The sequence below is a fragment of the Carnobacterium pleistocenium FTR1 genome (assembly GCF_000744285.1).
Lineage (GTDB): Bacteria > Bacillota > Bacilli > Lactobacillales > Carnobacteriaceae > Carnobacterium_B > Carnobacterium_B pleistocenium.
In genome coordinates this window covers 115,344-230,686 of record NZ_JQLQ01000002.1, presented here as the reverse complement: position 1 = coordinate 230,686, position 115,343 = coordinate 115,344, and the positions used below count along the sequence as shown (strand labels likewise).

The window sequence follows — 115,343 nt, the reverse complement described above, 5'->3', positions numbered from 1 at the left end:
TACATAGTAGTCACTAAATAATTGATAGATAGTTAAAGGTTTAGGCGAAGATAACAACAATTCTTCCATAATACGTTTACGTCTCTCATCAGTAGAAAAGCCATCTTCTTTGTAGGACTTATTCCCTTTTTGATGATTGATAAATTTTTCGTAGTTTAGCTTATACCCCCTTCCTTTCTCAGATACAATTAATGAACCATCTAAATATTCATCGTTAATTTTTTTTATTAATCGGTAGACTGTTTTTTTTGAAACAGTTAAAATCTCAGTTAATTCTTCTGATGTAACGTAATCTTGATTTTTTGAAAGAAACAGCAACAGCTTTTGTTCACGATCATTTTTTGAACTCAAAGCCACCCCTCCTTGTTATATTTATATTAACTCAGTTTAAAGAAAACGCTTCCCTGATAAATGACCGTTGCAACGGTCATTTATTCTTTACCTACAATCCTGTTTATCTCAAGAATCACTTTTGTGATCTTTAAATTTATGAGATACTACTAAGCGTGACTGAAAATGGAGGGAACTACATGATTTATATTAAAGAAGCTATTTTACACATTTTTGATTTAAACAGCAATGAGCCTATTTTTTCTTTTGCAGGGCTAGACCTTAAAGAGAAATTCACCTTTGATTATCTTCATGCCATGATTGAAAAAGTAGAAGATTCAGATAATATGAAGACGGGTATGTTAGCAACTGACAACCCTTTGACCCAAGCCTTTTCTTCTGCTCAAACTGATTTCATTGAGACAACTAAAACGTTGACCGATAAATTCTTTTCTATTACAAAACTTAATCCAGAAATACCGCCAGCTGATTTATTATTTGTCTATTTTACGTTGGATGAAGTGCCACATTTAGGGCTGTTTAAATTAAATTATTCTGACAGCATCACTCATTATGTTTCATATGAAGAAGAAACGCTGACGAATCAGTTGATCATCAATCGTTCTATCTTACCGAGCGCTCGCCAAGCGATTCATGAAGGCATGGTATTAAATTTATCAAATATGGAGTACCACGTGATTGAGAAAAAGCATTTGATTGCTGAACTAGCCGAGAAAATTTATTATTTCACCGAACTGTTTTTAGAAGATAAACCTCAACCAAGCCTTAAAGAGAATATTTCGATCATTAAAAAAGCCGTTCAAAAAACCAGCAAAGCCTTTGATGATGAAGAATTCCAAGTACTAGCTGATACAAAAGATGCACTTGTTCATAGCATGACAGAAGAAAACGTCATTGATAACCAAGTAATTGCTGAGACCCTTTATGGCGATAACCATGCAAAAAAAGAAAAGTTTTTTGAAGAAATCAGAGAATTAGGTTATGTGGATCGCGCTCCTGCTGAAGTAACTGTAGCTGGACCAAAATATTCCAAACAAAAATTCCGGTTGGATAATGGAATCGAGCTAAGCATTCCTATAGAACTTTACCGAAATCCAGACGTTGTTGAATTTATTAACAATCCAGATGGAACAACTTCTGTTATGATCAAAAATATTGAAAAGATAAAAAACCTATTTTAAAAAATCTTCCTTTGTATGAGCTCTTTAATGCTCAATACAAGGGAAGATTTTTCGTTATGCAATGACTGTCTATCAGTGGTCGGATGGTAGAAAATTTTGTGATTCCATTATACATAAAATGTAACTATCAAAAATTGAAAAGATTCTATTTATTTTTTACCTGAATAAACGCATTTACATTTAGACAACATTCATTGAGTCAGTTGGATCTACTTCTTCTAAGTTTTCATACAACTGTGGATACTCATGACACTTATTATCTCTAGACGTACAGATTTCTTTCCCAAACGAGATCATCGATTGATGTGCTCTCCCCCAGTATTTTGCCGGAATAATTTCTGTTATACGTTCTTCAATTTGTTTGGGAGTGGCATTTTCTTCTACTATTTTGTGATGCTTACAGATTCGGGTAACATGTGTGTCCACTGCAAATGCGTCTTGGTTAAAAGCGACATTCAATAATATGTTAGCTGACTTAGGTCCGATTCCAGCTAATGACTGCAATTCCTTACGTGTATTTGGGACTTCCCCATCAAATTTTTCAAGTAATTGACCGCTGCTCTTATAAATATACTTTGCTTTATTTCGGTAGAGTCCGACTGTTTTTATGTAGGATTCAATTTCTTCAGGCGAAGACTTGATAACAGCTTGAGGATTTGGATAGCGTTCGAATAACTGGTCTTTCACTTTGGCGACGGATATATCGGTTGCCTGGGCACTTAATATAACGACCATCAACAATTGGAAAGGGTTTTGATAGCGCATCGTTGGTACCGCATCAGGATAAAGTTTCATAATTTCATAAATAACGTGTTGCGCAGCTTCTTTTGTTAGCATAGTGTTTCCTTTCTTTGTTTATTTTTTTAATATACCATATTTTCTATAGCATTAAAATCAAGTTTATAGTATCTTAATTTCTATGAGAAGCTATAATCAGTAGAATTGTTTTACTTAGAATTAGGTCATTCTGACTTTTTATATTTAAAAATGAAGTTTCAACAGTTTTTTAGCGTCGCTGGCTGAGGTATAATAAATAAAAGAACCGTTCCTCAAAATATGCCTATGGGGGTACTCGATATGAGACAGAATAAAGAAGAAACACTTAATCATTTATATAATCTGATCCTAAATCCTGCTACTCGGGACTGGGAACGGTCATTATTATCGTCGACTAAGAACGCCTTAGAAAGTGGGTCAAATTTTGATGAACAACTTTCTAAGCTTGAAGCTGAGTTACGTCCGCTTGCCTTAAGAAATAATTTAACTCCCAACATGTCAGATTTTTATAACCAGATGACTGGCAACACTACTGCCACAGCACAATTTGATTTTACGAACCACTCCATTAATGATTTGAATCATCAAGATTCTGCAGTATTTGCAGGAGGGTGTTTTTGGTGTATGGTAGAGCCTTTTGAAACCCGTAAAGGAATTGTTTCTGTCTTATCTGGGTACACTGGAGGGCACATGGATCATCCCACCTATGACCAAGTGATTGGTCAGTATACCGGTCATGTCGAAGCCGTCGAGATTATTTTTGATACACGGATCATCCAGTATGAAGATTTAGTTGAACTATATTGGCAGCTGACAGATCCTATAGATGCGTTTGGTCAATTTCAGGACCGAGGCAGTCAGTATCGACCAGTTATTTTTGTTAATAATGAACACCAGCGGCAAATTGCTGAAAAGTCTAAGCAGCAGTTAGAACAATCTGGCAAATATAAGCGTCCCATTGTTACGTCCATTGAGCCCACTTCAAAATTTTGGCCGGCCGAAAACTATCACCAAGAATTTTATAAAAAAAATCGCACAAGGTACAAAAGAATTGAACGCGCTCGTCAACAACATTTAGCTTTCCAACGACTACAAGGTAAAATCCGGACGAAACTCAGCCGCTTTACTAAGGAACCTTGATAGTTGATATACTTTTCTTTATTTTACAGCATAAAAATACCCCAAAGACTACAAAGCTTAGTTTTTGGGGTATTTGGTTTGTTATTTTAAAGGTCTATTTATTATAAACTGCGAATAGCTTCTTCAACAGCTGTATTACCAGCTAGAACTTCAAATTCTTGTTTGATTGTGTTGTCATTATGGAGTACAGCAAGCAAAGTTCGAGCTACGTCTTGACGTGGTACTTCGTTAATGTCTTGTCCCATACCGACTTTTATTTGATTGGTACCTGGTTCATCAACTAATATACCAGGATGCACAATTGTCCAGTCCAGCTCTGTACGATTTTTTAACCATTCATCAGCATAATTTTTTGCGATTGTATAAATTTGTAAACTCTGTTCTTGAGCCATTGCTTCACGTCCTGTACGGAAAGTACTGACCATAATAAATCGTTTAACATTTGCTTGTTCTGCAGCCGTCATTGCTTTGATAGCTCCATCTAAGTCAATCAGAATCGTTTTGTCGAGGCCACTTCCGCCAGCTCCAGCAGTGAAGATAATTGCGTCGACATTTTTCATGGCTTCTGCCAATTCAGCTACTGAATTTTTAACAAGATCTAAGAGAACTGTTTCAATTCCTCGCTCTTTGAAAAAACTAATTTGTTCAGGATTGCGAATCATTGCTAACTCTTCAATAGCAGAATCCTCTTTAACAAAATCAGCAAAATGACGAGCTACTTTTCCATTTGCACCTATAACTAATACTTTCATTTTAAAACTCCTCTCAATGATTATCTCGAATGATATTCAGTATAACGTATATCACTTATTTTTTATTGTATTGTGAACTAAATACAGGCATAACATCATCGTCACCATAAGTTTCGATAAGTGGCAACTCGTTTAAAGTCTTCATATCTTCTTCCGAAATTGTAAAATCAACCGCAGCATTCGATTTCATATGATCTTTATTAGTCGATTTTGGTAAAGCAACTGTGCCTAATTGTAAGACATAGCGAATACTTAATTGCGCAGGTGAAGCATCGTATTTGCCAGCTATTTCTTTAACAACGGGATGATCAAGAATAGCACCATGAGCGATTGGTGAGTAGGCTTCAACAACAATACCTTGTCTTTGACTATACTCGATGATATCGGTAGGAACATTTGTAATGTGTGCGAGAATTTGATTCACCATTGGTTTAACTTTCCCATTGTTTATTAAATTTTCCAAATCTTCTTTTTCAAAGTTAGAAACACCTATTGCACGTATCTTACCCGCCTCATAAGCTTCTTCTAAAGCACGCCATGCTTCTAAGTTCCCTTCAAAGTAGTGGTTGCCATCACGGAAGTTAGCCCATGGTTGAGGACTATGAATGATCATTAAGTCGATATAATCCATATCCAAGCGTTCAAGCGATTCGGCGATTGCTTTGACCGCTTCATTATAATTTTTGATATCGCCCTCAAGCTTTGTAGTGACAAATATGTCTTCGCGTTTAATACCTGACTCTTTAATACCAAGACCTACGCCTTGTTCATTACGATAGGCTTCAGCTGTATCGATATGACGATAGCCTGAATCAAGGGCATCTTTTACAACTTGAACAACTGCCTTATTATCAATTTTCCATGTTCCCAAACCTAATTTAGGAATTTTAACGTCATTTAATAATGTATACGTTTCTTTTAATACCATTTTATTGCCTTCTCTCGTTTAGTTTTCTTAACATTTTGCTCTATTGTCTTTGTTTCTTCAATTTATCCAAATATTAGAAACAGACGCTGCAATTTTCTAATATTCAGTATTTGTAATGGGTCCTAGTCTTAGATCGCTATGTTGTTTAGGAACTATAACTTAGGTGAAGGAAAAAGAACTGATAAACTAAATCAGAAATTCATTCCTTTCTGAGTTTCCTCTCCCCCATACACAGTATCTTAGACCTTAGAGTTAACTCGAGGTCAAGTAATATGCTTTATTTTCTTTAATTCCAGAAAAATGGATGTATTTATCTATCTAATTAATTAGCTAACTATTCGGGTCGGTCAAATATATTTTTTTCTTTAGTTTACTGCTAGAAATTTTTGTCTTCTATAGAATTACTTTTTGTTTCAGAATGATTTTAATGAGAACGAAGATTAGTCAACCTGAGCACTGCTCTAACTCCCAGCTATAAAATTTCCATTGCTAGAGTTTTGACGCATCAGAAAAATCGTGCTAAACTTTGAGTCTACTCTATTAGAGTTGGCTCAAAGTTTAGTTCTCTAGAAAGGAAGAAAAATTGATGGACACCTATTCTATTAGCGAAGTAGCAAAAAAATTAAATCTTACCGCGTATACTCTACGTTATTACGATAAAGAGGGTCTTATGCCTTTTGTTAAACGCACGCCGAGCGGAACAAGATTGTTTAAAGATTCTGATGTCGATGCCTTAAAAATAATTGAATGTCTGAAATCAACCAGTATGCCGATAAAAGAAATCAAACATTTTATTGATTGGTGCTCGATAGGAGACTCTACGCTGCAAGAAAGATACGACATGTTCTTGGAACGCAAAACTATTGTAGCAGCACAAATCAAAGAGTTAGAGCAAGCTATGACCCTTATTGAGCATAAATGCGATTACTACAAAAGCGCACTTGAGGCCGGAACAGAGGCCATCCACCAGACGAATAAAGTAGAAGTTTTCCATCGTTAAAAAATACATTTCTAAAAACTGCTCTATGTATCTCAGTCTATTATAAAATATCTGGTTGGTTGGATAAAGAAGCAAAAAAAAGATTGCTCCATTTGCAAGTTGAAAGCCAAACTTATTCCAACCCATTTTACGAGCGAACCTTTATTTGTTGATCAATTATTTTGACTTTCTCTTTCTTGGCCATCGTTCAACCTTATATAGTTTGAAAGGAACTGTTCAAAAATGGAAATCGAAAATGTGCTTAGAATTAAAACTAGACAAGACTTAAGAGATTGGCTTGAGGTACATTCAACGACAGAAAAATTTTGTTGGGTAATTATCAATAGAGCTACAGGAACCTATCTTGTACAGTACTTAGATATTGTCGAGGAAGCATTGTGTTTTGGGTGGATCGATGGCATCAGTAAAAAGATATCTGATACTGAATTAGCTCAGCGGATCTCCCCAAGAAAGAAAAAAAGCAACTGGACGGAATTAAATAAGGAAAGAGCAAGAAGGTTAGCTAAAATGGGACTGATGAAAGACAGAGGTTCGAAAGTTCTTCCTGATATGCGTCTTGAATCCTTTATCATTGATCAAGAAATTGAGACTCGTTTAAAAGAAGATACCCATGTCTATCAGAACTTCCTGAACTTTCCAGAACTATATAGAAGAATCAGAATTGATAATATACAAAGTTACAAAAATAATCCTGATATTTTCAATAAACGATTGGATAAGTTTATTGAAAATACCAGAAACAATAAAATGTATGGTCAGTGGAATGACAACGGTCGTTTGTAAAATCGACACTAGTTCTCGGGATTGACCAATTTAATAGTTTAGATAAGAAAGAGGCCCACCACCTTATCAGCAGTCGACCTCACCTTTATTCTATGTGGCTCTAATAGTTCTACCCACAAAACTGTTTAAATTAACCAAACAATTCTGCGACTATTTTTTTATTTAACTATCATGCGTTTGCGTTTAATTTTTACTGTTGGCTATTTATATATTCAGCAGCTTGCTGACCAGCTTGGCGTCCAAAAATAATAATTTCGGCAACAGAGTTTCCACCAATTCGATTGTTCCCATGTAATCCTCCAACCAATTCGCCGGCAGCGTATAAGCCTTCAATTGGTTGACTTTCTTTATTCAACACTTCGGTTTGCGTATTTATTTTAACGCCACCCATTGTATAGTGAATTCCTGGAGCAATTTGTATCGCATAATAACTTGGTTCAGCTAAGTCATTTTCCATTGCAGTAGTGCGTTCAAATGCTTCATCTGTCTTATTAGCAACACTTTGATTCCATGTATCAACTGTAGTCTGTAATTGACTAGCCGGTACATCAATCTGTTCTGCTAGCTCTTCTATACTTTTCCCGCTAACAACATACCCTTGTTTTTCATAAAAATCGACCGCTTTTGCTCGATCACGTACTCCTTGGTCAAAGATCAAATAAGCCGATTCTTCCGGTAAACCAGTAATAGCTGCAGAAACTTTATCTCGTGTATTCATCTCATTAACAAATCGATTTCCCTCTTGGTTCACGAGGATAGCTCCTTCGCCACGAACGACTTCGCCTATTAAGATTCCTTTGTCTTGTTGAACTGTTGGATGAATTTGGATTTGATCCATATCGATCATTTGACCGCCTAGCTTTTCAATCATTGTAATGCCGTCACCAGTACTGCCTTCTTGATTAGTTGTCACATAATCGGTTATATCTGGTCTAAATTCTTCAATCATTTCTTTGCTTGCCCCAAATCCTCCAGTGGTAACAATAATTGCTTTACCTGTTAGCGTTTTAGGTTCTTCTCCATTAATTTCAACTGTCACTTCATTAACTTTACCGTCATTTTCATTGATAGCTGTCACATCTGCATTTACAAAGATTGAAATTTCTCGTTCATAAACATTTTTTAATAATCCTTCAACTAAATAACCACCAATTGCAGAGCCGTCTGATGGACGATGGGTCCTTTTTTGACTCATTCCACCAGTTATTGTTAAGTTGTCTAATATGATTCCGTTCTCATCTAGCCAATCAATTGCTGCGGAAGAGTTATCCACAAAGTAACGTAATAATTCTTTATCATTAGTTCCTTTTCCGCCCTCTAACGTTTCTTCATAAAAAGCATCATTACTATCTGTAATGCCTTCCGCTTCTTGAACTTTAGTAGTTGAAGCATTCATACCACTTGATGATTTCGCAGTATTACCACCAGCAACTGGCATTTTTTCTAAGATAACTGGATTCAAACCAGCATCTTTTGCTTCAATGGCTGCAGTCATCCCTGACCCACCTCCGCCAACAATGATAATGTCATAATTATCTTCTAATTCACTAATATCTGTATAAACCTGTTCTGAAGCACCTGATTCAACTTCAGTTTCTTTAGCAGAGCTTTCTTTGGCTTCGCTATCTTTTGATTGTTCTTTTGCTTCAGACACCCCACAAGACACCAAAAAAATACCAACAAAAAACATAAGTACTACATACCAAAAAGATTTCTTTTTCATAATTTCCTCCTTAAATCTATAACCCAAGTTACCCCTCACAACTCTCTTACTTTACCATATGATTTGTGAAAGAACAATCAATCTTTTTGTGTTTCAATAACATATCGCCAAAAAACAGTATTCAAGTCTTTATACACCTTATTAATAACTATTTTATTAGCAATTAAATTTGTTACTAACTGAACAAATACAAACGTTTTTATGATTCACAAGAATTTTAGATATCATCAATGACCAATTATTTCTTTATCCGACTATTAATCAAAGAAAAAGTCTTTTTAACTTCTTCAGTAAGAATAGTTTCAAAATTTGTTGATTTGAAAAATAAAAAAAGATACGAAATATCATTCGCATCTTTTTCTATTGTTGAATTACTTTACTTTATAATTGTACATGCTCTTTTAGAAGATCACTTGATACTAGTGGATATAAACATAGATGCATCTTGATTCGCAAAGATTTGATCTCCATGGTAAAACGTTTTAATCTCAGTAGATTTAAAGCCAACGTCGGATAATATATGGTTTAATTTATTATGCAAAAATCCATTATGGATTTTAGGATGATTTACTTTATCATTTTTATCAAAATCAATAATAATTAGATTACCATCTTTGTTTAAACTATTAAATAGGTGTTGTAAAATCAACTTGGTATCCGGTATATGCAGAAGGACTAAGGAAAGCAATACTATGTCTGTCTTGAATTCAGGAATGCTTTTAGTAAAATCCGAACAAAGTATTTCGCAATTAGTAATTCCTCTTTCAGTAATTTTAGTTGCTGCAGCCTCTAAATCTTGTTTTGATGAGTCTACTAGCAATATAGAATCTACTAGATCCATTAATTCTAAACTAACTAATCCAGTACCGCTCCCATAGTCTAGCAATTTTTTTGATTTGCTATTTCGTAATGCTGGTCTTACTTCCTCAATAATAACCTTGACTAATTCCATTCTTTTTTCGGTTTCCATATCTCACTCTCCAATTCTACTTTATGAACCGTCTATATCCATCTATCAAATTCACAGTACTCTTTTTTAACTAGATACATAAATCACTTAAACTTATATAACCAAAATGCTGCTAAATAATAATGACCCTCAAAAGTTTAGATTTCACTCTAACTTTTTGGGGTCACTATTTCTAAAAAATTTAATTATGCTCTTCTAAATAGTTATTCTGTTTCTTCTGTTTCTTGTTCTGGAACATTGATTATAGCTGAAGTACCTTCTCCTTTAACCAATGGTTCTTTTCCGTCCCATTTTTCAATGTACTCTTTTTGTAACAATTCAGCAGAAATAGATTGTTGCAATATTTCGTTTGCTTTAGCTTCACCTTCTGCTTGAATAATACCAGCAGCGGCTTCACCTTCTGCAACGATTCGCTTTTGTTCGGAATCTAATTTAGCATTTTCAATTTGGGTTTTCTTTAATTCATTTTCTTGAGAAGCTTGAACACGAGCATCAATACTTTTTTGTGTTTCAGCATCTGCTTCAGGAGTACCAAGCGTTACATCTGTGATGATAAATCCCATTTCTTTCACTTCTTTAGCAAAACTATCTGTTATCTTCTGAGACGCCTCACCAGATTTAGAACCATAAATATCAAGAACAGTATAACCACTCACAACATCACGAGAAGATTTGTAAAGTTTATTATACAAGTAACCCTCTTGAATATCTTCTACATTTTGAGAGCCTAACTCTTTAAAGATATTTAAAACTTTCTTCTTGTCTACCTGCATTTGGTAACGAACAGACATTTTCAATTTCTTTCCATCTGTTGTACTTACGGATACATCATTCTTCATTGTTTGAACACGTATTGGGTACTCAGTTGTTTTCTCCATCAAACCAATTGGGTGCCAACCGGCGCTAAGGACTTCCTTGCTTCCACCTGAAGGGGAATAAACCACAGCTACTTTACCTTCGTCAACTTTTTCTACAAATAATAAAAATCCAAATACCAAAATAATTGCTAAAATAAGACCAATAACCAAATTTCTAATTGCTTTATAATTCATCTTTCTCTTCATCCTTTTCTTCTTTCAAATTTTGTTTCTCTGCTACATGTGCGATGTTCTCAACTACTGAAAAAAATTTATTCAATAACGGCAGGATGATTAAAAAAACGATAATCACAGCAATGATCACGAATACAGCCATTCTCAACATAATAAATATCGTGCTCCTTTCATTTAGTGCTTATACCCCTAACTAAGTATATATGATTACTATAAAACAGCAAACGTTATTTCACTAACCCATCTTCAACGTCTAACAGAATATATGCACAATTTATTTTTCATTTTTAGTAAGTTTAAATTTTGTGCTTTTCGGATATCAACATAAAGGGAATAGTACTTTAGATATGGAAACAGTTTGAGCTTCTTCTTATAAAAAAATAAAATAAATCCTAGTCTAAATTATACTTAGACTAAGATTTATTTTATTTTTCTCTTTCATTTATTTTAAATTTTTTCAGCTACTTTGAAAGAATTCGTTCCAATAAGCTTACTTTCCAGCACTTGATCAATTCTTTCGCAATCTACTTCAGGATGGAGTTCTTTTAATAATTCTAGCGTCTTTCCTGCACCCTGATCCATCGAATGGGCTCCTGAAATCAATAGAATATCCTCCATGTTCAACTGTTCAACGCCGAATCGCAATGCCTCTTCGAGTTCCTTAAAAAACATAACCTCAATTTTATTCCGTTTCATCACTTTCAAAAAAGCAGCTAATTCTTCTTCAGTGACTTCATTAATTTTGTCTACCTGTGACAGCGCCGTCGTCAGAATAATTTTTTCAACTTTCATTTTATGGAACCACTCTGTTAAAGACTCTGCAATTTCTGTATTATGTGCAGGACCATTACTTCCTCTGATGGCATGCACAAGATGCAGTTCATTATATTCAAAATGACTAATGGTCTCCATACATGAATCAATATTGTTTTGATTCAATAATAAGTCATCTATTACTTTGAATTCTTTATTATAGAGTATCTGGAAACGTCTTTCTACACCTCGGAAATTTTTAATGCCTCGCTGGATATCCTCGATTGGTATATCATTGACCAATCCTGTAACAACTGCTGTGAGCACATTATAGATAGAATGATAACCTGGAATCGACAATTCTAAATCAAAACTTGATGTCTGAATTTTTTTTCGACTTAGAGTTTTAAATGGTTTTTGAATTGTCACTGTAAATGATGGGATTCCCGAGGAAAATAGAATATTTGAGACTGTGATTGTACCAGACTTATTTTCGATTCCGAAAGTAACAACTTGAGCTTCTGTTTCATCTTGCAAAGGAACAAGCAGCGGTTCGTCAAGATTTAAAATCGCGGTACTTGTTTTAGCTGCATTTCTTATCAATGAAGCTTTAGCATTAAAGTACGCATCAAATGATTCATGCAATCTGATATGTTCTGGACTGATATTCATAAAGGCTACAACGTCAAAATCGGTATTATAAACGCGTTTAAGTTCTAGCGCTGAGGAAGAAACTTCCAAGGAGACATGTGTGATTTCACGATCTCTCATCTTTGCAAAATACTGCTGCAAATCAAAGGATTCAGGAGTAGTTAATCTACTCATTTCAATCTCTTTATCAAATTTAACTAAAATAGTTCCTATTAAACCAGATTTCAATTGATAGGCTTTAAAAATCTCTTCTACCATGTATGTAATCGTAGTCTTCCCATTAGTAGCAGTTACTCCGAATATACTCATTGACTTAGAAGGATTCCCAAAAAAATTACTTGATAAAACAGCTAAAGCTTCACGACTATCCGAAACTTTAAGTTGAAGAACATCTATGTCTTCAATAAATTGTTCAACGATGATAACCGTTGCACCTTTACTGGCAGCATGTTGTGCGTAATTATGTCCGTCTGTTTCGTGTCCTTTAATACACACAAATAGAGTATCTGTATCTACTTCTTTTGAATGATACGCAATTTTTTTAATATCGATTTTATCTAATTCTATTTCAAGCTGATTATCGCGTCTTGAATCGATCTCCACCGATTTCAATAGGTCATTTAGATTCATAATACTCATGACTCCTCCAGTAATTGTCTACATAATCTGATGAGTTATATTTTTGGGCAGATTACGTCTATTAATAATTTAAGTTTACTATCTTATCTGCTATATGTCATATCATTTGCTCACTGATCCTAAATCTCTAGCCATTCATACTATAAAATACGTTTAGTTTATTCAGTTTCAAGTCAAATAGAATAAGGGTTACAAAGCTCACACGATTTTTTACGTGAGTTTTATGACCCTTATTTTCTATATATACCTGACGCGAATCTAAATTAATGATTTAGCGCTTTTTTTTCTATTTAAGAAATATAGAACTATTTTTTCCAGTTATCCCCTATTTAAACCATTAAGGGGCTACAAGTTCTACTTTTATTCTATCTGGATCTTCAAAATAAACAGCATAATGATTTTCCCCTCCAGCGAAAGGGTGCTTTTTTGTATAAAGGATAGAGACACCTTTATTTTTTAATTTTTCAGTCATATCATCTACATGCTGTCTTGAACTCGCATAAAAAGCTAAGTGATTTAACCCTACTCTAGCTCTATGATAAGGATTATCTAAAAAAGGTTCTTTCGTTTGAACAAATACAATATAAGTTTCATCTAGTTTCCAGCTTTGCCCCTCTTCCCATTTTTGGAAAGAAGTGTATCCCAATTCCTCAAGATACCAACCCCAAAATTCAGTTGATTTCTTTAAATCAGAAACATAGATTTCAATATGATGTAGCAATCCTTTTGACAAAAGAACCCTCCTTTTCATTATATAAACACATAAAATTACTCAGCATTTTGTATTTAGACATTAGTTTGAAAAAGTTATCTCTAACTTAAAAAATCTAATTTTATAGTATTATTTATCTCCTTGAGAAGTCAAAATAAGTGGCCCATTTTTGGTAATTGCTAAAGTATGTTCAAATTGGCAACTTATTCCTCCATCTTTTGTGCGAGCTGTCCATCCATTAGCATCCATTTTTGATTTCCATGTTCCTGTGTTTACCATTGGTTCAATAGTAATAACCATACCTTCTTTTAAACGTAATCCTGTTCCTGCTTTCCCGTAAGAAGGAACATTAGGATCTTCATGCAATGAGGGTCCTACACCATGGCCTAAAAACTCTCGAACAACGGACAAATTTTCGTTCTCAACATACGTTTGAATCGCATAACCAATATCGCCGATACGGTTTCCAACTTTTGCTTGTTCAATACCTTTATATAGAGCTTTTAAAGCAACTTCCATTAAACGGTCTTTCTCAGGAGTAGATTCTCCAACTACATAACTCCAACAGGAATCTGATAATGCGCCATTTAAATTAATAACGGTATCCACTTTTATTAAATCGCCATTTTTAAGAACTTCTTTTCTTGGAAAGCCATGACAAATTTCATCATTTATACTAGTACATGTTGCATATTTATACCCTTCAAATCCAATTTGTTCAGGAATAGCTCCATTATCCAAGATAAATTTATGAGAAAATTCTTCAATATCCCAGCTAGTTATACCAGGTTTAATAAAATCGCGTAAAGCAATATGCATGTTTGCTAATAATGTACCCGATTTATCCATCGCATCAATTTCGCGTTCAGATTTTAACGTGATCAAGTAAATTCCTCTTTTCTCTATAATTAAATCAATATCTAATAGTATAGCTTTTTCAAAAAAATGGAAATATATTTTTACGTTGATTTTTGATACCACTATGAAAATTGCTTAAAAGCATGTGCCTAAAACCTTTACAAAATAGGGATCCTTATTTGCTCAGATTATCGATATACTGTTTAGCTTCAAGTAACCCAGCTCCAGTAGCCAATCTATATTCTTTAACAGCCTTAATTTTTTCTCCTTTTGAGATGAGTCCTAAAAGAATTGTTTTTAGTTCATTATTTATTGGATCGGGTAAATCAACATGCTTATTGATAGCAGTCAACTTTATTTTCATAAAATAAACATCTGTTTTTAATTGGTCAATTCTTAGAATAAGGGATAGTAATACCACAAATATCGTTATAATAAGGGAAAAAATAATTATATTATTCATTTTTAAACTCCTTATAATTTATTTTTATTAATTATCTGATTTGTCAAATTAAGCTAGAAAAAATATCTTGTACTGTGTGTTAATAAACATGTGAACTACTAAAATTGGCAATCTCATCGTTAAAAGAATAGCTCTTACTGAATGTTTATAAAAGTATAATTTGAAGATAATCATGATTTATTAAGCAATTAGATATTAATTAGGTATTCAAAATAGGATGAAAAGTAGCATTTATTCTCGCCATAAAATATTCGTTTTCATATTTTCCTTCTCTTATTGCTGCAAATTGTTTAAGTCCCTCTTTTTTAAATCCGAATTTCTCATATAGATATATAGCTCTTTCGTTTTTCTCGAATACAGTAAGTTCAAGCCTAACAAGCATTAACCAATTATCTGCTACATCTATAAGTGCAGACATTAAAGCAGTACCAACACCTTTATTTTGGTAATCTTTATGGATCATTATGCCTATATTCCCACTATGCCGCGTACGATAATTACCATTTACAGATAGTCCAGCGGTTCCTACAATTATTTCTTCGTTACCTTGAGCTTTTGAAATAGCGACAAATTGGTGCTGATTAGCGTCCATATGAACAACAAAATCTTCATTTTGTTGTATTCTTTCTGACGGAACACCTAAAATATTTTCAAATACCCCTGGCATACGCCTCAGTGCATTTAAACCTTTACCATCCCCACTATTAATTGGTCTAATATAAAATTCCATATGTACTCCTCCTCAAAAATGTAAACTACTAATTAAGTATAAAACCGCTGATATTCATTAATTTTATTATACAGTTATTTCTCTTTTAAGGTCATATTAATTAAGTCCTTTTGTTCTTAATTTGTCTTATTTAGGAGGAATGGTATTGAAATAATTATGATAAAAAATGATTGATTAGGTAATTTGAAGTAAACTCAGTAAACCAAACAAACTAATGCCAAACGAAGCTAAAAAAAACACCAATTCATACTTTTTCGAAAAATATGAATCATTCAGGTTAATATAAACCATTTAAACATTCTGTTTTACAATTGTTTACCCAACGTTGCACACGGTACGCCATCTTCATAATAGACGTCAGTCCCTTTGGTGTAACCCAGTTTTTCATAAAATTTAACGGCACTTAGTTCGCCGTGTATGACAGACATCGTACACCCTGATTTTTCACCTAAGGCTTCCAATTCTTTAACGACTACTGCTCCCAGTCCTTTTTTACGATACTCTTTGAGAACGGCGATTCTTCCAGGGCGGATGGTATCCGCGTCGATTTGCTTATAGCGTCCGGTTGCCACAGGTTTCTCCCCATCGTAAATGACTACATAAATCGTCTCGTCATGATCCTCCGAATCAAATTCTTCTTTGAGCGGAATACCTCGCTCCATGACAAATACTTCCATGCGAACATATAAAGCAGCCGCTCGATTCCATTTTTCTTTCCCAATGCATATCTCCATTGTCAGTCCCTCTTTCTTAAAAAATTTTTTTAGGAATTAGTTATATGTAATTATAAAATTTTCTAACTGAAATACATACAAGGAAAATCAACATTTGAAATCTAGAAAAAATAATTGAATGATCTAATCATTTTTTTGAAATAATTCTATTTCTCTTACTAATGCCCTAATGTGAATAAGCGTAGAACTAACATTATAATATGGCAAACCTATAAACTGCGGTTACAGTAATAAGTGCCGCTAAAATATAATTTAATTTCCCAACATGAAATTACTTTTTTTAGCTATTGTATGCTTCATGGTAGCTTAACAAACATGGTAATAAAAATTATTATTCTCTATACTATAAATAGATCGTTTATTTTTACTAATTATAATTTATTTATAGAGGTGCTGTAGATGTCGAGAAAACTGATTCTCATTTTGAGAGTGGTATTTTATATCACTTACTTTTTGAATAACAATTATAACTTCTTATTAGGATACCCAATGCAAGTATTCAATATAATAGTATTTTTTATTTTTGTATTTGATATTATTGAGTCTTATAAAAGATTAAAGTTAGAAAAGAATTCAAATGAAATTAATGCAAAAGATTGATAACGATGAATTTACATAGAATCATATATTAAATCAGATTTCATTGCTGGATTATATAAGCAATTTGCTAGATAACAGGATTTAAAATACACATTGTAGTAAAAAAAGGAGAATATTTATACATTAGTGTATTTTGATATTTCTTCAAGAAATATTTTCAAAGTGTTTTCATTTTCAAATATTCTTTTGGGTATTATATAAGCTGAAATCGAGGAATTATAGATGTATATATACTCGTTCGTTTCGTCCACTCTATTTACTTCATTCCATTTCGAGTTTAGTTCACCAGTAACGCTGCTTTCGCTTATTCCTTTATCCGTTACTACTATTTTTATTTTTTTTAATAAATTTTCATTATTTCCTTCTTGAAGCATCTTTACTATCCTCTTTCTCATTTCCCAATCAAAGTATCTTGGATAAAAAACAAACCAAATTAAGCTAGCGATACTAAATACAGCCATCCAATACCATATTGGTATTGCTGAAAACCTTATAACTATAAATGGAGCTATTAAGAATACTATAGGTCCTACTAATCTTTGGACATTTATACTTCTTTTTAGAGAAGGTGATTTTTTAGTATGATCAATATTAAAGTTTATGTAATCTTTTTCCAATAATTCAAATTCAATTTCCATTTATTTTCCTCCTAAATGTTTTACTCTACCATTTTGTTGACTCCAAAAATATAAATTACTGTTTATTTAAATACCTTTTAGGGAGCAAATCCATAATATAAGATTTCAAAAACAGGTTGTCCTAGTATTAAAATTCCAACTAATGCACCTATATAGACAATTCCGAAGATTTTTTTTAATAAAAAGAATTGATCTTGTTCCATTATTTTTTTGATTCCATACTATGCAAAAAGAAATAATAAAGGGATAAATAAAACAAAATATGAACCATTAACAAATGCAGCAAATTTTTCAAAGCGTTGAAATCCTTCATTATGGATAGTTTGTAACACAAGAAATTTCCTTATCCAAAGAAAGAGAAATGATAGCTGTAGAAGACAAGCAAAAATAGAAATACTGTATTTAATGGCTTTTTTTTCTTTTCTGACTAATAAATGGATCATCCCAATATAAGTGATACTTAATAAAATCGCATAAAATGGTTTAAATATAAACAATACTATCGCCCCTTTTTTTAAGCACTATCAATTTTATTGTACTACTTTAAGTATGCTCATTTAAAAAAAGAGCGCTTCTATGCAAAATACCATACGTTGAATAATTTTTAAAAAATTAAATACATGAAATTGGCTAAACTTTAGTCGGACATTCGCTTGTTCTAATCATCTTCTTTTTAGTTCTAAAAGTATCGGGGTTACATTTAATAAGATTGATATAATCGTTAAAATCCATAAAGCTATTGCCATAGTAGGTACTACATCTAATAAAGCAGCCCAATCTTTTACCTTTACCCAATTGGATATCATGCTGTGGATTGCAACAAGCGTCAGTGCTGTGAATAACAATCCCATCGCCATTGCTAGTTTGTAATCTTTGCCTATTTTATACAAATAAAGATTACAAAAAGTTGCTAGTATAGCAATAATCCCCAATATTAGAAACATAATTATTCCTCCAATGTTTTTTCATTTGGTCACTTTCAACTAAAAACTTAGAACTATTTCATTCAGATAATCCAGCAATAGACTACTCCAGATTTTTTGATTTCACAAAATTATAGAGTAATCAAAAGTAATAGATATCATACAAATGATAAATTAAACGTAGGTATCTTATCTACTTTATATCCTAATAGTTTTATATTTTCCGCTAATTTCGGATCAGTTATAACATGTATATCTTCATGTATTACAGAGAAGAATATACAATTTCTATTTTTCAGAAAAAAGACATCTATATCCTTTTCTTGTTCTTCACTAATTAATGAAGTTGAGTTCTTGAGTGCATTATAACTAAATTTATTGTAGTTATATATGTCTGCCTTAGCTTTTGTTTTTTTTCTAGGAAGTTTAGTTCCTGGCCATTTTGTAAGCCACTTTGTTTCAATTTTGAATTCATTAAGTTTAGTTTTGATTTTCATTGCAGTATTATTCCCTACAGGGTATTCTACTATAACCATTTCTGTAGAAAAGTCTTTTAAACATTCTATTATCTTCAAATAGTCTTTCTCTTTTAAAGTACTTAGTATTCTATAAAACAAGTTATATTTCCTCCATAATCGCAAATTTTAATAATTAATTATTTTTTCAAGACATCTGAAATAATTAACCCTACCCCAATTAGCAAACCAACGACCAGCCACAGACCCAAAAGTGTAATTGCAACTACTCCGATTACCTCCTTTGGTGAGTGGCTTAACTCTTTAATAAGTTGACTAGTTTCTCCATAATCAAAGATCAGGTTTTTAATCCCATTGAATCCCATAAAGAGTAGTCCATACAAAAAGCCTTCTCTTAATCGGTTTAATTTAAATTTTTTCATTTTTTATAATTTCTCCTTATGTATTCCAGCTCCACCTACTGCGATATGTATTCTTACGGTTCTTTATTTTGACTGCATTAAAATGTTTTTATCGGCTAATGGTTCTTTTTTATATGGTTTAGTACCATTATTGCAAAAAGAGGGATGAAAATTAAAACTTGTAAAGCTAAGGTTCTAAAGATTGCACCCAAAAAACCATTACTATTTGAAAACAGATAAGTATTGATGAAAAGTATTATAAATGAGATGAAAAATAAGTTTATACATCTTCTTAACGTCATTTCATTCTCCATTTGTTTCTTCCTTTCAGATTATTATTTATTTAAATCAAATAAGTAGCTATTTATAGTCAATATTATCCGTTATACTTTATGTGTTTTTAAAAAATTAGTTTTTTAGTTTATTGCTACACCAAAAGTACACGCTAAGTAAACAAACTTATGGAGAGAGTTTGTTTTTTTATTTCTCTTAATAATAACGGGAGCTAAAATCAAACCAATTGGAGGAATTAAGGATCCTATAGAAGCAATAATCAATAATAATAAACCTTCATCTTTTTCATTGTTTCCATGAATAAAATTTAATTTTTGACCCTTTTCTTCAGTTTTTTTTTTAAGTTTTTGATTCTCTTTTAGCAAATCGTCAATTGAAACTTCGTAATAGGCACTTAACTTTACCAGATTATCTAAGTCAGGATAACTGTTACCATTTTCCCATTTCGAAATAGATTGCCTTGAAATAGTTAAATGAGCTGCTACGTCTCCTTGAGAATACCCTTTATTCATTCTACTTTTCTTTAAACGTTCTCCTAATGCCATCTATCTTCCTCCTTCTTTTTCTCTTTGTTCTATCATACCGAAAGACAGGATCATTGACTATCAGTTATTAGTTGCATGTTAGCAACCATTGGTTGCTAACATGTAAACTACTGCGTTCTTTACGTTTGATAAGATTAGAGAGATAATTTAATTATGAATTACCCGGTTAGGAGAATGTGTATGGAAGATATCATAGTGGAAAAACAGCTAAATGAAACGGTTAATACTTACTTAGAAAATCAGAATTAGAAGATTGAATGGCTTTAATTAGTGCAATAGAAACGAATGGTTGTTAATATGTAGGAAACAAGGAAAGATATTATGGAAAGTCATGAAGTTGTTGTTTCTATGAAAACCCAAGAGAACGCTCTAAATGTTGAACAAGCAGTCGCAAAAAAATAAGAGTGCCTTTATTTGTAGTTCGCGTACCCTGGTTAATATAACGAATATGAGGAAGTGGATTAAGAAATGGAATATAAAGAACTTTGTTTTAATAACTTTAATAAAAACGATTTACTAGAAGCAGTAGAAGTTTATATACGAGTATTTTCAGCTGATCCATGGAATGATGAATTAACATCTGACCAAATTACAACTTATGTTAATCAAATGCTAGAATTAAATACTTTTAAAGGGTATGTCGTTAGAGAAAAGCGTACAGGTAAATTACTAGGCGCTGCTCTTGGCTTTATTAGGCCATGGTATATGGGACAAGAGTATCATTTAGATTCTTTTTACATTTCAAATGAATACCAAGGAAGAGGCGTAGGTACTCAATTTTTGAAATTCATCAAAAAACAGTTAAAAAATATAAGTATACCTACCATAATATTAGACACTGATCGAGGATATCCTGCTGAATTATTTTATCTAAATAATGGATTTAAGTCTTCGGATTCGTCTATTATACTTTTTGGAGATACCTCTAGCTAATCGCTAACGTATTATAGGTTTTACACAGGTGGTAGATACTCTAATTATGCTATTTTTTGTATTGCTTAGCTGTTGGTTCACTTATGATAATACTAAAAAAAAGATGAAACGAATCGTAATTAGAATAGACCACGTTATAAAAAATTGTTACCCCTATAAGAAGTTTTCAATGTGAACCGGATTGACGGAATTGTCTTTACACTTACTTAGATCATTCTAACTTCTTATACGCTTTTTGAGACTAATATTCCTATTGGTATCAGTCTTTTGTTAGAAAATCAGATATTTAAAAATAACATTTCATTCAAGGGGAGTTAAACATGAATACAAATTTATCCGATTTTATAACTATATTTTTTGAGAAAATGACTAAAATTTTAGCATATTTTTTACTTCTATTAATTTTGTACAAATATTTCTTTGTAAGAAATAATCTAATAATAAATATCACTTACAAAGAACTTTACATTATTGTATTCGTAAGTATTATATCCGGTATCTTTTTATCAATTGCTAAAAAAAATAAAATCAGTAGTTAAATTCAACCAATTTTAATTATGTTGTACTTTCCGTTTTCACTTATTCTGGGTACATTGAATTAGCAAGAGGTTTTTAAGTAGGACTATCACATTGGAAGCGGAGTAATATAAAGGTAAAATCTATAAACAAATGAATTGAGGGATCTTTTTGAGAAATTATATAATTCTAACTTTTTTATCAATACTTATCCTAGGCAAGCTTATTGGCATATTCAATATTCTATTAGGTAAATATACATCTCTTTCTGTAAGTTACTTTACAGTAGCGCCTATTGACTCATACCAAATCAATGATTTAGCTAAAGAAAAACAGACTAAATTTAAAATTTTAACTATTTCAAATGCACTGATAGATATCTTTATTTCTATCAGTTTGATTCTAATTCTATCCAAAGTAGAAACAGAAATGATACTACTCTTTGGATTTCTTTTCTATGCGAATGCCACTTTTTTTCAAAAATATTTGGAAAAAGTTTTACAACTCGACTATTAACCTTAAGTTATTTCAATATTATTAAGGGACCAACTAAAACAGTTTTTTTACACAGTAAGTGAGTTTAAGCAGCTGGAACGATTGGGATTACCAATACTTGCTTTAAAAGGACTACTGATTGCAGCACAAGCGGCTCTACTCTTCCACATTATTTGACGTAAAGTCCTACATACAAAACGAAATAACTATCTAGGTTAGAGGTGAGTTTATGTTTAATAAATACAATGGATTTGCAAAAAGATTCCCTTATGCTCATATCATACTAATAATGGTATTTAGTAGTCTTGTTGGTATTCCAATAGAATATTTAGTAAATCAAAACTTTATCGGTGGAGCATTATATACCACTAGTGCACTTACTGTAATTGAATTTATCAGAGTCAGAAAAAGGAATAAATCAAAAAACTAATTTTTTCTTATCATCTAAAGTATGTTCAACATGATTCCTAATTATTACTAGTTAACAGATCTTTCAATAACTGTTTTACGGAATTTTCAAATCAACAGATTAATTACTTTTAGCCAAAGAAAAGGTGTAGATGTTTATTTGACTATAGAAAAGGAGCTAAAAAAATATGGATAATGAAAAACTGCCTGCTCTACCGATGATTGATTTTCCTGATTATAATGAAGACACTCAAAATTATTTATGGCCAGTTATAGTAAAGTATTATGGGAAACCAGCTATTGAATTTTCCTGTTCAAAATCAGAAATAATAAAGGCGTTTCATTTATTGGATACTTTAAATGAAAATGACTCAGTTAAAGCTATTACGATAGATAATCGCACCTTTGGATTGAAAAATTTAGATTCTATGCAATTTGAGGGTCGAACATATGATTTCGCTTAATACCAAATGGATTAGTATATTTAAATTTGATTTTTTCCTTATGTATTCAGTACAAACAAAAAGGATTCTCCCGCTTATAAATCGGTAGAATCCTTTTTTAATTCAGACCATAATTTTTTTAAGCATGTGGTTTTTTTGATCTATGTACCTACTCAACTATAGATAAAGTATAGGATTACCGGAGTAAAAATAAGTACAGCCAACAAGATCAATAAAACAATAAGAACTTTTTTATACCATTTCATTTTAATACCTCACTTTTCTATTTGCTTAATTTCTTCTAACTCTTTTTATTGATTAACTTATCATTGTTACTATTAATTCACTTATCTAAAATAATCTACCGCTTAAGTTCTTTTGAATAGGTAATGTCAAAGAAGGCAATACCAAAAGAAAACCCTAAGCTAGTAGAAAAATTTCTTAACAAGTCTATTTTTTCGGGTCTAATAAAGAAGTCAAAAGCATAATTTGAAATACTGAACACTATAAATAGGATAATAAATCTAAGGATACTTTTTCTTACATGGACCCATTTGGACTTCCTTGCATTTATAAGGGTTACAAAAAAAACAGATATGAGCATAAAGAAAGTAAAAAATACATACCCTGCTAAGAATACAAAAGAACCATTAGTGTCTATCTTTTTATAAATGATAAAAATGGATATCATAGTTGCTACTATAAATAAGGCATTAAGAATTCTCATAAAAAGTACTTTTTTCATTCTATTCCTCTTTCAAGATAGATTCTAAGCCAATATATCTTTTTTGCTAAACGAATAATACGCTATAGCTAATAACAAAATAAAGTAAATACTATTTATTATTATCGAAAAAGAAAGTGTCATACCTTCTATTGAAGGATTATTTCCGGGCAAATAGTTTGTTAAATTCCAATTAGCCATTAATAAATATTTTGTTAGCTCTGTTTTAGAGAATAAATAGAGCGTCAATACTGGTCCTAAAAATAATATTCCTAATGTTGTCCCTAAAGATAGTGATGTATTTCTACTAACCGTCGAAAGAGAAAAGGCAATAGTAGCAATGATAATGAGATAAATTAAATTACTTGCTAGTATTCCTAAAAAATACATCCAAAAATTAGAATGCATATAAGTCCCATCTGATGACATATAGACATATTCAGTAGTCGTGTTGATTTCTGAAGTGAACAGTGCAACTACACTTGTGCCTATGTATAAACTCATATAGTAAGTCACGGTAATTAGCAGTGTAGCAATATACTTAGAAGTTAATATCTTTGATCGAGAGTAGGACCGTATAAGCAATAGTTTTATCGTTCCCATTGAAAATTCTTTCGAAACCATAGCACTTGCTATAATCGTAACAAAAATACCTATCAATAAATTCAAACTAGATGTACCTATTAGAGAATCATATAAATTATTTATAGCCGGTGGTTTAATTCCCTCTTTTAGATGATAATTTAATCGTTGTATTTCACTTTGATTAATGCTGGCCGTAATTTCATTGTCAAATGATACTTCTGATTCACTAGTCAATAGTTTGGTATTCTCTTCCTCTAAGGTAGTAATTTGATTCGTTGCTTGATCTTGCCAGTCCTTACCGTACGAAATATCCTCAAACGCTGCTTCATCATTAAATATTAGTGGTACTAGGCTTGATAAGGCAGCTACTCCTAAAATAATGATCAACGTTATATAGTTATTTTTTCTAAAAAAGACTTTATTCCATTCATTGATAACAAGATTTAACATAGTTTACTCCTTCTTATTTCAGTGTAAGATTCATAAATTTATCTTCTAATGTATTTTCTTTTGATTCGATACTGTAAATAGCGATATTATTTTCAACAAATAATTTAACGATACTTGGGATTTCCACATTTGAAGCAGCTAATTGAAATTCAAGTAACTCATCTGTCACTTGGCTAGTTAGTTGGTATTCTTTCGCTAATAATTCTTGAGCTTTATCAATAGGTGTTACTTTGAGTTGATAATTTCTATGATCCGTTTTTTCTTTTAAATTTTCAATCGCTATTAACTCGCCTTCTTTAATGATTGCGACTCGATCACACATTAATTCGATTTCACTGAGCATATGACTCGATACGATAACTGTAACCCCTTTTTCGTGAGCTAATTTTTGGATATATTGTCTCAATTCTTTTATTCCTGCAGGATCCAACCCATTAGTCGGTTCATCCAAAATTAAAACTTTTGGCGTATTTAATAAAGATTGGGCAATACCTAATCTCTGTCTCATTCCTAAAGAATAGGTTTTAACTTTATCGTTTATTCTGCTTTTTAAATTTACAAACTCGATAACCTCATTTATTTTTTCGGATGAGATATCTTGGTGCATTCTGTTAAAGTATTTTAAATTTTCCAATCCTGATAAAAAAGGATACATTTCAGGGTTTTCTACAATTGCACCAACATTTTCCAAAGCCTCTTTATGATTCGTTTTCACATCATGGCCGCAGATTTTTACACTGCCGGCAGTTATTTCAATAAGACCAACAATCATTCTTATAGTCGTCGTTTTCCCAGCTCCATTAGGACCCAGAAGTCCAAATACTTCTCCCTTTTTTATATTAAGAGATAAATCTTTAATAATTTTCTTCTTACCAATAATTTTTTCTAAATGATTTATTTCTACATTAAATTCCATAGTATCTCCTTTGTCTTTTAGTAATTGTTTAGTCATTATTCTTCCGTTTCAACTTTTACCTTCCTTCTAGGCGATACCTTATTATCCACTGTTTAGCGCTTATTTAAAAGAACTGATTGGTTTACATAGTAGCAACCATTGGTTGCTACTATGACTTTTTCTGTTTTTTTTGTAAAAGTGATAGTAATAACAGTCCAATCTACTTTATACACTAAAATTTATTAATGACTATTCGCCAAGATATTCAACAGTTGTTGTTCCCCAGCTGAAAATATCGCTTAAAATTCCATAACCGATAAATAAATTGTAGGCTATACAACAAATACATGCTAAGTAAACGAACTTATATATTGTATTTGTTTTTTTATTTCTAGCAATTAGAATGGGAGAAGTAATTAAACCTAAAGGTGTAATTAGAAAGCCTAAAAAAGAAAGAACTAATAAAATCAAACCTTCATCTTTTTCATTAGATCCATGAATAATGTCTAATTTTTTAGGATTTTCTTCAATTTCAACTTCTTCTATTTTGAGCTTCTGATTCTCTTTTAGCAAATTATCAATTGAAATTTCATAATATGTACTTAACTTTACTAGGTTATCTAAGTCAGGATAACTATTATCATTTTCCCATTTTGAAATGGATTGCCTAGAAATAGTTAAATGGGCTGCTACATCTCCTTGCGAATAACCCTTATTCACTCTACTTTCCTTCAATCGTCCTCCTAAAGTCATTTGTCTTCCTCCTTCTTTTTCTTTTCACTTTATTCATACCGAAAATAGTAGTCATTGATTATCCACTATTAATTGCCTCTTCATACCTGCGATGATTGCTACTATGTAAACTAGTGCGTTCTATTTATTTTTGGATAATTATAACTATTTAAAACAACTGTTAGTGATCCTTCTAAAGGTATATACGCTACTTTACACCTTCAATATTATAATAAATTTATAAAAAAAACACATAAAATAACAATTACATTTTAATTTTCTAGCAATTATCATTATGATGACATTGTTGTTGGATTTGTTAATAATTATGATTTCAACCTATAAAAATCACAATTGTGATAAATTACACAATTATGATTTTATGATAATTATTGATAAGTTAGGTTACAGACAATATTATCACAAATTCATCTAAAGGAGATTGTATAAAATGAAAAAAAAGATCCTAGTAGTGTCATTGGTCTTTCTTATCTTGATTTTGTTACCTTTTATTTAGATGTTCAGTCGTGAATATCTTTTATCAAATCCTGATAATCGTTACCGTGCACCAGGAGTCTCATTAGATGCGAGTGAAATAAGAATAGATGATTATTACAGCGTAAATTTCATTTCTGCTTCTTTTTCAATCCTTGAATATGATGATGGTGAAAATTATATTGAATTTTCTGATAGTGTTAACAAAATAAACTGAAATAACGACTATATTATCGCAGCTAGCAAAACGGATAAACTTGATGTCTATTCAAGTTATTATTACTTAATCATTAATAAAGATACTAAAAAATCTAAAGAATATAATTCATTCAAACAATTTGAAAGTGACCTAAAAGAAAAGAATATTGATTTAGAACTGAAAAGAAAAGTAGCGTTTGATTGGTATTAACTATTTAACTAAAAAAATTGTTAGTATATTTTCTGGATAGTATGATAGGTAGCCTGTTCAACATAAAAATCAGTAATAAAAGTGCCTTCTTTAAAATTATTAAGATGAGACAATATCCGCACGCACTGTGGAGAACATCTGGCTACCAACTTTGAGAAAAAAATGAAGATACCGCAACATTCATGAAATTATTTAGTCACAGTAGTGGAAAAATAATGTAACATTGTATCAGATAAATGAAGATGAAATGAGCCAGGTATTGTTAAATTTTAGACTTGGTCTTTAAATTTTGCTATGTAGAATAATCATAAAAAGGAACGGGGCTGAGAGTTTTATTTCAGCCCTTTTTTTTTAATTATTTAGTTTCATTTTACTTTTCGTTTAATTTTTTTCATGATCTCGCGTTTTAAGAACATAGAAACGGCAAATAAAGTTACCAAACCAAGTAGTTGAATTTCGAATGTTGCTTTTATCCATAGTTTAGCGGTTATTAAGATGATAAATAGTAAAATACCAATTAAAATACCTGTTTCTTTTTTCACACAACCCCTCCTATTGGTCATTATATTTTCCAATTTTTTTGTACAAGAATAAAATCCAAATTAACTAACAGAGATCTCTCTATTTCCGAAAATTTTTTACTTGCACAAAACCTTTTGAGTCAAGTACATTATATAACAAATTCAAGAATTGCAACAAAATTCTGAATCCAATTACCCAAGTTCTTCAGGCCTAATTTTATTATCATGCAAGTAATCGAAGAGATTTAAAAAAACAAAAAGAAACCTATACCCTAGATAATTCATACTTCTGAAACGCTCTGAAAAAACTGTTCTAGCACTAGTTTGAGTTGAATTTCGCAACACCCTTTGGGTATGTAAAAAGAACTCCAATTTGTTACGGTTAAATCACCTACATGTAACAAAAGAATGGAGTTCTCTCTATGGCAACTTTACGCGAAAATCGTTTACTTTTCAATTCAAACATTACGTTGTCTCACTCTGGGGGTAATTTGTCCTCAGATTCCGGGTTGATATTGGTTAAAGAGTTCATGCACACCATTAATTTCTCTAGCAGTTTAAAACAAGACCTCATTATTAATGATAATCGACTTTATCATAAACATACTAATTTCCCCATACTAAATCGTCTCCAAATATACTTTAAACAATAAAAGTAGTAACTCTTCTTCTTTTTAGTATTCTCATCGATAAATTCTAATTTTTGACATTTCATTTGAATTTTCTGTTTCATTATTTTGCAAAATATTTTTTGATTTTACTATTCATCAATTTTCATCTTAATCATAAACATCTTTTTCCTTGATCAGTACTTATCCCTATCTTACTAAAAGCAAATATCCCTGCCCAACAACCAGTGGTTTACATAGTAGCAACCAATGGTTGCTACTATGTAAACCACTGCGTTCTTTTAGTTCTAAGAGATTAGAGAGATAATTCTATTAAGAACCACTAGATCAAGAAAATGGCTATAGGAGATATCGTAATGAAAAAAACAACGAAAAGAAATTGTTATCATATTTTATCAATTCTTATTTTTAGTAGCGCTATTTTGGCTGTATCTACCCAAAGATTCATTTTTGGATACGCTCTAATTATTTTAGGTTATTGCTTTCTTCGAATATCTGATTTAGAAGACTAAAAATACCTTATAGCTTATTTCAGGTGTTTTATTTGACTTGTTATTACTATAAATAAAAATTGTCAATACTCTTAGAATAATCTTCATATGTTAAGATGAATTTGAACGTATGTTCGTTCAGTGGTATAATTACCATGCACTAAGATAAATACATATAGGAGGTCAAGTATGTTAAGTAAAACTTTTTTTGAAGTTATCAAGCACGAAGGTGTCGTTTCTGTTACATCATGGGGAAGCAGTGATGCTCCTCATGTTCGTTGTACTTGGAACTCATTTTTACGTATAACTGAAGACAAACGTATTCTAGCTCCAATAGCTGGATTTACAAGCGTTCAAGAAGATATGGTGAAAAATGATAAAGTTATTTTGACTCTAGGTAGTCGAGAAGTCGAAGGTTTCAATGGTTATCAAGGAACAGGTTTCTTAATTGAAGGACGAGCACGTTTCCTTGATGCTGGTGAAGAGTTTGACCAAATGAAAGAGGACTATCCTTTTATGAATAAATTACTTGAAGTTACCGTAGAATCTCAAAAACAATTGCTTTAATTTCTTATTATCAGTTTGATCATTATTGATTGCTGAGTCATAATTAGTTTTAAGTCATTCTGTAAAATTATAAAGAGATGTGACGAATAATTTTTCGCTACACCTCTTTTTTAGTTGGTTGATACCTTTCTTATCTATATACAAAGCAAAAGAAGCCAAGGTCAGCTCACTGCTTACCTTGACTTCTTTTAACTCGCTAATGAAAATTCTTTTTTTATTTACTACTCCATTGAATAGCAGCTTTTGAACGTACACGCAAAGCTTCGGAGTTTCCACCTGCTTTTTCGACTGCATCAGCCACTCCATCAATAAGGCTTCTTGAAGTCACTGTTGCACCTGAGATGATATCTACTTGCAACGTTTGCCCATCAATAATCTCTTCTGGCAACCGCTTGAAAACGGAAGTTGCAACAGCATCAGTTTGCTCTTGGCCGTCCAATTCTATTGCCATAATTTTGGTATCCGAAAAAGTCACTTTCATTGGGATGTCACTTCCATCATGACCTTCAGCAAAAGCTTCATAGGTACCAGGATTGAAAGTGATTTTCACATTTTGCAATGCTTTCAAATGTTCATATTTTTCTTCATCTGCTTGTACATCTCTAATCATAAAATCCATCACATCCCACAATGGTTCAGGGACGTGCAACTGGTCTTGCTCATTGATATCTGCAAAGTTTTTGATTTCTTTGCCCATCTCTGCTTTCCCAACCCAATTCGGTTCAACCAAAAACGCTTTTCCAACAGCAACTAAATCATATCCAGCTTCAAGCGCAGCTTCTGCATCGCTGCGTTGTCCAATTCCTCCTACACCGATAAGAGCAATCTGAGCTAACTCTTCCGATTGCTGTTCGCCATATTTTTCGAGTAACGACTGGCTGTCTTCTTTATCTCTGATCGATGTTCTGTCCCATTTACCCATTGAACTATGGAAGTAATCCGGGTTCAGTTTAGCTAAGCGGTTCAATAAGTACATGGTATCTTCAAAGCTGATACCTGGCTCTTCAATTTCTTCTGGAGAGAATCGGTAACCCACAATAAAGTGCTCTGCTTGCTGTCTCTTGGCTTCTTCTTGCACGGCTTGCATCACTGCTTCTGGAAATCTAGCGCGTGCTTCTCGGTTGCCGCCCCAGTTGTCTTCACGACGATTCGAATGAGGGGAGAAAAATTGCTGAATCAAGTACGTATTGGCGCCATGGATCTCAACTCCGTCAAATCCGGCTTCAATCGCACGTCGCGTTGCGTCTGTAAAACACTGAATCATTTTATCAATGTCTATTGGCATCATTTGGCGCGGTGTAACCGCATCTGGGCGCAACGCTGCCACAGGACTAGCTGAGATGGGTGCAGCTCCCCCATTGAGTTCAGGGGCTGCCATTCTCCCAGCATGATAAATTTGCAAAATAGCTTTGGAACCTTTTTCCTTGATTGCACTAGCCAATTTTTGCAATTCTTTCCCTTGAGAGTCTTTAGTGTTGCCTAAAGCTCCCGCAAATCCTCGTCCTTTATCCTCCACAAATGAACTCTCCACGATGATTGCACCCGCTTCTCCAGAACGATGGGCATAATAATCAATCATCTCTTGTGTGACCGTTCCATCAAAATAGGCTGCTTGAATAGTCATTGGAGCCATCATAATGCGGTTTTTTAAAGTTACTCCTGCTTTTAGTTCAATTTCCTCGAATAGTTTATTTGACATGTGTGCAGTCCCTTCCAGCGATTTAATGTATCTCTGTTTTTTTTTCTTCTGTTTCAAGATGAACTTCACGATTTGGGATAACGAATAATACCCCAACGGTTAAAGCAATGGTCAGCACCACTAACATTATTTTAACCGGTTGAAACGGGGCAAGTAATATGGAAATGCTCATCAGAATATAAATATTTACTAGTATTTTCCATTTTTTATTCTTCGGAATGGATTTTGTTTCAGCATAATCTGATACGTATATTTGATAAACTTTCGTGTCTTTTAACCAGTCATTAAACTTGCTGGAACTGTGTGCAAAGCAATAACCAGCTAACAATAGAAATGGTGTGGTCGGTAAAATAGGCATCATGACACCAATCAAACCCAATAAAAACGAAATAACCCCAACACTAACTAAAAAATAGCGTTTCATCTGCATCATTCCTTTTCTCTATATAACATAGTGCTGAATTCTTTTATTTGTTAGTTCAATCCCATTTTTCACGGGCAAATGGATTTGGTTCAGCTGGATCGCTTAATTCACCGCGGCGATTTGGTTCATTTATTGAGTCAATAAATGGCGTTCCATTTTGTACGTATTCCATGAATCCGATACTTTCACCTTTACGATTGAAAACTGGAACATAAGAAACAAAAATTTTACGGTCTCCACTTTTTCGTGTGAACCAATGCGTTTCACTCTTACGTGTACCGTTCGCTAATTCTCCAGCTAATTTACCAACAAATTTACGTAAATGAGGTGGATGGCAATCAATAAAGTGGCTTCCTAGACTTGCTTGAGAGCGATGGAACTCATGATGCTCTTCATTGAAATATTGGAATCGCAAATCTGGTCCAACAAATGTAATTTCAACTGGCAGTGCATTTAGAATAGCTTCAATTTGTTCAATTGTCAGTGATCCGCCTTTAAATTGGATACGAGGTTCTAAGTCTTCTAACTTTGGTGCAGCATCTGGATCGATTTCCCCTATCGCTATACCTAAAGCATAATCTAAAGCTTCTTGTGCTCCTCGAGAAGAAAAAGTTGCTCCCGAAATCGTATCAACTTGAGAAGATTGTTTACGTAGAACATTTGCAATAATTTCCTCTATGGCTATACCACCGACGTCTGCCGTTTCTTTTCCTTGGTATTCAATTTTTTCAATCTTATTTTCACTTACCGTTACATTCAGGTTGATTTCACCTTTATATCCATCACCGTTTCCACTGTATGTTCCAGGTGTGAAATTATGCTCGATTATTCCTGTTTCTTCATTAAATTCACCATCAATAGGTGCTCGTTCTCCACGTGCCACACCTAGTGCATAGTCCACGGCCCGCAACGTACCTTCTGAAGCATATGTAGCACCGGAAACTGTATCAATTTCCACTGATTGTTGTTTGATAATATCTTCAACCATTTTCGCTACGGCTACTCCACCTTTATTGGGGGTTTCATTTTCAGAGTAGTTAATTTCTAAAATCTTTTCCTCATCAACTTTTACATCAACGGTAATATAATCATGGTACCCGGTTGATCTTCCTTTGTACGTTCCTGGTTTAAGATTAATCATATTGACCTCCTAATTATTGTTATTAATTTCACAATATATTATTTGTTTACGTATTCATTATAAATGAAAAGAAATTTCAAAAAATTGACCTAGATCAATTTTTTAAATTCAATAGAAAGATTCTCAACTCGTTATTAGAGTATGCTAAAATGCAATTAGAGATAGTACAGTAAATTTTCAATCTTACAGATAGGTGGATGAAAAAAATCAAACAGAAAATAATTGAACGAATGGGCACACAAATCACCCTTTCCATAGTACATCCAGAGGCAGAAAAATTATTGGAACAAGCTGATCACCTGCTAGCAAGCTACGAAAATCGGTTTAGCGCAAATGATTTTAAAAGCGATTTAATGGCCGTGAATCAGCAAGCGGGACTGAATTCCGTTCGCGTCGAGCCAGATTTATATGAATTGATTCAAATCGGCAAGGAATATAGCCTATCTTCTAACCTTGCACTTAACATCACAATCGGACCGCTCATCAAGTTATGGAAAATTGGCTTTACTGGCGCTCATGTGCCTGAACAAAGAGAAATCGAAGAGCGCTTAAAGCTGATTGATCCAGCTGATATTGAACTAGATGCAGCTAAAGGAACAGTATACTTAACGAAAAAAGGAATGGAAATAGATCTTGGTGCCTTAGCAAAAGGGTATTTTGCCGATCAACTTAAAACCTTCTTTCAAAAAGAAGGTGTGAAAAGCGGCTTAATAGACTTGGGCGGGAATGTATTGACTATTGGAGAAAATCAAAAGCACAAAGATGGTTATTGGCGTGTAGGCATTCAAAAACCTTCACCGATACGTGGAGATTTAGCTGGAGCTATATTAGTTAAAGACAAGTCAGTAGTAACATCCGGTATTTATGAACGGTCACTTAAGGTAAATGGAAAAAAATATCACCATATTTTTGATTCAAAAACAGGCTTTCCGATTGAAAATGAATTAGCCAGTATAACTATTGTTTCAGACAAGTCGCTTGACGGAGAATTGTGGACCACCATGGCCTTTGCGCTTAGTCCCACCGCTGTCATTCAACACATTGATAACATTCCAGGTATCGAAGCTCTCGTCATCACGAAAGCCAACGAAGTAAAAATAACACGTGGTCTTGTACCGTATGTTATCTTGCTTTAGAAACTGAGCATGACAAAATCATAAACGAATGAATTGCTTAAGTCATTTTATAATAAAAACAGGTAAGAAAAGGTGACCTACCCTTTTCTTACCTGTTTTTAGTTTCTTTTTTTTTGAAAATTCGTTGAACACTATTGAATTTACGAAATCTATAAATTTTGGCTACCTTGATCCATCTTTTTTTCATGGTTTTTAAAAAATTAAGTTATTAAAAGTGATAATCATCGTCTACCATTGTTTCAGCATTCCCCATAAGGTACCCTGCTCCAACTTGAGAGAAAAAATCATGATTTGACGTTTCAATGGAGATACCATTCATCACAATAGGATTAACGTCGGCTAGATCAGCATGCTCATAATAAGCTGGGAAGCCCATATTTTGCAATGATTTATTAGCATTATAGCGGACAAATGTCTTAACGTCTTCTGCTATATCGATTTGGCTATAAATTTCCTCCGTATAAGCTAATTCATTTTCCATCAAATCTTCTAATAATGGGTACATCCAATCGAGCAACTTCTTTTGCTCTTCTTCAGGTAATTCATTATACGTTAATTGGAATTTATACCCTAAGTAAGTCCCATGCACTGATTCATCACGGATAATTAATTTGATCAGTTCGGCTAAGTTAGCAAGCTTATTACTACCCCGATACCATAGTGGAGCATAGAAGTTGCTGTAGTATAAAATACCTTCTAAAAAGATACTAGCAATTTTCTTTTGTAGGCCATTACCGGTTTTGTAGATATCATTGATCCGCTTTGCCTTATATTGCATCCGTTCATCATTATTCATCCAATCATAAATTTCACTGATACTCTTGATACTGTTTAAAGAAGTTAAAATTGTTCCATAACTCTTCGCATGAATCGACTCCATAAATAAAAAGTTGTTAAGAATGGCCGCTTCTTTATGCGTACGCACATCCTCTCGCATAGCATTAACGCCTTTTTCAGATTGTAATGTATCTAATAAGGCCAGACCACCCACAACCTTATTAATCACTTTCTGTTCAACAGATGACAGTTCTCGCCAATCTGCTAAGTCATTTGAGATAGGAACACGCGTATCTAACCAAAATTGCGAAGTTGCCTTGTCCCAAACGTAATCGTCTAATTCATCTTCAATTTTATTCCAATTGATTACCTTATGATTTGAATGCATTGGTATTTCCCTCCTTAAACTAGCATGCAGTCTTTTGAATCTTACATGCTAGTTTTAATTATTAAAAGTTGTAATCTTCCTCAGCCATCGCATCTTCTTTATCAAATTTAAAACTGACGCCTGATTGGCTGCCTGCTTCATGATGCGTTACTTTAGTCAAAATTGTATTGATTGAATCTATATGGGTATTACTTGCACTTATTTCTGGGTAAAGCGGTTCGAAACCCAAGCTTATAAGTGCTTTGTTAGCCTGTTGTCGAACAAAATCTTTACTTTCCTCGACCCAATCAGTTCCCTTATAAATTTGCTCTATATAAATCAATTCGTTACTGACTAGATCAACCATAAAATCGAAGGTCCAATCTCTCATACTCACCTGTTCTTGCTGAGATAATTCAAAAAAACCTAGTTGGAATTTATGGCTAATGTAAAAGCAATGCAAGGATTCATTCATAAGAACTAACTTAATCATTTCCGCAACGTTAGTGAACCTTTTTTGTGTCCAGTACATTAACGGAGTAAAGAGACTACTATAAGTTAGTACTCCTTCTAAAATTAAGTTTGCTACTCGTTTTTGAAGAATATTTCCAGTTTTATAGACTTCAAGAATACGATTTAATTTGTATTGCAGTTCGGTACTGTTATCTGCCCATGTCAAAACAGTATCAACCCCTTCGGATTCATTAAATCCAGTCAAAATTGTATTGTAAGCTTTAGCATGAACCGACTCAATAAATTGAATATTATTGTAAATAGCAGCTTCTTGTTGAGTATGTTTTTCTTCTTGAATGACCATATTCCCTTTTTCTGATTGAAAGGTAGCGATTGAAGCTAACCCAGCCAATGCTTTCATGAATACTTCTCTTTCTTTTTCTGGAAGACTTTCCCATTGCGATTTTTCATTCGTAACAGGGATTCGAGTATCTAGCCAAAATAAAGATGTTAATTTCTCCCAAGTTGAATGATCTAACTTATCTTCAATTTCGTTCCAGTTGATTGCCTTATAGTGTAAGTACGACATATTTTCCTCCTATTAAATCATGCATGATTCACACGTATTTGCCATTGAAAATTCGTCATCTTCGGTATACGTTCTGATGTAGTAGAGCGATTTTATTCCTTTTGTCCAAGCATAATTTCTTAGACGACTCAAGTCTCTAGTGGTTAGATTCAAAGAAGCTCCCGTTTTCCATTCATATAAACCTTCAGGAAGTTTTGAGCGCATAAATAAAGTCAAGCTCATCCCTTGGTCGATATGCTTTTGAGCAGCAGCATAAATATCAATAATTTTACGCTGATCGAAGTCATAAGCTGATTTATAATATTTAAGTGTTTCATTTGAAAGGAACGGTGCTGGATAGAAAATAGAGCCTACTTTTTTCTCTTGTCGATTCTCAACAAGTTGAGTAATTGGATGTAAAGACGCACTCGTTTCATTTACATATGAAATAGAACCATTAGGCGCAACAGCTAAACGGTTACGGTGGTATAACCCATGCTCGTATATTTTTTCTTTTAGTTCTTTCCAATCTGCTATGCTTGGCAAATGGACGTTAGCAAAGAGGTTCTTCACTTTTTCATTTGCTATGGTAAATTCACTTGCTAAATAAGAATCGAAATAAGATCCATCAGCATATTTAGACTTTTCAAATCCAACAAAAGTTTCTCTACGTTCTTGAGCTATTTCATTACTTGCTGCCAAGGAATGATAATTTAAAGCCAAGAAGTACGCTTCAGTAAATTCAATCGATTCTTTTGAACCATATTCAATCTGATGAATAGCTAAAGCGGTATGCAACCCCATAGCCCCTAAACCAATTGTATGGTACATTGAATTGCCTTTGATAACAGTCGGCACTTCTAGAACCTTGCTTGAATCTGTGACAGTTGTTAGTGCACGAATGGCTAAATGAACTGATTTGGCAAAATCAGGAGATTGCAACATGTTCATAATATTGCTTGAGCCTAAGTTACAGCTAATATCTGTACCTGTTTGATCATAAGATAAGTCTGCATTAATTTTTGATGGTTCTTGCGGTTGAAGAATCTCTGAACACAAGTTACTCATAATAATTTTTCCATCAACAGGATTTGTGTTATTAGCAGTATCGATATTTAGAATATATGGATAGCCAGATTCTTGTTGCAAACGTGAAATCTCTTGCTCTAATTCACGAGCGTTGATTTGCGTTTTTTTAATAGTGTCATTTGCAACCATGTTGTCATATTCAGCAGACAAGTCTATGTACGAGAATGGAATACCATACTCCTTTTCAACACTGTAAGGGCTAAATAGGTACATCGGTTCATTTGTTTTTATTAATTCATAATATTTATCAGGAACAACTAATCCAAGAGAGAGTGTTTTAACCCGTATCTTCTCATCCGCATTTTCTTTCTTAGTCGATAAGAAATCTAAGATATCTGGATGGAAAACATTTAGATAAACTACTCCGGCACCATTACGTTGCCCAAGTTGGTTGCTATAGCTGAATGAGTCTTCTAATAGTTTCATCACTGGAAGCACTCCGGAGGAAGCATTTGCGATTTCTTTAATTGGATCACCAGCAGCTCGAAGATTGGATAAATTAACTCCCACTCCACCACCAATGCGAGAAAGTTGTAAAGCAGAGTTAACGCCTCGCCCAATCGAAAGCATAGAATCAGCAATATCAATCAAGAAACAAGAAATCATTTCGCCCCGTTTTTTCTTTCCGGCATTTAAAAAAGTAGGTGTTGCAGGTTGGTAGCGTTGCGAGATCAGTTCTTCAGCAAGCTGAACAGCTAACGTTCGATCCCCGTTACCTAGATATAATGCATTAAAAGCAATCCGATCTTCAAATCGTTCCAAATACTTCGATTGATCATTCGTTTTCAATCCATATTGTGTGTAAAATTTATAAGCACCCATAAAACTTTTAAATTTAAAGTTAGCAGCATAGATTTGTTTGAATATTTTTTTAATAAAAATAAAATCATATATATCTCCATCAGCTTGCTTATAAAGGTTTAGGACTTCTACGTCAATGTAGTTGTTATCTACCAAGAATGCCAACTTTTCTTCTAACGAAGGAAAGGTTAAGGTATTGGGAATGATCTCCTCTTCAAAATACGCTTTTAACGCCTCTTGATCTCTTTGTAAAGGAATTTCGCCATTAACTGGGATATTAACAAGATTATTTAAGTAAAAATAAGTTTTGGCACTGTAATTAGGTTTTTTTTGATTTAGCAAATTTTTTCACTCCTTGATTTTTTCTAACATTATTTGAGAAACTCTTCTTGACGTTGAACAATCAAGTTAGCAATTCGTTTTACATCTGAGTGTGTTCCACGTATTTCAAAAACATCGATTAGTGGGAAATCAAATCTTTCTGTGTATTGTTTAGCACTTAGGCAGAATTGGTTGCCAAAATTGCGATTGCCACTTCCGATAATGCCATAACAGAATTTGAAGTTATCGTTAGATGCTATAAAGTCTCCTAATCTGGTTGTCAAGACTTCCTTATCTCCTGTCTCGATTCCATTTCCACCGTTTAGATAAGATGGTAAGAAACTTACAAAAGGTTCAGTGACCGAAAAAGTCGTTCCTTTTAGATCTTTAACATTCAGTGACTCTACAACTATGTCATTAGTGGCTTCTATGTGTTCACTTAAACGCTCGACAAAATTTTTCGTATTCCCACTTAAACTGATATAAATAATCTTTATTTTTTTTGCCATATAAAAACTCCTTTTACATATTAATTTATAGCTCTATGTCTTTCGTTAACATGAAAATACCATATATTGTGTTCGCCAAATAAATATAACACAACATATAGATTAAGCAACTGATTTTTAATAAAAATTAAAAATAGTTCCTTTTGTTCATTTACACTAAATCATCAAATACATCACTCTTTATTAACTTACTTGTCGAGACTGTTAACTGAAATAAATTCACACATAAAAAAGTTTGAGCAGCAATCAATAGCCTGTGGCCAAAAAATTTGGCTGAGTCATTTAATTAATTTATCAACATTTATTTTGTCAAACTAAACTAGTCAAAATTAGAAGTTGCCAATTAATGGATAGCTCCAAACAACTGAATTCTAAGCAAAAACAAAAAAAACAGAGCATAGATTCCACACTTATGGTTTCTATACTCTATTTTATTTGGATGGATGAATATTAAATGAGTTGCCCAAAATTACTGGAGGAATAGGGTTGCTTGTAGCCGTGAATTGGATTCAATGTGAATTACAAAGCGTTGGCGCTCTAGCGCGATTACGGTTTGTTTGAAGCTTGAAAGTCTGTAAGACCAAGGCTTACAGCGGTACCCTGGCTACACAAGCAAATCCGTACATTCCAGAAGGAATTTTATCTTGAAGCATCCACACTATTTGATTTTGAGTCTTTTATTTTTACTTATCAATGTGTAGTTCGTTTAATTGCTGTTCAACCATATCTTGAGTTACACCCGCTTGTAAGAGTGCTGCTGCGGTATAAGCTCCTTCAACTACTGGTACATCGTAGATAGTGATAGTTTTATCACTAAGCTCCTTAGCCATATCCAAATTCATTTTGGCGCTACCCAAATCATAAAAGGCAAGTAAATTGTCTGAGGGATGTTTATTGATAGCTTCAAGAATACTATCAAAACTTGTCCCAATTTCAGTTTCGGATAGCCCTCCAATCACTTTAATATCAACGTCACTAGCAACTTCTTGAATTAATCGGTTGATTCCTTTTGCAATTTCGTATACGTGAGAGACAATAATAATTCCAGTTGTTGTCATTGTCCAGCCTCCGCTTCTAGCATCGTATGAAATAGTAAAGCAGAAGAATAAGCGCCTGGATCAATATGTCCAATGGAGCGATCACCAACGTACGAAGCACGTCCTTTTTTAGCCTTTAATGGTTTCGTTGCTTCAACGGCTTCATCAATAACTTCATTCGTTAATTGATTTTTTTCCATTGCCTGAACAACAGGTTCCCAAACATCGAGCATTGTCTTATCGCCAACTTCGGCTTTTCCTCGTTTTTGGATACTCTCTAATCCACCTTGCAGCACTTTGCTCCATGATGATCCATCTGCTTGATAAGTTTTCAGCATACCCATAAAAGCTGAACCATATAGTGGACCTGATGCACCCCCAACTTTACTTAATAAAGTAGTCGTAACTAATTTTAGAAGTTCTTCGAGTGACTCCGGAGATTGTGCCTCAATTGCTTCGACAACATGAGACATGCCTCGTGACATATTATTGCCATGATCGCTATCCCCAATTGGTGTGTCTAGCTGCGTAAGATAGTCCTTTTCTTGTTGAATCTTCTCGTCAAATAATCTCATCCAACGAATACCTGTTTGTATATCCATAATGGGTTTAGACCCCTTTCATATAGCCTATAATCTGTCTACACACTTACCAGCTTATAGTTGTAACTGGTGCGTTTAACGCTTCAATATAAAAATCATTTTCTAAATAAAGTAAAGTTAATGATAACCCTTGCATTTCAAGTGATGTCATGTAGTTGCCTATTTTGTAATAGTCAACTGACAATTTACGTTCATCCATAAGCTGTTGAACATCATTTGTAAAGACATATTGTTCCATTAAGGGTGTTCCACCTAGTCCGTTAACGATTACCGCAAACCGGTCTGTTGCTTTCACATCAAATTCGTTGACTAATTTCGTCAATAACTCATTTGCCAGGTTGTGAGAGGTTTGTAATTTTTCCCTACGATAGCCAGGTTCGCCGTGTATTCCTACTCCGTATTCAATTTCATCATCAGCTAAAACAAAACTTGGCTGAGTGCTTCCTGGTGTAGTTACGCCAGTCAGTGCGAGTCCGATGGATTTGATATTCGGAATTAAGTTGTCAGCTAATTCTTTGATTTCTGTGATTGACTTTCCTTGCTGAGCTGCATAGCCCACTATTTTGTGAACGAGAATCGTTCCGGCTACGCCGCGTTTGCCTTGCGTATATAGACTATCTTCAACAGCAATGTCATCATCTACGACAACACTTGCAACTTCTATTCCTTCCATTTCAGCCAATTCTTGAGCCATTTCGAAATTCATGATATCTCCAGAGTAATTTTTGATTACCATGAATACGCCGGCACCCTCATTGGCTACTTTAATGGCCTCTAAAATTTGATCTGGCGTTGGAGAAGTAAATACTGCTCCGCAGACAGCAGCGGACAACATCCCTTCACCAACAAATCCTGCATGAGCAGGTTCATGTCCACTTCCACCTCCAGAAATAATAGCTACTTTCCCTGATTTTGCCGATTTACGTTGGATAATACCCGTCTCTGGAATTCTTTGGATCAATTCAGAATGGCCTATGATCATGCCTTGTAGCATTTCATCAACTATATTACTCGGATCATTTACAATTTTTTTCATCAGTTCCCATCCTTTGATCTATAATTTAAAAACTAGTTTATTTTACTGACTTACGTTTCTTGTAGTCTCTGCCGATTGCGTCAGCTGCAATGATGGCTTGAGCAACACTTTCAGGTGTTACTTCAAAGGGCATTGCATGAATAGATTCTTCAGGAATGCATGCTTTTTCGGCTACTTTAAGGATTTCTTCATACTTCACTTCTGCTACGTCTAAATCTGCTAACGATACTGGTAAACCAACAGATAAATTAAAGTCTAATAATGCTTCAACTTCATCATTGGGTGCGTTCTCAAGAATTAGTTGGACAAATGTTGTAAATGCTACTTGTTCCCCATGGAAGTAATTGTGAGGACCTTCTAAAACTGTTAAACCATTATAAATGGCATGTGCTGCAGCTAGTCCACCTGATTCAAATCCAAGACCAGATAATAATGTATTTGCTTCAATGATATTTTCTAATGCTGGCGTCACAATGTTGTTGTCACAAGCAATTTTTGCATTGTAGCCATTCTCAATCACTGTTTCATAACAAACTCTAGCTAATGTAATGGATGCAATTGTCCCTTTAGCAGGTGCGGTATCTCCTGTATGGAATCCATTAGGTAAGCCAGCGTTTACATTTGAATTTGAACGACGTGTTGCACGCGCTTCATAAAAAGTAGCCATTGCATCTCCCATGCCAGAGATCAAGAAGCGAGTTGGTGCTTGAGCAATGACTGTAGTATCCATTAAGACTACGCTAGGACTTTGTATGAAGTAAGCGTATTCATCGAATTGATGATCTTTTGTGTATAATACTGCGGAATGGCTAGTTGGAGCATCTGTAGCTGCAATTGTAGGGCAGACAATCAAATTATGACCATTGGCGACTGTTTTAGATGTATCAATTGCTTTCCCGCCACCTAATCCAACGATGATATCCGTTCCTTTTTCTTTCGCTAGTTTTTTAAGACGATTTACTTCTTCGCGTGTTGCTTCTCCACCAAAATCTGCAAGATGTAAGGTTATGCCAAAACGTTCTGCTGTTTTATCCAATTTATCTTGGACTCGTTCAATATCGCCTGGATTTCCGATAATTAAAGCGGATTCACCAAAGGATTTAACATAAAAACCTAAATTCAATAACTCGTTTTCTCCTTGGACATACTTTGTTGGACTAATAAATGCTTTTCTCATTTCTATTCCTCCTATTTTTTAAAAAATTTGATTTATCAAATGATTTATCAAACAACTTGATTAAATGATAATTGGCTCTCTTTAGGACTAAACAAATCTTAATCGGGAAGCGCTATCATTTCAACAGACAAAAGATTCTCTTTGTCCGCTTCATTTACTTTTGAGTATGAAGTATAATGAAAAGTAAATGAATGTAGTAGTTAATAGGTTGTCGAAGGGGTCACAAAAAATGAACCAACAAAATACAACGAAAGAGATTATTTCTTATTCTCTCAAACGTCTGTCCAGTGAAAAAGTTGTTGATAAGATATCGATAACGGATATCATGGATCAAACTGATTATCGTCGACAGACTTTTTATGACCATTTTGATGACAAATACGATCTAATCACTTGGATTTTTTCTCATGAAGTTTCTGAATTGATTCAATTGATTATGAATTGGGAAAAATGGGAAGAAGTCTTGTTCCTATTATTGGAATACCTTGAAGAGAATCAAAAATATTACAAAAAGATATTCTCAAATATCAAACTGGATTCCTTTAAAGATTATTTTAGGTATTATATCAAACACGGTATCCAAAACCTCTCGGATGATTATTTTCAATCGCACGTTACTACTGAAAATAACCAAACTTTCATGGAAGCGACGACTGATTTTTACGCTTACGGCTTATCTGAGATGCTCTATCGTTGGGTACTTGAAGACTGTGAGCCGGATAGTAAAAGCTATCATGAGTTGCTTATTCAAGTGATCCACTACAAATTTTAGTTGTAAACGATTTTTGGTTAACGACAATTTTCAACAGCATGAAAATGACTGTTTACTATGCAATCCATTTAAGGGGATAATTACTTATGGCAGAATATATTTTAGCAATTGACCAAGGGACAACCACAACACGCGCAATTATTATTGATCGTCAAGGAAATTACATAAGCACAGCAGCTCAAACTTTTGAACAGAAGATCCCACAGTCCGGCTGGGTCGAACAAGATCCAAACGCTATTTGGCAGTCCGTCCGTGATGTCTTTCTTAAAGTTATCAAACATTCCGGGGTCTCATTCAATCAGATCAAAGCACTGGGCATTACAAATCAACGCGAAACAACTATTGTGTGGGATCGTAAAACTGGTCAGCCTATCTACAATGCAATTGTCTGGAGTTCCAATCAATCATTAGCTATTGTTAATCAGCTTAAACAAGAAAACGTCGAAGCCTCTATCCACGAAAAGACCGGTTTAGTTTTGAGTCCTTATTTTTCTGCTAGTAAAATTCGTTGGATCCTAGATCACCATCCTGGTGCACAAGAAAGAGCAGATCGCGGAGAGTTAGCCTTTGGTACAGTTGATAGTTGGCTCATTTGGAATCTGACCAATGGCAAGTTGCACTGCACCGATCATACAAATGCTTCACGAACAATGTTGTTCAATATCCATACGCTGGAATGGGATCAACAGTTACTTAATCTATTTAACATCCCTGAGAGCATGCTACCTAAAGTTTACCCAAGCTCTCATCTTTATGGAACAACCGATTTAGATTTGTTTGATGGAGCAAACATTCCAATTGCTGGCGTTGCCGGAAACCAACAGGCCGCGTTATTTGGTCAATTAGCTTTTCGATCTGGACAAGTAAAAAGCACTTATGGTCAAGGAACCTTTATCGTGATGAATACCGGTTCTGAACCAAAACTATCTGAACACAAATTACTCACTACAATCGGATACTCATTTGATAACAAAATAACCTACGCTCTTGAAGGTTCGGCTCTTATTTCAGGTAGTGCAATTGAATGGTTAAAAGACGGCTTAAACTTATTTGAATCGATGGATGATTCAGAGTTATTGGCCCTTGAAGCAGCGACGAATTCGGGCGTTTATGTTGTACCTGCCTTTCGAGGAATTGGTTCGCCCTATTGGGATTCAAGCGTAAGAGGAGCTATTCTAGGAATTGATGAATCTACAAGCCATCGGGAAGTTGTTCGAGCAACTTTAGAGTCCCTTGCTTATCAAGTCAGTGACATCATCGAATTAATGGAATTAGATACTGGTATCGACGTAGATATTCTTCATGTCGATGGCGGAGCCGCACAAAATAATCTGTTAATCCAATTTCAAGCAGATATTCTTGGGAAAACTGTTAAACGTATTGAACGTTTAGAGACAACCGGACTAGGGGCTGCATACCTCGCTGGATTAGCGGTTGATTATTGGCGCAATCAAGATGAGCTAACCGCTTTAGTGTCTGCGGATGAACAATTTGAACCCCATATGACTATTAATGAGCGGCAAGATAAGCTGCATGCTTGGCATAGCGCTATCGAAGCGATTCGTTATTATGCTAAATTGCTACATAACTAATCATTGTGTAAGAATTAGAATAAAATATAAGGCGCTATTAATAAATGCATTTATGAATGTTGAAAAATAGACAAAAGATGCTCAGTATTAAATAAAATGGACACTGTGTTAAGGACATTAAAAATAAATTATGAAACAATAAAAGCAGCTTCCTGTTTATTACAGGAAGCTGCTTTTATTAGATTTACCCTATTTTTTTTAAAATCATTAATACAAAAAGGCCCACATACTTTTCTAGTATGTGGGGCACTTTAAATGATCAGTTTTATTTTATCAAGTTTTTTGGTTTTTCCCAAGATAAATCTGTTCCATTTGACGCTATGACCTTGTTGTACCATTCGAATGAATCTTTTTTATAACGATTTAGTGACCCATTTCCTTCGTTATCTCGATCGACATAAATCATGCCGTATCTTTTTTTCATTTCTCCAGTAGTAAAGGAAACTAAATCGATAATTCCCCAAGGAGTATAACCCATTAAATCCACACCATCGTAGTCTACTGCTTTTTGCATTGCTTCAATATGTTTAGTCAGGTACTCTATTCTTTCTGGATCATGAATTTGGTTATCATCTTCTAGTTTATCGATAGCCCCAAAACCATTTTCAACGATAAATAGGGGCAATTGATAACGGTCATACAGACGATTCATCGTATAGCGTAATCCCTCTGGATCAATAGCCCAACCCCAATCACTGGTTTCAATATAAGGGTTGATTACCGCATTCGATAATCCTCCATTGACTACGTTACCTAGATTATCATTCACTACATCCGTCTTAACAACTGTTGACATGTAGTAACTGAATCCAACATAATCTACGGTCCCTTTTTTAAGGATATCTAAATCGCCTTCTTCAATCCCTATCGTATACCCTTCACGTTCAAATTCTTTTAGAGCATAACTTGGGTAATATCCTCTAACGTGAACGTCTGAGAAAAAGAAGCGTTGGTGCATAGCTTCTTCTGCAGCCATAACATCTTTTGGATTACATGAGAAAGGATAAATAGGAACATGTGATATCATACAACCAATTTCAAAATCTGGATTGATTTTCTTCCCAATGATCACGGCTTTAGCACTTGCTAATAATTCATGATGTGCTACTTGATACATGATTTCCTTTGGATTCTCACCTGGTGCTACTGTTACTCCAGAGTTAGTCCACAGAAAAATAGGATTATTTGTATCCATTTGGTTATTGATTTCATTGAATGTCATCCAATATTTCACTTTATCTTGATAACGCTCAAAACAAACTTCTGAAAATTTAGCAAAGTAATCAACCACTTTTCTACTTCTAAATCCACCGTATTCTTTTGCAAGATGTAAAGGCATTTCAAAATGAGACAATGTGATAACTGGTTCGATACCATGAGCTAATAATTCATCAAATACAGCATCATAAAATTTCAAACCTTCTTCATTGGGTATTTCTTCATCTCCATTTGGGAAAATTCTGGTCCAAGAGATAGACGTCCTTAAACACTTCAGTCCCATTTCTGCAAATAAAGCTATATCTTCTTTATAGCGATGGTAAAAATCAATCGCTTCATGGTTAGGATAATATTTATTAGGATCGATCGTTTCTGTGATTTCTCTAGCTACGCCATGGGCTCCTGCTGTCATAACATCAATGACGTCAGGACCTTTCCCACCTTCATTCCATCCGCCTTCAAACTGATGGGCTGCCAAAGCGCCGCCCCATAAAAAATCTTTTTTCATGTATTATTTCCTCCTAAGTTTCTATTTTAAGCATTATACAATGCTAGAATTGGTTCATTACTAATTGAGTCTGGATTTGTTGCTATTGAAATATTCTCATACTCATTAGAGTTGGTAATGACGACCATAGTAACTAATGAAAATCCTTCATCTCTAATAGCATCCATGTCAAATGTGAGCAATAGATCACCCTTTTTCACCTTTTGATTTGATTTTACTGCATAATCAAAGTTTTGACCGTTCATTTTCACCGTATCTAAACCAACATGGATCAACAACTCTATTCCATCATCGGATCTCAAACCAATAGCATGTTTTGAATCTACCAATACTTCAACAGTACCGTCAAAAGGAGCATAGACTTTATTATCTGTTGGTTCAATGGCTACGCCTTTTCCCATTGCTCCAGAAGCAAATACTTCATCTGAAACTTCAGATAATGGCATAATTTTTCCTTTAAGTGGGCTAAAAACTTCAGAGTTTAATAGTTTAGAAACTGGATTACTTTCTTTTAATTCATCACTTTTACTCTTTTCACCAAATCCAAAAATTTGAATCAAAATGATTGGTCCAATAATACCGATCAAAGAACCAATAACGATTCCAATAAATGAACTTGGATTTTCAGAACTAATTCCATTAACAATGGTTAGTAATCCAGGCAAACCTGCGTAAGCATAGTAATAAGGGTTAAAGAAACTTGCTACAACTCCTCCAACTGCTCCAGAAATACATCCGTATATAAACGGTTTTTTGAAACGTAGAGTAACACCATAAATAGCTGGTTCAGTAATTCCAAAAATCCCTGTAACAAATGCAGATAAGGAAATTCCTTTTAATTCTTTATTTTTCGTTTTCAAAAATACACCTAATACAGCACCAACTTGTGAAATTACAGCAATTGTTTGAAAAGCTTGAAAAGAATCTCGGCCGTAGATATTAAAGTTTTCTAAAACTACGGGAGTAATTCCCCAGTGGACTCCGAAAATAACTAACACTTGCCAAAATCCACCAATGATTAAACCAGCCAACGGAGGAGCATACTCAGCAAGGAAATTATAACCATTTGCAATAGTTTGTGCTGCTAGAGATGAAGCAGGTCCAATTAAAATAATTGTTAACGGAACCATAATGACTAAACTTAATAATGGAACCAATAATGGCTTAATGACTTCTGGTATTCTTTTTTCAATAAATCGTTCGAAATAAGATAAAAACCAAACTAGAAGAAGTGGCGGTAAAACAGAAGACGTGTAAATTGTTTGAGATAAAGGAATGGTTAAAAATGAAATTGGTGTCCCACTAGCAATTTGAGATGCTAATTCTGCCCATGTAGGTGATACCAATGCGGCACAACAAGCTACTGCTATATACATATTTGATTTAAAATGCTTTGATGCAGTAATCGCTATAAAAATTGGTAAAAAGGTAAATGGTGCCCAAGAAATAAAACTAAAAACTTGCGCAGTTCCTGTAGCAGCAAAACTTGGAAAAGCTAAATTTACTAATATGAGCATACCTTGTAGAATACCTGCAGCGGCTAAGATATAAATAAAGGGTGCGAATACGGCTGACATAGTTGCAATAATTCGATTTAGAATACTTGTTTTGGGAGCTTCGACAACTTCGGCTTCGTCTATACCGACAAGTTCAGCAAACTCATCATATACATCCCCAACGTGTGTACCAATAACTATTTGAAATTGACCACTATTTTCTACTACTGTAATTACACCGGGCATTTCTGAAATAGTAGCTTTAGCATCTTGTGGAGTTTGCTTTAATACAAGGCGCAACCGTGTAGCACATCTAGTTACCCCAGCAATATTCTCTTTCCCGTTAACCGCTTTCAATATTTCTTTTGAGAGTTTTTCATAATCTCTTACTTTGCTTGTCATATTCCCACTCCTTAGTTATGTCTTCGATTGCGACCTTGTACCCTAACATTGTAATTGTATATGTACAATTTGTCAACACACGAACAAAAAAAATGTGCACAGATACATATTATAAGTTATACTAGAAATATAACTATGAAAAGATGTGGAGATAACTATGCTTAAATACCAAGAAATAGCTTTAAAAATCGAAGAAAAAATCCATCTTGAAAATTTAGAACAAGGAAGTCGATTACCTAGTTTGGGAGAATTAATTACTCATTATCAAGTAAGTAAGAGTACTATTATAAAATCTTTAGCTATTTTAGAAAATCGGGGTATTATTTTTCAAGTTCAAGGAAGTGGGATTTTTGTTAGACAAAGAAAAAGAAAAGGCTACATTAGTTTTATGGAAAATCAAGGTTTCACACGTGACTTAGAAGAATTCCATTTGACTTCCACTGTTTTAAACTTAGAAATCATTTATCCAAATGAAGAGATCATGAATAATTTAAACTGCTTATCTACCGATGAAGTATATCGAGTAAAAAGAATCCGCTACGTTAACGGGCAAACGTTATGTGTTGAAGAATCATTTTACAAAAAAGAAATTGTCCCTTATCTGAATAAAGAGATCGCAAATGATTCTATTTTTGAATACTTGCAAACTGCGTTAAATATTAATATTGGTTTTTCTGATAAGTATTTAAAAGTTGGAAAAATCAATACCGAATTAGCCGCTCAATTGCAACTTCCTAATAAATCACCAGCCTTATTCGTAGAAGAATTATTTTATTTGAATACTGGCGAACCTTTTGATTTTTCTAAAACCATTTACAATTATGAACATTCACAATTTTTCCTTCAAGGAAGTACTTCAAAATAGTATTTCAAAAATTTTTTTTAACTAGAGGTTAAATTGGCTAGAAATAATTCCATAAAAACGAATGTGCACCACCATTGTCGAATTACATCTTTCAGCTTACGGCAGTGTATTTTGTTTTTCATTCGTTAGTGCTAAACATTGAAATGAATATGGCATTAACTAAATAAGACAGCTAGTACTCTATTAGCAAGTACTAGCTGTCTTATTTGATTATGACAAATGATTTAACTAAATTTCAGGTAATGTGGTGTGTGTAAGGAATATTTGTTAGACTGATAAGAGATTAGCTTTCTGGTTTTACAATTCGTGGAAAATAGGTTTCATTTTATCAAAAGTGCAAAAATGTGTATACCCAATACCTTTTAACAGTTTTTTTGATTCTTCGATGTGGAAGCCTAAATGTTTGGGCTTATGACTATCACTACCAATCGTAATAATAGTACCTCCCAGTTCATGATACAATTTTAAAATTTCTATAGAAGGCGTTAAACCATTAATTTCATAACGAACAGAGGATGTGTTTACTTCTATTCCTTTATTGTCTTCTATAACTTTTTTTAGTATCCTCTCTATTTTATCTTTATTATACTCAAACCTGTCTACTTCTTTATCTAAGTAACGTCTCACTAAATCCATATGTGCCAAGACGCTATAATCTTTATACGCAGTAATTAAGTGATACATCTCATCATAATATCTATCATAACTTTCTAGCTGAGTGTGTCCTTTTTGAAATTCGCCTGTCCAAAATTCTTTATTCTCAATTTGATGCACAGACAATAAAATAAAGTCAAAATCATGAGACTGAAAGAGTTTTTCAAATTGAGGAATGGTGTGAACTTGCATACCAAATTCTAGACCTTTTTTCACTTTTATCTTTTCTTCATATTTCTTAGAAAGTTTGTTTAACTCTGAAAAATAAAAATCGTAGTGAACATTTTTTACTTCTTTATTCATCCCCACTTGAAATTTTTCATCTGATTTCCAATCAGGTTTAACTCCATAATCAACATGATCTGTAAAACAAATTTCTTCTAGTCCCAACTGAATAGCATCTTTTACGACATCTTCCATTAAATACCAGGAATCATCACTGTAATCACTATGGACATGATAATCTGCATAAATCATCAAAAAACTCCCTCATCTTATCAATTTTTTCCTATCAGAAAACAACAGCATCTCTTTTCAGATTAACTATGATCGTCATTATTATCAACTATTAAGCGATAATTCCTAATTTTTTGTGCTATTTGCCAGTTTGAGTTCATTCAATCAGCTAGATCTTGTAGCATATTTTCAAAAGAAATACTTTGAGTATCTTCTTTGTGCTTAGTCATAGCTTGATTGTATAAGCCCAAATCAATTTCATCTTCGATTTTTTCAAGAACAGCATTTCTAAATAAAGCTGAACCTGAGATATTATTAGCTTTTGCATATTCTTTAATTAATTGTTCTTCTTGAGCATCAATTCTTAGCGCTAAAACAGTCATTAGACTCAACCCTTCCTTGTTTTCTTACATACATCGTAATACAATCACAGGAAAGATTGCAATTTTCCAGATACGATAGCTTATCGAAATAAAAATTATTTAGTGTATATAAGATTCTATTATTAACTCTTCGGTGTTAAGATGAGTCCAGGTTATTCATAATCATTCTTTTCTTCTTTGGTTGGCAATACATTTTTGAGTGTATTATGAATGGCTTTTCTAGTCACTTAGCTTAGTTTTACAATCATCATAAAATAAGTTTAAACAACATTGCTAAAGGATACAGATCTAATTTGTAGTCCTTTTTAATGTATCCAGGAGGGAATAGCTATGATCAAACTTAAACCCGTTACAACATTAGAAGATGTTCAACTAGTCGTCCAATTAGCAAAAGAAATATGGACTGAGCATTATACTTCTATTATCGGAGCCCAACAAGTTCATTATATGCTCACCAACTTACAGTCTGAAGAAGCTATTTTAAATGACTTGAAGCAAGGGAAAATATACAATTTAATCGAATCAAATCAGCTACTTACTGGGTATATTGGGTATGAATTAATGCATGATGAACTCTTTCTCAGTAAGTTATATTTAAAAGAAGATGAACGCGGCAAAGGTACTGGATATTTTCTTATCAATCAATTAAAAGCTATCGCTCAAAAAGATAAAAAACGCGCTATTGTTTTAACCGTCAATAAAAATAATCACGCTAGTATCGCTGCTTATAAAAAATTCGGCTTTATTTTACTAAAGGAACAATTAGTTGATATCGGAGACGGTTATGTTATGGATGATTATGTTTTCCGTTATCCCCTTTCTACCTAAGATGTATCCAAAAAAATAAATTGAAGAAATGATAGATTAGTAGAACAAGTTCAAAATAAAGAGTTTTCTACTAGTCTTTTCTAATTTCATTAGAGAGGACTAGTATCTTTATTGAACTCAAAAATTAAAAACTCTATAAAGTAAGCGCTTTATGTTATACTGATAAAAGATTCTACTTAAAAATATGCTTCATGGAAGGAAGACCGCAATGACACTAACAGATGTACAGTTAGATTCACACTATCAACTTTTGATTAATGGAGAATGGACTTCTGGTACGGGAGACAAAAAAATCACTGCCTATAATCCATCTAATGGAAAAGCGCTGGCAGATATTGTAAATGCCACTAACGAGGATGTTGACGCTGCAGTTACAGCAGCTCAGGAAGCATTTAAAACGTGGTCTCACACTTCGGTTAAAGAACGTTCCGCATTGCTCCTTGAAATTGCCGATCGTATTGAGGCAGATGCTGATCGTTTTGCTATGATAGAAACCTTGGATAATGGAAAACCGATTCGGGAAACCGCTGGGGCAGATATTCCTCTAGCCATTGATCATTTCCGTTATTTTGCTGGGGTTATCCGTAGTGAAGAAGATACTGTCAAAATGATCAACGATAATACTATGTCGCTTATTATCCGTGAACCACTTGGAGTTGTCGGTCAAATTGTTCCTTGGAACTTTCCTTTCCTAATGGCGGCTTGGAAACTAGCCCCAGTGATTGCAGCAGGAGATACATCTGTCTTTAAACCCTCCTCTACTACTTCTCTAAGTGTGTTAGAGCTCGGGAAAATCTTTAAAGAGGTCTTACCACCAGGAGTGATAAACATCATTACCGGAAGCGGTTCTGGAACTGGAGAATATTTGCAACACCACAAAGGCTTAGATAAACTGGCCTTTACCGGTTCAACTGAGGTAGGACGTCAAATCGGTATCTCAGCAGCAGAAAATCTTATCCCTGCTACTTTGGAATTAGGCGGCAAATCAGCTAACATCTTCTTTGATGATATGGATATGGATCAAGCACTTGAAGGCGTGCAATTAGGCATTCTTTTCAACCAAGGGCAGGTCTGCTCTGCTGGTTCTCGTATTTTTGTTCAAGAGTCCGTCTATGATGAATTCATGGAACGGTTGAAAGAGGAATTTGCTAAAGTAAAAGTAGGCATGCCTTGGGAAGAACAGACAATGATGGGTGCTCAGGTGAACGAAAAACAAATCCAAACCATTGAAGATTATGTCGCTATCGGGAAAGAAGAAGGCGCCAAAGTGATTACTGGAGGAAGCCGCTATGATGAGGGTGATTTGTCACATGGAGCATTCTACAAACCTACGCTACTTGAAGTAACGAATGATATGCGAGTAGCACAAGAAGAAATCTTTGGACCAGTCGGCGCAGTCATTAAATTTAAAGATGCCGATGATGTTATTGCCATGGCCAATGATAATGAATATGGATTAGCAGGTGGCGTTTGGACGTCTAACTTAAATACGGCCTTTAAAGTAGCTCGCGGAATTCGTACTGGACGTGTATGGGTAAATACCTATGCTAATTTTGAAGCTGGAGCACCATTTGGTGGTTACAAAAATTCAGGTATTGGCCGTGAGACGCATAAAATGATTCTCAACGCTTATACACAAACCAAAAATATTTATTTGAATTTAAATGAAGGTCGTCAAGGAATGTATTAATTAATAAATAACTCAAAACACTTAAAGATTCCGATTGACGAGATCTTTAAGTGTTTTATTTTGTTTAAACAGTAACGGTTTGATTAGTTGCGGACAATCTTTTGTAGTGCTACAGTTACAGTAACTTATCCATAGCCAGAGAGGAGTTTTTATATGAAAGCAATTGTAATTGAAGAATTTGGTTCAGCCGAGCAATTAAAAGAGGTGGATATGCCTAAACCTTCGATCAAAGAGCATCAAGTATTGATTGAAGTCCGTGCCTTTTCCATTAATGCTATAGATTGGAAAAGACGTAGCGGGAAAATGGGTGGCAACTTACCTCTTGTTCTTGGCGGGGATGTTGCAGGAATCATTAGTGAGGTCGGCGCAAATGTAACCGATTTAAAAATTGGTGACCGTGTTTTTGCAAATGCTGCTAGAACTTATGCTGAATTTACAAAAGCTCGAGCTGAAGTAACAGTAAAAATTCCTGACAATCTTTCGTTTGAAGAAGCTGCTTCTATTCCTCTAATCGGCCAAACTGCCTGGGAATCTTTAGTGGAGCAAGGACATTTGCAAGCTGGAGACAAAGTATTGATCCATGCAGGCGCAGGTGGAGTGGGTTCATTAGCGATTCAGATTGCCAAACACTTCAATGCCTATGTAGCCGCAACTGCAAGTGAAAAAAACAGAGAATTTTTGATTGCTTTAGGTGTAGATCGTTTTATTGATTATAAAAATGAAGATTTTGAACAAGTACTAACTGATTTCGACTTAGTTCTCGATTTAATTGGAGGAGAAACGCAAGAAAAGAGTTTTTCTGTACTTAAAAAAGGCGGTCGCTTGATTTCTTTAGTTCAAGAACCAGACCAAAAAAAAGCTAATTCTTTAGGTATCACTGGCACACATTTCAGTATGTCTCCTACTGGCGAACGTTTGAAAGAATTAACCGAACTATTAGCTTATGGAGCTATTAAGCCAATAGTTACTCAAACCTATGCCTTCACAGAAGAAGATCTTCGAAAAGCACATGAGCAGATTGAAGCCGGCCATACAAGAGGAAAACTCGTAGTCAAAGTAAATTAATAAACTTTTATAGCGATTCTCGAAAAAAAGCACCCCTTTTTGTCATCATTACATGACAGAAAGGGGTGTTTACTTTAGTTAATTTAATTATTTTTTTCTTCTTCTAGCAATTCTTTTTCAGAACCATAGCCTAAATCATCTAACGTTTCATCCAATTTATCAGCCGGGATCGTTTGATTTCCGGTTGGTTCCGCTGGTGTACCATGAACATTTCCATGTATAGATTCTGATTCGTCGGAACGAGGAGTCTTATGTTCTATACCTGATTTATTGTGGCTCTCTTTCAAGTCTTGAACCTTTTCTGTACCTTTTTCTTTCAACTCTTGCCCTTTTTCCATACTAGTCTCTTTTACATCTGTGAATTTGTCCTTTATGTCCGTCCGTAATTCTTTCCCAGATTTAGGTGCAAGCAATAATCCAGCTAAAACACCTGCTACGGGTAAAATAATTAGTTTAGCTAGTTCCATTCGTTTTACGTTTTCTGGCATTGCTTTCGCGACACCCATAGCAAACTTCTTATTTGTCTCTTTCTTTGATTTAGCTAGATCATGTGGTGATGGAAGATAATCCTTAGCCGTATCAAACGCATCTTGTGCATGATCTTTACTCATATTGATTAATTTTGATACTTTCATTTTATTCGTGCTCCTTTCAATTTTTATTTCCTTATTTTTTTCTCTACCTATGTTACGGATATCTTTGTAAACATCATATAACACAAAAGGCATTGTCCAAAACAAAACGCATTATAAATGAAAGAAAATTTCATATTCTACTATCTTTTAACATTATTTGTTACTAGCTATCTGTGTTAAATTTATGTTGTAAAATTAAACCTACTTTTTTAAGAACAAGTCAAAAAACTTCTAATCAATACAGACATAAATCTGTTTTTTTCAGAAGTTGTTTCTTTTCGACCTTATGAAAGAAGCATTGATTGTTACTTATTTGATGCTTGATCGATAGATTTCTTTACTTTGTTCATATAATTCAATTGCCATTTTCCGTCTATTTTTATGCGAAACAATCGGCCATGGGTAATCTTTACCCATAATCACCCCAAAACTATCTTGTTCATCATCTGATAGCTTTGAAGGATCGTGGATTTTCTCATTATTAATTTTACTTAATTCAGGAATGGCTTGTTTGATATACAATCCCTCTTTATCAAAGCGTTCTGACTGTGTAGTAGGGTTGAATATTCTAAAATAAGGTACGCTATCAGCACCAGTTGAGGATGCCCACTGCCAGCCACCAATATTATTAGCACTGTCATAATCAATAAGTTGTTCTTGAAAATAACGTTCTCCCAATCTCCAATCGATTAATAAGTCTTTCGTTAAAAAAGAAGCTGTTATCATACGTAAGCGATTATGCATCCAACCGGTTTCTTTTAATTGTCTCATAGCTGCATCAACAATTGGGAAACCTGTTTTACCTTCTTTCCAGCAATCAAAGGCTTCTTCATTATTGTCCCATAAGATTTGACCAAAATCAGGATTGATTGCTTCATTTTTCTGATTAGGAAAAGAGGTATAAATCATATTATAAAAGTCTCTCCATGCAAGTTCTTTTATAAATGTTTCTCTGCCTTGAAAACCTTCAGCCTGACTAACCCGATCATAAACGGTTCGTATTGAAATTTCACCATTTCTTAAAAAGTGAGACAAATGACTTGTTGCATCTTGAGATGGATAATCTCTTGCTACATCGTATTTTTGTATATTATTTCCAACGAATGCATCTAAGAATTCTTTCGCAGCAACACTCCCAGTTTGAACAGCTGGCATAAGAGGGTGTTTTTCTATAAACGATTCGAACCTTTTCGCGTCTTCTTTAAATAAAGTACTAGCAATTATTTTCTTTTCATCAAACTCAACTTTAACCATACTTGGTTTGGGAAGCTCTTTCCATTTATTAAAGTAAGGTGTAAATACCTTATAAGAAGTCTGGGTATTTGTTTTTACTTCATGGGCTGAATGGAGATAATGATCATGAAAAGCATGTGTCCTAATACCAAGGTCATATAAAATACTATCTGCAAGTATGTCTCGTTTCAATCCATAACCATTTTCGTCCCTGTTTACATATAAATCTGTCCACTCTGGAAATTTTTTCTTTAGTCTCGTGAAACAGTCTGTTAAATCTCCAAATGCCAGATGAAGTGTCACACCACGATTCTCTAGTGTTTTTCTAAACGTCTCGACACTTTTAAAAAAAGCTGCCTCATTTTTAGAGGTTTCCTTTAAAAATTGTTCGGGATTAACCTGGAATAATAAAATCAATGAATCACTTTCTTCTAATGCTTGTTTGAGTGCAGTATTATCTTCCACTCTCAAATCTCTTCTAAACCACATGACTGCTACCACTTTATCGCTCCTAAATAATTAAAATTAATTGTGCTAAAAATCTGTCCGTTTCTTAGTAAGATTACTTAATACCTAACTTAGATCCATTACTTCTGAAAAATAATAATAAAACTCATTATACTTACTTAATAAAATCAAGAGCAAAGAAGCCGGTTTTAAAGGTTAGTATAGCTGATATATGACCTATCTTAAATAAAAAAGTTATCCTTTTGGGGGGCTTTTTTTTGATGAACTAAATACCTGAATAGATAAACCGCTTGAAATTAAAATTCTCAAAAATGATTCTCTCATCAAAAAAAACTCCTTAGCTATGAATCATCAACCCTGTCTGGATTCATAGCTAAGGAGTAAAAATGGTTAGACATACTTAGTCACATCTTTTTTTATGCATCTATTCAAGATGGTTAGATATTATTACAGTTCTCCAGTAATAAACTGAGCTTTTCCGTATCCAAATGACCAATCTTCATCATTATTTTCTACAATAGAGATAAGAACATCCTTAGGATCGATTTCATTTCTTTCTTTAAGTTTAGCAGTTACAAGTTGATAAAATCTCAACTTGCTTTCTTTTGTTCTCTTACGGCTGACAACAGTAATTGCTATCGCATTTTTTGTTCTTGTAAATCCTAAACCAGTATCCCCTAAAATCATTTCATTTTCTTTATGTTGATTGACAATTTGATACCGATCCCCAGCTGGAACCTCAAAAGCTTCAACAACAGCTTCATGTAAATTGTCTAATAATGATTTTAATTCAGCTGCTTCTTTAAAATCAAATAAATCGATTTTTATTAGTGGCATATTTTTATCTCCTTTATTAATATTCGTTATGTTTAAACACCTTAGTGCCAGACTAACTTAAAAAACAAATAAGTACAAGTATCTTAATGGTTATTTGCTGGTCATGTTCTGGAATAGTTATGCCTAATACATAAAAGATAGATAATATATGCTAAAAAAACGCCCTTTATGAAATTTGTTTTGGTGTACTAATTCAAATAAGAATATGTTAATACTTGAAGTAGCATTTACTTCATCAAGTCCACAATCCACATCAATTGCACTCCATGCCTACAGCACTAAATAAAGATGCCTTCTAACCATTTAGATCAAGGCGTCTATTTACACCTATAAGATATTGTCTGACCATCATTTGAGGCAGTCTATGAAAGAAGAGGTAACTGTTAGGATAACGGGCCAAACAACTAATAATTTAACCACTTGAAGTATAAAAAAGTACTTTGAAAAAGTTGTGTCCAAATAAATTCTTTGAAAATGCTATTAATCTATTTATTTTTTCAATAAATAGGTCCTATCAAAAACGAGCTCAATTTCATATGAACCTATTTGTTGGTTAATATCTTTTTCAATTACGATTAAAAGCTGTTCATTTGTCATTTCGATATTTTCTGGAACGACAACGTCGAATTGGAGTAAAGGTAAATTTTTTTTATTTTCAAGTCTAAAATCATGTAATTGTAAGTTTAGTTGGTAGGAAGTCAATAGTTCCTTAACGAGTTTATATATTTTGTGTTGTTCTTCACTACGAACGGCAATAGGATCCAAGTGACAAACTAAATTAATTTTTAACTCATTTTTAAATTCTTTTTCAATCCCAGTGAGTACTTTATGGGATCGATTTAGCTTCCACCTATCGTCAATTTCAATATGAACAGTTGCAAATTTTTTCTCAGGGCCATAATTATGAATCAGTAAGTCATGGTAGCCAATGATTAATGGCTGATTGTCTAAATGATCCGTTATTAATTTGAGTTCTTCTTCATTTGGACGGTCTCCTAATAAAACATTAATGAATCCGCTAATCATTTGAGCACCGCTGAAAAGAATAAAGATAGCAATTATCACCCCTGTATAACCATCGATTTGCCAGCCGGTAAAATGTTCGATTCCAGCGGATACTAATACGGTAAGTGTTGTATAAACATCGTTAAAGCTGTCTTTTGCACTAGCCAACAATGTTTTAGATTTGATATGTCGAGCTGTTTCTTGATAAAAGTAACCTTGAGCGACTTTGATACCTATAGATAAAATCAAAACTACGAACATTACAGAAGATGTTTGCAAGCTTTCTGGTTGTAAAATACGTTTAATTGACGTTATGAGAAATTGTCCACCCACAAACAAGATAATGAAAGAAATAATCATACCTGTAATGTATTCTGATCGCTGATGACCATAAGGATGTTTTTTATCTGCTGGCTTAGCAGCTATCCGGAATCCAATCAGTGTTAAAACTGAAGAAGCTGAATCTGATAAATTATTCATTGCATCAGCTATAATTGAAACACTGCCTGAAAATAAACCAATCAGCAATTTCATTGCAAATAACAGGAAGTTAGAAAGCAAGCCTACCTTACCCGCTAAAGTACCAAAAGTGTTCCTAATTTCTTTTTCTTCACTTCGATTTTCTACCCATTTAAAAAATCTTTTCATACTTACACTTACCCTCCTAAGAATTTCAAGTTACAATTTTTAGTTAATCAGAATAGTATATCAGTATGCTTATCTAATTAATAGTAGCTACACTATAGTTTTAATAACTATCATGCAATTTCATAACAATAAGTGTCTAGAGTCCATTATAAATCAAGATTTCTTTTACGATTAAAGAGATGACTGTGAAACGGCAGATTCTTTTTTTACTACCTTATTAATGAAGTAGGTTTCTATATAATACATGAATTTTTTTAAAGTCGTGTATATCCTTATTAAATCAAGGGTCTATATACAAGACTTTTTAATTTTCTGATTTGTCAAATTAAGCTAGACAAAATATCTGCCTTTTATACTAGGTCATACAGTTTTTTTTGCTTAATTTAATAAGTAGATCCTAAATGGTTCATAATTTTTAAATGGATTATTTCTTAACAAAACGAAAGAATTTTATTTCACAAAATATTATTTTTAACACATAAAATTACATACATTCGTTTATCTAGAACCTTAGTCTTATAAGGTTCTTTTTCACTTTAAATTAATAAAGTCCGTTTATCTTTGATATACTAAAATTAAAAAAGGTGACATCAAATATGAAACCAGAAAGTAAAATGGATAAATCGATAGGAGAAATATCTGCAAAATGGTCTAATATGTTTTACATAGCTTCGTTACTAATTTTATCAATCTACCAATATGTTAAAACGAGTATCTTAGGAGCTGAATTTATGTTACTTATGATTGGTTTGGTAATATTTTTTCTAACTTACTTTATAAAAATAAAAGGAATAACAAATAAGAATAAAAACTGAATCATATTTTATTTACTTATACATATATGAAATTGTATAGAATCATGTATCGCAAAATAAGAGTTCTAACACTTTTCATTAAAGTGTTAGAACTCTTATTTCATTAGTTTATACGATTTCCAGCGATATTATAGATGGTTTCTTTATCTCTTTTTCCAGTAACAATGACTTGGATCACTTCAAATTCCCCTTGTTCTTTTCTGAAAATAATGTAGAGTCTTATTTTTTTATTTTTCAGTTTATTACACTGAGCTAAAGTGCCATTTAACATGTTGGCAACAAATTAAATTTCTTAATTTGACAAATCAGAGCAACAAAGTTAGTTTATTTATTAATATTCTTTTTAAACTGACTAACCGTTTGACCTGTCCAACTTCTAAAGGCCCTGTTAAAAACATTGCCATCTGAGTAACCAACCAAAAAGGCAACTTCATCGGTTGACATAGACTCATTTTTCAAATAATTTCGTGCTACCAATTCTCTGGTATGATTTAATTGTTTGATGAATGTAGTCTTTTCTACAGCAAGTCTACGTTGAAGCGTCCTTGAGCTTACTCCTAAATCTGTTGCGACATCGTCTACTGTATAGGCACCACCTGGAATTAATTCTATTAATTTATTTCTAACTTTAGCAGCATACGAATCATCTGATTCTAGCTCATCTATTCGTTTCTTCAACTCTGGTTCCAAATATTGCCACATTGTATTATTCGCGGTAAGGAACGGTTCTTGCATATCAGCTAGATCAAACGAAAGCTCATTCTTTTTACCAATATGTGGTTTGACTCCAAAATATTGTTCAAATTCATCACCGTACTCATATAGCGAAGATACTTTTTTAGGTACAATATTCATCCCTGTAGCTTTTCTAAGAATCGCTACTATAAGAACTTGTTCGCTTAGCACCGTAAATCTGGGAATGGGTGTATGGTAATCATCAAACACGAACGCTAACTCAAGTGTACGGCTATGCTTGACTACAGTTAGTGCAAAAGGACCCATCAGTTGCTTATATGTCGCTAATCGTTCAATGCATTTCATACCGTTTCTGGCACACATCGCTGCAAATAAAGGCGGGACAAATAAAACTAGTTCTTCAACATTACTAAGCTTCAAAATATGTTCGTTAGTCGTTACTGTTTCCATGCTATTCATAAATGAAACATATTGTTCTTTATTAATACTGATACCTTCATCATCAATATTTTCGTATGGAATACCCGCTTTTTTAAAAACACGCTCACCATTGACACCGATACTATCCAGAAAATTTTTATAAGATTGATCTACCAAAAAAAAACTCCCCATTACTTCACCTACTCTTATAGTTACATTTGTGATTTAATAATTTTATCAAAAGCTTTATCTGACACCAGTTTTCGAATGAAAATAGCTGGCTTAGCACCCATACCAACAAGATATCTAGTTTTTGGCTTTTTAACTGTTGCTACCTTGACAATTGCTTCTGATACCACTCTAGGATCAGATAGTTGTGTGCCGCTATAATTTTTGCGCATTTTATCTGCCGTTTCTTTTGCGCTCGTTTCGTATACACTATTTTTGGATGTTTTTATCAGATTATCGGCTGAAATAATACCCCAATCAGTTTTAACACCACCGGGTTCAATAACTACAACATCTATGCCAAACTGTGCAGTTTCTAATCTCATACTGTCGCTTAAACCTTCTACAGCAAATTTAGTGGCATGATACCATCCGCCAAAAGGAGTGTAAATCTTACCTCCAATGGATGAAATATTAATAATTCTACCAAATTTATTTTTCCTCATATGTGGCAAGGCTAACTGACTCATTCGTGCAAGACCAAACACATTTACTTCTACTTGTCGTCGAGCTTCTTCCATTGGAACATCTTCTAATGCACCGTATGACCCATAGCCTGCATTATTAACAAGAATATCCAAACTTCCTTCATTATTAATTATCGTTTCTATACTTTTAACCATCGACTCTTCATTCGTGACGTCTAATTCTATAATGTGTATTCCATTATCCTCAAGACTCTTAAGCTTGTCCATTCTTCTAGCGGCTCCATAAACAGTAAAACCCGCATTGTATAAATCAATTGCTGCTGCATAACCGATACCACTACTAGCGCCCGTTACTAATGCTACTTTTTTATTCAATCTTGCACCTCCATAGTTATTTGCTCACGAAGCAATCAAAACGATTTAACTATCTGAGCCATGGTTTAATTATATAGTATTGATCGTTTCATTTTAATTGCCATAAATGACACAAAACGAGCAATTCACGCCACTGGAAGTATTTTCAAGTTACCCTAATGAGCAAGTATTGTCTAACTTAATTTAGAAACTTATTAGAAGAGGGTTCGATATGTGACAAACAGTAAGTTACTATCTATCTATAAGTCAATTTCCAGAAATATATAGCATAAATAAAAAAATTCAATTTCCAAAGGAAGGCTAAATTAAGAATGAAGCTTGGAGAAAATTTAAAAAGGCAGCTTAGAAAACTATCAATCCTAGATAATTCATACTTTTTCTGAAATGCTCTGAAAAAACTGTTTTAGCGCTAGTTTAAGTTGAATTTTTCAACACCCTTTGGGTGTACAAAAAGAACCCCAATCTGTTATGGTTAAATGATTTGAATTAGAAATTACGTTTTTAGACACTCTTTTATTTTTTAAACAAGCACTAAAATAGAGCTTTTAATTAACACATATACGTCTAATAATTTCTTACCTTTTCCTATTTATGTATTTCATGATTTTTGATCCATTTTCACTATTTCGATGAGGTACTACATTTATTTTGTCTCGCATATAAAAAGGCTCTACCTAATAGAACTATTAGGCCGAGCCTTTAGTACTAGAATAGTCTTAAATAATTGTACGAATAATCTTTATCTATCCTTTATTCTTATGATAATTCATCTTCTGTTTTTGGCCATTCCCCATCAACTGTTTGTCGATATTTCAGCATGAAATCTGTTGTCTCTTCAACAGAATTTATGGCGACAGTCACACCTCCAACGTGGCTTGTCTCTAAAGTTATTTCTGTTCATTCACTTAAAATATTCTTCTTGATTGCACGCCTCTGGTATTTCTTCTTTTAATACCCATTGTCGTCCATATTATTATCCATATCTCCTGGTTCATTCATCATTTGAGAATCGGAACTATTTTCAGCGGCTGGAATACTGGATTGTCCACTTGTATCAATGGACTCTTGATTTTCATTATCTTGAGGTGAGCAAGCTGCTAGCAGAGCTAAAGAGGATAAGGTTATCATTCCAGTAACGATTTTCTTTTTATTCATAATATACCTTCCTTCCTTTGTTTGCGTTTGTGAAATTATACTTAGAGTTTAACTTTTTTAAACCGAAAAATCAAAGAATCAACTTTCTAAAAAGAATTCATTCAAATTAATTTTATTTTTGATAAGAATTAAGAAAGCAAATGACTAGATTGGAAAACACCTTACGAAGCGTTTAGGGAAAAGGTGTTGCATTTAATACTATAATTCATCCTTTAAAAAATAATATATGAACATGTATCCATGACCTTACTAAAAAAGGGTTCTTTTTTTATATCGGTCTTTAGCACATGATTGTGTGGCAGAACAAACTAAAATATATATACTCTACACCATTTGAAAATCCTTTAGCACTTCTTAAGACACATGTTAGTAATGCTAATATCAGTATTACTCAAATTTGCTTCTTCGTTCTCATTTTGATGCTGCATGTCCTTATAAATACTCTATTGTACTATTTTTGTTTTTTTATTTTATTTTCCGTTTGATTATTTCATAATTTCATATTTCAAGAACCAAGAAACTGCAATTAAAGTTCCAGTTTCTTTTTTCATACATACCCTCCTTAGTGGCTATTATATTTTTTCAGCCTTTTATTTTTTAATTTTTTTAATAATTCTGATTTGTCAAATTAAGCGACTTTCAATAATATTAATTAATTTAAGCACCCCATCCAACGAGGAGTATAGCGAAAAAAATTGTACTAAATAAATCATTCAGGTAGAGAATCTTAAGTTTATTACTGAATGATTCACACTTTTTGGAAAAATAAAAATCGGTGTGTTTTTTGCTTTGTTCAGGTCATTAGTTTGTTGGTTTTACTTCAAATTTCCAAATCGCTCATTATTTTTTCAGACAATTAAGGTTTTTAGGCGCATTAATCCCTTGAAATTAGTCGTTTTTTTCAAAAACTATTGTATTGAGTGTGAGTGCTTCTCCCACTTGTTTAAGGAGGCTGCCTACTGTTTGATGGATTATCGTTACTGCTGTCCATTCTTTCATTGTTTCATCGATTGGTATCCCGTTAGGTACACTTACTTGCTAACTCTGCTATTTTGACTTCTACGAGTGGACTATAACGTTGGTATTTTTAAATCCCCAACCACTTATCTAGTGGATAATGATTTTGACTGTCTTGATCTGTCATTAAAGTACGACGGTATCGGACAGGCCAAAAAATAAACTGGACTGTTTTCCAATCTTCTCGCTTTACTTTCCATCCTTCGTGTTGCTTTTGTTCCTTAATCGTTTGATTTATATGTATAAATATATCTCCTAATAATTCCGTAAATACTTCATACATATATTGCTGAATGGATTCTTCTGTAGCGATTAAATCGTTTGATTCCTTTATTATTTCGTATGATTTTGATATAACGTTATCCATAAGAAGGCCTCTTCCATTTATGTATTTGCTGCTCAAGTATACATTTATGATAGAACGCCTTCTTTATTTTTGCTAGTAAAAAGATAATATTGTCTCGAGAACTATTTTACACGTACCAATATTACAGTAACCCAATCTGATAATAATTCATCCTCGGATTTTAAGTTGATATTAGTTGGAAATTTTATTCAACCTGTTATCTATTCCAATTGTTCTTGTTTTTCCAGTTAATGAACAGGGAAAAAATAACGCTTTCATGATACAATAAAGCTATTAAATTAATAGGAGGTTATTTTATGGCAAACGAAACATTTCGTGCAGTAGCTAAGTCGATTGGTGGAATGAAAGTTTCATGCACATCAAGGAATTTTGAATTTATTTTAGATGAACCAGAAAATTTAGGTGGATCAAATGAAGGGATGAATCCGGTTGAAGCTTTATTATCTTCACTTGGGGCATGTAAAGTTATTGTAGCTCGATCTTTCGCTAAAGCACATGATATAAAGTTAAAAGATATCCGTGTAGAATTAGAAGGAACATTAGATCCTGATGGTTTTATGGGGAAAAACAAAGCAGCTAAGATAGGCTTTTCTGCAATAGTATCTAAATTTTATATTGAAGCTGATAATACTGATGAAGAAATTTCAGATTTTGTAGCTTTTATCGATCGTACTTGTCCAGTAGCTGATACTATTAAAAATGCGCCTACTACTAAAACAGAAATCCATAAAATATAACCTATGAAATAGACAAATTCCTCTCATCTTGTACTACACCCTAGAAGTTAGAAAAAATCTAATTTTCGGGGTATTTTTTATGAAATTGGCTATTAACTGAAAAAACAACTATTTTATATAATTTCTTTAACTACATACAACTAGAGACAAACGTATATTGAAGAACTTTCTTTGACAAGGTTCTTTTTCACCAATTTTTTATCAAAAAGATAAAACTGATTTTTTAAAAGCACATCCTATCTTTCATAGCACGTCTAAGCAAACCTGATACCGAAGAAGATTTATCTGCAAATCTAACTATTGTTGTTAATACTGTTGTAGGAGGAGATGGATCTAGAGTTTATTAGCTTTTATTTTTGCACTTATTAAATCATTCTTTATGCTTCAAAAACACAATTCAATTAGTAGCAGCTACGATTTAGAATGTTCTTATTTAAAAAAGAGTGCTCCCAAATAATTTTGGAAATACTCTTTCTTAGTTTATAGGACTATTTATAAACTTGATGATTCCTTATTCATTTCATCAAGACACCCTATATTTAGTACTAACAAATTCTATTTCCCGTTTTTACTGCGCTGAGTATGGTAAAATCAAAGCACTATTATTGGTTAAAAAACAGCCTTTATTTGGTAGAAAATCAATAGAGTTATAAAGTACTTTTTTTAAAGGAGGAAAACAAAATGAAAGCTGCAAAAATCGTTGCGTGGATTTGCTTGCTGGCAATGACCGCCGGATTGGTTAATGCATTCGTAAATGGAGATTTTTTGGTTGACGGTAGAGCGTTACTCGAAAATCCATGGGGGGTCATGTCTATGATCGATCTATACGTAGGATTCACCCTATTTTCAATATGGATCGTCTACCGGGAAAAAACTATGTGGAAAACCATCATCTGGGTTGTCACAATGATGATTTTTGGTTTTTTAATAGGCAGCATTTATGTTTTAAAAGCATTATACGAATCAAAAGGAGACTGGTCCGTAGCTTTGCATGGCGTACAAAGGAGTGTTAGTGATGGAGAAACTTAGAGAATGGGTAGAACAACTTTCACTTGTATTTGAGAAGAAAACAATCGATGCTCTCTTCCCCCCTTTAATATTTTTCCTAGCTAATCAGTTCCTGTCCCTTGAGCTTGCTAGCGGGGTAACTCTTCTTTATCTTCTCCTCCTCATCCTCTATAGAATTATCAAAAGACATACAAAAAAATACGTTTTAGTTGGCGTAGGAGGTGTCCTGCTTTCTATTGGATTTAGTTTATTATCTGGAGATGCAATCAATTATTATCTTCCTGGCTTAATTACAACAGGTCTGATTGTCATTTCATGTGTTGTGTCTCTTGTCATTCACCGTCCAATGGCCGCTTTGCTGAGTCATTTAACCAGAGGATGGCCAATCGAATGGTACTTGCGAGACGATATTCGTCCAGCCTATCGAAACGTCACGATCATGTGGGCTGTTTACTTTATGCTCCGACTGATCATACAAGTTCCACTATTTTTAATGGGCAAATTCTCGCTTTATTTCTATATCAATTCTATTTTGGGTTGGCCGATGAATATAGTTCTCCTTATTTCCACTTATGTATTAGGAATTAAAGGTCTGAGAAAATTATCAGGCCCAAGCGTTGAAGAGTTTTCAAACGGAAAAAAACCTCCTTTTGAAGGCCAAAAAAAAGGGTTCTAACATAAACTCCATATTAAAAGCACGTATCTAAAAAGATACGTGCTTTTTTGATTGCATTTTTTATTAAAGCATAGCAGAAAAATAATAACTAATAACCGATACAAGTCCACCTAAAGATGTGCCCCAAATCAAATCAATAATAGTAATTTTTAATGGCCATTTATCCAGCGTTGCTAGATTGGTTAAATCGTAGGTTGCGTAAGTAATAAAACCAAAGAACATTCCTCTCAACAATGCTTCAAGCATGCTTTCTGATAATAAAGCAGGATCAATAACAAAGAATACCAATCCAAGAACAAAAATCAAATAAAATAAGATGGCTACTACCCAATTAGGTTTATCTTTCATAATAAAACCAATTTGATTTCTGTATAGCTTATTAGCAATTAGAGCTAGCCAAACTATGTCAATTAAGAAAAACACGGCAAGTGTGATCATGTAGATAATAAAATATTCCATCATTTGATAACCTCCTATTTAGTAATATATGCGACTGCAACAGCACCAACACCCGCGCCTAATGCGATCACACCGGAACTCTTCGTAATATATTCTGGTTCTTTATTTAATGTGTTATTTAGTGCATCAGCAAAATCTTTTCCTAACTGAGGATCATCTACATATGTGACAGCGTAGTGTTTGATTCCTTGTGTTTCATTAATATGTTTCATGTGTTTCAGAATTTTTTTAAGTGCTCTATTAGAGGCGAAAGTAACTTTAAAAATCTTACCCTCACCTTTTTCATCCAAAGTGATGATCGGTTTCAAGCCTACTTTTTTAGCAATACCACCTGCACGTACGCTTAGTCTTCCCGAAGCAATCATGTTATCCAGTGTATTGATTTTAACCAGGATTTTAGATTGACCAATAGAATATGTTGCAGCTGATACAATCTCATCAACAGATTTATCAGCTTTTAAGTTCTCAATGGCTTGCCAAACAATTAACCCTTCTGCAACGGAATTTTGTTTCGTATCTATGATATGAATCACTTGCTTGTTCTCATTGAACTTTTCAGCAGCTTTTGAAAAAACATTATAGGTTCCACTTAACGCTTGTGCTACAGAAAAAACTACAATATTTTCATAATAAGACAATAAGTAGTGGTAAGCATTTTCGATACTCTTAATTGTTGGTTGTGATGACGTTGGGTGAATATTTTTTGCTTTAGCTAGCTCAAAGAGTTTTTCATTTGTCACCGTTAGTTTATCGATATATGATTCCTCTCCGACCAACAGCGATATATGGATCACATGGACTTGTGCGTCATCAATCAATTCTTTTGGTAAATCTGCAATCGAGTCTGTCATAATAACAGTCTTGTATTTTCGATTGTGGATCCGGTCATGCTGCTGGACCATATCATCGACTTTCTGTTCAATGATTTTCCCATGATTAGAGAGACGGTCAAATAATTCAGCGGGATCATTGGTGTGGATATGCAATCTCGTTTTTCTTTTTCCTTTAACTTGAACAATCGAATCCCCAATATCAGATATAAGATTTTTTAAATCTGCAACATCTGACTCCTGTTCGATTAAAGCTTCAGTACAATAGCGATAGTCAACAACAGTATAATCATGCTGTTCGATTGCTGGAATAATCTCTTCTACTTCTGTGATTTCCTTTGAAATTAAACGCCCCTGAATACCATCTAAAAAGCCTTTAATAAAGTACGCAAATCCTTTCGCTCCTGAATCAACGACAAGCGATTGCTTTAGAACTTTTAATTGATCAGTCGTATTTTCAACTGCATCCTCCACCTTTTTTAATGCTTTCTCAAGCAATGTATCAAAGGTGTCATGGTTACTTAGTTCTTTACTCAACTCATTATAAAATACGGTCATCGTGGTTAATATCGTTCCTTCAACAGGGTTCCCAACTGCTTGATAAGCATATTCCATTCCATTTTTACTTGCTGAAACAAAATCCTCTTTTGTAATAACTGTTTCTGCCGTTATTCCTTCGCTAAATCCTTGAAGATATTGAGCAAAAATCAAACCAGAATTTCCTCTCGCTCCAATAATAGCTGAATCTGCGATAGACTCTAAGGTAGTCTTAGTATTTTCTTTTAATTCTGAATGGTGAACAATACTTTTCATAGTAGAGAAGAGATTGCTTCCTGTATCTCCATCAGCCACTGGGAATACATTAATATCATTTAAAAATAATCGGTTATTCATAACCTCTTTTGCGCCGTTGATTAAGCTATTGTATAGTTCATCCTGTGTTATTGTATCCATTATTGTCCCCTATCTTTTTCTTACAGTCAAATCAGTTAATTATACTTTGATATACGTTACTATTTTGTTATCCTATTGCCCTAACTGAAATTAGATTTCTTATAGAATACGCAACTAAATAGTCCTATTAAGACATTTGGCTGGGTCTAAATATCTGATGAATATAACAAAATGGTTCAATTAGTTTAGTATACATACCTATACAAATTGTACACTAATTTGTATAAGCCTGTCATTAAAACTGACTGATTGATTTATCTATTTTCAAAAAATAAATAGGTTTGATTTGATCGTATGCCAATCAATACCTCTCTCATAATGAGATAGACTCATCAATTCCCAGCCTATTTACGACTACTTTCTAACCAGATCAAAAAATTAAGTACTCTAAAAAGCTGCATATAAGGGATAACGAGCTCCTTCCTCATACACAGCTTCGTAGAATTTATTTAGTAAAGTGCCCTAACCATTACCTATGCTACCTTATTTTTTAGTGAAAGGAAAAAGCATTGGAACTCTTTTAGTGTATTCTTCCCATCCATCGTATTTCTCCATATTTTTCTCTAGCAATGGAGTTGATACTTTGATTAATACGGTACTCATTAAAATAGGTGAGATAACTAATAACAGATAATAAAACGGGTTGATAGAATTAGTAAAGAACAATGTAATACCACTAGCATATAATCCAATCCAAATTATGATTTCGCCAAAATAGTTTGGATGACGTGTGATTGACCACAATCCTGATTGTAGAAGGGAATGTGTTTTTTTATTGATGTGTCGTCGTAGTTGTTCATCACCAACTACTTCAAAGAATAATCCTACTAGTGAAATGAACAATGCCGCATAAACGAAATAGCGGTGAGCTGAATCAAAACTAAATTCGTTGTATTTGATTACCACATAGCTTGCAGATCCAACAATAAAGTTAATAATGCCTTGAATCATGAATACTCTAAAAAAGGCGATGACGACTACTTGATCACCCCACTCTTTACGCCACTGTGCGTATCTGAAATCTTCGGGTTTGCCATAATTTCTCTTTAATAAACGGAATGATAACCTAAGGCCCCAAACACTAATAAATCCAACAATAGCATAAGATAAGACGGTGGGATCCTCAGTGACAAACAACGTCAGCCAGCTCCCCACAACAAAACCGAGTCCCCAACCAATATCGACGATTGAATTGTTTTTGATCACTGTTGCGATAATGAAGATAATTGTAAAATAAACAAAAGTAAAAATTAATGGAACAATCAGTCCGTCCAAGCCTATATTAGTGAATCCTTGTGTTGCTATTGCTAATGTTGCTAAAAGTAATAGCGTATAAATTAAAATTCTTTTCTTATCCATAATCCACCTCTTTCAAATTTTTCCCCATTGTATCCTACCCGAAAAACAAAACATTTAGCTAGTCCCATCCATAAGGGATAATAGTTTCATTATACACTAATCTATAGTAAGTAATCGAGACAAATCTTTAAATTCAAGCTCGAATTTATTATCCTGTTAATTAGAACGAATTCTATTTAGAATTTTAGATCCAATAAAGTAACTGGTTACACCTGATAGAGCTGATAAGTAGATAATTAAATTGTTAAGACTGGCTCCCCCAAAGAAAAACAGCAACAGAACAATCGCACTATACAAAATTTGACTTGCTAATTGTTTAGATCTATTTACTTTGTTGCCTCTATCATCTTCGGTTTCATCTTTTGATAAAAACAAAAACACTATAAGAGAAAGACCTATTACAATGATTAGAAATAGGGTTACAGTATTTGAATAATCTATCCTATTGAATGATAAATCATTTATAAAAAAATAATCTACTGCAATAACGCCTATACTGATCGCACTAGCTATCAATGCTTCTCTCGTTTTTGCTCCAGCTTTTATGCTAAAGATCATAGCTAAAATAAATAGCATTAAGTAGATACTGTTTCCGTTAGTTAAAGATAGATATATTGTAAGTCCTAGTACTGAAAATATATCAAATGTAGTTAGTTTTTTTCCTGTAATGCCATTTACGATCCTCATAAGTAAAAGTATCCAACCAACCACTAATAGCTGAACAGTTTCATAATAAAGCACATTTAGAAGTGAAAATATAGCAGCTAGAAATGCTGCATACTCATGTTTTGGATCAAGTTCTCTAACAAGTGCCCACGTTAAAAACACTCCAAAACCGATATAAATACCTGATAAAACATTTCTGGTCAACATCCATCCTATAGCTGCTACAGCTACTGATGATAGTGCTATCATCTGATTTGTTTTATAACTAAAATCCATATTTCTTCCCAATGTAAACATAAATCCACCCCTTAATGAATACATTATACCCTAATTTTAGATAACTAATGAATCATTGCCGTGGTTCTATTTTAATATCCGATTCAGTTCTTCTGCTATTACTTGATACCCTGAACCATTTGGATGAAATTCATCTGGAGAGAGATAGTCGGTTAAATGGTATTTAAACAATTCATACGTCGGTACATAGGCAAATTTAACATCTGAATCGACGATTAGACGCGTTTCATAGTTCCATTCTAAAAGTAATCTAGTTTTTTCTGGTTCCTCTTGGCTGTATGGATTGTATAAACCGATCAATGCTAATTGTGCATCTGGATTGACGACTCTGATCTCCCTTATGATAAGCGCTAAATTTTCTTTGTAATTTTTGAGTGCTTCTTCAAATGCCAACGTTAAAGAGACACTGTCTTCATATTCTAAACGATTTAAATCATTTCCTCCAATTGAAATAATGATCAAATTTGCCTTTGAAATAGTGGCTTTATTTTCTGCACTTTTAACCAGATTTACGAGCTCATTACTTTCGTAGCTTGGTACTGAAATATTCGTGATGGTTTTTTTATTCCCATCTTCTTCATCAATCAAATCGAGGTATCTTTTTCCGATACCTAAATTTTCTTCATCCCCTACTCCAAATCCTATCGAGTCACCAAGAATGAGTATCTCAGAAACATCTTCTGGAATGCTCTCTCCTTCTGCTGGTATACTAGTTGAACTTTCCAACTCTTGTTCTGTAGAAACGCTCTCTTCGCTCTTACTGACAACTATAGCAGCAACAAAACCTGCTATAAATACAATCGATAAAGCTATTGAACTAACCAATAATAATGGCCATATTACTTTTTTATACATAGTTATGCTCCTTAATAGTCGATTTAAACTAAGACATCTTTGCGATTAAAGACTGTAAAACTTATTATCAATGATAATATAGCCCAAGCACTTAATGTAAGAATCGAAAAGTTCAAACTCATTCCTTCAATCGGCTGATAGGATCCAGTTAAATAGCGAGTAAGATCTAAATTTGTCACAAAAAAATATTTGACTAATTTCCATTCAGATAAGAAAAACTGTAAAAATTGACCACCAATCAGAGAGGCCATCAATATTCCAATTGCTGACGAACTATTATCAACCAGCACTGAAATCATTAGGGTGATCGAAGCTATTACGATAGACACGAACCACAACAGCGAATATATCAATAAAGTGTATTGAAACCTGGAGATCAATATCGTCGAATTTGAATTCAATTCACCCTCTACCAAACTAAACCCGGTCACTATAGGTTCGCTAAATCCCCATTGTTGAAAAAACAAATAGGATACTAAAGTAGATAAGACAGCGATGATAAACACTAAAATCGTAGTCATAATTATAAGTGCCATATACTTACTCAATAATATTTTCCATCTGGGTACTGCTCTCGTGAGTAAAATTTTAATCGTTTTTTTAGAGAATTCATTTGAAACTAAATCCGCAGCTAAAATCACAATAAGCAGCGGTATAAATAGCGTGATACCTTGTTCGACAAATTGAACATTAAATTTAGACGCTGTGGGCGTTATAGGATTGATATCGTTCTCGATAAAATAATTCAATTGTTGAATCTCTCTATCAATAGAGGCTCTGACTTCTTCTGGTATGAATTCATTATTACTCCTTTCTTCAAGATCATCGAGTCTTTGAGAAGTAAGAGATTTCCAGTCGTATGCTTCACCACCAGATTCCGCTTCAAATTTTCGAATATTATTATCATAAGAATATTTTTGTCCATATGAAAGCAAACTCACAAAAATTAAAAGTAACATAACGATCAGGAGCATTTTTTTCTTTAATAAAATTTTTATTATTTCATTTTGTGTTAACGAAATCATGCTATCACACCTTTATCCGATTTTATGTTTTTCTGTAAGGGTTAAAAATAAATCTTCCAATGTTCTCTTTTTATTTTCAACATAGTTAATTTCTATCCCCGAATTGAATAAAGCTTTATTTATTTCTGAAAGTCTTTCTACATTAGCTAATGCTGTTACATTTTTGGCATCAATAGTTGAATCGATAGCAAACTTATTTTTAAGGACGGCTTGAGCCTTTTTGGGATCATCCACTGTCCAAACAACTTCACCAGTAGCTAAAACTTCATCGATTGCTGCATTTCTAATAATACTTCCGTCATCTATAATACTGACTCGATCACACATCAATTGAACTTCACTAATTAGATGCGAAGAAATCAGTACTGAGATGCCTTTTTCTTTAGCTAATTTTTTTACGATTTCTCTAAACTCATGTATGCCTTGGGGATCAAGTCCGTTTGTAGGCTCATCTAAAATCAATAATTTCGGTTTATGGATCAGTGCCTGAGCTAAACCGATTCTTTGTTTCATCCCCATTGAATAAACCTCAACTTTATCATGGATCCGATTTCCCATACCGACTAATTCTACAGCTTCATCAATATCTGTTTTAGTGACCCCTTTTGACATGCTACCTAATAATTCAAGATTCCTATACCCACTCATATAATCATAAAGATCAGGACCTTCTATAATACAACCTACATTAGACATAGCTTTTACAAAGTCTTTTTTTATGGAATACCCACAGATTTTTATTTCTCCGGAAGTGGGCTTTGATAAGCCTACGATCATTCTTAAAGTTGTCGTTTTTCCAGATCCATTAGGTCCTAAGAAACCTACTATTTCTCCCTGTTGAATATCAAAACTGACATCTTTTATAATTAGCGTTTTCTTGATTCGTTTGGTTAGTTTTGAAACCGTTAATACCGGTGTATCCATAGTAAACCTCTTTTCAAAGATTGTTTTATTTCTCAGAAACGAACTACCCGCCTCATTTATGAAAAAGAACTCCTTCTTATACTGAGCAGGTGTTTTATTTCTAAGTAGTACACAGTGCACTATTGTATTGCTCTATTTAACACAAGATGACACCACAGCCGGAAGACTGAATAGCTATTACTATTTGGTTTCACTGGCATCACACCCTTTATGTTGTTTGTTACTAAATAAAGTATACACCATAAAAGAAACAATAAACCACTTCAAGCTACTAGGATCAACTTTTAGATTTCGTTCGCCTTAATATTTTCTTTTCCTTCTAACCCCACAAGCTTTAAAAGCGTCATTGGATCAATTGTGGGACCATCAAACAACTTTCCATAAAACGCTAAATTCTCTTTAGCTGTTAATTTACTGTACACATTTGATTGTTCAAAACTCATGCCTATTTTATTAAACCGCTCTTTTGAAGGTTCTTTTACGTCATAGCCCGCAACAGACACTTCACCTTTTTGCAGCTCCAAAAGTCCCGTAAGAATATTTTGTGTCGTTGATTTACCTGCACCTGAAGGACCTAAAAAACCAAACACCTCGCCTCTTTCAACTTCAAAACTGACATCCTTCACTTGATATTTGTCGTCATTATTATAAGAGTAAGATAAATTCTTAACACTGATCATTAAAACATCCCTTTCATTAAAAAATTAGTTTGATTTGTAAAAACCGGACTTAAGTATATCTATATAACTTAAAAACTCTTTTTCAATAAACAGATAATCAAATTCCATCTGGCCATTTTTTATTTTAAGTCTAAATTCCTCGCCATATTTTTCTAACGTCCATCTGACGATATCGATTGCTTTTTTCACATCTAGCTCTTCCTTGAAAAGAGAATAGTCAATATTAGTAGTATAAATGTCACTATAAAGGTCTGGTTTAAAATCAGGGTTTATATGCATGATCTCGTCAGCCGTTTTATCTTTGACTACTATAAGAGAAAAGTCCGCTAAATAGGGATACTTTTGAAATACTTTAAACTTGATCATGGCGATTTCCTTTAATCGTAAGAATATATCTTTTTGTTCCCAATCCATTTCATCAACGATGCTTTCCATAATGACTTTGAACGCATAATATTCTAAATAATTATACAATTTTTCTTTATTGCCAAAATAATGAAACAATAGTCCTTTAGATATACCTGCATCTTCTACTATGGTATTCGTTGAAGCTTTTTGAAAAGTATTAATACTAAATTCTTTCATCGCACTGTTAATGATGCGTTCCTTTTTTTCTGGATCTACCTTCATTAAGAATTCTTCCATTTTGTTATCCCCTATTTTCTATTTCAAAATTGACTACTCTGGTCAATTCAATTATAACTTTTATTGACTATATCGGTCAATACCTGTCTATATCGCTGAATACATTTTGTGAAAATAAAAATTTTATCGATAAAAAAAGCTAACTGTTAGGTATAAATCCAGTATTAAACCGGACTTGTACTTATCAATTAGCTGCTAAAGAGAACTATTTAATTTCTATGACTTTTCGAAATAGTTGAAGAGTTAATAAAATAAATCGTTCCCTTATTTCTTACTTATTTTCTTAAAAAAGACTCTTATACTTGTAGCGTTCCCTTTAGTTCTGCAGCTTTAGCCGCAATTAAATCCATCAATTCAGGAGACAAAGTATCATAAGTCGGCAGTCCCAAGTTAGTTAAATCGTTACGGATATCCGCCATTTTAGAAGTTGGTGTACCTGTTTCGATGACAGATGAAACGAAGGCTGCGAATTTTGGTTCAGACCAGCCTTTTTCTTCTGATAATTCTGTGTGGACAAAGTCTAAACCGTAAAATGCATGATCCTTATTTTCTATGCGACCATACATATGTGCGCCACAATCTTTACAATAATGGCGTTGGATTGCCGCTGTTTCATCAACTATTGCTAACTTTTCTTCATGGCTGATCACTTCAACTGTCTCACGAGACGCTACAGCTACTATAGAAAATCTAGCATTTTCTGGTTTCCAACATTGCGAACAGCCACATGCATGGTTGTGTAATGTTTGTGAACCGATTTTAACCGCTACTTTATCTGACTCACAAAGACATGTTAATGTCCCTCCAGCAAATCCTGCTACTTCTGGATAATCTTGTATACCGCTATCTAATCTTGGGTGTAATTTAATAATTGTCATTTGTTTCACTCCTTGGATGTATTATTTTGCAATGCATTGACATGAAACTCAAGGTGTTCTTCTATAAATGTTGAAATCGTATAATAACTGTGATCATGTCCACTTTGCATCCGAACAGTCAAAGGATAATTTTTTTCTTGCGCAACTTCAACTAACTTAAACGGCTCTAATTCTTTTTTATAGAAAGGATCTGCATCGCCTTGATCGATCAGGATAGGTATTTCTTTGCCAGAATAGTGTTTCATCAATTCCACTGCATCCCATTCAGCCCACAACTTTTTGTCATCGCCAATATAGTTTTCAAAAGCTTTTATCCCCCATGGTACTTGGGTCGGATTAACAATTGGCGCAAATGCTGTGATCGATTGGAACCGTTCTGGATTGCGTAACCCTAAGACCAACGCACCGTGGCCTCCCATAGAATGACCCGAAATAAACTCAGGTCCAGTCAAATCGAATTCATTTCGTACTACTGCCGTCAACTCTTCTATAATGTAGTCATACATTTTATAATGAGCAGCCCATGGTTCTTTAGTAGCATTCAAATAAAAGCCTGCTCCTTGCCCTAGATCATAATCAGTTGAATCAGCTATCTCTTTCCCACGTGGACTAGTGTCCGGCATGACCATAGCTATTCCCAAACGCGCTGCTGCTCTTTGCGCCCCTGCTTTATGAGTAAAATTATCATCGTTACACGTTAACCCTGACAACCACCAAAGTAAAGACGGCTCAGGAAATTTCTCTTTGTTGGGTAAAAACAAGCTGAACGTCATCGGACAGTCCAATAGTTCAGAACTATGGCGATACTTGTATTGCACCCCGTCAAAAACACGGTGTTCTTCTAGAAGTTCTACGTTTGACATCTCGTTTCCTCCTTATTATAAGCTGATGAAAATCACCTGATTCAAAAATTCTGTTTCTTAGTAAGACAAAACAGTTCGGATGGATTCACCCTTGTGTAATAAGTCAAATGCTTCGTTAATATCTTTGAATTCTAACTGATGTGTGATAAACGAATCTAAATCAATTTTGCCATCCATGAAATCTAGCACCATTCCAGGCAATTCAGTTCTTCCTTTTACTCCGCCAAATGCAGAACCGCGCCATACACGACCGGTAACCAATTGGAATGGACGTGTTTGGATTTCTTTACCCGCACCCGCTACACCAAGGATAATGCTTTCGCCCCATCCTTTATGACAAGATTCAAGTGCAGATCGCATTACATCTACGTTACCGATACATTCAAAGCTATAATCCACACCACCATCTGTCATTTCTACAATAACTTCTTGGATTGGGCGGTCGTGTTCTTTTGGATTAACAAAGTCCGTTGCCCCCATCTTTTTAGCTAACTCCCATTTACTAGGATTTACATCGATAGCAATGATGCGTTTGGCATTGGCTTTTTTCAATCCTTGAATCGCAGCTAAACCGATCGCACCCAGTCCGAATACAGCTGTTATAGCTCCTTCTTCTACTTTTGCAGTGTTTTTAACAGCTCCCATACCGGTAGTAACGCCACAACCAAGCAAACAAACTTTATCTAAAGGAGCATTTTCGTCAACTTTTACTAAATTGATTTCATTTACTACTGTGTATTCACTAAATGTACTTGTTCCCATATAATGATAAATGGGTTCTCCATTATAAGAAAAACGAGTTGTTCCATCGGGCATTAAACCTTTACCTTGCGTTTCGCGAACTGCGCTACATAAATTTGTTTTACCAGAAAGACAGAACTTACATTTTCCACATTCTGCTGTATAAAGTGGAATAACGTGATCTCCTGGTTTTACAGAGGTCACACCTGTACCGATAGACTCAACTACTCCTCCACCTTCATGTCCTAAAACTGCAGGAAAAACGCCTTCTGGATCTTCTCCAGACAACGTAAAGGCATCCGTATGACAAACAGATGTATACAAAATTTTAACCCTTACTTCATTTTCTTTTGGTTCTTCTACATCGATTTCAACAATTTTAAGCGGTTCATTTGGACCAAAGGCTACTGCTGCTCTACTTTTCATCAATTTTTCCTTCTTTCTTTTAAGGCATATTTTTATCAATATGTTCATTATATTATGTTTTGATCATAAAGTTAACACTGGCATTTTTGTCACTGTAACCTTTATACGTAAAATAACTCCACTCTTTCCAATAAAACGATTGTATTGTATAATAAACCAAAAGTTAATACTGACATTTTAGTCACTATTAATTTCAAGTAAGGATTGAGAAGGGATTTGAATGAGTTGCTTATTCATAAAGGCAAAGAATTTTATACGGATAAAGATTTAGCTCTTTCGGTTATTGGCGGACGTTGGAAAATTGCTATTGTTTGGGCGTTATTGCATGAAGCGCCCTTACGTCTGAGCGAATTACAGAGACTATTCCCAAACATCAATCAAAGAATGCTGATTCGACAACTAAGAGAATTAGAGGAAGATCAAATTATTCACCGCACGGTTTACCCCGTCGTTCCTCCGAAAGTAGATTACAAATTGACTACTGTTGGACAAAGTTTAGAGCCCGTTGTAACGTCCATTTGTGATTGGGGAGAAACTTTTCATGCGTTTCTAGAATCAAACTAAGTCAATTTTGACATTCTATTTAACTTATTACGATAGACGCAAAAATATAGAAGCTATATTTTTGCGTCTATTTATTGCTTTTTTTAGCATAATGTTTACGTACCTTTGTTCTATTGCCACAAACTTCCATTGAACACCATTTTCGTCTGCCACTTGTATCAACGAATAATGCATAGCAGGTGTCAGATTTACATTTTTTAATTTTAGGAAACAGCCCATTATGATGGGCCGTAAGAATATCGTAAGCAATAAGTGAAATCAGTCCATCAGTCCCACCTATACTTGGTGTAGGGCTGAATTTTTTGTCGAAAAAAAGAGGTGCTTTCTTTGTATTAGATGCTAAATTTTCTAAGAATGTTGCTTTTTTTTCAGGCTCTAAAAAGAAAGATCTACACTGTTCACGAAATAATTGAATTCTTTTTATATTAATGGGAGATTCATTTATTTTTTCTATTTGATCAGAATGCAATAAACCTTTTTCATTCATCAATGAAAGCCACGCATCCATTAAACCTTCTTCTTCAAGAAAATCTGTGAAAACATTATTTCTCCCGTTGATCGTGTTAAGTAAATTAATGAATAAATAGTCGGATAAATAAGCATATCTCGTTTCTAAATTTTTAATCATTTAACCTTCTCCTTCAAACTAATTGATTGTTTGACTTTAATAATACCATACTGTAAGGTTAACACATAACCACTTGAGCTGTTTTTAACGGTTAAATAAAGAAATAGGAGCAAATCAAATGGCTAAAAAAATTGAACGAATTACCGCAACTTCAAAAGGGATGCAAACAATAATTAATTCTAAAGGGCATGAGATAATCATTGATGAACCGCTACAAATGGGCGGAAAAGATGAGGGAGCAAATCCACTAGGGGCATTTATAGCTTCACTAGCAGGATGCGAAAATGCAATAGCTAATATGGTAGCAAAAGAAATAGATTTTGATCTTCAAGGCATAGCATTCGATATAAGAGCAGAAATGAATCCAGAAGGCATGATGGGTAACAAAAATGTTCGTCCCTACTTTCAATCAGTTACTATAAATGCTCGTGTGAAAACAAGTGAATCTGAAGAACGTATCATTGAATTACAACAGATCGTTGATTCAAGATGTCCAATCTATACCACATTAAAAGCTGCCGATGTTGAAATGACGCCAATTTGGACAAAAGAATAAAACAAAAGTAAAGTACATACGCTATTCGTATAAAATAATCATTGAAATAAGTATACGAAACGTTCCTTTGCTAACTGCACAACCTTTAAAAATGCGATAACAAACTATAAGGAGCTGAAAAAATGATAAAGACTGTATTATTTGATATGAACGAAACATTGTTAGATTTAAGTGTACTAAAAGAAAATTTTGCTAAATATTTTGAAGATAAGTATGTTCTCAATTATTGGTTTGCTAAACTGCTTCATTCATCTACTGTTATAGGTGGTATGGGTGAATACACTGATTTTGGAAAACTTTCAGAAGCCGCGTTAGAAAGTGTCTTTTTAGAGAGTGGTAAAGAATTGACTGATGAAATCAAAACAGATATTCTGGGATCATTTAGAAAACTTCCTGCATACGATGATGTGCCTGAAGCACTTAAATTATTGAAAGACCGTAACATCAAAGTTATTTCAGTAACTAATTCTTCTTATAATATGGTTGAAGAACAGCTGAAAAATTCTGGCCTTATTGATTTATTTGATTCTTATTATTCGGTTGATTCAGTAGAAAAATATAAACCTTTTAAAGACATTTATCATTATGTATTAAATGAAGAAAAAATTAATGCCAATGAAACAGTCATGGTTGCTACGCACGATTGGGATTTGTTCGGTGCTAAAAAAGCTGGACTTCATACAGCCTATATCAAACGCAAAGAAGATCAATACAATCCTTACTACTTGAAACCAGATCTAGCAAACAGAAATTTAGTTGATCTAGCCCAAGAAATTGTCGATTTCAACTAATTTTTCACACTATTCATCATGCAATACAAATAAATCAAGTTTTAAGGTCAATTTAAATATCCATTTGCATAATTATCTTAAAAAGTAAAAACTTTGGTCAAAAATAATATTTTGATCAAAGTTTTTTTGCTTTTCCAAATGAGAATAATAAATTCTTGGAATTTTGAAGCGATTTTTCACACCAATAAGTATGCCCCTTTACTGTTTTATAAAGAAATTCCATTAGTGAAAAACGATACTACCATGTCTATTGAAATCGCAATGAAAAGCAAAATCAGAATACGGTCTATAGCCAACTGATATATATTCCTACTAACTGACTGATTAACAGATAAGGTAATTTCTTCGTATATCGAAATCGTTGTAAGAACAAGAATAAAAATTGAGCTAATACTTACTTCTGATCCAGGCGTTGTAAAAAAATAATAAATTGTTAAAGGAATTAATATAACTAAAAATAATCCTTTTAATATATATTTCTTATTCATGGAACTCCCCCTTTAATTTAGTATGGACGAGTCCCACTAAGCCACCCTCCATTTTTAACATTCTACCTACAGATTTCACACTATCACTTAATGTTTGCACACTAATATTTTGTGTTCCTTCTTCGACTCGAGAAATATAAGATTTTTTTCGCTTAGAGCAGTTAGTTCAGGTTGAGTTAACTTTTTTCTTCTATAAATTCTTAAAAGAATGTTTGCAACTTGATAGCTAGTCTACTTTTTAAACAAATTATCAACCGTTTCGCCAAGAATGAACGCCATTTTAAACGCAAGTTGTAAAGTAGGGTCATATTTATTATTTTCAATGGCATTGATTGTTTGTCGTGTTACTTTGCATTTTTGGGCTAATGCATCTTGAGTGAGTCCTTTATTTTTTCGTAATTCTAAAATTTTATTTTCCATTACCACTCAACCGTCTTTTGTAAATCCAGTAATAAACGAAATAGCTAAAAACCAAAACAAACAAATAGAGTAATTCTGGATATTCCATCTGCTTTATGCCCTGCTGATTTATATTAAAGAAATCATAAACAAAATTCACAGATAATAACAATAATAAGAACACCCAACTACTTATAATAGCTTTTTGTTTAATGAATCGAGAGCGTTCATCATCTTTAGTATTTACACCTCCATATTCCTCAGTTCCTGTAAACCATCCGATAATAAAAAATATAATTAAGCTAACTAACAAACCAATAACCCATTTAACTAACAATGTTATCACCTCCATAAAATATAAAAGACTATTTACATTTTACTTTATAATACCATCTTATACATATCAAACGTTTTTTTAATATGTGGTGTAGAGTATGTACAAATATGATAGTGTTTATCTATTATGAATAGGGCCTTAAATTATATAAATACATGGAATTGCTTAGAATAGTGTACCTAGAATGCTGTTAAATTAGAGTTTCCTCCTCTATATAATTAATTTTAGTGTACCTTAATTGACAATTAACTAAAAATTTCAATACACAAAATTACATAGATTCATGTATCTGTTTGCCTGTATGTCTAACACTTTTGGTAGAATGAAGAAGCCCTTCCCTTTAATCTAATGGTGTCGAAAGGAGAATTAGAATGAATATTAGTAACCAGCTTTGCGCTTTTCCGCAACGGTTGCAAATTAATTCTCAAGACCAAACACAAAAGATTAAGACCTTGCCCCTCTTCAAAAAGGGGTAAACACCGAAACGGCCTTCTGCAACCTCAGCAAGACACAAAAATTTATCGCTACAGCCTTTAAAATTTTAACGAAAAAAAACCACGAGAATAATCTCTCGTATCTTTTTTCTTATTCAACAATCGCGTCCATTAACAGAGTTAGACTAGAAAATCATTAATCAAATGATCTGTAGTAAGTACTGTAGCAAATTCATCATTTATTGTAGCTAGAGATACATTGTGTATAGTTTCAGCATCGTAATATATATTATTTTGATCATTCAAGCCGAACGCAGCCGTTGCATCAGAAATCAGATATGTTTCAAAACCTAAATTACCACTCATTCTTGTAGTCGTTGATACACAATGTGGTGTAGTCAAACCAGTAATAACAACTTGTGATATTTCATTTACTTTTAAAAAGTCTTCTAAATTTGTACCAATAAAGCAACTGTTTACTCTCTTTTCAATGACTATTTCTGCACCAATAGGTTTCACTATTTCTTTAATGGCAAAGCCTTCATTCTTCGGATAAAATACTGAGCTAGGATTGTCGGAAGTGTGTTGTATATGTATCACCAACCAGCCCTTCTGCCTCCATAATGTTAGAATGCGACTAATATTTTCTTCCGCGTTGAGATTATTACGTTCACCCCACTTTTTGTTCTCAAAAGCCTTTTGTACATCAACTATAATTAATGCCTTTTTCATACCAACCATATGATCACTCCTGTATTTTAAATTCCCAACAATCTTGCCCGTTTGTTATATAACTTATTTTTCTCATTTCCCATTCCACAAATATTGAAAAATAATTTGCGATAATCTAATCGTATCAGCTATTATTACCATTCTATCATTTTGTTTTTGGTCTATCAAATAGCCTTGAAACAGCTGCGTACTTCTATACCAACCTTGATTTTTAAAAAGTACTTTTAAGTTTACAATATAGTCTTCCTTCATCTTTCTAAGTGCTATTTCAGAATCTTTCAACTAATTCTTACTTTCTATTTCTTTTGTAATTTTTTGTTTCTCCTATACTAAAAATCAAATTAGCAGTCCCTTTTAAAACAAACCCTAAGTAAGACAACAAAAATAAACCACTAAATTAAATTAGTGGTTTATTTTTTGTCTATAAAATCCCATAGAGGGATTATATATTTTATTCAAAACGATTAGCTTACTTTGATTTCTGTTTGTACGCTTACTTTTTGGTTGCGGCTTATTTGAATGCGTAGTCGAATAAATTTATCGATTTCAACTACAATCAACACAACAAGTCCACATACAACTGATATCAACCATTCAAGTCCCGTCATTGGGCCAGTATGGAATGCTCCTTGCATAAAGGGTACATAGGTCAAAATCAATTGTAAGGCTATCATGATTCCGATAATCAAGAATGCTTTAGGATTCGTGAAAAATGAACGAGAAAAAGCCAGTTTTGAAGTTCGGATATTAAAGAGATAGAAAATTTTACTGAACACGATAATGTTAACCATCATTGTACTTGCGGTCACTTGATTAGCTCCCATATACATCAACCATTCATAAGAAACAATGCTGACAACCGCCATTAAAATGGAAACATAAGTCATTTGGAAAACATCTTGTTTGTTCATAAGGCCTCTGCCCGTTTTTCTAGGTGGCCTCTCCATAATACCATCTTCAGCCGGTTCAAAAATAAACGCAAATTGAATCGTGATGGCAGATACCATGTTGATCCAAAGCAATTGAGTTGCTTGCAACGGCATGTCGCGTTGCATCAAAATCGTAATCGCAATGATCAACCCTTCGGCAAACGAGGTTGGCAACAAAAAGAGTATACTCTTTTTGATATTATCGTAAATACGACGCCCTTCTTTAATGGCAACAGACATCGTTGCAAAGTTATCATCCGCTAGAATCATATCAGCTGAATCTTTAGCTACGTCAGTCCCCTTGATTCCCATGGCAACCCCAATATCGGCTTTTTTCAAGGCTGGTGCATCGTTCACACCGTCTCCTGTCATGGCCGTTACTTTTTTACTTGCTTGAAGCGCCGAAATAATCTCTAACTTATTTTTAGGAGTGGTTCTGGCAAAGACTTGATAGTTTAAAGCAGCTATTTGCTGTTCATCTTCTGACATCTTGTCCCACTCTGGACCTGTAATGACATTGATTTTATCGGCCAATCCTAACTTTTCACCAATTGTTTTGGCAGTAAGCGGGTGGTCTCCAGTAATCATTTTAACGTCAACGCCTGCTTTTCGCATATCTTTTAAAGAGCCAATAACTTCTTCACGTGGTGGGTCAATAATACCAGCCAAACCTAAGAAAGTTATCCCCGAAAACAATAAATCATGAGAAATCTCATTCACTTCATCCGGAATCAATTGATAGCCAACTGCTACCACTCGTTTCCCTTGAAGAGAAAGTTCTTCGACTTTTGAATCCCACTTTACTTGATCAAATTTTGGATCTTGCGTAGTTGCCATTGGAAATAGCTTATCAGGTGATCCTTTAATAAAGAGAATTTTTTGTTTAGTCTCGGTATCCAGAACCAATTTCGCCATGTACCGGTAATCAGAGTCAAAAGGGATCATGTCTAGCTCATCATACTTATTTTTATAGCCATAGTCATGTATCTTATGATACAACGTCAAGAATGAACCATCTGTTGGTTCCCCATTCAATGACCACGTATCGTCTTCGTTTATGAGCGTTGTATCATTGGCTTCGTAGCCCGCATCTAAAAAGAGCGCTAACTGTTGATTTAATTCAACAGGATTTTCAAATTCTGTAATTTCTCCTTTAGGATTGTAACCATCACCCGTTACTTCATAATGGTGGTTATCAATATAAATATCTTTAACTGTCATTTCATTTTTCGTTAACGTCCCAGTTTTATCTGTCGCAATAATATCGACCGATCCCAAAGTTTCAACTGCGGGTAGTGATTTAACAATGGTGTGTTTCTTTTTCGCCATGTCACTCACTCCCATAGCTAAAATGACAGAGGTTGTTGCTGGAAGGCCTTCCGGTATAGAGCCTACGATCATTGTCACTACTGCTAAAGAAAGGATAGACAAGGAATGGGTTTCTAAGAGTATCCCGATGATGAAGAGGACGATTGCCGCACCCATCACGACGTAAGATACCCCTTTTCCTAGACCGTCGATTTCTTGCATCAATGGAGTCTTTCTTTCCTTTACCCCTTTAACTTCCAATGAGATTTTTCCGATTTCAGTTTCTTCAGCCGTCGCAACTACGACACCTAGCCCACTCCCGTTTGTCACAGACGTTGAAGCAAAAGCGATGTTCGTTTGCTCAGCTAATGCAACATCGGTAGCTATTAGCGTTTCGATTGTTTTCTCAACTGAGTCTGCTTCTCCTGTGAGGGCAGATTCTTGAATGCGCAAGCTATCTATATCTATGATTCGTAAATCCGCTGGCACGCTGTCCCCAGCTTCTAGAAAAACAACATCGCCTGTCACTAATTCTTCTGCAGGAATGTCTAACCTTTGACCTTCACGATAGACGGTTGCTTGAGTTGATAACATACTTTTTATTTTTTCTAAGGCATCTGAGGCATTCACTTCTTGATAATACCCAATCAAGGCATTGATGATGACCACCAATCCAATAATAACCGCATCCGACGTATGTCCCATTACTACCGTTAACAAAGCAGCAAAAATCAAAATGTAGATGATCATGTTATTGAATTGTCGCGCAAAAAGTTTCCATTTAGGGGTTGTTTCAGTAACTAATTGATTGGGACCATCTGATTCTAAACGCTTATTTGCTTCTATTTGGCTTAATCCTGATTCAAAATCTTCTTGTGCATAGTTTTTGGATAAACTAGCAACCGTTTTTTGATGATTTTTCATTTTTGACTCCATTCTTTTATATTCCTCCATTATCTTCATTTAAGTGTACGCGAAAATAGCACCTCATCTTTTGACGACGCACTTAGCTACTCTTTTTGAAGACATGAGATATAAAAAAATCTGTACAAATCACCCTCGTCATCATCTGACATTTAAAACCACCCCCGCCATATTTACCCCAAGGTTAACACATACCCCATCTATCGTCAAATAGACTCAATCTTATTTTGCTGCCAAAACCCTCTCGAATTGCCGGCTGGTTGCTTAATAAAAAGGACTATAGAGGAGAGAACTATGCAAAAATTCAGAATATAGGAACAGTATCCGTTCAAATGATTTATAGCATAACCAATCTAAAAAAAGTCTTCAATAATCACATCTGTGCATTGAAGACTTTCCCTATTTAATTGAAATTAACGAAATAGAACTGCTGGATTATGGGGAACACTAAATTATTCTTCTTCAATTTCCTTATTTCCGAATGATTGTTCTTGGTCTATTAGCCGATCTACGTACAAGTTTAACAAACGGGTACCTTCAACTTTATTTGCAGTCAAACGATACTCACCATACTTAATTGTAGCTTGCTCACTAGGACGTGGAATGTTCCCATGTTGTGTAATGAAATAGCCAGCGATTGAATCGACATTATTTGACTGAATCGTTGTTTTAAAGTATTCGTTAAATTTTGATAATTGAGTGGCTCCGTCTACTAAATAGCGATTATCGGATAACTTTTCAATCAAATTATAAGTTTCATCGTATTCATCATCTATATCTCCAACGATTTCTTCAAGTAAATCTTCTAAGGTAACGATGCCTACAATACCACCATACTCATCACACAAAACAGCCATTTGATTGTGCGTTAGTTTCAAATGATACAATAAATCATCCATAAAAATGGTTTCAGGTACATAAAGTGCTTCATTTAAAATTGTTTTCAAATCAACCTCATCTAAACCTATTTCTCTAGAAGCTTTTAACAAACTTTTTATGTGTAAAATACCAATAATAGTATCTTTTTCAGCCTCATATACTGGCACACGCGAATGGTTACAATTTAATAATAAAGGAATATTTAGTTCATTTCCGTCTTCATAGTCAATCATAAAAACATCCGTACGAGGAACCATAATCTCCCTAGCCATTTTTGTATCCATTGATAGGACACCTCGTAGCATCGAAAACTCATTTAAATCAATTGCGCCTTCCTTTTGGCTACTGACTAAATAAGCACGAAATTCATCACGAGTCATTTTTTCTTCAATTTGCGTGAAATCAATTGGTGTAATCTTTTTAAGAAAGCTAGTCGAAAAGGATAAGAGTGCCACAAAGGGTCTCGTCACTTTTTGTACAATAAGAATTGTTCCAGCTGTGAAACCAGCTACCGCTTCTGATCGCTGCAAAGCAACTTGTTTCGGGTAAAGTTCACCAAACACTAGTGTGAAATACGATAAAACAAGCGTTACTAATATTGTAGCAATCTGTTGTCCTCCCGGAACGTTGCTAAGAATTGGTTCTAAACGAGTTGCAAAGCTAGTAGCAGCTGAGGCACTAGCGAAAAATCCTGCTAAAGTGATTGCTACTTGAATAGTAGCTAAGAAATTATCTGAGTGAGCTAATAACTTTAGGATGTTTAACGATTTTTTATCACCAGTTGCCGCTTTCTCTTTTACTTTATTTTGGTCTAAGGATACAAATGCAATTTCTGATGCTGCAAAAAAGGCGTTGATAGCTGTCAACACAACGATGACCATAATTTGTGCTACTATCGACTGACTATTGGGATCTGAATTCATTTATCCTTGTCTCCTTTATTTCTTTTTTTTAATATTACCATATCCTCTATACACAAACAATTAACGGCTTTTCACTTAACTTATGTAGGACAACTGATTAAACATATACCCTAAGTATTAGAACGGTTACATGCCAACACTATAATTAAGATCTCTTACTTATGAAATATCTATTGCTAGTCTAGTAATCACACCCTTTTTTGACAGTGTTTGGAGAGAAAAATAATCCATCTGAATCAGATAGAAAAGGCAGTAAAATTAGCATCCGTATTCTTCAACAAAAAAGCCTATTTTTTATGGCTATCCAATTTAGCAGATGATTTATCAAGGTCGTTGAAGCAATTGAAATTAACTCAGAGGTTATCGAACAAGATGTTGGAAATTTTGCAAGACTACGTTGTCAAATAGGCAGTAAGATTTCTGACGATGATAATATTTGGGGGAATTTACCGAGAAACAGGTAACAGCAAATTTGGTGCGGCCCATCAAGCCTATTTATTTTAAAAATCGTATTGTTGCTTGTTGGATTTAAAATAGCATACAAAAATTTTGACTATTCCTTTTGCTATTCTGTTTGTTCGCTTAACTGATCAATATACTGCTTACCCTCAACTAGACCTGCTCCAGTAGCCATTCTGTACTCTTTAATTGCTTTGATTGTTTCCCCTTCTGAAATAAGCTCTAAAAGAAACTCTTTTAATTCATCATTTATCGAATCAGGTACACCCATTTGCTTAGCAATATTGTCCACCGTTTGTTTCATATGAGCAATATCTTGTTTTAGCTGCTCGTTTTGTTTATTTACTATCGAAGAAATCATTACTCCTATCAGAAATAGGACACTTACCAAAAAAACTAAACCTTGCATCTTTTCACCTCTTTTAATTACTGATGTTTTTATTTACAGCTGTATTCTCATCCTAACATCTTATAGTCGCTAAATAAACTGCTTGCCTTATTTTCCGGTTCAAGTTAGCGATTTGTTCCAATACAACTGCTTTTTAGTTATACTATTAGAAAAGGATGTGACTTATAATGTTCATTCAAAGATCGATAGAATTAAAATGGCCCGTATTGTTATTTGAAGGTATTTTTTTGATTGGAGGAATGATGCTTATAGCTAGCGGGATAAGAATCCGCAAGAAAAGTAAAGCTTCAGCTTTGATTAGTCTACTTATAGGAACTGCTCTTGTATTAGTTTCACTGTACTTATTATTTTGGACCTTTTTACTTGGATATAATTCTTAAACAACAAAAATTATTGATTGAAACTGGGATTGAAAAAATAAATTTAACTTTACTGAGCACTTAGAATCAGTTTTGATCATCTATCACAATACTGCTATGATACCATCTGGACTTATAGCTTGTTTTATAAAAATATGACTGTATTGAGAATCGTTTGACTTTACAATAAAATTTAAACTGATATTGTTAAATCATCTATAAAAGAGAGCGCTGTAAAACAGATATCATATTTAATTATATGGGTCAAAATATATCTTTGACTTAGTGGTTAGTTTATATTTTAATACAACTTTCAGGAGGTAAGGAAATGGATATTGTTTATGAGAAGAGAACAGATAAAAGTTTAGAAGAAGCTATTCAAGCATTAGAAGAAAATTTAAAAGAAAACAATTTTGGAATATTATGGAAATTAAATTTCAAGGATAAGCTTGCTGAAAAGGGACTAGAGTTAAAGGATGACTTTGTTGTCCTGGAGGTATGTAATCCAAAGCAGGCGAAAGAAGTATTAGAAAGAAACGTTCATGTAGGATATGTATTGCCGTGTAAGATGGTAGTGAGAACAGCAGGTAATAAGACTTACATGGGAATGACAAGCCCTGAAAAACTTATTGGCCTATTTGACGAATCAGAATTAAGTATAATTGCTGAAAGTGTTGAAACGATTTTAAAAAAATCTATCACGTCTTCCATCTAATCATTTTTGGTTGGATGCTGCAGCTAAACATAAGATAGAACTCAATAAACGTTATATGAAATTTATGGGAATGATGGCTACTTCTAGAATACCCATTTATGGAATTATGTATTTTAATACCTACTAGTTGGAACTTTAAACATATAAGCACTGCTTGTTGTCGTATCAAAGATACTATTTCCATATTATCTTTTGACTATTTATTATTCAGAAGAGTAGTCACCTATTCAGAATAACGATTTGCACTCAAATAAGACAGTTAGTACTTTTTCAACGTACTAGCTGTCTTATTTGATTTATTCATGTTATTTTCAGCAATTTTATAAATTGCCTCTTTTTCCAATCAAACTAATTTGGATCATCAATTAATGATCGATAAAGCCACATAACCATGGGGCGTATGACTTTTATTGCGGTTACTCAACCTTATTACAATCTCAATGTCTTTAATATGGATTGAAATTCTTCATGTGTTATTTCACCACGAGCATACCGCCTTTTTACAATTTCTTCAGCTTTATTACCGCTAATTTGTTGTTTCTTATTTTTAAAAATGAGTTAGACTACAAAGACAATTAGCGCAACTACCAGCAACAACATTAGGAGACCTGCGCTATTATTAAACGAATTAAATCCTCGCTGCATGCCGTCATAGCCATCATTCCAAAAGTAACCTCTATATCCTCCATTCATCAGCCTAAATTCTCCTTTCTATACTATTCATTCACATCCATTTTTACAATGGCTATAGAAATTGGCCTACTCAGAATTTTCAATACATATTGTCCATTCCTCTAAAATTATTACTTAGAGATGAACCACTCGTTCCATGCATTCCCTTGTACATTTCATTTAATTCTTGGTTATTTAGGTTAGGATGCATTTCACCCATATATGATTTCATTTGTCCAAAATTCAAATTATTTTCCTCCGTATCAGCAGGTGATAATTCGCTATCGATCAGCCACTTATGGTTCCGAACTAATTTGCCGCCATCTGTTGGTTGATAATCAACTATATAAACGGTTGTATCTTCTACTGATTCAATTGTTGCGTTTGCGCCTTCCATGCCAGACATGTGATTGGCTTTCAAAATAACTTCAGTGCCAACATCCATTGGTTCAGCTCCTGAGTCTGCAATTTCTTCCTGCACGACCCATTTATGATCATAGACTTCTTCTCCACCATTCGTAGGGGAATAGCTTATGGAATACGCGTAAGAATCAAATGCTCCCACTATTTCTGCTTGAGCTCCCATCATTCCGGTCATATGGCCTTCAGTAATGATGACATCTTCCCCAATACTAAATGTTGGGTCTATTGCTGCTTTTATATTTGCGGGTACAACATCAGAAACATCTACCTTATTGTAGTTGCCGACTGAACCGTTATGATGAGCATGACCTCTGCTATTGTTAGCAGTATATTCACTGCTATGCTGCCCCATCTGGTTCGCGCGATTTGATATATCTGATTCTGTTTCCTTTTGATCATTTGTATAAGCAGAAAGCATCGTTAGTGAAACAAAAGAAAGTAACCCCACTCCAATTATTTTTTTATTCATTTTTATTTACATCCTTCCTTGATTTTTCTAGAACTGCCTATCAATCTATACTATTAAGATAACCCATCACTGTGTAGAAAATATGGAGAACCCAAAGAAATTCATTTTATGAAGGGCTCAAATTAAAAACCAAGCAATTAAACGAAAAATTATGTACACTAAGAAAAGTAAGGCGGAAAGTCCCTCATTAAGACTGAATCTAAAAAAGGAGTGAACTTTTTAATGGGCATTGTATTTGCACAGGCTATCAGCTTTTTATTAGTCATTCTAGTAGGTTATTTATTTAAAGTTGGCGGTCTTTTAGAAGCAAAAGATGGACAAACCGTTTCAAAAATCATTCTTAATTTAACTTTGCCGGCCACCATCATTATTGGATTTAATACAGTTGAAATCAACTCTACTTTAATACTGCTGATGTCGCTAGGCTTATTGGCAAATTTTTTTCTGATTACTTTTGGCGGATTCATCTGGCGAAAAAAAAATTCAGCTGATCAAGCCCTTATGATATTCAGTCAAGGAGGCTACAATATTGGAAATTTCACTATTCCTTTTGTACAAGGTTTTTTCCCTCAAGCTATTCCCTTTATCGGAAGCTTTGACACAGGAAATGCATTAATGCTTTTTGGCGGAACTCCACTACTAGCGGATAAAATGACTGGGCAAAATCGTGGAACACGTGGAATATGGGAAGTTATTTTCCAGCTATTTCGTTCTCCTTCTTTTTCTGCTTATATTGCTATGATTATTTTGGCAATTGTAAATATTACAATTCCAGAAAATGTTCTTTCTGTAGTTGCGATTTTTGCTAGCGGGAATGCTTTTCTATCAATGTTTATGATTGGTCTTTACTTAGAATTCAAAATCTCCCGAGTAGATTTAGCAAAAGTAGCTAAACTTCTTTTCACTCGTTACGCTTTGGGTATTTCACTTGCACTGGTCTTTTATTTTTTGTTACCCTTACCAAAAATTGTTCGATTATCTTTGGTTTTAGTAGCACTTGCACCCATTGGTACGGTTTCTACTATCAATATGGTCATTTATGGAAACAAAACTTCTCTTTCTGGCTTTTTGTCTTCTACCAGTATCATTATTTCATTAGTTTTAATGACAATAGCTTTAGTTTTTATGGGTATCTGATTTTTGGTGTGGGTGAAGAAATTCGTTCACACCTCTTTTTGTACAAAAAATCAACATATTCAATCGTATTGCCTCTAGATAACGAAATTCCAGAAATTTAGATACCGCATTTTAATTAGTTTTAAAGCGAAAAAAAGAAGCATGAGCTAAATACTCACGCTTCTTAAAAAATAAATTACAGCATTGATTTATAAAGTTCGCTAATTTCTTCTACAGAAGCATCGCGTGGATTTCCCGGTGTACAGACATCACGAAATGCATCTTCAGCAATTTGTGGGATATCTTCTATTTTGACACCTAATTCTGATATATTTTGTGGAATACCAACATCAATACCTAGTTGTTTTACCGCTTGAACAGCAGCGTCACGAACTTCAGATAGTGACATAGTTTCTACTCCTTCAACATTCATATTTACTGCAATATCAAGATATTTTTTGTCAGTAAAATCTTTATTATAATCCATGATAAGTGGTAATAGTGTTGCACAAGCAACACCGTGAGGAATATTGTACCAAGCACTCAATGGATGAGCCATACCGTGTACTAATCCTAGGCCGACATTAGAAAACCCCATACCAGCAACATATTGTCCTAATGCCATTTCTTCACGAGCTTTTTGTTTGCCAGAAACTGAATCACGTAATGAATGACCTATAATTTTAATTGCTTTAATGTGCAACATATCGGTCATTTCCCAAGCACCTTTAGTAATATAGCCTTCAATAGCATGAGTTAACGCATCCATACCAGTAGAAGCACATAAACCCTTTGGCATCCCCATCATCATATCACTGTCCACAAAAGCAACTATAGGAATATCATGAGGATCAACACAAACAAATTTCCGATGGTTGGATTCATCCGTGATTACATAGTTAATTGTTACTTCTGCAGCTGTTCCAGAAGTTGTAGGTATTGCCATAATTGGAAGTGCAGGATTTTTAGTATCTGCAACACCTTCTAAACTAACGACATCTTCAAATTTGGGATTCTTAATGATAATACCAATTGCTTTTGCTGTATCGATTGGCGACCCTCCACCAATTGCTACAATATAATCAGCCTTTGCAGCTTTACAAGCCTTTACTCCTGCTTGTACGTCAGCGATTGTTGGATTCGGTACAACACCATCATAAATCTCATAGCTTAATCCAGCTTCATCTAAGACTGTTGTTACCTTTTTTACTACTTCAAATTTCACTAATCCTTTATCAGTAACAACTAAAGCCTTTTTAAATCCTCGTTTTTTCACTTCAATTGCAACTTCTTTAATTGCTCCTTTACCAAAATAAGATGTTTCATTCAATACCATACGATTTACTGACATTTTTTTCTCCCCTTTGTATGTTTGTTTGCATAATTTAGTAAGAAAAAGTAGCAAAGATTACTTTTTCTATATTTCAAAAACTTGTTTCAAATCAACTGTTACTGGTGAATTATCTGGGTTTGTTTCCATCACATCTTTCATATAATCCCACCATTTTTGATTAATTTCGGTATTAGCAGTATTGGACCATTTAGTTTCATCATCTATTTCAAGATATCCAAATAAATAGTTCGTTTCTGGATCTGCAAATATTGAGTAACTGATTGCACCATGTTCTTTCAACATTTGTCTCATTTCAGGCCAGAGTTGATTATGTCTTTTTTCATATTCTTCCAGTTTATCTGGATAAATTTTCATTTTGAATCCTATTTTCACCATGTGATTTTCCTCCCTTAAGTAAAAAATTGTCTTGTCAGTTTCTGAATACTACTCAGTTTCTCTTTCTAGATTTTCTATTAGTTTATTTCTATTTTTCTCTAAACGAAGTTTATAAATAGTTGGAACTCCTCCAAAAATAAAGTAAAGAAATGTAAGCCATATAGATGTAGCTTTTATACTTTCAACGGAGTAATTACCACTAAAGGTTAAAACTGAGAGAACAACCAAAACAATTAAAAATAGATAGGAAGTTAACTTTATTCCTTTTATTAATCCAGGAAGAATTTGTGTTTCATTATCTTTAATAGGATTCTCTTCATCATTAATTATATCTATCGCTTCTGCCAGTTTCTTATCTTCTTCCACTTGCTCTGTATAATCTTCTCGAGCACCCATCCTAAGAGCAAAGAAAATGTAGCTACCCATTGCTAACAGATAGTTTGGTAGGAACAATAGGTAAGAATGGATCAATCCAGTTACACTGACAATAATTACGAAAATTAGAGAGATTCCCCATGCAATAAGCCCAGCGTAATTTATTTTCCATCCCTTATACTTGGACCAGTAACGAGTCCCACCTAGTTTAGGAAGAATCCAGTGCTCAGCAAGAACAATCGCACCTATAGTTGGTACAACAAGTACAATAATATTAACAATTACCATGATATTAGCAACAATAGGAAACATTGCAATTAAAGTAGTTAAAATACCAACAATATAACTAACCTTTTTTATACTTACTTTAGGAAAAAAAGTTCCAAATGACAATGCAGCACGATAAATATTAGGATTTGCTGTGGTCCATCCCGCTACAACAACAGCAAGCAAGCCAGTTAATCCAAAAATAGCACTCATAACTGCTCCTGAATCAAGAACTAATAATGATTGTCCTAATACATTAGCAGCGGTTGCACCCATAATTCCAGCACTTATCCATGCGAAAAAATGGCCAACATACATTCCGTAACCGGTTACAAATCCATAACTAGAACGCTTTGCAAATCTAAGTAATGACATATCATTCAATCCACCATGATATGCAAGGTTACACATCCATGCAAATCCAATTACGTGAATAGTACTCAACCTTTCACCACCATTAACAGCAGCACCAGTCCAAATACTAGCATCCGCTATATTTAGAAAATCTTTCAAGGAATTAATCTCTCCGTAACCAGTTTGGGCTGCCAATACTGGTAGGCTGATCATTGCACCAGCAAAAAATATTGCAATCATCCAAGGAACACATATTGCAGAAAATTTAGCTACCGCTTCAAAACCATTTGCTGCAACAATAGTTACGATAACCCCTAATAGAAGTACCAGCAAAATAAATTTAAAACTAGTCGGATACCATTCTAATTGAGGGGTGATACCAAATATTACTCTTAATGCAGAAGCTGACACGTTTAACATGGAACTGGCCATGGCAATAGAAGCTAATCCCCAAACAATATTGTAAATTTTTTGCATATAGGGACCAAGTACTTCACGTAAATATGAATAAAGTGTCTTACGTGTATCGACTGCAATAGGAGCACAAAGGAGTGCATAAGTTAATGTAGCTAACAGGTTCCCTATTAATAATCCAACAATAATTTCTCGTGTCGACACTCCCCAAGTAACCATTGTCGCACCGATCACAAACTCAGTAGCTGCAATATGTTCACCTCCATAAAGACCAAAGAAATTGCCTAATCCAGATAATTTATTCTTAGATACTGGACGGTCCTCTTGAGGTACGGAACGTGCTAATTCTAAATACTTTTCTTCCATTATTTTACCTCTTCTCCATTATTTCATTGAATTTTTTGCCGATAGATATGAAGAATAATTAAACGAAATTGTATTCTTTAAATGAATTAAATTTCAATTTTATTCTTCAATATTCGGCTTCCTTCCCAATTTTATATTAGTGTAGAGCTATTGGACTTTCTAAAAATTCTTTTCTAGGGACAACTCCAAATGCTTCTGCCAAATCTAACAGTTGTTCATCTGTAATAGTCTGTTTTATCCCTCCCTGAGATTGAACATAAGTGTACACTTCTGCTGCTTTCTCAGCTGTTTCAATTAATCCATAAACTTCATCCATATCTTTACCAGCACCGTAAATACCATGGTGAGGCCATACCACTAGACGTGTTTCTTTCATTTTTTCAGCTGTTGCTTCTCCAATTTCATTTGTTCCAGGTACTAACCAAGGAATTATAGAAACTCCTTCGGGAAAAACAACTAAACATTCAGTGCACATTTTCCACAAAGTACGAGTAAATGATTTTTCATCTAAGTCATGTGAATAAGTCATTGCTAATAGATGACTTGCATGGCAATGCATAACTATTCGATTGTTTGGATCAACAGAAAGACGAGATATGTGAGTCATTAAATGACTTGGTAATTCACTTGTAGGAACAGCTTCATCTTCAAGCCCCCAAAGTAATTCTAGAGACATACCATCTTCTTTAATACGAATCAAGCCGATATTTTTAGCTGGGGCATTTTCAACATTTTTAAAATATTTTCCTGATCCAGTAACTAAAAATAATTTTGTGGCTAGCTCACTTGCGTCAAATTGCATTGGAATTTCACGAATAACTTTATTTACATTAATATAAGGAATGACCTCCTCTTCCTTTAATAAATAGCTAACATTGCCTCCATTTCGTTCATCCCAACCATGGTTGTACAAGTTTGTTGTCACTTCTATCATTTCTTTTACGAATATTGATTCTAAAATATCTTTTGCTTTCATAGTAGTACCTCCGTTTTTTATATTCTACATATTATAGTTAACTCTCTATATAATATTAACCACGTTTACTCAACACGTCATTTTCATATTGTTGAACTTCATTTAACCAATCCATTCCAACTGGGACATTGTTTTTGTAGCAGAAATAATTCCAAACATCTCCATAAGGAAAATCTTTTAATTCCTCTGTATAAACCATGCGTGAAGTATAATCAAATTCTAATTCCATTTCTTTTAATTCTTGAATAGGTTCGAGCATTGCTTTAAGTAAAGCCTTTTGTGTATTACGAGTTCCAACTACCCAGGCTGCAATTCGGTTAATTGAAGCATCAAAGAAATCAAGACCGATATTGGTCTTTTCTAATAAGTTATTGCGCACTAATTCTTTACCAATCTCTTGTAATTCATCATCCATAATTACCACATGATCAGAATCCCAACGAACTGGGCGACTTACGTGCAACATAACTCCCTTACTAAATATAGCAAGTGATGTTAACTTATTAGAAATTACTTCTGTTGGATGGAAGTGACCTGCATCTAAACAAATTAGTTTATCGCGAGTTAACCCGTAACCCATGTAAAATTCATGGGAACCTACTGTGTAAGCTTCTGCACCTAAACCAAATACTTTACTTTCAACAGCATCTTGGGTGTAACGTTCATCTATTTTTTCACTAAAAATTTCATCTAACGAATCCATTAAGCGCTCTCTTGGACTATAACGATCAATAGGATTATCTTTCATACCATCTGGTACCCAGAAGTTATCAATACTTACTTGACCTAATTCTTTGCCAAAATATTCAGCAATTTTCCGGCAGCGCTTACCGTGTTCAATCCAAAAGTCACGAACTTCTTTGTCAGGATGTGCTAACGTATAGCCATCCTTCATCATGGGATGTGAAAAAAATGTTGGATTAAAATCAAGTCCTAAACCTTGTTCTTTCGCCCAATCAACCCAATTTGTAAAATGTCTTGGTTCAATTTCGTTTAAATCAACTTTTTCGTCTGTATCTAAATACATAGCATGTAGATTTAACTTATGTTTTCCTGGAATAAGTGAATACGCCATCTCTAAATCTTGTCGTAATTGTACAGGGGTATGTGCTGCACCAAGATAATTTCCTGTTGCCATAATCCCCCCAGTTAGTTCTCCCTCGGGGTTTAAGAAACCAGTGACATCATCCCCTTGCCAACTGTGCATTGAAATTTTGATTTCTTGTAATCTTTCTAGTGCTTTATCAGTATCTACACCTATTGCTGCATATCTTACTTTTGCATCTTCATAACGTTGATTTACTTTATTTGTCATCCTTCATTCTCCTTTAAACTAATTGTTTTTTATTAATAAAATTTTTATAACCTTTAATTGCTTCCTCAATTTCTAAAGAAAATTGCGGCTGATGAATCTCTAAATCTACTGAGTTCCGAATATCTTCCCGAGCTTGTTCTAAAGTACCATATCCTTTAGTAGCAATTATTTGTACCATTAAATTACCAATTGCCGTTGCTTCTACTGGACCAGCTTCAACTTCGATATTACATACATCAGCTGTCAATTGGTTCAATAGTTTATTATTTGAACCGCCGCCGACTATATGTAGTTTAGAAATATTTCGTCCAGTGATTTTTTCTAGATTTTCTAATTCCACTTCATAGCACAATGCTAAATTATCATAAATACAACGAGCTAACTCTCCAGGTGTTTTAGGAGCTTTTTGATTCGTTTCATAACAATATTCTTGCAGTTCTTCAATCATATTTCGTGGATTTAAAAAGCGAACATCATTCACGTTGATAAACTGTTGGAATTTTTTCTCTTTACTAGCCATACTTGCAAGTTCTGCATAACTATATTTATAGTCCTGCATCCGTGCTACTTCTTGAATCAACCACATCCCCATAATATTTTTAAGAAAGCGTATTGTTCCTTGAACACCTGCCTCATTTGTAAAATTGGAATCAAAAGCTTCTTTGGTAGAGATTCCTTCAGGAATTTCTACGCCCATCAATGACCATGTACCTGAACTGATATATGCCCATTCTTCTCCTTCTCCTGGTGTTCCTACCACGGCAGAAGCTGTATCATGAGAAGCAACAGTGATAAAAGTAACTTTTGGCAAATCATACTTAGGAAACTTATCATATTGAATCTCGCCTAATATTTGTCCAGGTTCTGTAAGTGGGGGGAAAATATCTTTTTCAACTCCTACAACTTCTAGCACATCTTTATCCCATTTATGAGATTTTAAATTTAACAATTGCATAGTTGAAGCATTTGTTTTTTCTGTCACTGCTTTGCCTGTAAAGATGTAACCCAAAAGATCAGGTATCAGTAACAATTTATCTGCTTTTCCCAATTTTTCTTTGTCTTCTACGAAAAGTTGAAACGCTGTATTGAAAGGTTGTAATTGAATACCTGTTTTTTTATATAAATTTTCTAACGACATTTTTAAAGAAAAATCCTGTAGAACACTTTCAGTACGGTTATCACGGTAGCTGATTGGATCACCTAATAAATAATTTTTTTCATTTACTAATCCATAATCAACACCCCATGTATCAATGCCTACATAGCATTCTTTAATACCTTTTTTCTTTACTTTTACTAAACCATCCAATATCTCATTTACAAGATTATTAAAATTCCAATAATCAGTACCCTCTTTGTCTTGAAAACCATTTTTAAAACGATGAATTTCTTCTAGTTCAAACCCTCCTAAGCATTGAAAATTTGCGTGAATCAGGCGACCACTAGAAGCACCTATATCGACTGCAATGTAATCCACTACTATACCCTCCTAATTTTTTTTAGTTAAACCATATTATCATTTGATGCTTCGCCTTTAATAGTATAATTCGTGATAAATTTCACTATAATTATCATTATTATTCTAAATAAAACTAGTAAGTAGCTATCTTTAGTTTCTTCAGTATTAAGCAAAGTAAGAAATCTATAATAACGTTCATACTTCAAGAGAAAATAACAATATACTTGTAATTAAACTTATTAAAATAAAAATTTCCATTACAATAAGTAGCATTTTGACAGATACTATCCTATAAAAAACTCAACTTACTAATTACAGTGAAATTCTTTTCAATAGTCTATATCCATTGATAAAAAGCGTATTCTATTCCGTATTCGTTTTATATATTTGGTATATTAATAGTATAGAACGCTTACAATTGACAAACAATATCAATAAGTTATACTTAAACTATCAATTTTACAGGATGTGTTGTTAATGAAAAATAGCATTGAAAAATTTTTCTTACCATTAGATAAATTAGAAATCAAACAGAAAGAAACAGGAATTTTCATTGAGGAATTTATAGAAGAAAATGAAATAAATGAGCTTTCACCTTTAGTTATTCGCGAAAACTTGTTTTATGATTCACAAAGTATTATTATTAGAAAACATCGTAGATTCGCCTCTTATCCATTACATTCTCATCAATTTTTAGAGTTCAATTACATGCTTTCTGGCCAATCTAATCAAATAGTCAATGGAGAAAAAATTATTTTGAAAGAAAAACAAATACTTCTTTTAGATACTAATAGTGAACATGAATTACAGCCATTAGGTGAAAATGATTTGTTAATCAATTTTTTATTCCACACAAGCGATATGAGCATTGACATGCTTAAAAATATTGATAGCCAAAGTTCCGGTCTTACTTACAATTTTTTAATGAGCGCTATTTTAGGATCAGGTTATCAAGATAACTTTTTGATCTTAGATATTAATAATTATCCAGAAATACAAATAACCTTTGAACAAATGATTATTGAGTTTTTTTCTCAACATCGTTTGACAAAAGAAATATTAAATTCCTACTCTCAAGTTCTCTTTTTACAACTATCTCAAGTTTATCATTCACAACTCTCTAAAATTTATGATAGTATTACCAACTTTGATTTACCTCTAATAGTGCTTCAAAAAATTGAAAGAAACTATCGAGACATCACTTTATCCGGTTTAGCAGCTGAATTAGGTTACAATAAAAATTATTTATCAAACTTAATCAAAGAAAAGACGGGTAAAAATTTCAAAGAATTAGTCACTCAGCAACGTTTAAAAGAAGCACACCAATTAATTCTTTCAACAAATGCAAATATTGAATCAATTGCAGAATATGTTGGGTATTTTAATAAAACACAATTTTACAAAAAATATCGAGAATATTTTAAGACTACCCCAAATAAAGTTAGAAATTTAAGGTGAGCTCTTTTAATTTCTGAAAAATAATGATTGCCTGTAGTCCTATTAAGAATCAAGAATTCTGAGCAGTACTCTAACGCTACACAAGCAAATTCGTTCGTTCATTTCAAAAAAAATCTCCTTTGGAACATCGACATCATTTGTTAAATAACCAAAAAAAAGTATCAACTTCTCTTAAGAGAAATTGACACTTTTTTTAATTTGTTTTAGGTTTAAAGTGCCGTTTTTAGAGGTTGGCAAACTTCACACTTACGTTGATTTTTATTTTTAAATTTCGTAAATGATTTTTCAAAATGATTGCCACACGCACATTCAAATTGTAGCTTTTGCGAAAAACCATGATATTCTGTCGTTAATAACTTACTATCTGAATTTTTTGAAACAAATTCTTGAATAGTATCAATAGTCCAATGTTTTTTCATTCTCTTACACCTCCATATTTTAGCGCTAGTCGGAGGCTTACTTGGCATCCGTTCTAATTAAAAGCCTTCGTTTCCTTAAGCTCTTCATTATAACATGATTAGACACAATTAAAAAGACGAAGTATTCTTCTATCACTTTTGCAGTTATTTCTTTCTTATCTAAATAAAACCTTATCGAGTTTAATTTTTAATAGTGTTTTTTTACAAATTCAGCTGCTTGCTGGCCAGCTTGGCGACCAAAGACAATAATTTCGGCTACCGAGTTTCCACCAATACGATTGTTTCCATGTAACCCTCCAACCAACTCGCCTGCAGCATATAACCCTTCAATTGGCTGGTTTTCTTTATTCAAAACCTCTGCTTGAGTATTTGCTTTAATGCCTCCCATTGTATAATGAATCCCAGGAGCAATTTTTATGGCAAAATAACTTGGTTTAGTTAAGTCGTTTTCCATTGCAGTGGCACGATTAAATTCTTGGTCTACTTGATTAGCTATGCTTTCGTTCCACGTGACAACCGTTTTATGTAATTGACTGCCTTCTATATTGATTTTCTCTGCTAACTCTCTTAGATCTCCACCGCTGCTAACATACCCTTTTTTATCATAAAATTCGATGGCTTTTGCACGGTCACGCACCCCTTGATCAAAAATCAAATAAGCTGATTTTTCTGGTAAATCAGTAATGGCTGCAGAAACTTTATCCCGCGTATTTAACTCATCAATAAAACGATTTCCCGCTTGATTGACTAGAATGGCTCCTTCGCCACGAACGACTTCGCCTATTAAGATTCCTTCCTCTTGCTGAACTGTTGGATGAATTTGGATTTGATCCATATCAATCGCTTGTCCACCTAGCTTTTCAATCATGTTGATGCCGTCGCCAGTACTGCCTTTTTGATTAGTCGTTATATATCCTTTTAAATCTGGTCTAAATTTTTCAATCATCTTTTTACTTGCCCCAAATCCCCCAGTAGCAACTATGATTGCTTTACCTGTCAGCGTTTTAGGTTCTGATCCATTGATTTCAATAGTTACTTCATTAACTTTATTCTCATTTTTATTGATAGCTATGACAGCTGCATTTACCAGTATTGGAATGTTTCGTTTATGGACAGCTTTTAATAAGCCTTTGATCAAATAACTTCCAATTGCCGAACCATCAGCTGGACGATGGGTTCTTTTTTGCTTCATACCACCAGTTATTGTTAAATTAGATAACGTGATGCCATTCTTGTCTAACCAATCGATCGCTGCGGCAGAGTGATCCACAAAATAACGCAACAATTCTTTATCATTTGTCCCATGACCGCCCGCTAAAATTTCCTCATAAAAAGCATCATTGCTATCTTTTATGCCTTCAGCTTTTTGGAACTTAGTGTTTGAAGCATTCATCCCACTTGATGACTTCACTGTATTTCCTCCAGCAGTCGGCATTTTCTCTAAGATAACCGGATTCAGTCCCGCATCTTTTGCTTCAATAGCTGCAGTCAATCCCGCACCACTTGCGCCAATAATAATGATATCATATTTTTCTTTCAACTCATTCACATCAGCATACGTCTGTTCTGACGTATTTGATTTAACTTTAATTTCTTTAATTTTTGATTGTTTGTTTTTTTCAACTGTTTTGTAGGACGCTAGAAAAATACCAGTACAAGACACGAATGTAACATACCAAAAAAACTTTTTTTTCATCATTTCCTCCTTAAAGATAAACAATACACTTTATCATTCACAAATTATTCACTCTATCCTATCATTTATAGAAAAAATAATCTATGAGTTTTAAAATCTATTCTCTGTTACTCTTACAACCCTTATAGAAAATTCAGAAAAAAGAATCAAAGTAGTAAACATTTAGCAACTGGCTCCTTTTTTCAAGGTCCTTATTTGGTAAACTGAATGGCTTTTTCTCCAATATCAAAACGATAAAATGTTTGCGCTATTGGATTATCAGTTAAATAAAGGTAAGCCTTGTCTTGCGCTTCTTGCAGGGTTGAACCTTGTGCTGCAACAAATAAAATCCGGCCTCCATCAGAAACGAAACTGCCTTTCTTTTTCTTCATGCCTGCATTGTAAATAGTACAACCTGAACCTTCTACATTCAGTTGCGGCAAGGGGATATCGGTTACCATTTTTCCTGGGTAACCTTCAGCTGCAACAACAACACCCAATGTGTAGCGGTCCGTGTGTAGTTTGATATCGGGATCTTTTTCATTCAAGATATCATCAATTATTTGTGCCAAGTCAGAATCCAGCTGGTTCAAAATGACTTGGGTCTCAGGATCCCCAAATCGAGCATTAAACTCGATGACCCGCAGCCCTTTTTTGGTCATGATCAATCCAGCGTAGATGACTCCTTTGAAAGGACGTCCTTCAGCAACCATCGCATTAACAGTTGGTTTTATAACTGTTTCCAACACTTCTTGGATCAAGGATTCAGAAACTTGAGGTACTGGAGAATAGGCTCCCATACCACCCGTGTTCGGTCCTTTATCTCCATCATAAGCCCGTTTGTGATCTTGGGCAACTCCGGTATAATAGTATTTCGAGCCATTTACAAGAGCAAACAAAGAGAACTCTTCACCTTCGAGATATTCTTCGATCACAACTTTCGGTTTGCCTGCTGCGTATTTTCCATCTACTAACATCTCGCTTAAAGCATTCGTTGCTTCCGTCAGAGTCATCGCAACGACTACCCCTTTTCCGGCAGCTAAACCATCTGCTTTGATGACAATGGGTACGCCTTGTTCTTCCACATAAGCCAAAGCTGCATCATGGTCTTCGAATATTTCATAAGCAGCAGTAGGAATCGCATATTTTTTCATCAAATCTTTTGAAAATTGTTTTGAACACTCTAAGTCTGCTGCTTTTTTGCTTGGTCCAAAAACTTTTAATCCAGCTTGCTCGAAGGCATCTGCCAGCCCTTCAAATAGGGCTATTTCTGGCCCAATAAAAGTCCAAGTAATTTCTTCTGATTTTGCAAAATGAATCAATGCTTGATGATCATTTTCTGCGATGTTAACTAATTGGATCCCATCTTTTTCCATGCCAATATTTCCTTTAGCACAATAAACAGTTTCTACTAATGAGCTTTCTGTAAATTTTTTGGCGATGGCATGCTCACGACCACCACTACCGATAACAAGAAGTTTCATCTGCGAAATCCTCCAATTTTTTATTAAATAAATTGTATTTGAAAACTAATAACTAGTCTGATTTTTAAGCTATCTGAGAATAGAGTAAAACAAAATGATTTTCTATTTCGAAGTTACTCGAACTAGCGCTCGTTGCGGCTACTGAAACGAAAAATCGACTTTGAGTTACTCGAACTACCGCTCGTTACAGCTACTCAAACGGAAAATCACTTTGAGTTACTCGAACTACCGCTCGTTGTAGTTACTCAAATGGAAAATCGACTTTGAGTTACTCGAACTACCCTCGTTGCGGCTACTCGACTCTTAACAAGCTTGTTTCAAACCACACCTTAGTCATTTTCTGCTGTATTTAGGCTTAGTTTAGTACCGATTTGCATCCAGAAACTAAATCCAGTAAAAACAAATGAAATGCGTACTAATACGCATTTCAACTGTGCTCATGCTCGTTTATTTCTTAATGTCTGAAATGACGCACACCTGTTTTTATCATGGTCATTCCATATTTATTTGCCATTTCAATAGAATCTTTATCTTTGATACTTCCACCTGGCTGAATGATTGCTTTGATGCCATGTTGCGCTGCGAATTCAACACTATCATTCATAGGAAAGAACGCATCACTAGCCAATACAGCACCTTCGATAGCATTGCTTGCTTCGGCCTGATCGATTGCAATCTTAACGGATCCGACACGGTTCATTTGACCGGCCCCGATTCCAACAGTTTGTTTGCTATTTGCCAACACGATCGCATTGCTCTTTACGTGCTTAACGATTTTCCAGGCAAAGTCCATAGCGTTCATTTCCTCTTCAGTTGGTTTACGGTCCGTCATAACTTCCCAATTAGCTGGTATGTCTTCGGTACTGATATCTTGTGTTTGTTCCAATATACCACCCAATACAGAAACAACTTCTTTGCCGCCTACTTTTGCCGTTGAGAAATCCAAGGTCATGATCCGAATATTTTTTTTCTTTGATAAAATAGCTAAGGCTTCTTCTGTATAGCTTGGTGCAAGAACGATCTCTAAGAACATCTTACTCAATTTTTCAGCTGTCACAATATCTAATGGACGATTTGCAACTACGATCCCGCCAAAGATAGAGATGGAATCAGCTGCATAACAGCGATCAAAAGCCTCTTCAATCGTTTCAGCAATACCTACCCCACATGGATTCATGTGCTTGACTGCAACCACTGCTGGTTCATCGAATTCACGAATGATACGAATAGCCGCATCCGCATCTTTAATGTTATTGTATGATAATTCTTTTCCATGTAATTGATGAGCATTGGCAATCGAGAAGGGTACAATGAGCGCTTCTTGGTAGAAATTAGCCACTTGATGTCCGTTTTCACCGTAGCGTAACTTTTGTTTCAAATCATAAGTCAATGTCAATTTTTCAGGTTCTGCTTCTCCAACACTGGCAGTCAAATAGTTCGCGATCAAGGCGTCATAACTCGCAGTGTGGCGGAAGACTTTTGCAGCTAAAGCTTGACGTGTTTTAAGAGTCGTTGCTCCTGTTTCTTCCAATTCACTGATGACATTACTATAATCAGCTGGATCCGTCAGAACAGTCACACTTGCATAGTTTTTAGCCGCACTGCGTAACATGCTTGGGCCACCGATATCGATATTTTCAATGGCTTCTTCTAAAGTAACATCCTTTTTACTGATGGTTTCTTTGAATGGATAAAGATTGACCACAACAAAATCAATCGGAATGATTTGGTGTTTTTCCATTGCTAGCATGTGTTCGGGTAAATCACGTCTCCCCAATAAACCACCATGGATAAGGGGATGCAATGTTTTGACCCGACCGTCCATCATTTCTGGGAATCCAGTCACTTCTTCAACAGAAATTGTGGGGACACCTGCCTCTTCCAATACTTTCTTGGTTCCACCAGTTGAAATAATTTCGATATCTTGTGCCACTAATGCTTGTGCGAATGGTACAATACCTGCTTTGTCTGAAACGCTGATCAATGCTCTTGTCACTATACGCCACTCCTCAATTTTTATTCGCTTTTTTTATGGTTTTATTTTCAATCAATTTTTGAATGACTTGCGGATAAAGACGGTGCTCTACCTGATGGATTTTTGCCTCCAAAGAGTCTAAAGTATCTTCAGGTAAAATAGCCACTTTTTCTTGTGCGATAATTGGTCCAGTGTCTACCCCTTCGTCAACAATGTGCACCGTTACACCTGTTTGCTTTTCATTTGCTTCAAATGCATCTTTAATGCTACTTCTGCCAGGAAAATAAGGCAATAACGATGGATGGATGTTCAAGATACGATTCACATATGCCCTTAGCAATGTCGGTCCAATAATTCTCATGTATCCTGCTAATACAACCAAATCAACCTGATTCAGTTCAAGTTGTTTCAATAGTTCAGTCTCATAGGCTACGCGATCAATATAATTTTTCGGACTGAACACCGTAAAAGGGATACCCAATTTTTTTGCACGCTCTATGGCATAAGCTTTCGGATTATCGCAAAATAGGAAACAAATGGTCGCCTCGACTTGTTTGGAGGCAATGGCTTCTGCTATTGCTTGGAAATTAGACCCATTTCCTGAAGCAAATACGGCTATTCTCATAGTTGCTGCTCTTTCAAAATAACCTTTTCTTCTGATTCGTTTGAAACTACCGAACCAATCACATAGCCTTTTTCATTATTCTCTGCAAGAATAGCGAGTACTTCAGCTACTTTTTCAGGAGCAACAGCAAGGACCATGCCGATTCCCATGTTGAATATTTCATACATTTCAGACTCTGGAATCTTACCAACCGTTTTCATCGTTTGAAAAATTGGCAATACTGGCCAACTGCCTAATTGAATCTGAGCTTGTACATTTTCAGGAAGCATCCGTGGGATATTTTCAATAAATCCGCCTCCTGTGATATGGGCAACACTATGAAGCAATTGTTTTTTTATCAAAGGCAGTAAAGCATTTACGTAAATTTTCGTTGGCGTCAATAAAACATCCCCCAACTCTTGATTATCCAATCTAGGCACTTTATCCGTCAAGTTATATGCGTTATCTTTAAAGAAGATTTTTCGTACTAAGGAATACCCATTTGAATGGATACCTGTTGAAGGTAGTCCAATCAAACTGTCGCCTTCTTTAACTAATGAAGCAGATAATAAGGCTTCTTTTTCTGCAATACCTACTGTGAATCCCGCTAAATCAAAATCTTCAGGATCGTACATATCTGGCATTTCAGCTGTTTCACCACCAATTAAAGCGGCTCCCGCTTGAACACATCCTTCGGCAATACCGGCTACAATTTGCTCGATTTTTTCAGGATGATTTTTTCCAATCGCAATATAATCTAAGAAGTAAAGGGGTTCTGCTCCTTGCGCCACAATATCATTGACACACATCGCAACACAATCGATGCCAATAGTATCCCATTTTCTAGACTCAATGGCTAACATTAGTTTTGTACCCACACCGTCTGTCCCTGATATCAGAACCGGTTTTTTATAGTTGAGTTCACAAAGATCAAAATGACCGCCGAATCCACCGATTTCTCCAAAAACACCCGGTCGTTTAGTCCGTTCGACATGTTTTTTGATGCGCTTGACGGTTTCATAACCAGCAGTGACATCCACACCAGCTTTCGCATAGGCATTTTCCATTGTTAGCCTCCCCTAAGATTTTCTTTTTGAATTTCGGTCATATTCGTCACATAATCTTCTTCATAGTCGTACAATCCTGCTGGATAATCCCCATTGAAACTATCCATACATAAGCCTGAGTAAGGACTATCAAATTTCAATCCGATTGAATCGATTAAACCTTCTTGGCTAAGAAATGACAAACTGTCCGCTCCAATATATTCACATATTTGAGGAACGGTCATTCTTGCGGCAATCAATTCCGCTGACTTGCTAATATCGATTCCATAAAAACTCGGATAAATTAACGGTGGCGAAGAGATGCGAACATGGACTTCTTTCGCTCCAGCTTCTTTCAATAATGTGACGATGCGTTTGCTTGTTGTCCCTCTGACAATCGAATCATCTACCATGACCACAATTTTCCCTTGTACTACGCCTTTAACAGCTGATAATTTCATTTTTGCGCCTAATTCGCGCAATTCTTGGGTCGGTTGGATGAACGTACGTCCTACATATTGATTTTTAATCAGGCCCATCTCATAGGGTGTGCCACTTTCTTCAGCAAAACCACTAGCTGCAGACAATGACGAGTTAGGAACGCCAATAACAATATCCGCATTCACCATAGGGGATTCTACCGCCAAACATTTCCCCATTCTTTTACGAGCCGTATGCACATTCACACCGGCTATGTTTGAATCTGGTCGAGCAAAATAGATATATTCCATTGCAGCAATGGAGATGGTTGTATCTTCGGTGTATTTTTCAATCGTTAAGCCATTGGCATCAATAATGGCCAATTCTCCGGCATTAACATTACGGACAAACTCTGCCCCAATGGTATCGATGGCACACGTTTCACTCGCCATCACATAAGCTCCATTTGGCAGTTTCCCAATAACAAGTGGGCGTAACGAGTTCGCATCAACCGCACCGAACATTCTTTTATCCGTCATAAGAACATAAGTAAAGCCGCCTTTAACAAGGTTCAGACTTTCCTTTATTTTATCGATCAACGTGCCTTTTTGGCTGCGTCTGATGAGATGGATCAATACTTCTGTGTCAGAAGTGGAATGAAAAATCGCTCCATCTTCTTCTAAACTACGTCGTAAGCTCTTGGCGTTAACCAAGTTTCCATTGTGACAGATAGCGATATCTAAGTCATAGAAATGATACAAGAACGGCTGTACGTTTTCGATGCTATTCTGTCCAGATGTGGAATAGCGTACATGTCCAATAGCACGATCTCCTGACAATCGTTTAAGATCGTCTCCATTTTTGAAGACTTCACTAATCAAGCCAAGATTACGATGAACCAATAATTCCCCATCATCACAAGATACTATTCCAGCACCTTCTTGACCGCGATGCTGTAAACTATGCAATCCAAAATAAGTCAATTGGCTAGCTTCTGGATCGCCCCAAATGCCAAATACTCCGCACTCTTCGTTTAAGCTTTTTGTTTCAGCAAACATGGGATAGCCTCCTGCCATTTCATTTCTACTTCTTTTACCGCTAAATGAATCGTTTCATTATTCGTGACTATTTTTGCTTGCCCATTATTCTCTACTGTTCCGATATCTGTTGTACTAGATTTGACTAACGCTTTGAATGCAAGAACATTTTCAGGTTTCACTGTTAAAATAAACCGCGATTGCGTTTCACTGAACAACCATTTTTTATCCATCGCAACTGTTACATCAAATCCTAGTGTCGTATCAAAGACACTCTCCATCAAACCAACGGCTAAACCACCTTCTGATAAATCGTGTGCACTTTCTATCAGTCCAGCTTTAATGGCTTTCAAAACGGCGTCTTGGTTTTCTTTTTCAATTTTTAAATCGAAGTCCATTAGTTTCCCTTCAATTTTTCCTAATTCTAATTTTTGCAATTCAGACCCATTAAAGTCTGCTTTTGTATCGCCAATCAAGAAAATGCGATCATTGGCATTTTTAAATGCTTGGGTTGTGATATGTTTACTATCTTCAATCAGACCAACCATTCCAATCAACGGGGTCGGATAAATCGCTTCGCCATCCATTTCATTGTAAAGCGATACATTACCCGAGATAACAGGGGTATCCAATAAACGACAAGCTTCTGCTATACCATCTGCCGAAGTGCTTAATTCCCAGAAAATCTCTGGTTTGTCAGGATTCCCGTAATTCAAACAATTGGTGATCGCCAATGGTTTCCCACCACTAGCCACGATATTACGAGCAGCTTCTGATACAGCGATTTTCCCACCAATCTCAGGATTCAAATAGATGTAACGGCTATTGCAATCAGTCGTCATGGCAAGTGCTTTTTCCGTTCCACGTATGCGAATAACAGCTGCATCACTTCCTGGTCCAACCACAGTGCTCGTACGAACCATCGAATCATAGGTTTGGTAAATATTTTTCTTTGAAGCAAGCGTTGCTTGTTGCAACAAGCTTACTAACGTTTCCGCAGCAGACATAAAGGTTGGTTGATAGTCTGCCATTGCAGAAAACAAAGCCATACGAGCAGGCTCTTGCATCGGTTTAATGTACTCTGGTGCATCCTCTGCTAAAGCATCAACGGGTAAATTAGCTACTTCTTTTCCATCATGAAACAGACGGTACAACCCATCATTTGTAACTTCACCGATGTTAACCGCTTCTAATTCATATTTTTCAAACAAATCGATAACACGTTGTTCTTCGCCCTTCTTGATACACAACAGCATCCGCTCCTGCGATTCAGAAAGCATAATTTCATATGGCGTCATATGTGTTTCACGTTGTGGGACATTATCCAAATTCAAAATCAATCCACTACCCGCTTTTGAAGCCATTTCAGCACTTGATGAAACAAGCCCTGCAGCTCCCATATCTTGGATTCCGATCAACGCATCAGAATAATCATAAATACATTCTAGACAAGCTTCCATCAATAGTTTTTCCATAAATGGATCGCCTACTTGGACAGCTGAACGTTGTGATTCTTCTTCCTCTTTGAATTCAACCGAAGCAAAAGTCGCTCCATGAATACCATCACGTCCCGTTTTTGCTCCCACATACATAATGGTGTTCCCGGCCCCTTTAGCTTGCCCTTTTTGAATATCTTTTTGGTCGATCAAGCCGACACACATCACATTTACCAAAGGATTTCCTTTGTAACAAGGGTCAAAAACCGTTTCTCCACCAACCGTTGGAATTCCGATACAGTTCCCGTAACCACTAACGCCAGCTACCACTTCTTCGAAGATATATTTTGTGCGTTCGTTGTCTAACTCACCAAAACGCAAAGAGTCAAGAATTGCTATTGGACGGGCTCCCATACTAAAAATATCGCGAATAATACCTCCGACACCAGTAGCTGCTCCTTCATATGGCTCAACCGCTGAGGGATGATTATGGCTTTCTACCTTAAAAACCACCGCTTGACCGTCACCGATATCAACAATACCAGCACCTTCACCGGGTCCTTGTAACACTTGTGCCCCTGAAGTAGGAAATTTTCGTAACGTCGATTTTGAGTTTTTATAAGAGCAATGTTCGCTCCACATAACAGAAAACAGGCCTGTTTCGGTGTAGTTCGGTAACCGATGCAAAATATCCTCGCTGATAGTTGTGTACTCTTCGTCAGTTAAGCCCCATTCACGATAGACTTCCAACTCTTTTACTTGTTCAGGTGTCGGTTCCAAGAAAACCATTATTTGCACAGCTCCTTCTGATAATTTTTATACATGGACTGGAATAATTTTAATCCATCATCTGAACCCAGTAATGCTTCAACAGCTCGTTCAGGATGAGGCATCATACCTAATACATTCCCTTGCTTATTGACAATACCCGCTATATTTTCGACACTTCCATTTGGGTTATCACCTGCATAACTAAAAACGATTTGATTGTTTTCTTTCAATTGTTGCAACGTTTCTTTATCACAGTAGTAATTCCCTTCACCATGTGCGATAGGGAAGGTTAGGACTTCTCCTTCTTCATAATCTGTTGTAAATAGTGTCTGAGTGTTTTCCACCTTTAGACTTTGTTGCTTAGAGATGAATTTTAATGAATCATTGCGCCGTAATGCTCCTGGCAATAACCCGGCTTCTGTCAAAATTTGAAATCCATTACACGTTCCAAAAACAGGTTTTCCCTCTTGAGCAAACCGGATGACTTCATCCATAATATTGGAAAATCGAGCAATAGCTCCCGTACGTAGGTAATCACCGTATGAGAATCCTCCTGGGAGTAATACTGCATCGAACCCTTGCAAACTTTTTTCATAATGCTGAACATATTCCGCATCTACCCCTAGAATATCTTTTACAGCTGCATACATGTCTAAGTCACAATTTGATCCAGGAAAAACAATGACTGCGAATTTCATTAAACTTCAACCTCCTGAATAACATACCGGTATGTTTCCATTACGACATTTGCTAAAAGTTTGTCACAAATTTCTTCAATTACTTGCTCGACATCCTTTTCATCCTTAGAAACTTGAATTTCAAAATATTTCCCAATACGAATATTTTCAACCGACTCATATCCCATACGATGAACCGCACCTTTGACTGCTTCCCCTTGTGGATCCAGAACTGAGTCTTTATAAGTTACATAAACTGTTACTTTATACACGCTGAAACGCCTCACTTTTCTCTTTTAATTTATATTGGTCAAATTTTTCGTTATTCTCTCTCTTTTCAAAGGAATGATCCGTTTAATCAGATATTCTTCAGTCGTTCCAATACTTCTACATAAACCGGAATAATATCTCCTAAATCACGGCGATAAATATCTTTGTCCAAATGTTCCTTTGTAGTCATATCCCATAAACGGCAAGTATCTGGAGATATTTCATCAGCGAGGACGATTTCTCCATCAGCTGTTTTGCCAAATTCAATTTTAAAATCAATTAAGCGAATCGCGCTTTTTTTGAACATTTCTACTAAAGCAGCGTTAATTTCGAGTGCTTGTTTTTTTATTGCTCTGACTTCTTCGTCTGTCGCGACGTTTAGCATTTTAACGTGTGCGTCATTGATAAACGGATCATCCAGCTCGTCCTTCTTGTAATAAAACTCAAGAATTGGAAAAGGTAAATCGATTCCCTCTTCCATACCGAACCGTTTTGCAAAGCTGCCGGCTGACGTATTACGGACAACGACCTCTAAAGGAATCATTTCAACCCGTTTTATCAATTGTTCGGTTTTTGACACTTCTTGAATGTAATGGCTTGCAATGCCTTTTCCAGCTAAGTAGTTGAATATCAGTCCAGTGATTTGATTGTTCAATTCTCCCTTACCTTCAACAGTTTCTTTTTTTGCGCCATTTAGTGAAGTTACTTGGTTTAAGTATTCTGCTAAAAGAACCGTTTCTTGATCTGTTGCATACATCTTTTTAGCTTTCCCAGTATAGATCAATTCTTTTCTTTCCATTATTACACCCTTCCCATTAACGAACATTACCATTACAACCTCTTTAATCATTCGTCTTAATTGTATCACTCAACCTTTGTTTGTCAATGGAATAATCGCTATTTCTTTTAAATGATAAGATAACTAAACCTATCTAACTTCACTAAAAAAAGAAGCTGGAATATTAATCCAGCTTCTGCTCTATATACGGATATTGACTCTAGGTCAAATAATGGTTGATAAAATTTCTTCTGGAATGGGTAAGGTTGCTTGTGAAGCTATGCATGACTACAAGCAACTCCATTCCTCCAGAAATTACGAGTAAGTATTTCAATTAATTTATCCACACCAAAATTTCAGCTGATAATCCCACTATTCCCGTTGAAGTTATATCGAGTCAGACGTTTTTCACGATTTACTCCAGATTCCGGTATCCTCTATTTCTTTTAATGTCTCTTCTACATCGTTTGTCAAAATGGTGATGTGTCCAATTTTTCTATTTGGATAATTTCCTTCTTTGCCATAGTAATGAAACGACCATTCCGCTTTTTTTTCACGCAGTGCTAAACTGTCTTCCATCTGTTGCCCTAGAATGTTGACCATAACAACGGCCGAAAGCAAGCGTGGCTTTGGCATCGGCAGCCCAGCTACTGCTCGGATATGGGCATCAAATTGCGAAAGAGACACGGCTTCAATCGTGTAATGCCCTGAATTATGCGGACGAGGGGCCAATTCATTGAT

The 115,343-nt window shown here is 34.4% G+C and carries 114 protein-coding genes and 1 pseudogene (2 of these 115 cut by a window edge); 27 read left to right on the top strand and 88 right to left on the bottom strand.

The genetic code is table 11. The annotated features are described in order from the left end of the window. A protein-coding gene (locus BP17_RS01280; RefSeq protein WP_035051090.1) for a BglG family transcription antiterminator crosses the window boundary here: on the bottom strand, nt 1-351 show its 5' end (the start). It extends 1,143 nt beyond the left edge of the window; only the first 351 of its 1,494 coding nucleotides appear in the window; the start codon lies at nt 349-351; its stop codon lies off the left edge, out of view. A 179-nt stretch (nt 352-530) separates the two neighbouring features. Here BP17_RS01280 and BP17_RS01275 point away from each other — a divergent pair, with 179 nt between their 5' ends. Then, complete coding sequence (locus tag BP17_RS01275) at nt 531-1,532, top strand: nucleoid-associated protein (RefSeq protein WP_035051089.1); 1,002 nt, start codon at nt 531-533, stop codon at nt 1,530-1,532. 180 nt (nt 1,533-1,712) lie between these two features. On the opposite strand, the gene nth is transcribed toward BP17_RS01275, so the two are convergent. Then, nucleotides 1,713-2,369: an endonuclease III gene (gene nth / locus BP17_RS01270; RefSeq protein WP_035051088.1), complete on the bottom strand. Its 657-nt coding sequence runs from the start codon at nt 2,367-2,369 to the stop codon at nt 1,713-1,715. A gap of 240 nt (nt 2,370-2,609) precedes the next feature. On the opposite strand from nth, the gene msrA reads away from it, so the two are divergent. After that, nucleotides 2,610-3,449 (top strand): peptide-methionine (S)-S-oxide reductase MsrA, encoded by an 840-nt coding sequence (gene msrA, locus BP17_RS01265; protein ID WP_035051087.1) that lies wholly within the window; start codon nt 2,610-2,612, stop codon nt 3,447-3,449. Nucleotides 3,450-3,550: 101 nt separating this feature from the next. On the opposite strand, the gene BP17_RS01260 is transcribed toward msrA, so the two are convergent. Continuing rightward, entirely contained in the window at nt 3,551-4,201 is a 651-nt protein-coding gene (locus BP17_RS01260; protein WP_035051086.1) for an NAD(P)-binding oxidoreductase, read from the bottom strand. 55 nt (nt 4,202-4,256) lie between these two features. Next, nucleotides 4,257-5,129, bottom strand: coding sequence for an aldo/keto reductase (locus BP17_RS01255; RefSeq protein WP_035051085.1), 873 nt, complete (start codon nt 5,127-5,129; stop codon nt 4,257-4,259). A gap of 586 nt (nt 5,130-5,715) precedes the next feature. Here BP17_RS01255 and BP17_RS01250 point away from each other — a divergent pair. Both BP17_RS01250 and BP17_RS01245 read left to right on the top strand, forming a co-directional pair. After that, nucleotides 5,716-6,129, top strand: a complete 414-nt coding sequence (locus tag BP17_RS01250) for a MerR family transcriptional regulator (protein WP_035051083.1) — start codon at nt 5,716-5,718, stop codon at nt 6,127-6,129. Between the two features lie 222 nt (nt 6,130-6,351). Beyond that, entirely contained in the window at nt 6,352-6,912 is a 561-nt protein-coding gene (locus BP17_RS01245) for a YdeI/OmpD-associated family protein (RefSeq protein ID WP_035051081.1), read from the top strand. 190 nt (nt 6,913-7,102) lie between these two features. On the opposite strand, the gene BP17_RS01240 is transcribed toward BP17_RS01245, so the two are convergent. The 15 genes from BP17_RS01240 to BP17_RS01165 form a co-directional block, all read right to left on the bottom strand. Then, entirely contained in the window at nt 7,103-8,635 is a 1,533-nt protein-coding gene (locus tag BP17_RS01240; RefSeq protein ID WP_051910404.1) for a flavocytochrome c, read from the bottom strand. Between the two features lie 409 nt (nt 8,636-9,044). Beyond that, nucleotides 9,045-9,605 carry a class I SAM-dependent methyltransferase gene (locus tag BP17_RS01235; RefSeq protein ID WP_051910403.1) on the bottom strand — a complete coding sequence of 187 codons (561 nt, stop codon included), beginning with the start codon at nt 9,603-9,605 and terminating at the stop codon, nt 9,045-9,047. A 203-nt stretch (nt 9,606-9,808) separates the two neighbouring features. Continuing rightward, nucleotides 9,809-10,657, bottom strand: coding sequence for a prohibitin family protein (locus BP17_RS01230; RefSeq protein ID WP_051910402.1), 849 nt, complete (start codon nt 10,655-10,657; stop codon nt 9,809-9,811). Further along, nucleotides 10,647-10,808, bottom strand: a complete 162-nt coding sequence (locus BP17_RS13350) for a hypothetical protein (protein WP_156955988.1) — start codon at nt 10,806-10,808, stop codon at nt 10,647-10,649. Before BP17_RS13350 ends, BP17_RS01230 begins: the two co-directional genes overlap by 11 nt. A gap of 296 nt (nt 10,809-11,104) precedes the next feature. Further along, nucleotides 11,105-12,691: a Mur ligase family protein gene (locus BP17_RS01225; RefSeq protein WP_035051079.1), complete on the bottom strand. Its 1,587-nt coding sequence runs from the start codon at nt 12,689-12,691 to the stop codon at nt 11,105-11,107. Nucleotides 12,692-13,037: 346 nt separating this feature from the next. Beyond that, complete coding sequence (locus BP17_RS01220) at nt 13,038-13,421, bottom strand: VOC family protein (protein ID WP_198022543.1); 384 nt, start codon at nt 13,419-13,421, stop codon at nt 13,038-13,040. A gap of 120 nt (nt 13,422-13,541) precedes the next feature. After that, nucleotides 13,542-14,297, bottom strand: coding sequence for a type I methionyl aminopeptidase (gene map / locus BP17_RS01215; RefSeq protein WP_035051077.1), 756 nt, complete (start codon nt 14,295-14,297; stop codon nt 13,542-13,544). Between the two features lie 148 nt (nt 14,298-14,445). Beyond that, nucleotides 14,446-14,733, bottom strand: a complete 288-nt coding sequence (locus BP17_RS01210; RefSeq protein WP_035051076.1) for a hypothetical protein — start codon at nt 14,731-14,733, stop codon at nt 14,446-14,448. 199 nt (nt 14,734-14,932) lie between these two features. Next, nucleotides 14,933-15,463 carry a GNAT family N-acetyltransferase gene (locus BP17_RS01205; protein ID WP_035051075.1) on the bottom strand — a complete coding sequence of 177 codons (531 nt, stop codon included), beginning with the start codon at nt 15,461-15,463 and terminating at the stop codon, nt 14,933-14,935. Nucleotides 15,464-15,768: 305 nt separating this feature from the next. Then, nucleotides 15,769-16,197, bottom strand: a complete 429-nt coding sequence (locus BP17_RS01200) for a GNAT family N-acetyltransferase (RefSeq protein WP_035051074.1) — start codon at nt 16,195-16,197, stop codon at nt 15,769-15,771. 716 nt (nt 16,198-16,913) lie between these two features. Further along, entirely contained in the window at nt 16,914-17,435 is a 522-nt protein-coding gene (locus BP17_RS01190; RefSeq protein WP_035051071.1) for a YcxB family protein, read from the bottom strand. A gap of 662 nt (nt 17,436-18,097) precedes the next feature. Continuing rightward, nucleotides 18,098-18,379, bottom strand: a complete 282-nt coding sequence (locus BP17_RS01180; protein ID WP_035051069.1) for a hypothetical protein — start codon at nt 18,377-18,379, stop codon at nt 18,098-18,100. 137 nt (nt 18,380-18,516) lie between these two features. Continuing rightward, complete coding sequence (locus tag BP17_RS01175; RefSeq protein WP_035051068.1) at nt 18,517-18,975, bottom strand: hypothetical protein; 459 nt, start codon at nt 18,973-18,975, stop codon at nt 18,517-18,519. 38 nt (nt 18,976-19,013) lie between these two features. Next, nucleotides 19,014-19,256, bottom strand: coding sequence for a hypothetical protein (locus BP17_RS01170; RefSeq protein ID WP_035051067.1), 243 nt, complete (start codon nt 19,254-19,256; stop codon nt 19,014-19,016). Between the two features lie 395 nt (nt 19,257-19,651). After that, on the bottom strand, nt 19,652-20,074 hold the full coding sequence (locus BP17_RS01165; protein ID WP_084676217.1) for a helix-turn-helix domain-containing protein: 423 nt from the start codon (nt 20,072-20,074) through the stop codon (nt 19,652-19,654). 468 nt (nt 20,075-20,542) lie between these two features. Between BP17_RS01165 and BP17_RS01160 the strand changes: the two genes are divergently transcribed. The 4 genes from BP17_RS01160 to BP17_RS01140 all read left to right on the top strand — a co-directional run bounded on the left by BP17_RS01160 (nt 20,543) and on the right by BP17_RS01140 (nt 22,890). Then, nucleotides 20,543-21,007 carry a GNAT family N-acetyltransferase gene (locus BP17_RS01160; RefSeq protein WP_035051066.1) on the top strand — a complete coding sequence of 155 codons (465 nt, stop codon included), beginning with the start codon at nt 20,543-20,545 and terminating at the stop codon, nt 21,005-21,007. Nucleotides 21,008-21,694: 687 nt separating this feature from the next. Continuing rightward, entirely contained in the window at nt 21,695-22,039 is a 345-nt protein-coding gene (locus BP17_RS01150) for a hypothetical protein (RefSeq protein ID WP_035051064.1), read from the top strand. A 208-nt stretch (nt 22,040-22,247) separates the two neighbouring features. After that, a complete protein-coding gene (locus BP17_RS01145) occupies nt 22,248-22,448 on the top strand; it encodes a hypothetical protein (RefSeq protein WP_035051063.1) in 201 nt (66 codons plus the stop codon). A 166-nt stretch (nt 22,449-22,614) separates the two neighbouring features. Continuing rightward, nucleotides 22,615-22,890 (top strand): hypothetical protein, encoded by a 276-nt coding sequence (locus tag BP17_RS01140; RefSeq protein WP_035051062.1) that lies wholly within the window; start codon nt 22,615-22,617, stop codon nt 22,888-22,890. A 340-nt stretch (nt 22,891-23,230) separates the two neighbouring features. Here BP17_RS01140 and BP17_RS01135 read toward each other — a convergent pair whose 3' ends face one another. The 5 genes from BP17_RS01135 to BP17_RS13345 all read right to left on the bottom strand — a co-directional run bounded on the left by BP17_RS01135 (nt 23,231) and on the right by BP17_RS13345 (nt 27,701). Next, nucleotides 23,231-23,614 carry a hypothetical protein gene (locus BP17_RS01135; RefSeq protein ID WP_035051061.1) on the bottom strand — a complete coding sequence of 128 codons (384 nt, stop codon included), beginning with the start codon at nt 23,612-23,614 and terminating at the stop codon, nt 23,231-23,233. Nucleotides 23,615-23,638: 24 nt separating this feature from the next. After that, nucleotides 23,639-24,628, bottom strand: coding sequence for an ABC transporter permease (locus BP17_RS01130; RefSeq protein ID WP_035051060.1), 990 nt, complete (start codon nt 24,626-24,628; stop codon nt 23,639-23,641). A 13-nt stretch (nt 24,629-24,641) separates the two neighbouring features. Beyond that, nucleotides 24,642-25,580 (bottom strand): ABC transporter ATP-binding protein, encoded by a 939-nt coding sequence (locus tag BP17_RS01125; RefSeq protein ID WP_232219582.1) that lies wholly within the window; start codon nt 25,578-25,580, stop codon nt 24,642-24,644. A gap of 192 nt (nt 25,581-25,772) precedes the next feature. Further along, nucleotides 25,773-26,276 carry a helix-turn-helix domain-containing protein gene (locus tag BP17_RS01120; protein ID WP_035051059.1) on the bottom strand — a complete coding sequence of 168 codons (504 nt, stop codon included), beginning with the start codon at nt 26,274-26,276 and terminating at the stop codon, nt 25,773-25,775. Between the two features lie 1,248 nt (nt 26,277-27,524). Then, nucleotides 27,525-27,701, bottom strand: a complete 177-nt coding sequence (locus BP17_RS13345) for a hypothetical protein (protein ID WP_156955987.1) — start codon at nt 27,699-27,701, stop codon at nt 27,525-27,527. Between the two features lie 401 nt (nt 27,702-28,102). Between BP17_RS13345 and BP17_RS13340 the strand changes: the two are divergent. Both BP17_RS13340 and BP17_RS01115 read left to right on the top strand, forming a co-directional pair. Beyond that, nucleotides 28,103-28,312 (top strand): annotated as a pseudogene (locus BP17_RS13340) (transposase); the annotation flags it as partial. Between the two features lie 677 nt (nt 28,313-28,989). Next, complete coding sequence (locus BP17_RS01115; protein ID WP_035051058.1) at nt 28,990-29,367, top strand: pyridoxamine 5'-phosphate oxidase family protein; 378 nt, start codon at nt 28,990-28,992, stop codon at nt 29,365-29,367. A gap of 214 nt (nt 29,368-29,581) precedes the next feature. Here BP17_RS01115 and BP17_RS01110 read toward each other — a convergent pair whose 3' ends face one another. The 3 genes from BP17_RS01110 to BP17_RS01100 are packed head-to-tail and all read right to left on the bottom strand — an operon-like array spanning nt 29,582 to nt 32,631. Continuing rightward, entirely contained in the window at nt 29,582-31,066 is a 1,485-nt protein-coding gene (locus tag BP17_RS01110; RefSeq protein WP_035054969.1) for an oxidoreductase, read from the bottom strand. A 22-nt stretch (nt 31,067-31,088) separates the two neighbouring features. Beyond that, nucleotides 31,089-31,490 (bottom strand): YbaN family protein, encoded by a 402-nt coding sequence (locus tag BP17_RS01105; RefSeq protein WP_035051056.1) that lies wholly within the window; start codon nt 31,488-31,490, stop codon nt 31,089-31,091. Between the two features lie 55 nt (nt 31,491-31,545). Beyond that, on the bottom strand, nt 31,546-32,631 hold the full coding sequence (locus tag BP17_RS01100; protein WP_035051055.1) for an FMN-binding protein: 1,086 nt from the start codon (nt 32,629-32,631) through the stop codon (nt 31,546-31,548). A 197-nt stretch (nt 32,632-32,828) separates the two neighbouring features. On the opposite strand from BP17_RS01100, the gene BP17_RS01095 reads away from it, so the two are divergent. Then, nucleotides 32,829-33,767, top strand: a complete 939-nt coding sequence (locus tag BP17_RS01095) for an FAD:protein FMN transferase (RefSeq protein WP_232219581.1) — start codon at nt 32,829-32,831, stop codon at nt 33,765-33,767. A 208-nt stretch (nt 33,768-33,975) separates the two neighbouring features. Here the strand turns inward: BP17_RS01095 and nrdF are convergent, their stop codons facing one another. From nrdF to BP17_RS01055, 8 genes are all read right to left on the bottom strand, one after another. Next, complete coding sequence (gene nrdF, locus BP17_RS01090; protein WP_035051054.1) at nt 33,976-34,932, bottom strand: class 1b ribonucleoside-diphosphate reductase subunit beta; 957 nt, start codon at nt 34,930-34,932, stop codon at nt 33,976-33,978. Between the two features lie 61 nt (nt 34,933-34,993). After that, on the bottom strand, nt 34,994-35,953 hold the full coding sequence (locus tag BP17_RS01085) for a ribonucleotide-diphosphate reductase subunit beta (protein WP_035051053.1): 960 nt from the start codon (nt 35,951-35,953) through the stop codon (nt 34,994-34,996). A 12-nt stretch (nt 35,954-35,965) separates the two neighbouring features. Beyond that, entirely contained in the window at nt 35,966-38,164 is a 2,199-nt protein-coding gene (gene nrdE, locus BP17_RS01080) for a class 1b ribonucleoside-diphosphate reductase subunit alpha (RefSeq protein ID WP_035051052.1), read from the bottom strand. A 29-nt stretch (nt 38,165-38,193) separates the two neighbouring features. Beyond that, the gene (gene nrdI, locus BP17_RS01075) at nt 38,194-38,652 is read right to left on the bottom strand and encodes a class Ib ribonucleoside-diphosphate reductase assembly flavoprotein NrdI (RefSeq protein WP_035051051.1); all 459 of its coding nucleotides are present in this window, start codon (nt 38,650-38,652) and stop codon (nt 38,194-38,196) included. Between the two features lie 683 nt (nt 38,653-39,335). After that, entirely contained in the window at nt 39,336-39,710 is a 375-nt protein-coding gene (gene dhaM / locus BP17_RS01070) for a dihydroxyacetone kinase phosphoryl donor subunit DhaM (protein ID WP_035051049.1), read from the bottom strand. Then, complete coding sequence (dhaL, locus tag BP17_RS01065; RefSeq protein ID WP_035051048.1) at nt 39,707-40,291, bottom strand: dihydroxyacetone kinase subunit DhaL; 585 nt, start codon at nt 40,289-40,291, stop codon at nt 39,707-39,709. Before dhaL ends, dhaM begins: the two co-directional genes overlap by 4 nt. A 46-nt stretch (nt 40,292-40,337) precedes the next feature. After that, on the bottom strand, nt 40,338-41,327 hold the full coding sequence (gene dhaK / locus BP17_RS01060; RefSeq protein ID WP_035051047.1) for a dihydroxyacetone kinase subunit DhaK: 990 nt from the start codon (nt 41,325-41,327) through the stop codon (nt 40,338-40,340). A gap of 37 nt (nt 41,328-41,364) precedes the next feature. Beyond that, entirely contained in the window at nt 41,365-42,504 is a 1,140-nt protein-coding gene (locus BP17_RS01055) for a glycerol dehydrogenase (protein ID WP_035051046.1), read from the bottom strand. Between the two features lie 229 nt (nt 42,505-42,733). Between BP17_RS01055 and dhaS the strand changes: the two genes are divergently transcribed. Together dhaS and glpK are read left to right on the top strand one after the other, a co-directional pair. After that, the gene (gene dhaS / locus BP17_RS13000) at nt 42,734-43,276 is read left to right on the top strand and encodes a dihydroxyacetone kinase transcriptional activator DhaS (RefSeq protein ID WP_051910401.1); all 543 of its coding nucleotides are present in this window, start codon (nt 42,734-42,736) and stop codon (nt 43,274-43,276) included. Between the two features lie 86 nt (nt 43,277-43,362). Further along, nucleotides 43,363-44,868: a glycerol kinase GlpK gene (gene glpK / locus BP17_RS01045; RefSeq protein ID WP_035051045.1), complete on the top strand. Its 1,506-nt coding sequence runs from the start codon at nt 43,363-43,365 to the stop codon at nt 44,866-44,868. 265 nt (nt 44,869-45,133) lie between these two features. Here the strand turns inward: glpK and BP17_RS01040 are convergent, their stop codons facing one another. Further along, nucleotides 45,134-46,594, bottom strand: a complete 1,461-nt coding sequence (locus BP17_RS01040; protein WP_035051044.1) for a 6-phospho-beta-glucosidase — start codon at nt 46,592-46,594, stop codon at nt 45,134-45,136. A 26-nt stretch (nt 46,595-46,620) separates the two neighbouring features. Next, nucleotides 46,621-48,492: a beta-glucoside-specific PTS transporter subunit IIABC gene (locus tag BP17_RS01035; protein ID WP_035051043.1), complete on the bottom strand. Its 1,872-nt coding sequence runs from the start codon at nt 48,490-48,492 to the stop codon at nt 46,621-46,623. Between the two features lie 157 nt (nt 48,493-48,649). Here BP17_RS01035 and BP17_RS01030 point away from each other — a divergent pair, with 157 nt between their 5' ends. Continuing rightward, nucleotides 48,650-49,357, top strand: coding sequence for a GntR family transcriptional regulator (locus BP17_RS01030; RefSeq protein ID WP_035051041.1), 708 nt, complete (start codon nt 48,650-48,652; stop codon nt 49,355-49,357). A gap of 297 nt (nt 49,358-49,654) precedes the next feature. On the opposite strand, the gene BP17_RS01025 is transcribed toward BP17_RS01030, so the two are convergent. Further along, nucleotides 49,655-50,488 (bottom strand): histidinol-phosphatase HisJ family protein, encoded by an 834-nt coding sequence (locus BP17_RS01025; protein ID WP_035051040.1) that lies wholly within the window; start codon nt 50,486-50,488, stop codon nt 49,655-49,657. A gap of 140 nt (nt 50,489-50,628) precedes the next feature. Further along, a complete protein-coding gene (relB, locus tag BP17_RS01020) occupies nt 50,629-50,850 on the bottom strand; it encodes a type II toxin-antitoxin system RelB family antitoxin (RefSeq protein WP_035051039.1) in 222 nt (73 codons plus the stop codon). A gap of 330 nt (nt 50,851-51,180) precedes the next feature. Here relB and BP17_RS01015 point away from each other — a divergent pair, with 330 nt between their 5' ends. From BP17_RS01015 to BP17_RS01005, 3 genes are all read left to right on the top strand, one after another. Further along, nucleotides 51,181-51,678, top strand: coding sequence for a GNAT family N-acetyltransferase (locus BP17_RS01015; RefSeq protein WP_035051038.1), 498 nt, complete (start codon nt 51,181-51,183; stop codon nt 51,676-51,678). Between the two features lie 208 nt (nt 51,679-51,886). Beyond that, on the top strand, nt 51,887-53,368 hold the full coding sequence (locus tag BP17_RS01010; RefSeq protein ID WP_035051037.1) for an aldehyde dehydrogenase family protein: 1,482 nt from the start codon (nt 51,887-51,889) through the stop codon (nt 53,366-53,368). 153 nt (nt 53,369-53,521) lie between these two features. Further along, nucleotides 53,522-54,433: an NADP-dependent oxidoreductase gene (locus BP17_RS01005; RefSeq protein ID WP_035051036.1), complete on the top strand. Its 912-nt coding sequence runs from the start codon at nt 53,522-53,524 to the stop codon at nt 54,431-54,433. An 83-nt stretch (nt 54,434-54,516) separates the two neighbouring features. Here the strand turns inward: BP17_RS01005 and BP17_RS01000 are convergent, their stop codons facing one another. The 8 genes from BP17_RS01000 to BP17_RS00960 all read right to left on the bottom strand — a co-directional run bounded on the left by BP17_RS01000 (nt 54,517) and on the right by BP17_RS00960 (nt 64,760). Then, nucleotides 54,517-55,068, bottom strand: coding sequence for a YtxH domain-containing protein (locus tag BP17_RS01000; protein ID WP_084676216.1), 552 nt, complete (start codon nt 55,066-55,068; stop codon nt 54,517-54,519). A 309-nt stretch (nt 55,069-55,377) separates the two neighbouring features. Beyond that, a complete protein-coding gene (locus BP17_RS00995; protein ID WP_035051034.1) occupies nt 55,378-56,802 on the bottom strand; it encodes a cryptochrome/photolyase family protein in 1,425 nt (474 codons plus the stop codon). Nucleotides 56,803-57,216: 414 nt separating this feature from the next. Then, nucleotides 57,217-57,606 (bottom strand): tautomerase family protein, encoded by a 390-nt coding sequence (locus BP17_RS00990; RefSeq protein ID WP_035051033.1) that lies wholly within the window; start codon nt 57,604-57,606, stop codon nt 57,217-57,219. Between the two features lie 489 nt (nt 57,607-58,095). Further along, nucleotides 58,096-59,259, bottom strand: a complete 1,164-nt coding sequence (locus BP17_RS00985) for a cation diffusion facilitator family transporter (RefSeq protein ID WP_035051032.1) — start codon at nt 59,257-59,259, stop codon at nt 58,096-58,098. Nucleotides 59,260-60,398: 1,139 nt separating this feature from the next. Continuing rightward, a complete protein-coding gene (locus BP17_RS00975; RefSeq protein ID WP_035051030.1) occupies nt 60,399-61,382 on the bottom strand; it encodes an AraC family transcriptional regulator in 984 nt (327 codons plus the stop codon). Nucleotides 61,383-61,402: 20 nt separating this feature from the next. Continuing rightward, the gene (locus tag BP17_RS00970) at nt 61,403-62,221 is read right to left on the bottom strand and encodes an oxidoreductase (RefSeq protein ID WP_035051029.1); all 819 of its coding nucleotides are present in this window, start codon (nt 62,219-62,221) and stop codon (nt 61,403-61,405) included. Nucleotides 62,222-63,169: 948 nt separating this feature from the next. Then, nucleotides 63,170-63,376, bottom strand: coding sequence for a hypothetical protein (locus BP17_RS00965; protein WP_035051028.1), 207 nt, complete (start codon nt 63,374-63,376; stop codon nt 63,170-63,172). 1,087 nt (nt 63,377-64,463) lie between these two features. Then, on the bottom strand, nt 64,464-64,760 hold the full coding sequence (locus tag BP17_RS00960; protein ID WP_035051026.1) for a UPF0236 family transposase-like protein: 297 nt from the start codon (nt 64,758-64,760) through the stop codon (nt 64,464-64,466). A 296-nt stretch (nt 64,761-65,056) separates the two neighbouring features. Between BP17_RS00960 and BP17_RS00955 the strand changes: the two genes are divergently transcribed. The 3 genes from BP17_RS00955 to BP17_RS00945 all read left to right on the top strand — a co-directional run bounded on the left by BP17_RS00955 (nt 65,057) and on the right by BP17_RS00945 (nt 67,181). After that, nucleotides 65,057-65,497, top strand: coding sequence for an OsmC family protein (locus BP17_RS00955; RefSeq protein ID WP_035051025.1), 441 nt, complete (start codon nt 65,057-65,059; stop codon nt 65,495-65,497). Between the two features lie 681 nt (nt 65,498-66,178). Beyond that, nucleotides 66,179-66,526 (top strand): DUF1475 family protein, encoded by a 348-nt coding sequence (locus BP17_RS12995; RefSeq protein ID WP_051910400.1) that lies wholly within the window; start codon nt 66,179-66,181, stop codon nt 66,524-66,526. Then, nucleotides 66,513-67,181 (top strand): DUF3159 domain-containing protein, encoded by a 669-nt coding sequence (locus tag BP17_RS00945; protein WP_035051023.1) that lies wholly within the window; start codon nt 66,513-66,515, stop codon nt 67,179-67,181. Before BP17_RS12995 ends, BP17_RS00945 begins: the two co-directional genes overlap by 14 nt. A 63-nt stretch (nt 67,182-67,244) precedes the next feature. Here BP17_RS00945 and BP17_RS00940 read toward each other — a convergent pair whose 3' ends face one another. From BP17_RS00940 to BP17_RS00885, 12 genes are all read right to left on the bottom strand, one after another. Then, a complete protein-coding gene (locus BP17_RS00940; protein WP_198022494.1) occupies nt 67,245-67,643 on the bottom strand; it encodes a DUF2177 family protein in 399 nt (132 codons plus the stop codon). An 11-nt stretch (nt 67,644-67,654) separates the two neighbouring features. Beyond that, on the bottom strand, nt 67,655-69,424 hold the full coding sequence (locus BP17_RS00935) for a DegV family protein (protein WP_051910399.1): 1,770 nt from the start codon (nt 69,422-69,424) through the stop codon (nt 67,655-67,657). A 483-nt stretch (nt 69,425-69,907) separates the two neighbouring features. Next, on the bottom strand, nt 69,908-70,783 hold the full coding sequence (locus BP17_RS00930) for a DUF1295 domain-containing protein (protein WP_051910398.1): 876 nt from the start codon (nt 70,781-70,783) through the stop codon (nt 69,908-69,910). Between the two features lie 156 nt (nt 70,784-70,939). Then, a complete protein-coding gene (locus tag BP17_RS00925) occupies nt 70,940-71,746 on the bottom strand; it encodes a hypothetical protein (RefSeq protein WP_035051022.1) in 807 nt (268 codons plus the stop codon). 66 nt (nt 71,747-71,812) lie between these two features. After that, the gene (locus BP17_RS00920; protein ID WP_035051020.1) at nt 71,813-72,601 is read right to left on the bottom strand and encodes an SGNH/GDSL hydrolase family protein; all 789 of its coding nucleotides are present in this window, start codon (nt 72,599-72,601) and stop codon (nt 71,813-71,815) included. Nucleotides 72,602-72,624: 23 nt separating this feature from the next. Continuing rightward, on the bottom strand, nt 72,625-73,626 hold the full coding sequence (locus BP17_RS00915) for an ABC transporter permease (protein ID WP_035051019.1): 1,002 nt from the start codon (nt 73,624-73,626) through the stop codon (nt 72,625-72,627). Between the two features lie 12 nt (nt 73,627-73,638). After that, nucleotides 73,639-74,550 (bottom strand): ABC transporter ATP-binding protein, encoded by a 912-nt coding sequence (locus BP17_RS00910; RefSeq protein ID WP_035051018.1) that lies wholly within the window; start codon nt 74,548-74,550, stop codon nt 73,639-73,641. Nucleotides 74,551-74,834: 284 nt separating this feature from the next. Further along, nucleotides 74,835-75,230, bottom strand: coding sequence for an ATP-binding cassette domain-containing protein (locus BP17_RS00905; RefSeq protein WP_198022493.1), 396 nt, complete (start codon nt 75,228-75,230; stop codon nt 74,835-74,837). Nucleotides 75,231-75,254: 24 nt separating this feature from the next. Continuing rightward, the gene (locus BP17_RS00900; RefSeq protein ID WP_035051016.1) at nt 75,255-75,875 is read right to left on the bottom strand and encodes a TetR/AcrR family transcriptional regulator; all 621 of its coding nucleotides are present in this window, start codon (nt 75,873-75,875) and stop codon (nt 75,255-75,257) included. 296 nt (nt 75,876-76,171) lie between these two features. Then, nucleotides 76,172-76,753: an S-(hydroxymethyl)glutathione synthase gene (gene gfa / locus BP17_RS00895; protein ID WP_035051015.1), complete on the bottom strand. Its 582-nt coding sequence runs from the start codon at nt 76,751-76,753 to the stop codon at nt 76,172-76,174. A gap of 5 nt (nt 76,754-76,758) precedes the next feature. Continuing rightward, complete coding sequence (fghA, locus tag BP17_RS00890; RefSeq protein ID WP_035051013.1) at nt 76,759-77,616, bottom strand: S-formylglutathione hydrolase; 858 nt, start codon at nt 77,614-77,616, stop codon at nt 76,759-76,761. A 57-nt stretch (nt 77,617-77,673) separates the two neighbouring features. Further along, a complete protein-coding gene (locus BP17_RS00885; RefSeq protein ID WP_035051011.1) occupies nt 77,674-78,783 on the bottom strand; it encodes an S-(hydroxymethyl)glutathione dehydrogenase/class III alcohol dehydrogenase in 1,110 nt (369 codons plus the stop codon). A gap of 225 nt (nt 78,784-79,008) precedes the next feature. Between BP17_RS00885 and BP17_RS00880 the strand changes: the two genes are divergently transcribed. Next, nucleotides 79,009-79,347, top strand: a complete 339-nt coding sequence (locus BP17_RS00880; RefSeq protein WP_035051009.1) for a winged helix-turn-helix transcriptional regulator — start codon at nt 79,009-79,011, stop codon at nt 79,345-79,347. Between the two features lie 67 nt (nt 79,348-79,414). Here the strand turns inward: BP17_RS00880 and BP17_RS00875 are convergent, their stop codons facing one another. Further along, nucleotides 79,415-79,975 carry a CGNR zinc finger domain-containing protein gene (locus tag BP17_RS00875; protein WP_035051008.1) on the bottom strand — a complete coding sequence of 187 codons (561 nt, stop codon included), beginning with the start codon at nt 79,973-79,975 and terminating at the stop codon, nt 79,415-79,417. A gap of 118 nt (nt 79,976-80,093) precedes the next feature. Here BP17_RS00875 and BP17_RS00870 point away from each other — a divergent pair, with 118 nt between their 5' ends. Together BP17_RS00870 and BP17_RS00865 are read left to right on the top strand one after the other, a co-directional pair. Next, the gene (locus BP17_RS00870) at nt 80,094-80,531 is read left to right on the top strand and encodes an OsmC family protein (protein ID WP_035051007.1); all 438 of its coding nucleotides are present in this window, start codon (nt 80,094-80,096) and stop codon (nt 80,529-80,531) included. Nucleotides 80,532-80,653: 122 nt separating this feature from the next. Next, nucleotides 80,654-81,322, top strand: a complete 669-nt coding sequence (locus BP17_RS00865) for a haloacid dehalogenase type II (RefSeq protein ID WP_035051005.1) — start codon at nt 80,654-80,656, stop codon at nt 81,320-81,322. Nucleotides 81,323-81,528: 206 nt separating this feature from the next. Here the strand turns inward: BP17_RS00865 and BP17_RS00860 are convergent, their stop codons facing one another. From BP17_RS00860 to BP17_RS00825, 7 genes are all read right to left on the bottom strand, one after another. Further along, complete coding sequence (locus BP17_RS00860) at nt 81,529-81,810, bottom strand: hypothetical protein (protein ID WP_035051003.1); 282 nt, start codon at nt 81,808-81,810, stop codon at nt 81,529-81,531. 231 nt (nt 81,811-82,041) lie between these two features. Next, a complete protein-coding gene (locus tag BP17_RS00855; RefSeq protein WP_035051002.1) occupies nt 82,042-82,230 on the bottom strand; it encodes a helix-turn-helix transcriptional regulator in 189 nt (62 codons plus the stop codon). Then, the gene (locus tag BP17_RS00850; protein ID WP_051910397.1) at nt 82,220-82,546 is read right to left on the bottom strand and encodes a hypothetical protein; all 327 of its coding nucleotides are present in this window, start codon (nt 82,544-82,546) and stop codon (nt 82,220-82,222) included. Before BP17_RS00850 ends, BP17_RS00855 begins: the two co-directional genes overlap by 11 nt. Before the next feature lie 614 nt (nt 82,547-83,160). Further along, on the bottom strand, nt 83,161-83,721 hold the full coding sequence (locus tag BP17_RS00845) for a cysteine hydrolase family protein (RefSeq protein ID WP_035050999.1): 561 nt from the start codon (nt 83,719-83,721) through the stop codon (nt 83,161-83,163). A gap of 455 nt (nt 83,722-84,176) precedes the next feature. Beyond that, nucleotides 84,177-86,885, bottom strand: a complete 2,709-nt coding sequence (locus BP17_RS00835; RefSeq protein ID WP_035050996.1) for an HAD-IC family P-type ATPase — start codon at nt 86,883-86,885, stop codon at nt 84,177-84,179. A 440-nt stretch (nt 86,886-87,325) separates the two neighbouring features. Continuing rightward, entirely contained in the window at nt 87,326-88,675 is a 1,350-nt protein-coding gene (locus BP17_RS00830) for a hemolysin family protein (protein WP_035050995.1), read from the bottom strand. Between the two features lie 565 nt (nt 88,676-89,240). Continuing rightward, the gene (locus BP17_RS00825; protein ID WP_051910396.1) at nt 89,241-89,543 is read right to left on the bottom strand and encodes a hypothetical protein; all 303 of its coding nucleotides are present in this window, start codon (nt 89,541-89,543) and stop codon (nt 89,241-89,243) included. A 167-nt stretch (nt 89,544-89,710) separates the two neighbouring features. On the opposite strand from BP17_RS00825, the gene BP17_RS00820 reads away from it, so the two are divergent. Next, nucleotides 89,711-89,923, top strand: coding sequence for a hypothetical protein (locus BP17_RS00820; protein ID WP_035050994.1), 213 nt, complete (start codon nt 89,711-89,713; stop codon nt 89,921-89,923). 307 nt (nt 89,924-90,230) lie between these two features. Beyond that, nucleotides 90,231-90,617 (top strand): DUF302 domain-containing protein, encoded by a 387-nt coding sequence (locus BP17_RS00815; RefSeq protein ID WP_035050992.1) that lies wholly within the window; start codon nt 90,231-90,233, stop codon nt 90,615-90,617. A gap of 429 nt (nt 90,618-91,046) precedes the next feature. On the opposite strand, the gene BP17_RS13820 is transcribed toward BP17_RS00815, so the two are convergent. The 3 genes from BP17_RS13820 to BP17_RS00810 all read right to left on the bottom strand — a co-directional run bounded on the left by BP17_RS13820 (nt 91,047) and on the right by BP17_RS00810 (nt 92,181). After that, nucleotides 91,047-91,124: an SHOCT domain-containing protein gene (locus tag BP17_RS13820; protein ID WP_408605789.1), complete on the bottom strand. Its 78-nt coding sequence runs from the start codon at nt 91,122-91,124 to the stop codon at nt 91,047-91,049. A gap of 51 nt (nt 91,125-91,175) precedes the next feature. Then, on the bottom strand, nt 91,176-91,310 hold the full coding sequence (locus BP17_RS13715) for a hypothetical protein (protein WP_269544453.1): 135 nt from the start codon (nt 91,308-91,310) through the stop codon (nt 91,176-91,178). A 79-nt stretch (nt 91,311-91,389) separates the two neighbouring features. Continuing rightward, nucleotides 91,390-92,181 carry a YdhK family protein gene (locus tag BP17_RS00810; RefSeq protein WP_051910395.1) on the bottom strand — a complete coding sequence of 264 codons (792 nt, stop codon included), beginning with the start codon at nt 92,179-92,181 and terminating at the stop codon, nt 91,390-91,392. A gap of 222 nt (nt 92,182-92,403) precedes the next feature. Here BP17_RS00810 and BP17_RS00805 point away from each other — a divergent pair, with 222 nt between their 5' ends. Beyond that, nucleotides 92,404-93,318, top strand: coding sequence for an AEC family transporter (locus BP17_RS00805; RefSeq protein WP_035050990.1), 915 nt, complete (start codon nt 92,404-92,406; stop codon nt 93,316-93,318). Between the two features lie 175 nt (nt 93,319-93,493). Here BP17_RS00805 and fucO read toward each other — a convergent pair whose 3' ends face one another. The 6 genes from fucO to rhaB form a co-directional block, all read right to left on the bottom strand. Next, on the bottom strand, nt 93,494-94,648 hold the full coding sequence (gene fucO, locus BP17_RS00800; protein ID WP_035050989.1) for a lactaldehyde reductase: 1,155 nt from the start codon (nt 94,646-94,648) through the stop codon (nt 93,494-93,496). 66 nt (nt 94,649-94,714) lie between these two features. Then, nucleotides 94,715-95,026: an L-rhamnose mutarotase gene (gene rhaM, locus BP17_RS00795; protein WP_035050988.1), complete on the bottom strand. Its 312-nt coding sequence runs from the start codon at nt 95,024-95,026 to the stop codon at nt 94,715-94,717. Nucleotides 95,027-95,074: 48 nt separating this feature from the next. After that, nucleotides 95,075-96,802: a cytosine permease gene (locus BP17_RS00790; protein ID WP_035050987.1), complete on the bottom strand. Its 1,728-nt coding sequence runs from the start codon at nt 96,800-96,802 to the stop codon at nt 95,075-95,077. Between the two features lie 136 nt (nt 96,803-96,938). Beyond that, nucleotides 96,939-97,778 (bottom strand): rhamnulose-1-phosphate aldolase, encoded by an 840-nt coding sequence (rhaD, locus tag BP17_RS00785; protein ID WP_035050986.1) that lies wholly within the window; start codon nt 97,776-97,778, stop codon nt 96,939-96,941. Between the two features lie 55 nt (nt 97,779-97,833). Then, nucleotides 97,834-99,093 (bottom strand): L-rhamnose isomerase, encoded by a 1,260-nt coding sequence (gene rhaA / locus BP17_RS00780; RefSeq protein ID WP_035050985.1) that lies wholly within the window; start codon nt 99,091-99,093, stop codon nt 97,834-97,836. 13 nt (nt 99,094-99,106) lie between these two features. Beyond that, entirely contained in the window at nt 99,107-100,570 is a 1,464-nt protein-coding gene (gene rhaB / locus BP17_RS00775) for a rhamnulokinase (protein ID WP_035050984.1), read from the bottom strand. Nucleotides 100,571-101,029: 459 nt separating this feature from the next. Between rhaB and BP17_RS00770 the strand changes: the two genes are divergently transcribed. Continuing rightward, complete coding sequence (locus BP17_RS00770) at nt 101,030-102,010, top strand: AraC family transcriptional regulator (protein WP_035050983.1); 981 nt, start codon at nt 101,030-101,032, stop codon at nt 102,008-102,010. A gap of 209 nt (nt 102,011-102,219) precedes the next feature. Here the strand turns inward: BP17_RS00770 and BP17_RS00765 are convergent, their stop codons facing one another. The 12 genes from BP17_RS00765 to purK form a co-directional block, all read right to left on the bottom strand. Next, nucleotides 102,220-102,429: a hypothetical protein gene (locus tag BP17_RS00765; protein WP_035050980.1), complete on the bottom strand. Its 210-nt coding sequence runs from the start codon at nt 102,427-102,429 to the stop codon at nt 102,220-102,222. A 187-nt stretch (nt 102,430-102,616) separates the two neighbouring features. Then, complete coding sequence (locus BP17_RS00760) at nt 102,617-104,125, bottom strand: flavocytochrome c (RefSeq protein ID WP_035050979.1); 1,509 nt, start codon at nt 104,123-104,125, stop codon at nt 102,617-102,619. A gap of 191 nt (nt 104,126-104,316) precedes the next feature. Next, on the bottom strand, nt 104,317-105,588 hold the full coding sequence (gene purD, locus BP17_RS00755; protein ID WP_035050978.1) for a phosphoribosylamine--glycine ligase: 1,272 nt from the start codon (nt 105,586-105,588) through the stop codon (nt 104,317-104,319). A 454-nt stretch (nt 105,589-106,042) separates the two neighbouring features. Continuing rightward, complete coding sequence (gene purH, locus BP17_RS00750; RefSeq protein ID WP_035050977.1) at nt 106,043-107,584, bottom strand: bifunctional phosphoribosylaminoimidazolecarboxamide formyltransferase/IMP cyclohydrolase; 1,542 nt, start codon at nt 107,582-107,584, stop codon at nt 106,043-106,045. A 13-nt stretch (nt 107,585-107,597) separates the two neighbouring features. Next, on the bottom strand, nt 107,598-108,188 hold the full coding sequence (purN, locus tag BP17_RS00745; RefSeq protein ID WP_035050975.1) for a phosphoribosylglycinamide formyltransferase: 591 nt from the start codon (nt 108,186-108,188) through the stop codon (nt 107,598-107,600). After that, entirely contained in the window at nt 108,185-109,234 is a 1,050-nt protein-coding gene (purM, locus tag BP17_RS00740) for a phosphoribosylformylglycinamidine cyclo-ligase (protein WP_035050974.1), read from the bottom strand. The genes purN and purM overlap by 4 nt, the downstream gene beginning before the upstream one ends. Before the next feature lie 2 nt (nt 109,235-109,236). Next, entirely contained in the window at nt 109,237-110,691 is a 1,455-nt protein-coding gene (gene purF, locus BP17_RS00735) for an amidophosphoribosyltransferase (protein WP_035050973.1), read from the bottom strand. Continuing rightward, nucleotides 110,667-112,895 (bottom strand): phosphoribosylformylglycinamidine synthase subunit PurL, encoded by a 2,229-nt coding sequence (gene purL / locus BP17_RS00730; protein ID WP_035050971.1) that lies wholly within the window; start codon nt 112,893-112,895, stop codon nt 110,667-110,669. Before purL ends, purF begins: the two co-directional genes overlap by 25 nt. Further along, nucleotides 112,895-113,575 carry a phosphoribosylformylglycinamidine synthase subunit PurQ gene (gene purQ, locus BP17_RS00725; RefSeq protein ID WP_035050969.1) on the bottom strand — a complete coding sequence of 227 codons (681 nt, stop codon included), beginning with the start codon at nt 113,573-113,575 and terminating at the stop codon, nt 112,895-112,897. Before purQ ends, purL begins: the two co-directional genes overlap by 1 nt. Further along, nucleotides 113,575-113,826, bottom strand: a complete 252-nt coding sequence (gene purS / locus BP17_RS00720; RefSeq protein ID WP_035050968.1) for a phosphoribosylformylglycinamidine synthase subunit PurS — start codon at nt 113,824-113,826, stop codon at nt 113,575-113,577. The genes purQ and purS overlap by 1 nt, the downstream gene beginning before the upstream one ends. Before the next feature lie 86 nt (nt 113,827-113,912). Beyond that, complete coding sequence (gene purC, locus BP17_RS00715) at nt 113,913-114,623, bottom strand: phosphoribosylaminoimidazolesuccinocarboxamide synthase (protein ID WP_035050966.1); 711 nt, start codon at nt 114,621-114,623, stop codon at nt 113,913-113,915. Between the two features lie 387 nt (nt 114,624-115,010). Beyond that, nucleotides 115,011-115,343, bottom strand: partial view of a 5-(carboxyamino)imidazole ribonucleotide synthase gene (purK, locus tag BP17_RS00710; RefSeq protein WP_035050964.1) — the end only. 795 nt of this gene lie beyond the right edge of the window; the window shows 333 of its 1,128 coding nt (coding positions 796-1,128); its start codon lies beyond the right edge, outside the window; it ends in the stop codon at nt 115,011-115,013.

Coding starts and splice junctions, on each gene's coding strand:
- BP17_RS01275 (WP_035051089.1), top strand. CDS start 531: ATGATTTATATTAAAGAAGCTATTTTACACATTTTTGATTTAAACAGC.
- nth (WP_035051088.1), bottom strand. CDS start 2,369: ATGCTAACAAAAGAAGCTGCGCAACACGTTATTTATGAAATTATGAAA.
- msrA (WP_035051087.1), top strand. CDS start 2,610: ATGAGACAGAATAAAGAAGAAACACTTAATCATTTATATAATCTGATC.
- BP17_RS01260 (WP_035051086.1), bottom strand. CDS start 4,201: ATGAAAGTATTAGTTATAGGTGCAAATGGAAAAGTAGCTCGTCATTTT.
- BP17_RS01255 (WP_035051085.1), bottom strand. CDS start 5,129: ATGGTATTAAAAGAAACGTATACATTATTAAATGACGTTAAAATTCCT.
- BP17_RS01250 (WP_035051083.1), top strand. CDS start 5,716: ATGGACACCTATTCTATTAGCGAAGTAGCAAAAAAATTAAATCTTACC.
- BP17_RS01245 (WP_035051081.1), top strand. CDS start 6,352: ATGGAAATCGAAAATGTGCTTAGAATTAAAACTAGACAAGACTTAAGA.
- BP17_RS01240 (WP_051910404.1), bottom strand. CDS start 8,635: ATGAAAAAGAAATCTTTTTGGTATGTAGTACTTATGTTTTTTGTTGGT.
- BP17_RS01235 (WP_051910403.1), bottom strand. CDS start 9,605: ATGGAAACCGAAAAAAGAATGGAATTAGTCAAGGTTATTATTGAGGAA.
- BP17_RS01230 (WP_051910402.1), bottom strand. CDS start 10,657: ATGAATTATAAAGCAATTAGAAATTTGGTTATTGGTCTTATTTTAGCA.
- BP17_RS13350 (WP_156955988.1), bottom strand. CDS start 10,808: ATGTTGAGAATGGCTGTATTCGTGATCATTGCTGTGATTATCGTTTTT.
- BP17_RS01225 (WP_035051079.1), bottom strand. CDS start 12,691: ATGAATCTAAATGACCTATTGAAATCGGTGGAGATCGATTCAAGACGC.
- BP17_RS01210 (WP_035051076.1), bottom strand. CDS start 14,733: ATGAATAATATAATTATTTTTTCCCTTATTATAACGATATTTGTGGTA.
- BP17_RS01205 (WP_035051075.1), bottom strand. CDS start 15,463: ATGGAATTTTATATTAGACCAATTAATAGTGGGGATGGTAAAGGTTTA.
- BP17_RS01200 (WP_035051074.1), bottom strand. CDS start 16,197: ATGGAGATATGCATTGGGAAAGAAAAATGGAATCGAGCGGCTGCTTTA.
- BP17_RS01190 (WP_035051071.1), bottom strand. CDS start 17,435: ATGGAAATTGAATTTGAATTATTGGAAAAAGATTACATAAACTTTAAT.
- BP17_RS01180 (WP_035051069.1), bottom strand. CDS start 18,379: ATGTTTCTAATATTGGGGATTATTGCTATACTAGCAACTTTTTGTAAT.
- BP17_RS01170 (WP_035051067.1), bottom strand. CDS start 19,256: ATGAAAAAATTTAAATTAAACCGATTAAGAGAAGGCTTTTTGTATGGA.
- BP17_RS01165 (WP_084676217.1), bottom strand. CDS start 20,074: ATGGCATTAGGAGAACGTTTAAAGAAAAGTAGAATGAATAAAGGGTAT.
- BP17_RS01160 (WP_035051066.1), top strand. CDS start 20,543: ATGGAATATAAAGAACTTTGTTTTAATAACTTTAATAAAAACGATTTA.
- BP17_RS01145 (WP_035051063.1), top strand. CDS start 22,248: ATGTTTAATAAATACAATGGATTTGCAAAAAGATTCCCTTATGCTCAT.
- BP17_RS01140 (WP_035051062.1), top strand. CDS start 22,615: ATGGATAATGAAAAACTGCCTGCTCTACCGATGATTGATTTTCCTGAT.
- BP17_RS01135 (WP_035051061.1), bottom strand. CDS start 23,614: ATGAAAAAAGTACTTTTTATGAGAATTCTTAATGCCTTATTTATAGTA.
- BP17_RS01130 (WP_035051060.1), bottom strand. CDS start 24,628: ATGTTAAATCTTGTTATCAATGAATGGAATAAAGTCTTTTTTAGAAAA.
- BP17_RS01125 (WP_232219582.1), bottom strand. CDS start 25,580: ATGACTAAACAATTACTAAAAGACAAAGGAGATACTATGGAATTTAAT.
- BP17_RS01120 (WP_035051059.1), bottom strand. CDS start 26,276: ATGACTTTAGGAGGACGATTGAAGGAAAGTAGAGTGAATAAGGGTTAT.
- BP17_RS01115 (WP_035051058.1), top strand. CDS start 28,990: ATGTTAAGTAAAACTTTTTTTGAAGTTATCAAGCACGAAGGTGTCGTT.
- BP17_RS01110 (WP_035054969.1), bottom strand. CDS start 31,066: ATGTCAAATAAACTATTCGAGGAAATTGAACTAAAAGCAGGAGTAACT.
- BP17_RS01105 (WP_035051056.1), bottom strand. CDS start 31,490: ATGAAACGCTATTTTTTAGTTAGTGTTGGGGTTATTTCGTTTTTATTG.
- BP17_RS01100 (WP_035051055.1), bottom strand. CDS start 32,631: ATGATTAATCTTAAACCAGGAACGTACAAAGGAAGATCAACCGGGTAC.
- BP17_RS01095 (WP_232219581.1), top strand. CDS start 32,829: ATGAAAAAAATCAAACAGAAAATAATTGAACGAATGGGCACACAAATC.
- nrdF (WP_035051054.1), bottom strand. CDS start 34,932: ATGCATTCAAATCATAAGGTAATCAATTGGAATAAAATTGAAGATGAA.
- BP17_RS01085 (WP_035051053.1), bottom strand. CDS start 35,953: ATGTCGTACTTACACTATAAGGCAATCAACTGGAACGAAATTGAAGAT.
- nrdI (WP_035051051.1), bottom strand. CDS start 38,652: ATGGCAAAAAAAATAAAGATTATTTATATCAGTTTAAGTGGGAATACG.
- dhaM (WP_035051049.1), bottom strand. CDS start 39,710: ATGACAACAACTGGAATTATTATTGTCTCTCACGTATACGAAATTGCA.
- dhaL (WP_035051048.1), bottom strand. CDS start 40,291: ATGGATATACAAACAGGTATTCGTTGGATGAGATTATTTGACGAGAAG.
- dhaK (WP_035051047.1), bottom strand. CDS start 41,327: ATGAAAAAAATTGTAAATGATCCGAGTAATATAGTTGATGAAATGCTA.
- BP17_RS01055 (WP_035051046.1), bottom strand. CDS start 42,504: ATGAGAAAAGCATTTATTAGTCCAACAAAGTATGTCCAAGGAGAAAAC.
- dhaS (WP_051910401.1), top strand. CDS start 42,734: ATGAACCAACAAAATACAACGAAAGAGATTATTTCTTATTCTCTCAAA.
- glpK (WP_035051045.1), top strand. CDS start 43,363: ATGGCAGAATATATTTTAGCAATTGACCAAGGGACAACCACAACACGC.
- BP17_RS01040 (WP_035051044.1), bottom strand. CDS start 46,594: ATGAAAAAAGATTTTTTATGGGGCGGCGCTTTGGCAGCCCATCAGTTT.
- BP17_RS01035 (WP_035051043.1), bottom strand. CDS start 48,492: ATGACAAGCAAAGTAAGAGATTATGAAAAACTCTCAAAAGAAATATTG.
- BP17_RS01030 (WP_035051041.1), top strand. CDS start 48,650: ATGCTTAAATACCAAGAAATAGCTTTAAAAATCGAAGAAAAAATCCAT.
- BP17_RS01025 (WP_035051040.1), bottom strand. CDS start 50,488: ATGATTTATGCAGATTATCATGTCCATAGTGATTACAGTGATGATTCC.
- relB (WP_035051039.1), bottom strand. CDS start 50,850: ATGACTGTTTTAGCGCTAAGAATTGATGCTCAAGAAGAACAATTAATT.
- BP17_RS01015 (WP_035051038.1), top strand. CDS start 51,181: ATGATCAAACTTAAACCCGTTACAACATTAGAAGATGTTCAACTAGTC.
- BP17_RS01010 (WP_035051037.1), top strand. CDS start 51,887: ATGACACTAACAGATGTACAGTTAGATTCACACTATCAACTTTTGATT.
- BP17_RS01005 (WP_035051036.1), top strand. CDS start 53,522: ATGAAAGCAATTGTAATTGAAGAATTTGGTTCAGCCGAGCAATTAAAA.
- BP17_RS01000 (WP_084676216.1), bottom strand. CDS start 55,068: ATGAAAGTATCAAAATTAATCAATATGAGTAAAGATCATGCACAAGAT.
- BP17_RS00990 (WP_035051033.1), bottom strand. CDS start 57,606: ATGCCACTAATAAAAATCGATTTATTTGATTTTAAAGAAGCAGCTGAA.
- BP17_RS00985 (WP_035051032.1), bottom strand. CDS start 59,259: ATGAAAAGATTTTTTAAATGGGTAGAAAATCGAAGTGAAGAAAAAGAA.
- BP17_RS00975 (WP_035051030.1), bottom strand. CDS start 61,382: ATGGGGAGTTTTTTTTTGGTAGATCAATCTTATAAAAATTTTCTGGAT.
- BP17_RS00965 (WP_035051028.1), bottom strand. CDS start 63,376: ATGAATAAAAAGAAAATCGTTACTGGAATGATAACCTTATCCTCTTTA.
- BP17_RS00960 (WP_035051026.1), bottom strand. CDS start 64,760: ATGGATAACGTTATATCAAAATCATACGAAATAATAAAGGAATCAAAC.
- BP17_RS00955 (WP_035051025.1), top strand. CDS start 65,057: ATGGCAAACGAAACATTTCGTGCAGTAGCTAAGTCGATTGGTGGAATG.
- BP17_RS12995 (WP_051910400.1), top strand. CDS start 66,179: ATGAAAGCTGCAAAAATCGTTGCGTGGATTTGCTTGCTGGCAATGACC.
- BP17_RS00945 (WP_035051023.1), top strand. CDS start 66,513: ATGGAGAAACTTAGAGAATGGGTAGAACAACTTTCACTTGTATTTGAG.
- BP17_RS00940 (WP_198022494.1), bottom strand. CDS start 67,643: ATGATGGAATATTTTATTATCTACATGATCACACTTGCCGTGTTTTTC.
- BP17_RS00935 (WP_051910399.1), bottom strand. CDS start 69,424: ATGGATACAATAACACAGGATGAACTATACAATAGCTTAATCAACGGC.
- BP17_RS00930 (WP_051910398.1), bottom strand. CDS start 70,783: ATGGATAAGAAAAGAATTTTAATTTATACGCTATTACTTTTAGCAACA.
- BP17_RS00925 (WP_035051022.1), bottom strand. CDS start 71,746: ATGTTTACATTGGGAAGAAATATGGATTTTAGTTATAAAACAAATCAG.
- BP17_RS00920 (WP_035051020.1), bottom strand. CDS start 72,601: ATGTATAAAAAAGTAATATGGCCATTATTATTGGTTAGTTCAATAGCT.
- BP17_RS00915 (WP_035051019.1), bottom strand. CDS start 73,626: ATGATTTCGTTAACACAAAATGAAATAATAAAAATTTTATTAAAGAAA.
- BP17_RS00910 (WP_035051018.1), bottom strand. CDS start 74,550: ATGGATACACCGGTATTAACGGTTTCAAAACTAACCAAACGAATCAAG.
- BP17_RS00905 (WP_198022493.1), bottom strand. CDS start 75,230: ATGATCAGTGTTAAGAATTTATCTTACTCTTATAATAATGACGACAAA.
- BP17_RS00900 (WP_035051016.1), bottom strand. CDS start 75,875: ATGGAAGAATTCTTAATGAAGGTAGATCCAGAAAAAAAGGAACGCATC.
- gfa (WP_035051015.1), bottom strand. CDS start 76,753: ATGACAATTATTAAATTACACCCAAGATTAGATAGCGGTATACAAGAT.
- fghA (WP_035051013.1), bottom strand. CDS start 77,616: ATGTCAAACGTAGAACTTCTAGAAGAACACCGTGTTTTTGACGGGGTG.
- BP17_RS00885 (WP_035051011.1), bottom strand. CDS start 78,783: ATGAAAAGTAGAGCAGCAGTAGCCTTTGGTCCAAATGAACCGCTTAAA.
- BP17_RS00875 (WP_035051008.1), bottom strand. CDS start 79,975: ATGATTAAAAATTTAGAAACGAGATATGCTTATTTATCCGACTATTTA.
- BP17_RS00870 (WP_035051007.1), top strand. CDS start 80,094: ATGGCTAAAAAAATTGAACGAATTACCGCAACTTCAAAAGGGATGCAA.
- BP17_RS00865 (WP_035051005.1), top strand. CDS start 80,654: ATGATAAAGACTGTATTATTTGATATGAACGAAACATTGTTAGATTTA.
- BP17_RS00860 (WP_035051003.1), bottom strand. CDS start 81,810: ATGAATAAGAAATATATATTAAAAGGATTATTTTTAGTTATATTAATT.
- BP17_RS00855 (WP_035051002.1), bottom strand. CDS start 82,230: ATGGAAAATAAAATTTTAGAATTACGAAAAAATAAAGGACTCACTCAA.
- BP17_RS00845 (WP_035050999.1), bottom strand. CDS start 83,721: ATGGTTGGTATGAAAAAGGCATTAATTATAGTTGATGTACAAAAGGCT.
- BP17_RS00835 (WP_035050996.1), bottom strand. CDS start 86,885: ATGGAGTCAAAAATGAAAAATCATCAAAAAACGGTTGCTAGTTTATCC.
- BP17_RS00830 (WP_035050995.1), bottom strand. CDS start 88,675: ATGAATTCAGATCCCAATAGTCAGTCGATAGTAGCACAAATTATGGTC.
- BP17_RS00825 (WP_051910396.1), bottom strand. CDS start 89,543: ATGCAAGGTTTAGTTTTTTTGGTAAGTGTCCTATTTCTGATAGGAGTA.
- BP17_RS00820 (WP_035050994.1), top strand. CDS start 89,711: ATGTTCATTCAAAGATCGATAGAATTAAAATGGCCCGTATTGTTATTT.
- BP17_RS00815 (WP_035050992.1), top strand. CDS start 90,231: ATGGATATTGTTTATGAGAAGAGAACAGATAAAAGTTTAGAAGAAGCT.
- BP17_RS13715 (WP_269544453.1), bottom strand. CDS start 91,310: ATGAATGGAGGATATAGAGGTTACTTTTGGAATGATGGCTATGACGGC.
- BP17_RS00810 (WP_051910395.1), bottom strand. CDS start 92,181: ATGAATAAAAAAATAATTGGAGTGGGGTTACTTTCTTTTGTTTCACTA.
- BP17_RS00805 (WP_035050990.1), top strand. CDS start 92,404: ATGGGCATTGTATTTGCACAGGCTATCAGCTTTTTATTAGTCATTCTA.
- fucO (WP_035050989.1), bottom strand. CDS start 94,648: ATGTCAGTAAATCGTATGGTATTGAATGAAACATCTTATTTTGGTAAA.
- rhaM (WP_035050988.1), bottom strand. CDS start 95,026: ATGGTGAAAATAGGATTCAAAATGAAAATTTATCCAGATAAACTGGAA.
- BP17_RS00790 (WP_035050987.1), bottom strand. CDS start 96,802: ATGGAAGAAAAGTATTTAGAATTAGCACGTTCCGTACCTCAAGAGGAC.
- rhaD (WP_035050986.1), bottom strand. CDS start 97,778: ATGAAAGCAAAAGATATTTTAGAATCAATATTCGTAAAAGAAATGATA.
- rhaA (WP_035050985.1), bottom strand. CDS start 99,093: ATGACAAATAAAGTAAATCAACGTTATGAAGATGCAAAAGTAAGATAT.
- BP17_RS00770 (WP_035050983.1), top strand. CDS start 101,030: ATGAAAAATAGCATTGAAAAATTTTTCTTACCATTAGATAAATTAGAA.
- BP17_RS00765 (WP_035050980.1), bottom strand. CDS start 102,429: ATGAAAAAACATTGGACTATTGATACTATTCAAGAATTTGTTTCAAAA.
- BP17_RS00760 (WP_035050979.1), bottom strand. CDS start 104,125: ATGAAAAAAAAGTTTTTTTGGTATGTTACATTCGTGTCTTGTACTGGT.
- purD (WP_035050978.1), bottom strand. CDS start 105,588: ATGAAACTTCTTGTTATCGGTAGTGGTGGTCGTGAGCATGCCATCGCC.
- purN (WP_035050975.1), bottom strand. CDS start 108,188: ATGAGAATAGCCGTATTTGCTTCAGGAAATGGGTCTAATTTCCAAGCA.
- purM (WP_035050974.1), bottom strand. CDS start 109,234: ATGGAAAATGCCTATGCGAAAGCTGGTGTGGATGTCACTGCTGGTTAT.
- purF (WP_035050973.1), bottom strand. CDS start 110,691: ATGTTTGCTGAAACAAAAAGCTTAAACGAAGAGTGCGGAGTATTTGGC.
- purL (WP_035050971.1), bottom strand. CDS start 112,895: ATGGTTTTCTTGGAACCGACACCTGAACAAGTAAAAGAGTTGGAAGTC.
- purQ (WP_035050969.1), bottom strand. CDS start 113,575: ATGAAATTCGCAGTCATTGTTTTTCCTGGATCAAATTGTGACTTAGAC.
- purC (WP_035050966.1), bottom strand. CDS start 114,623: ATGGAAAGAAAAGAATTGATCTATACTGGGAAAGCTAAAAAGATGTAT.